At 69.9% G+C, this 114861-nt stretch carries 100 protein-coding genes, 3 rRNA genes and 1 riboswitch (1 of these 104 cut by a window edge); of the genes, 41 read left to right on the forward strand and 62 right to left on the reverse strand.

The window, feature by feature from the left end:
• The 3 genes in view from scoD to OHN74_RS06090 are tightly spaced (at most 8 nt apart) and all read right to left on the reverse strand, a layout consistent with a single transcriptional unit that may run on beyond the window.
• On the reverse strand, positions 1-102 hold the start of the coding sequence (gene scoD / locus OHN74_RS06080) for a (2E)-enoyl-ACP glycyltransferase (RefSeq protein ID WP_327693508.1). Its footprint begins 396 nt before the window's first position; only the first 102 of its 498 coding nucleotides appear in the window; it begins with the start codon at positions 100-102; its stop codon lies off the left edge, out of view.
• Positions 99-989, reverse strand: coding sequence for a (3R)-3-[(carboxymethyl)amino]fatty acid oxygenase/decarboxylase (scoE, locus tag OHN74_RS06085; protein WP_327693509.1), 891 nt, complete (start codon positions 987-989; stop codon positions 99-101). The genes scoD and scoE overlap by 4 nt, the downstream gene beginning before the upstream one ends.
• 8 nt (positions 990-997) lie before the next feature.
• On the reverse strand, positions 998-1252 hold the full coding sequence (locus OHN74_RS06090; protein ID WP_327693510.1) for an acyl carrier protein: 255 nt from the start codon (positions 1250-1252) through the stop codon (positions 998-1000).
• A 324-nt stretch (positions 1253-1576) separates the two neighbouring features.
• Here OHN74_RS06090 and OHN74_RS06095 point away from each other — a divergent pair, with 324 nt between their 5' ends.
• Complete coding sequence (locus OHN74_RS06095) at positions 1577-2767, forward strand: IS110 family transposase (RefSeq protein WP_443060541.1); 1191 nt, start codon at positions 1577-1579, stop codon at positions 2765-2767.
• A 2-nt stretch (positions 2768-2769) separates the two neighbouring features.
• Here the strand turns inward: OHN74_RS06095 and OHN74_RS06100 are convergent, their stop codons facing one another.
• The 9 genes from OHN74_RS06100 to OHN74_RS06140 all read right to left on the reverse strand — a co-directional run bounded on the left by OHN74_RS06100 (position 2770) and on the right by OHN74_RS06140 (position 11670).
• Entirely contained in the window at positions 2770-3822 is a 1053-nt protein-coding gene (locus OHN74_RS06100) for a beta-ketoacyl-ACP synthase III (RefSeq protein WP_327693512.1), read from the reverse strand.
• Positions 3823-3892: 70 nt separating this feature from the next.
• Positions 3893-5251: an MFS transporter gene (locus OHN74_RS06105; RefSeq protein WP_327693513.1), complete on the reverse strand. Its 1359-nt coding sequence runs from the start codon at positions 5249-5251 to the stop codon at positions 3893-3895.
• Positions 5252-5521: 270 nt separating this feature from the next.
• Entirely contained in the window at positions 5522-6277 is a 756-nt protein-coding gene (locus OHN74_RS06110) for an aspartyl/asparaginyl beta-hydroxylase domain-containing protein (RefSeq protein WP_327693514.1), read from the reverse strand.
• Positions 6274-6411, reverse strand: coding sequence for a hypothetical protein (locus OHN74_RS06115; protein WP_327693515.1), 138 nt, complete (start codon positions 6409-6411; stop codon positions 6274-6276). Before OHN74_RS06115 ends, OHN74_RS06110 begins: the two co-directional genes overlap by 4 nt.
• 336 nt (positions 6412-6747) lie before the next feature.
• Complete coding sequence (locus tag OHN74_RS06120; protein ID WP_443060348.1) at positions 6748-7425, reverse strand: sigma-70 family RNA polymerase sigma factor; 678 nt, start codon at positions 7423-7425, stop codon at positions 6748-6750.
• 200 nt (positions 7426-7625) lie between these two features.
• Positions 7626-8324, reverse strand: coding sequence for a hypothetical protein (locus OHN74_RS06125; protein WP_327693516.1), 699 nt, complete (start codon positions 8322-8324; stop codon positions 7626-7628).
• A 150-nt stretch (positions 8325-8474) separates the two neighbouring features.
• A complete protein-coding gene (locus OHN74_RS06130) occupies positions 8475-8999 on the reverse strand; it encodes a copper chaperone PCu(A)C (RefSeq protein WP_327693517.1) in 525 nt (174 codons plus the stop codon).
• The gene (locus OHN74_RS06135) at positions 8996-11296 is read right to left on the reverse strand and encodes a heavy metal translocating P-type ATPase (protein ID WP_327693518.1); all 2301 of its coding nucleotides are present in this window, start codon (positions 11294-11296) and stop codon (positions 8996-8998) included. The genes OHN74_RS06130 and OHN74_RS06135 overlap by 4 nt, the downstream gene beginning before the upstream one ends.
• Positions 11296-11670, reverse strand: a complete 375-nt coding sequence (locus OHN74_RS06140; RefSeq protein WP_443060349.1) for a hypothetical protein — start codon at positions 11668-11670, stop codon at positions 11296-11298. Before OHN74_RS06140 ends, OHN74_RS06135 begins: the two co-directional genes overlap by 1 nt.
• Positions 11671-11857: 187 nt before the next feature.
• Between OHN74_RS06140 and OHN74_RS06145 the strand changes: the two genes are divergently transcribed.
• Complete coding sequence (locus tag OHN74_RS06145; RefSeq protein ID WP_327693519.1) at positions 11858-12640, forward strand: sulfite exporter TauE/SafE family protein; 783 nt, start codon at positions 11858-11860, stop codon at positions 12638-12640.
• A 230-nt stretch (positions 12641-12870) separates the two neighbouring features.
• Complete coding sequence (locus OHN74_RS06150; RefSeq protein WP_327693520.1) at positions 12871-13308, forward strand: Rieske (2Fe-2S) protein; 438 nt, start codon at positions 12871-12873, stop codon at positions 13306-13308.
• Between the two features lie 9 nt (positions 13309-13317).
• On the opposite strand, the gene OHN74_RS06155 is transcribed toward OHN74_RS06150, so the two are convergent.
• The gene (locus tag OHN74_RS06155) at positions 13318-13968 is read right to left on the reverse strand and encodes a cysteine hydrolase (protein WP_327693521.1); all 651 of its coding nucleotides are present in this window, start codon (positions 13966-13968) and stop codon (positions 13318-13320) included.
• A gap of 114 nt (positions 13969-14082) precedes the next feature.
• Between OHN74_RS06155 and OHN74_RS06160 the strand changes: the two genes are divergently transcribed.
• Positions 14083-14550: a pyridoxamine 5'-phosphate oxidase family protein gene (locus OHN74_RS06160; protein ID WP_327693522.1), complete on the forward strand. Its 468-nt coding sequence runs from the start codon at positions 14083-14085 to the stop codon at positions 14548-14550.
• Positions 14551-14747: 197 nt separating this feature from the next.
• Here the strand turns inward: OHN74_RS06160 and OHN74_RS06165 are convergent, their stop codons facing one another.
• On the reverse strand, positions 14748-15653 hold the full coding sequence (locus tag OHN74_RS06165; RefSeq protein ID WP_327693523.1) for a LysR family transcriptional regulator: 906 nt from the start codon (positions 15651-15653) through the stop codon (positions 14748-14750).
• A 38-nt stretch (positions 15654-15691) separates the two neighbouring features.
• Between OHN74_RS06165 and OHN74_RS06170 the strand changes: the two genes are divergently transcribed.
• Positions 15692-16726 carry a DMT family transporter gene (locus tag OHN74_RS06170; RefSeq protein WP_327693524.1) on the forward strand — a complete coding sequence of 345 codons (1035 nt, stop codon included), beginning with the start codon at positions 15692-15694 and terminating at the stop codon, positions 16724-16726.
• A gap of 138 nt (positions 16727-16864) precedes the next feature.
• On the opposite strand, the gene OHN74_RS06175 is transcribed toward OHN74_RS06170, so the two are convergent.
• Complete coding sequence (locus OHN74_RS06175; RefSeq protein ID WP_327693525.1) at positions 16865-18196, reverse strand: aminotransferase class I/II-fold pyridoxal phosphate-dependent enzyme; 1332 nt, start codon at positions 18194-18196, stop codon at positions 16865-16867.
• A gap of 46 nt (positions 18197-18242) precedes the next feature.
• Between OHN74_RS06175 and OHN74_RS06180 the strand changes: the two genes are divergently transcribed.
• Together OHN74_RS06180 and OHN74_RS06185 are read left to right on the forward strand one after the other, a co-directional pair.
• Positions 18243-18998 (forward strand): pyridoxamine 5'-phosphate oxidase family protein, encoded by a 756-nt coding sequence (locus tag OHN74_RS06180; RefSeq protein ID WP_327693526.1) that lies wholly within the window; start codon positions 18243-18245, stop codon positions 18996-18998.
• A gap of 5 nt (positions 18999-19003) precedes the next feature.
• The gene (locus tag OHN74_RS06185) at positions 19004-19636 is read left to right on the forward strand and encodes an FMN-binding negative transcriptional regulator (RefSeq protein WP_327693527.1); all 633 of its coding nucleotides are present in this window, start codon (positions 19004-19006) and stop codon (positions 19634-19636) included.
• Positions 19637-19648: 12 nt separating this feature from the next.
• Here OHN74_RS06185 and OHN74_RS06190 read toward each other — a convergent pair whose 3' ends face one another.
• Positions 19649-20554 (reverse strand): helix-turn-helix domain-containing protein, encoded by a 906-nt coding sequence (locus OHN74_RS06190; protein WP_327693528.1) that lies wholly within the window; start codon positions 20552-20554, stop codon positions 19649-19651.
• A gap of 168 nt (positions 20555-20722) precedes the next feature.
• Between OHN74_RS06190 and OHN74_RS06195 the strand changes: the two genes are divergently transcribed.
• A complete protein-coding gene (locus OHN74_RS06195) occupies positions 20723-21613 on the forward strand; it encodes an oxidoreductase (protein ID WP_327693529.1) in 891 nt (296 codons plus the stop codon).
• Between the two features lie 3 nt (positions 21614-21616).
• Here OHN74_RS06195 and OHN74_RS06200 read toward each other — a convergent pair whose 3' ends face one another.
• The 3 genes from OHN74_RS06200 to OHN74_RS06210 form a co-directional block, all read right to left on the reverse strand.
• Positions 21617-22585 (reverse strand): DMT family transporter, encoded by a 969-nt coding sequence (locus OHN74_RS06200; RefSeq protein ID WP_327693530.1) that lies wholly within the window; start codon positions 22583-22585, stop codon positions 21617-21619.
• Between the two features lie 227 nt (positions 22586-22812).
• Complete coding sequence (locus OHN74_RS06205) at positions 22813-23814, reverse strand: EamA family transporter (protein WP_327693531.1); 1002 nt, start codon at positions 23812-23814, stop codon at positions 22813-22815.
• A 93-nt stretch (positions 23815-23907) separates the two neighbouring features.
• Complete coding sequence (locus OHN74_RS06210) at positions 23908-24492, reverse strand: Clp protease N-terminal domain-containing protein (RefSeq protein ID WP_327693532.1); 585 nt, start codon at positions 24490-24492, stop codon at positions 23908-23910.
• Positions 24493-24699: 207 nt separating this feature from the next.
• Between OHN74_RS06210 and OHN74_RS06215 the strand changes: the two genes are divergently transcribed.
• Together OHN74_RS06215 and OHN74_RS06220 are read left to right on the forward strand one after the other, a co-directional pair.
• The gene (locus OHN74_RS06215; protein WP_327693533.1) at positions 24700-24888 is read left to right on the forward strand and encodes a hypothetical protein; all 189 of its coding nucleotides are present in this window, start codon (positions 24700-24702) and stop codon (positions 24886-24888) included.
• Between the two features lie 99 nt (positions 24889-24987).
• Positions 24988-25416 (forward strand): type II toxin-antitoxin system Rv0910 family toxin, encoded by a 429-nt coding sequence (locus OHN74_RS06220; protein WP_327693534.1) that lies wholly within the window; start codon positions 24988-24990, stop codon positions 25414-25416.
• 117 nt (positions 25417-25533) lie between these two features.
• Here OHN74_RS06220 and OHN74_RS06225 read toward each other — a convergent pair whose 3' ends face one another.
• Complete coding sequence (locus OHN74_RS06225) at positions 25534-26190, reverse strand: PadR family transcriptional regulator (RefSeq protein ID WP_327693535.1); 657 nt, start codon at positions 26188-26190, stop codon at positions 25534-25536.
• A gap of 196 nt (positions 26191-26386) precedes the next feature.
• Here OHN74_RS06225 and OHN74_RS06230 point away from each other — a divergent pair, with 196 nt between their 5' ends.
• Together OHN74_RS06230 and OHN74_RS06235 are read left to right on the forward strand one after the other, a co-directional pair.
• Positions 26387-27085: a response regulator transcription factor gene (locus OHN74_RS06230; RefSeq protein ID WP_327693536.1), complete on the forward strand. Its 699-nt coding sequence runs from the start codon at positions 26387-26389 to the stop codon at positions 27083-27085.
• Positions 27086-27229: 144 nt separating this feature from the next.
• A complete protein-coding gene (locus OHN74_RS06235; RefSeq protein WP_327693537.1) occupies positions 27230-28039 on the forward strand; it encodes a PhzF family phenazine biosynthesis protein in 810 nt (269 codons plus the stop codon).
• 49 nt (positions 28040-28088) lie between these two features.
• Here OHN74_RS06235 and OHN74_RS06240 read toward each other — a convergent pair whose 3' ends face one another.
• Together OHN74_RS06240 and OHN74_RS06245 are read right to left on the reverse strand one after the other, a co-directional pair.
• Entirely contained in the window at positions 28089-28889 is an 801-nt protein-coding gene (locus OHN74_RS06240) for a CPBP family intramembrane glutamic endopeptidase (protein ID WP_327693538.1), read from the reverse strand.
• A 247-nt stretch (positions 28890-29136) separates the two neighbouring features.
• Positions 29137-30654, reverse strand: a complete 1518-nt coding sequence (locus OHN74_RS06245) for a glutamate--cysteine ligase (RefSeq protein ID WP_327693539.1) — start codon at positions 30652-30654, stop codon at positions 29137-29139.
• Positions 30655-31228: 574 nt separating this feature from the next.
• On the opposite strand from OHN74_RS06245, the gene OHN74_RS06250 reads away from it, so the two are divergent.
• Complete coding sequence (locus tag OHN74_RS06250) at positions 31229-31813, forward strand: hypothetical protein (RefSeq protein WP_327693540.1); 585 nt, start codon at positions 31229-31231, stop codon at positions 31811-31813.
• A 376-nt stretch (positions 31814-32189) separates the two neighbouring features.
• Positions 32190-32384, forward strand: coding sequence for a DUF5999 family protein (locus OHN74_RS06255; protein ID WP_327693541.1), 195 nt, complete (start codon positions 32190-32192; stop codon positions 32382-32384).
• 168 nt (positions 32385-32552) lie between these two features.
• Here the strand turns inward: OHN74_RS06255 and OHN74_RS06260 are convergent, their stop codons facing one another.
• Together OHN74_RS06260 and gcvP are read right to left on the reverse strand one after the other, a co-directional pair.
• Positions 32553-33179: a class I SAM-dependent methyltransferase gene (locus OHN74_RS06260; protein WP_327693542.1), complete on the reverse strand. Its 627-nt coding sequence runs from the start codon at positions 33177-33179 to the stop codon at positions 32553-32555.
• Positions 33180-33590: 411 nt separating this feature from the next.
• Entirely contained in the window at positions 33591-36476 is a 2886-nt protein-coding gene (gcvP, locus tag OHN74_RS06265) for an aminomethyl-transferring glycine dehydrogenase (RefSeq protein ID WP_327693543.1), read from the reverse strand.
• Between the two features lie 180 nt (positions 36477-36656).
• Positions 36657-36751, reverse strand: a riboswitch (glycine riboswitch).
• Between the two features lie 114 nt (positions 36752-36865).
• On the opposite strand from gcvP, the gene OHN74_RS06270 reads away from it, so the two are divergent.
• A complete protein-coding gene (locus tag OHN74_RS06270; protein WP_327693544.1) occupies positions 36866-37237 on the forward strand; it encodes a PRC-barrel domain-containing protein in 372 nt (123 codons plus the stop codon).
• Here OHN74_RS06270 and OHN74_RS06275 read toward each other — a convergent pair.
• The 13 genes from OHN74_RS06275 to OHN74_RS06335 form a co-directional block, all read right to left on the reverse strand.
• Positions 37159-38616 (reverse strand): DNA polymerase IV, encoded by a 1458-nt coding sequence (locus OHN74_RS06275; protein WP_327693545.1) that lies wholly within the window; start codon positions 38614-38616, stop codon positions 37159-37161. The genes OHN74_RS06270 and OHN74_RS06275 overlap by 79 nt on opposite strands.
• A gap of 54 nt (positions 38617-38670) precedes the next feature.
• Positions 38671-39354, reverse strand: coding sequence for a MerR family transcriptional regulator (locus OHN74_RS06280; protein ID WP_327693546.1), 684 nt, complete (start codon positions 39352-39354; stop codon positions 38671-38673).
• 283 nt (positions 39355-39637) lie between these two features.
• Complete coding sequence (locus tag OHN74_RS06285) at positions 39638-40111, reverse strand: bifunctional nuclease family protein (protein ID WP_006123076.1); 474 nt, start codon at positions 40109-40111, stop codon at positions 39638-39640.
• 85 nt (positions 40112-40196) lie between these two features.
• Positions 40197-40931 carry a transcriptional regulator FtsR gene (gene ftsR, locus OHN74_RS06290; RefSeq protein ID WP_327693547.1) on the reverse strand — a complete coding sequence of 245 codons (735 nt, stop codon included), beginning with the start codon at positions 40929-40931 and terminating at the stop codon, positions 40197-40199.
• 42 nt (positions 40932-40973) lie between these two features.
• Positions 40974-41867 (reverse strand): FHA domain-containing protein, encoded by an 894-nt coding sequence (locus OHN74_RS42855; RefSeq protein WP_443060350.1) that lies wholly within the window; start codon positions 41865-41867, stop codon positions 40974-40976.
• A 130-nt stretch (positions 41868-41997) separates the two neighbouring features.
• A complete protein-coding gene (locus OHN74_RS06300) occupies positions 41998-42894 on the reverse strand; it encodes a DUF881 domain-containing protein (RefSeq protein WP_327693549.1) in 897 nt (298 codons plus the stop codon).
• 5 nt (positions 42895-42899) lie between these two features.
• Complete coding sequence (locus tag OHN74_RS06305) at positions 42900-43232, reverse strand: small basic family protein (protein ID WP_006376801.1); 333 nt, start codon at positions 43230-43232, stop codon at positions 42900-42902.
• On the reverse strand, positions 43229-44065 hold the full coding sequence (locus OHN74_RS06310; RefSeq protein ID WP_327693550.1) for a DUF881 domain-containing protein: 837 nt from the start codon (positions 44063-44065) through the stop codon (positions 43229-43231). The genes OHN74_RS06305 and OHN74_RS06310 overlap by 4 nt, the downstream gene beginning before the upstream one ends.
• 168 nt (positions 44066-44233) lie before the next feature.
• Positions 44234-46729: a mannose-1-phosphate guanyltransferase gene (locus OHN74_RS06315; RefSeq protein WP_327693551.1), complete on the reverse strand. Its 2496-nt coding sequence runs from the start codon at positions 46727-46729 to the stop codon at positions 44234-44236.
• Between the two features lie 111 nt (positions 46730-46840).
• Positions 46841-47449, reverse strand: a complete 609-nt coding sequence (locus tag OHN74_RS06320) for a CDP-alcohol phosphatidyltransferase family protein (protein ID WP_327693552.1) — start codon at positions 47447-47449, stop codon at positions 46841-46843.
• A gap of 109 nt (positions 47450-47558) precedes the next feature.
• Positions 47559-47675 (reverse strand): 5S ribosomal RNA (gene rrf, locus OHN74_RS06325).
• 95 nt (positions 47676-47770) lie between these two features.
• Positions 47771-50893 (reverse strand): 23S ribosomal RNA (locus tag OHN74_RS06330).
• A gap of 325 nt (positions 50894-51218) precedes the next feature.
• Positions 51219-52744 (reverse strand): 16S ribosomal RNA (locus OHN74_RS06335).
• The 16S, 23S and 5S rRNA genes sit together here, the layout of an rRNA operon.
• Before the next feature lie 565 nt (positions 52745-53309).
• Between OHN74_RS06335 and OHN74_RS06340 the strand changes: the two genes are divergently transcribed.
• Positions 53310-53759 carry a PTS sugar transporter subunit IIA gene (locus OHN74_RS06340; protein WP_327693553.1) on the forward strand — a complete coding sequence of 150 codons (450 nt, stop codon included), beginning with the start codon at positions 53310-53312 and terminating at the stop codon, positions 53757-53759.
• Between the two features lie 77 nt (positions 53760-53836).
• A complete protein-coding gene (gene ptsP / locus OHN74_RS06345) occupies positions 53837-55507 on the forward strand; it encodes a phosphoenolpyruvate--protein phosphotransferase (RefSeq protein WP_327700012.1) in 1671 nt (556 codons plus the stop codon).
• A gap of 122 nt (positions 55508-55629) precedes the next feature.
• On the opposite strand, the gene OHN74_RS06350 is transcribed toward ptsP, so the two are convergent.
• Both OHN74_RS06350 and OHN74_RS06355 read right to left on the reverse strand, forming a co-directional pair.
• Entirely contained in the window at positions 55630-56523 is an 894-nt protein-coding gene (locus OHN74_RS06350) for a hypothetical protein (protein ID WP_327693554.1), read from the reverse strand.
• Between the two features lie 22 nt (positions 56524-56545).
• A complete protein-coding gene (locus OHN74_RS06355) occupies positions 56546-57820 on the reverse strand; it encodes an MFS transporter (RefSeq protein WP_327693555.1) in 1275 nt (424 codons plus the stop codon).
• Positions 57821-57865: 45 nt separating this feature from the next.
• Between OHN74_RS06355 and OHN74_RS06360 the strand changes: the two genes are divergently transcribed.
• Positions 57866-59185 (forward strand): aminotransferase class I/II-fold pyridoxal phosphate-dependent enzyme, encoded by a 1320-nt coding sequence (locus OHN74_RS06360; protein ID WP_327693556.1) that lies wholly within the window; start codon positions 57866-57868, stop codon positions 59183-59185.
• Between the two features lie 20 nt (positions 59186-59205).
• Here OHN74_RS06360 and OHN74_RS06365 read toward each other — a convergent pair whose 3' ends face one another.
• The gene (locus OHN74_RS06365; RefSeq protein ID WP_327693557.1) at positions 59206-61182 is read right to left on the reverse strand and encodes an acetoacetate--CoA ligase; all 1977 of its coding nucleotides are present in this window, start codon (positions 61180-61182) and stop codon (positions 59206-59208) included.
• 181 nt (positions 61183-61363) lie between these two features.
• Between OHN74_RS06365 and OHN74_RS06370 the strand changes: the two genes are divergently transcribed.
• Positions 61364-63730, forward strand: coding sequence for a glycoside hydrolase family 31 protein (locus OHN74_RS06370; RefSeq protein ID WP_327693558.1), 2367 nt, complete (start codon positions 61364-61366; stop codon positions 63728-63730).
• A 6-nt stretch (positions 63731-63736) separates the two neighbouring features.
• On the opposite strand, the gene OHN74_RS06375 is transcribed toward OHN74_RS06370, so the two are convergent.
• Complete coding sequence (locus tag OHN74_RS06375) at positions 63737-64270, reverse strand: NUDIX domain-containing protein (RefSeq protein ID WP_327693559.1); 534 nt, start codon at positions 64268-64270, stop codon at positions 63737-63739.
• Between the two features lie 243 nt (positions 64271-64513).
• Here OHN74_RS06375 and OHN74_RS06380 point away from each other — a divergent pair, with 243 nt between their 5' ends.
• The 4 genes from OHN74_RS06380 to glpK all read left to right on the forward strand — a co-directional run bounded on the left by OHN74_RS06380 (position 64514) and on the right by glpK (position 68909).
• Entirely contained in the window at positions 64514-64939 is a 426-nt protein-coding gene (locus tag OHN74_RS06380) for a Zn-ribbon domain-containing OB-fold protein (protein ID WP_327700013.1), read from the forward strand.
• Complete coding sequence (locus OHN74_RS06385) at positions 64936-66126, forward strand: lipid-transfer protein (protein ID WP_327693560.1); 1191 nt, start codon at positions 64936-64938, stop codon at positions 66124-66126. Before OHN74_RS06380 ends, OHN74_RS06385 begins: the two co-directional genes overlap by 4 nt.
• Positions 66127-66613: 487 nt before the next feature.
• Complete coding sequence (locus tag OHN74_RS06390) at positions 66614-67339, forward strand: MIP/aquaporin family protein (protein WP_327693561.1); 726 nt, start codon at positions 66614-66616, stop codon at positions 67337-67339.
• 58 nt (positions 67340-67397) lie between these two features.
• Positions 67398-68909, forward strand: coding sequence for a glycerol kinase GlpK (gene glpK, locus OHN74_RS06395; protein ID WP_327693562.1), 1512 nt, complete (start codon positions 67398-67400; stop codon positions 68907-68909).
• Positions 68910-69033: 124 nt separating this feature from the next.
• Here glpK and OHN74_RS06400 read toward each other — a convergent pair whose 3' ends face one another.
• The 4 genes from OHN74_RS06400 to OHN74_RS06415 all read right to left on the reverse strand — a co-directional run bounded on the left by OHN74_RS06400 (position 69034) and on the right by OHN74_RS06415 (position 73750).
• The gene (locus OHN74_RS06400) at positions 69034-69639 is read right to left on the reverse strand and encodes a GTP-binding protein (RefSeq protein ID WP_327693563.1); all 606 of its coding nucleotides are present in this window, start codon (positions 69637-69639) and stop codon (positions 69034-69036) included.
• A gap of 227 nt (positions 69640-69866) precedes the next feature.
• A complete protein-coding gene (locus tag OHN74_RS06405) occupies positions 69867-70262 on the reverse strand; it encodes a DUF742 domain-containing protein (protein WP_327693564.1) in 396 nt (131 codons plus the stop codon).
• 9 nt (positions 70263-70271) lie between these two features.
• Positions 70272-70712 carry a roadblock/LC7 domain-containing protein gene (locus OHN74_RS06410; protein WP_327693565.1) on the reverse strand — a complete coding sequence of 147 codons (441 nt, stop codon included), beginning with the start codon at positions 70710-70712 and terminating at the stop codon, positions 70272-70274.
• Positions 70709-73750, reverse strand: a complete 3042-nt coding sequence (locus OHN74_RS06415; RefSeq protein ID WP_327693566.1) for a sensor histidine kinase — start codon at positions 73748-73750, stop codon at positions 70709-70711. Before OHN74_RS06415 ends, OHN74_RS06410 begins: the two co-directional genes overlap by 4 nt.
• Positions 73751-74170: 420 nt before the next feature.
• Here OHN74_RS06415 and OHN74_RS06420 point away from each other — a divergent pair, with 420 nt between their 5' ends.
• From OHN74_RS06420 to OHN74_RS06435, 4 genes are all read left to right on the forward strand, one after another.
• The gene (locus tag OHN74_RS06420) at positions 74171-74758 is read left to right on the forward strand and encodes a hypothetical protein (RefSeq protein ID WP_327700014.1); all 588 of its coding nucleotides are present in this window, start codon (positions 74171-74173) and stop codon (positions 74756-74758) included.
• A gap of 561 nt (positions 74759-75319) precedes the next feature.
• Positions 75320-76780, forward strand: a complete 1461-nt coding sequence (locus OHN74_RS06425) for an aldehyde dehydrogenase family protein (RefSeq protein WP_327693567.1) — start codon at positions 75320-75322, stop codon at positions 76778-76780.
• Positions 76781-76914: 134 nt separating this feature from the next.
• Positions 76915-78486 carry an APC family permease gene (locus OHN74_RS06430; RefSeq protein WP_327693568.1) on the forward strand — a complete coding sequence of 524 codons (1572 nt, stop codon included), beginning with the start codon at positions 76915-76917 and terminating at the stop codon, positions 78484-78486.
• Between the two features lie 46 nt (positions 78487-78532).
• Positions 78533-80083: a GMC family oxidoreductase gene (locus OHN74_RS06435; RefSeq protein WP_327700015.1), complete on the forward strand. Its 1551-nt coding sequence runs from the start codon at positions 78533-78535 to the stop codon at positions 80081-80083.
• 63 nt (positions 80084-80146) lie between these two features.
• On the opposite strand, the gene OHN74_RS06440 is transcribed toward OHN74_RS06435, so the two are convergent.
• The 4 genes from OHN74_RS06440 to OHN74_RS06455 form a co-directional block, all read right to left on the reverse strand.
• Entirely contained in the window at positions 80147-84841 is a 4695-nt protein-coding gene (locus OHN74_RS06440; protein ID WP_327693569.1) for a hypothetical protein, read from the reverse strand.
• 64 nt (positions 84842-84905) lie between these two features.
• Entirely contained in the window at positions 84906-85787 is an 882-nt protein-coding gene (locus OHN74_RS06445; RefSeq protein WP_327693570.1) for a hypothetical protein, read from the reverse strand.
• Between the two features lie 112 nt (positions 85788-85899).
• On the reverse strand, positions 85900-87426 hold the full coding sequence (locus tag OHN74_RS06450; RefSeq protein WP_327693571.1) for a hypothetical protein: 1527 nt from the start codon (positions 87424-87426) through the stop codon (positions 85900-85902).
• Positions 87427-87548: 122 nt separating this feature from the next.
• Positions 87549-88244, reverse strand: a complete 696-nt coding sequence (locus OHN74_RS06455) for a GntR family transcriptional regulator (protein WP_327693572.1) — start codon at positions 88242-88244, stop codon at positions 87549-87551.
• Between the two features lie 165 nt (positions 88245-88409).
• On the opposite strand from OHN74_RS06455, the gene OHN74_RS06460 reads away from it, so the two are divergent.
• Genes OHN74_RS06460 through OHN74_RS06480 form a run of 5 tightly spaced genes read left to right on the forward strand, consistent with a single transcriptional unit; the run spans position 88410 to position 92844 of the window.
• The gene (locus OHN74_RS06460) at positions 88410-89729 is read left to right on the forward strand and encodes an MFS transporter (RefSeq protein WP_327693573.1); all 1320 of its coding nucleotides are present in this window, start codon (positions 88410-88412) and stop codon (positions 89727-89729) included.
• Entirely contained in the window at positions 89726-90547 is an 822-nt protein-coding gene (locus tag OHN74_RS06465) for a putative hydro-lyase (RefSeq protein WP_327693574.1), read from the forward strand. Before OHN74_RS06460 ends, OHN74_RS06465 begins: the two co-directional genes overlap by 4 nt.
• Before the next feature lie 25 nt (positions 90548-90572).
• Positions 90573-91325 carry a LamB/YcsF family protein gene (locus OHN74_RS06470; RefSeq protein WP_327693575.1) on the forward strand — a complete coding sequence of 251 codons (753 nt, stop codon included), beginning with the start codon at positions 90573-90575 and terminating at the stop codon, positions 91323-91325.
• A 35-nt stretch (positions 91326-91360) separates the two neighbouring features.
• Positions 91361-91978 (forward strand): 5-oxoprolinase subunit PxpB, encoded by a 618-nt coding sequence (gene pxpB, locus OHN74_RS06475; protein ID WP_327700016.1) that lies wholly within the window; start codon positions 91361-91363, stop codon positions 91976-91978.
• Positions 91975-92844 carry a biotin-dependent carboxyltransferase family protein gene (locus OHN74_RS06480; RefSeq protein WP_327693576.1) on the forward strand — a complete coding sequence of 290 codons (870 nt, stop codon included), beginning with the start codon at positions 91975-91977 and terminating at the stop codon, positions 92842-92844. The genes pxpB and OHN74_RS06480 overlap by 4 nt, the downstream gene beginning before the upstream one ends.
• A 242-nt stretch (positions 92845-93086) precedes the next feature.
• Here the strand turns inward: OHN74_RS06480 and OHN74_RS06485 are convergent, their stop codons facing one another.
• The 5 genes from OHN74_RS06485 to OHN74_RS06505 all read right to left on the reverse strand — a co-directional run bounded on the left by OHN74_RS06485 (position 93087) and on the right by OHN74_RS06505 (position 98516).
• Entirely contained in the window at positions 93087-93944 is an 858-nt protein-coding gene (locus tag OHN74_RS06485) for an SGNH/GDSL hydrolase family protein (protein ID WP_327693577.1), read from the reverse strand.
• The gene (locus OHN74_RS06490; protein ID WP_327693578.1) at positions 93941-95143 is read right to left on the reverse strand and encodes a glycosyltransferase; all 1203 of its coding nucleotides are present in this window, start codon (positions 95141-95143) and stop codon (positions 93941-93943) included. Before OHN74_RS06490 ends, OHN74_RS06485 begins: the two co-directional genes overlap by 4 nt.
• Complete coding sequence (locus tag OHN74_RS06495; protein ID WP_327693579.1) at positions 95140-96264, reverse strand: glycosyltransferase family 4 protein; 1125 nt, start codon at positions 96262-96264, stop codon at positions 95140-95142. The genes OHN74_RS06490 and OHN74_RS06495 overlap by 4 nt, the downstream gene beginning before the upstream one ends.
• A 139-nt stretch (positions 96265-96403) precedes the next feature.
• Positions 96404-97822: a HEAT repeat domain-containing protein gene (locus tag OHN74_RS06500; protein ID WP_327693580.1), complete on the reverse strand. Its 1419-nt coding sequence runs from the start codon at positions 97820-97822 to the stop codon at positions 96404-96406.
• A 301-nt stretch (positions 97823-98123) separates the two neighbouring features.
• Positions 98124-98516: an ankyrin repeat domain-containing protein gene (locus OHN74_RS06505; protein ID WP_327693581.1), complete on the reverse strand. Its 393-nt coding sequence runs from the start codon at positions 98514-98516 to the stop codon at positions 98124-98126.
• Between the two features lie 236 nt (positions 98517-98752).
• Here OHN74_RS06505 and OHN74_RS06510 point away from each other — a divergent pair, with 236 nt between their 5' ends.
• Both OHN74_RS06510 and OHN74_RS06515 read left to right on the forward strand, forming a co-directional pair.
• Positions 98753-98947, forward strand: coding sequence for a hypothetical protein (locus tag OHN74_RS06510; protein WP_055524209.1), 195 nt, complete (start codon positions 98753-98755; stop codon positions 98945-98947).
• A gap of 35 nt (positions 98948-98982) precedes the next feature.
• On the forward strand, positions 98983-100530 hold the full coding sequence (locus OHN74_RS06515; RefSeq protein ID WP_327693582.1) for an ATP-binding protein: 1548 nt from the start codon (positions 98983-98985) through the stop codon (positions 100528-100530).
• Positions 100531-100543: 13 nt separating this feature from the next.
• Here OHN74_RS06515 and OHN74_RS06520 read toward each other — a convergent pair whose 3' ends face one another.
• The gene (locus OHN74_RS06520) at positions 100544-102043 is read right to left on the reverse strand and encodes an SCO1417 family MocR-like transcription factor (protein ID WP_327693583.1); all 1500 of its coding nucleotides are present in this window, start codon (positions 102041-102043) and stop codon (positions 100544-100546) included.
• A 99-nt stretch (positions 102044-102142) separates the two neighbouring features.
• On the opposite strand from OHN74_RS06520, the gene yczE reads away from it, so the two are divergent.
• The 4 genes from yczE to OHN74_RS06540 all read left to right on the forward strand — a co-directional run bounded on the left by yczE (position 102143) and on the right by OHN74_RS06540 (position 105616).
• Positions 102143-102805: a membrane protein YczE gene (gene yczE, locus OHN74_RS06525; protein ID WP_443060351.1), complete on the forward strand. Its 663-nt coding sequence runs from the start codon at positions 102143-102145 to the stop codon at positions 102803-102805.
• A complete protein-coding gene (locus OHN74_RS06530; RefSeq protein WP_327693584.1) occupies positions 102802-103569 on the forward strand; it encodes a glycerophosphodiester phosphodiesterase in 768 nt (255 codons plus the stop codon). The genes yczE and OHN74_RS06530 overlap by 4 nt, the downstream gene beginning before the upstream one ends.
• 42 nt (positions 103570-103611) lie before the next feature.
• A complete protein-coding gene (locus tag OHN74_RS06535; protein WP_327693585.1) occupies positions 103612-104973 on the forward strand; it encodes an MFS transporter in 1362 nt (453 codons plus the stop codon).
• A 268-nt stretch (positions 104974-105241) separates the two neighbouring features.
• The gene (locus OHN74_RS06540; RefSeq protein WP_003977404.1) at positions 105242-105616 is read left to right on the forward strand and encodes an RNA polymerase-binding protein RbpA; all 375 of its coding nucleotides are present in this window, start codon (positions 105242-105244) and stop codon (positions 105614-105616) included.
• A gap of 186 nt (positions 105617-105802) precedes the next feature.
• On the opposite strand, the gene fxsA is transcribed toward OHN74_RS06540, so the two are convergent.
• The 4 genes from fxsA to OHN74_RS06560 form a co-directional block, all read right to left on the reverse strand.
• Positions 105803-106387 (reverse strand): FxsA family membrane protein, encoded by a 585-nt coding sequence (gene fxsA, locus OHN74_RS06545; protein WP_327693586.1) that lies wholly within the window; start codon positions 106385-106387, stop codon positions 105803-105805.
• A 90-nt stretch (positions 106388-106477) separates the two neighbouring features.
• Positions 106478-107272 carry a polyprenol monophosphomannose synthase gene (locus OHN74_RS06550; RefSeq protein ID WP_327693587.1) on the reverse strand — a complete coding sequence of 265 codons (795 nt, stop codon included), beginning with the start codon at positions 107270-107272 and terminating at the stop codon, positions 106478-106480.
• A 539-nt stretch (positions 107273-107811) separates the two neighbouring features.
• Entirely contained in the window at positions 107812-109422 is a 1611-nt protein-coding gene (locus OHN74_RS06555; RefSeq protein WP_327693588.1) for an amidohydrolase, read from the reverse strand.
• Between the two features lie 127 nt (positions 109423-109549).
• Positions 109550-109990, reverse strand: coding sequence for an Lrp/AsnC family transcriptional regulator (locus tag OHN74_RS06560; RefSeq protein WP_327693589.1), 441 nt, complete (start codon positions 109988-109990; stop codon positions 109550-109552).
• A 267-nt stretch (positions 109991-110257) separates the two neighbouring features.
• On the opposite strand from OHN74_RS06560, the gene OHN74_RS06565 reads away from it, so the two are divergent.
• A complete protein-coding gene (locus OHN74_RS06565) occupies positions 110258-110695 on the forward strand; it encodes a hypothetical protein (RefSeq protein ID WP_327693590.1) in 438 nt (145 codons plus the stop codon).
• Positions 110696-110842: 147 nt separating this feature from the next.
• On the forward strand, positions 110843-111145 hold the full coding sequence (locus OHN74_RS06570) for a hypothetical protein (RefSeq protein ID WP_327693591.1): 303 nt from the start codon (positions 110843-110845) through the stop codon (positions 111143-111145).
• Here the strand turns inward: OHN74_RS06570 and OHN74_RS06575 are convergent.
• Positions 111108-112280, reverse strand: coding sequence for an acyl-CoA dehydrogenase family protein (locus tag OHN74_RS06575; RefSeq protein WP_327693592.1), 1173 nt, complete (start codon positions 112278-112280; stop codon positions 111108-111110). The genes OHN74_RS06570 and OHN74_RS06575 overlap by 38 nt on opposite strands.
• Positions 112281-112602: 322 nt before the next feature.
• Here OHN74_RS06575 and OHN74_RS06580 point away from each other — a divergent pair, with 322 nt between their 5' ends.
• Positions 112603-113859 (forward strand): glycoside hydrolase family 18 protein, encoded by a 1257-nt coding sequence (locus OHN74_RS06580; protein WP_327693593.1) that lies wholly within the window; start codon positions 112603-112605, stop codon positions 113857-113859.
• A 53-nt stretch (positions 113860-113912) separates the two neighbouring features.
• Here the strand turns inward: OHN74_RS06580 and OHN74_RS06585 are convergent, their stop codons facing one another.
• Together OHN74_RS06585 and OHN74_RS06590 are read right to left on the reverse strand one after the other, a co-directional pair.
• A complete protein-coding gene (locus OHN74_RS06585; protein WP_327693594.1) occupies positions 113913-114572 on the reverse strand; it encodes a TetR/AcrR family transcriptional regulator in 660 nt (219 codons plus the stop codon).
• Positions 114573-114691: 119 nt separating this feature from the next.
• Positions 114692-114835, reverse strand: coding sequence for an SCO1431 family membrane protein (locus OHN74_RS06590; protein WP_327693595.1), 144 nt, complete (start codon positions 114833-114835; stop codon positions 114692-114694).
• Positions 114836-114861 lie beyond the last annotated feature (26 nt).

Below are 114861 nucleotides of genomic sequence, written 5' to 3' on the forward strand. Positions count from 1 at the left end.
GGAAGCACGGCCGTCCGTCTCTGTCACGACAGCCGAACGCAGGTACTTGCAATGGTCCTTGTAGGGCGCCAGCACCTGCGCCAACAGGGCTTCGTCCGTCATGCCGCCCTGATCCCGTCGTGCAGCCCGCGTTCGTCGTGGACCGTGACGCGGTAGGAGACGGTCGGCTCGGGCGTGGTCGTGTGCCGCGCGCGGTGGATCAGGCTGCGGTTGTCCCAGACCAGCAGGTCGCCCTTCTCGAAGCTCTGCAGGTGGATGTTCTCGTGCTCGAAGCTCTCGTCGAGTTGGCCGGTGACGTCGAACAGCCGCTTGAGCAGCTCCTCGTCGAGCGGGTTGCCGTCCTGGTCCTCGATGCCGACGGTGAAGCCCTCGCTGATGTAGAGGACCGTCTCGCCGGTCATGGGGTGGGCGAAGGTGGTCGGCTGGACGACGGCCGGGGTCTTCCGCTCGACCTCCTCGATGATCTCGGAGAGAGGACGGTAGACGTCGTGCGGGCGGATCTTGAAGTACTTGCGCACCGAGTGCCGGCAGCGCGTGCCGCCGATCTCCTTCTTGAGAACCTCGGGCAGCTTCTCGTACGCCCGGCCCATGTCGATGAAGTACGTGCCGCGGTTCCTCTCCGGAATCACCTGGGGGTATATCAGGGTGATACCGAAGGGGTCCGGCATGAACTGGTAGTCGGCGTGCCAGAATTTGCCCGTCTTCGGTACGCCGATCTGCTTGCCGTCCTTCGGCACGTTGGAGGAGACGAATATCTCCGGTATCTCGGGGTGCTTGTACATCGGCTCGTAGTAGGTCTCTGGGCGCCCCAGCAGCTTGCCGAGTTCGAGGAACTCCTGTGGGGAGAGGTCCTGTCCTTTCAGGACGGCGATCTTCTTCGTGTACACGGTGTTCTTGAGCGCGGCGATGTCGGCGTCGGAGGCGGTGGTGTGGTCGAAGCCCTCGACCGTCGCGCCGATCGCGCTGCCGGGCTGGTCCTTGATCTGCATGACTGCTTCTACCTTCGGTGAGGTCGGAGGGAGGCTTGCCTGGTGTCGACGAGACGGGCGATCTCGCCGAGGGTGAGATCGGGCTCGAGTTCGTCGTCGCCGACGGTCACCCCGAGGTCGCGCTCGATGCGGATGCTGATCTCGACCGTCGTCAGCGAGTCGACGTCGAGTTCGCCGAGGGTCGCGCCGGGGCGGATCCGGTCGGCGGGAGCGTCGTGAAGTCTCGTGAGGATGTCGACGAGTTGCCCGTAGGTGGTGCTCATGACGTCGTCCTACCTTTCAAGGGTGGTTGCTCTGGTCGTTCGTAAGATCGGAGGGCCCAGGGGTTCTGGGTATGGCTGTCATGGCGGCGCCGTCCTACCTTTCAAGGGTGGTTGCTCTGGTCGTTCGTAAGATCGGAGGGCCCAGGGGTTCTGGGTATGGCTGTCATGGCGGCGCCGTTGGCAAGGCTCAAAGGACTTGGCCGCCCGGGACCCCGCGACGACTCGACCGCCAATTGGGAGACGCGACCCGATCGCTGCTGTAGGACAACGTCGGCGAGGTCGTCTGCGGGTGACAGGTGAGACGGCGAGGTGGCGGAGGTGACCGTGCCCGAGATCTGGGCCGGAGTGGACATCGGCAAGGAACATCACCACTGCGTGGTGATCAATACGGACGGTGAACGGCTGCTGTCGCGCCGGGTACTCAACGACGAGAGCGAGCTGCTCCAGCTGATCGGTGACGTCCTGGCGATATCCACCGACGTGCTGTGGGCCGTCGACCTCAACCACGGTGGCGCCGCCCTGCTGATCGGCCTGCTCCTCAGCCACGACCAGCCCATGGCCTATCTGACCGGCCTGGCGGTCCACCGCGCCTCGGCCACCTACAAGGGCGAGGGCAAGACCGACGCGAAGGATGCCTTCGTCATCGCCGACCAGGCCCGGGTCCGCCGGGACCTCGGCCTGCTGCGGCCCGGCGACGAGATCGCCGTCGACCTGCGCACGCTGACCAACCGGCGCCTGGACGTGGTCTTCGACCGCACCCGGCAGATCAACCGTCTGCGGGCCCAACTCCTTGAGATATTCCCCGCGTTGGAGCGATCCCTGGACCTGGTCAACAAGGGGCCGGTCATGCTGCTGACCGGCTACCAGACCCCGGCCGCGATCCGTCGCGCCGGTGCCAAGCGCATTGAGACCTGGCTGAAGAACCGCAAGGTCCGCAGCGCCGCCGTCCTCGCGAGGACGGCCGTGGAGGCCGCCCAGGCCCAGCAGACCGCGCTGCCCGGTGAGAAGCTGGCTGCCGCCATGGTGGCCCGCCTCGCGAAGGGGGTGATGGCCCTCGATGAGGAGATCGCCGAGCTCGACGCCCTGATCGAGGCCCGGTTTCGCGAGCATCCGCACGCCGAGGTGATCCGCAGCCTGCCCGGCATGGGCCCGAAGCTCGGTGCCGAGTTCATCGCCGCGACCGGTGGCGACATGGATGCCTTCGGCAGCGCCGACCGCCTGGCCGGCTTCGCCGGCCTCGCTCCCAGACCCCGTGACTCCGGCCGCGTCAGCGGCAACCTCCGCAGGCCCAGGCGATACCACCGCGGCCTGCTGCGGTCGATGTATCTCTCGGCGATGGTCAGCACCACGACGTGCCCCGCGTCCAAGGCGTACTACCAGCGCAAGCGGAGCGAGGGGAAGGGCCACAAGCAGGCCCTGCTCGCGCTCGCCCGCCGCAGGCTCAACGTCCTGTGGGCCATGATCCGTGACGGACAGTGCTATCAAGGTTCACCTCCCGTCACGGGAGCGGCTTGACATCACGATTGGGAAGTCCTTTCCTGTTGGGGGAGTGAGGGCCAGGTGAGAAGGCAGGAGCCCCAGGTGAGGCCGCCTCCGAAGGCGGTGAGCAGCAGGCGGTCGCCGGGGCCGACCGTCTGCCGGGTGGCCGCGTCGGCGAGGGCGAGCGGTATGGATGCGGCGCCCGTGTTGCCGACGGACTCGACATGGGTCACGCAGCGCTCGCGCGGGAGGCCGAGGTCGTCGGCCACCGAGTGCAGGATCCGCAGATTGGCCTGGTGGGGTACGAAGTGGTCGACGTCGTCGATCTTCCAGCCGGCCCGGGACAGCGTGGCCCGCGCGGACTCCGCCATGCGCGTCACAGCGTGCCGGTAGACCTCTTTGCCGCGCATCGCGAAGTGCCGTTCCTCGCGGCTCGGTTCACCCGGCCGGGACCGTTGCCGGGAGCCGCCTGCCGCGACCGTGATCAGGTCCTCGTGGGCGCCGTCGCTGCCGAGGTCGAAGTGGCCGACCGCGCCGGGTTCGTCGGGGTGTCCGGCGCGCAGGACGACCGCTCCGGCGCCGTCGCCGAAGATGATCGCGTTGGCCCGGTCCAGTGGGTCCACGATCGTGGAGTAGGTGTCCGCGCCGACGAGCAGGACCCGGTCGGCGACTCCGGCCGCGATGAGCCCGGCGGCCGAGGCGAGCCCGTACACGAACCCGGTGCACACCGCGCCGATGTCGAAGGCGGCCACCCCGGTCAGCCCGAGCCGTGCGGCGACCGCGGGCGCGGTAGCCGGGCAGGTGTGGTCCGGGGTCGTGGTGGCGACGACGACCGCGTCGACCATGCCCGTTCCCGTTCCCGCGGCGGCAAGGGCCCGGCGGCCGGCTTCGACGGCCAGGTCGGAGGTCGCCTGGCCGGGGTCGACGACGTGCCGTTGCCGGATGCCGGTCCGGGTGCGGATCCATGCGTCGTCGGTGTCGAGCCGTCGCGCGAGGTGCTCGTTGGTCACCACACGGGACGGCACCCATCCGGCCAGCCCGCACAGAACGGCGGCCCGAGGAGCTGCGGAACCGGTGACAGTGGGAAACATGGAGGCACTCCAGGCATGACGGAGGACGGACCGGACGGGAGAGGTGGTGACACGAAGCGGGGAAGGGGGCCTATGTGCCGGTGATCCTGCGTCGGCGCACGAGGAGCGCGAGCGCGCCGACGCCGATGCCGAGCGCTATGGCGAACACGGCCGTGCGGATGCCGTCGAGCAGCCCGGGGCCGGAGGCACTCTGGCCCACTCCCCCGGCCAGCGCGACCAGTACGGCGAGGCCCACCGCGCCACCCACCTGCAGGGTCGTCGACGCCAGCCCCGAGGCGATGCCCTGGTCACCGGGGGCTACCCCGGCGGACGCGGCGATCCACATTCCCGTCCAGGCCGCTCCCTGGCCGAGACCCAACAGCACGATCCCCGGCAGGAGTTCCGGATACGAGCCGTCCGAGGTGAGCGCCAGACCGAGGGCCGTCGCTCCGGCGGCGCCCAGGACCATGCCACCCACCAGCATCCGGCGCATTCCGAAGACGGACACGGCCCGTTCCCCGGCCTGTGTGCCCACGGCCACGACCACGGCGGGCACGAGGAAGGCGAGCCCGGTAGCGACCGCGCTGTAGCCGTGAACCGTCTGGAAGTAGAGGGTGAGGAAGTACGGCACCGAGCTGAACGTGGCACTGAACAGCGCGGTCACCCCCATCGCCACCAGCAGCCCCCGGTGGGCGAACATCCGTGCCGGTACGAGGGGTTCGGGCGACCGGCGCTCCACCACGGCGAACAGCGTGAGCAGACCGGCCGAGAGCCCCGCGCTGATGAGGGCCGTGGGCGTGGTCCAGCCCTCCGCCGGAGCCTGCACCAGCAGGAACACCAGGACGGTGATCCCGCCCGTGGCGGTGAGCGCACCCGTCACGTCGAAGCGCCGGGTACGGTCCCACGGGCCGTCAGCCGGGAAGAGCAGCCACCCGGCCACCGCGAGGACCGCGGCGATCGGAACGTTGACGAAGAACACCGACGGCCAGCCGAACGCCTCCACCAGGACCCCGCCCAGCAGGGACCCGAAACAGAGCCCGCCCGCTCCGGCAGCACCCCACACCGCCAACGCCCGGTTCCGGGCGGGTCCTTCCTCGTACAGAGTGGTGATCAACGACAGTGTCGCCGGGAACAGCAGCGATCCACCGATGCCCTGGATCCCCCTGACGGCGACGAGTACACCGGGCGACCCGGACAGACCGCCCACGAGGGACGACCCCCCGTAGAGCAGGGCCGCCAGGACGAACATCCGGCGCCGGCCCAGCAGGTCGGCGGCCCGGCCGCCCAGTAGCAGGAACCCTCCTGTGGCCACGACGTAGGCGCTGACCACCCACTGCAGGTCGTGGTCGGAGAAGCCGAGCCCGGCGCCGATGTCGGGCAGGGCGACATACACGATGTTGTAGTCGAGCGAGATGACGAGCTGCCCCAACGCCAGAACCAAAAGAGACACGATCGGTCACCCCCTCGTCATCACGGTCATCGGAATTCCACACGGAAGAGAATTCCGGAAGAGAAATCGTTTCGCGTCACCGTAGCAGCGGGAATCCGGCTTGGGAATACCGAAATTCCTTCTCGAAATCAGCCGTCACCGGAGTATTCGGGCAGCTCTGAATTCCGCCGGTCAAAGACCGCCGGAATTATCCGCCAGCGACACCGGACAGAGCCGAAATCACTTCCCGACTTTGTCCGGCCACTGCTTTCCTGAATTCATGCCTTCGGGTCAGCCCTCCCCCATGAGTCGGCGGACCTCGGTGACGAGGGCGACCAGCGCCCGGCGCTCCGGAATGGTCGTCTCCGGATGCCAGAGGTCGATGAGCAGGCAGGTTCGCGGGCGAACGCCCTCGTTACGTGCCTCGTGTTCGAAGGAGTAGTCGAAGAGCAGGCATCTGCCCTCCTCCCAGGAGCGCGTCTCACCGGCGACCGTGATGCCGCACCCGTCGGGGATGTCCACGGCAAGATGGAGGTTGATGCTGAAGTTCCACAGGTCGCAGTGGGGATCGATGACGGCGCCCGGCAGCAGCGTGGAGAAATGGCATTCCAGGAGCGGACATATCTTCTCCGTGTCGACCGCGACGTCCTTCAACAACCGGTATGCGGTCGGAACCGTGGTGGCCGATTCCGCGACCAGACCTCCCTTGCGAAAGAGATAGAGGGCCTGCCAGTTCTTCTGTCGTGTCAGATAGTGCTCATAGTCCGAGAACGCCTCCCGGCGTGCCGCCCAGGCGACGTTCAGTTCTTCTTTGATCGCCTGATGGCCGGCTTCCAGCGCATGTACGACCGGGGCGATCTCGTCGTAGGCGTAGGGATCGTGCCAGGGAGTCGCCGAGAGCCCCGGCATGATCCACTTTGCTGCTTTCTGCAGCGGATGCCGTTCGCCCCCGCCGCCCGGCTCCAGCATCTGCTCGACCCGGGTGATCGATTCGGCTCCGAACTCGGCCCGGATCGCGGCGAAGGCGTTCTCCATCTCCGGTGTCACGCGGTTCTCGACTCCGAGCAGCCGAAGCTCCCGTTCCCGTCCCCGCTCCCGCCGCCGCTCCCCGGTTCGTGTTCCAGCAGCGCCGAGGCGCCGATCGCCGCGTCGGAGGACCGCAACAGACTTCTGCGTTTCACGTGCGCCGAACCACCTTCGCCCGAAGTGCCTCGCTCGTCCCCGTCCGTCCGCCGCATGCAGCGGTCGATCGGGGGACGAGCCGTGCTGTCGGACTACTAGTCGGCCGCGGGTGGCCTCCAGTTCCCGGCTTCCTCGAATCAATTGCCGCTCATGCGGAAGCAGTTGCAGCCATCTCGACCAGCCGTGGCCACACGGGGCACACCGACCGACCGACCGACGGGTCCCGTGTCCGCGCGGCGCTGTCACCCACGCCCGTGAAGGCGCCGCAGCACCCTACGGACGCAAGGACGGATGCCGGTGACCATCGACTCCGACGGTCACCGGCACCCCTGTCGTCACGCGGCGGCAGCAGTCGGATCCCCGGATCCCTCGGCCTCGTCGAGAAGTTCGGCGAGGGTCGCTCGGGCCCGGGCGACCCGGGAGCGGATCGTCCCGACGGGGCAGCCTCCGGCCGCGGCGGCCTCCTCGTAGGGCAGCCCCGCCAACTGGGTGAGGACGAACGCCTCGCGGCGCTCGACGGGCAGCGCGTCCAGCAGGTCGAGCAAGGCCACCCCGTCGTCGAATCCGGGCAGACCGCCGGGCTGGGCACGCTCGGCCCATGTCGTCCAGTCGTCCACGTCGGCCGCCCGCGGCCGGGCTGCCGCGTACCGCAGGCTGTCGACGACCGTGCGGCGCGCGATGGACAGCAGCCAGGTACGCGCCGACGAGCGGCCCTCGAACCGGTGCAGGCTGCCGAGCGCCCGCAGGAACGTGTCCTGCGCGAGGTCGTCGGCGAGTTGGCGGTCGGCGGAGAGGTAGGTGACGTAGCGGACGACGTCCGGATGCAGGGCCCGCACGAAACGGTCGACGGCGTCGGGATCGCCGGCCCGGGCGGCGAGGGCCCAGACGGTGACCGGGTCTTCCGGCGCCGCCGAGGTCACGGGTCGATCCGCCGCTATGCGCCCTGCGTCGCGCCTCTTGGACGGCAGGGGGTCGCGCTTCTTGGGCTGCAGGGGGAGGACAGGAGTGATCACCTGATGTCCTTCTCGGGTGGTACGGGACCGATCAGGCGCGGCGGCACGCGCGCGAACGCGCGCATGAGCACACCGCGGCGAAGGTCCCGGGACGGGAGTGGGGTCGGGGCGTACGACATGCACGCCCTGTGCCCGAAGCCTCGGAACCGGCCGATGCGGCGGACGCGGCACCGGCGGACGGCCTCGGGAAGCCGGCTGTCTCAGATGACAGCGGTCCCGGCCGGAGGCCCCCGAGAGATGATCGTGTGTGTGAGCGTCAGCCGCGGGACGCGCTCGGCGCGTTCACCCGTCGGCCGCAGACTGGGCCGACGCGGTGGAACGGGCAGGGCGGCGAGAGGCGGCCGGAGCGGAGCGGCCAGCCATCCGGCGACCGCCCGCAGGAGTCGGAACGCGGCCTGCTCCCCGTAGGCCAGCCACAGACCGGTCAGCACAGCGGCCAGGGTGTGGGCGGCGAGCATCCCCAGCGACGACATGCCGCCGGTGCCGTGGGCCAGGTGACCGAGGTGCTCGGCGTGCGCCGCGTGGCCCATGTCCATCGAGCTCATGGAGCCCATGGACCCCATGTCCATCGCGTCCATGGACATCGAGCCGTTGGGCGTTCCGCTCAGGTCCTGAGCCGCGGAACCCGTGCCCGATCCCGAATCCGCCGACTGTCCCCACGAGAAGGCCGAGTGGAGCGCCCCCTGTGCGACGACCACCACGGACACCACCAGCGGGAGTCCGCGCTCGCGCCCTGCCAGAGTCCAGCCCACACCGCTCGTGACGGCGAAGCCGGCGGACATCGTCCACCAGGGCACGGTGGAGCCTGACATCAGGACGTGGCCCAGGGCGGCGAGCAGCACGCAGACGGCCGCGAACACCGCGGCCCGTATCGTGCGCACACCCCACCCAGCAGTCATGACGGCCTCATACTCACATCCGGGCTCCGCCCGTCACGAGTCGGTACGCACAGGACAGGGGTCCATGACTCACCCCCAAGGGAGTGATACAGGACACAGCGCCCCGCCGGAACCCGACGGGTGGTCCGACCGGCCTCTGCCGACAAGGCGTCAGACGCTGTCCCGCCCCGGAGTGACCAGCACCGCCAGGGTCTTCACGGCCCCGCTGTGCTCGAAGTGCAGGGTGAACGAGACGAGGTCACCGGACCGCCAGCCCTTCTTGACCGGCACTATGACGTCGAGACTGTCCGGAGACATGTCGACGCTGTCCCCGGCCGGGACGCCGACCGAGGCCACGGTCCGGTCGGTGGCCGTGTTGGAACTGGTCATGACGTGCCGACTCAGGCTGAGTGCGCCCGGGCCTGCCTCGGCGGTCGTCACTTTCAGCAGCCGGTCCGCCGCGCCCCCGCTGTTGGTGATCCTGAAGAAGGCCGCCGTGACCGGGGTGGCTCCGAAGGGCACCAGCACCTTGCCGTCGGTGACCTTGATCCGGGCCGGACCGCCTGCGTTGCCGTACGCGGTCCAGGTACTCAGACCGCCGAGCGCGAGACCGCACACGGCGACGGGAGCGAGCGCGGCGAGCAGGGTGTCGGTCAGCCGACGGCGGGTCGGGCGCCACGGGCTCTGGTCGGTCATCGGGTACGTCTCCGGGAGGCGGCGGGCAGGGTCGAGGACGCGGTCGAGATCGAGGGCGCGGGCCGCCAGGCGCGCAGGCGCAGGCTGTTGGCTACGACCAGCACCGAACTGGCCGACATGGCAGCCGCGGCGACCATCGGGTTGAGCAGGCCGACCATCGCCAACGGGACGGTGACGACGTTGTATCCGAAGGCCCACACGAGATTCGTACGAATCGTGCCCAACGTGCGCCGGGCCAGCAGAACCGCGTCCGCGAGGGCCTCGATGTCACCGCGCACGAGGGTCACGTCGGCTGCGCCGATGGCCACGTCCGTGCCGCTGCCCATGGCGATCCCGAGGTCGGCACCGGCCAGCGCCGCGGCGTCGTTCACACCGTCGCCGACGACCGCGACCCTGTACCCCTGTTCCCTCAACTCCCTTACGAGGTCTGCCTTTCCCTCGGGTGTGCAGCGGGCGTGCACCTCGTCGATGCCGAGCGCCTCGGCGACGGCCCGGGCGGGCGCCTCCCGGTCCCCGGTGGCGAGCACGGGCCGTACGCCGAGCCGCCTCAGTCGGTCCACCGCGCGGTAGCTTCCGGGCCGCACGACGTCGCCGATCTCGATCAACGCCTCGGCCGTGCCGTCCACTCGGACCAGTACAGGCGTACGGGCGGCGGACTCGGCTCCTGCCAGAGCCTCCGCGAGCGCGGCAGGCAGGTCGTCGTCGGGGGCCAGGACCTCGACCAGCCGCCCGTCGACGCGTCCGCGTACTCCGCGCCCCGCCAGCGCGCCGAACTCCCTGACGTCCGGCAGCCGTTGCTCGCCCGACTCCCGCCGCGCGCAGGCGGAGACGGCGCGGCCGAGCGGGTGTTCCGAGCCCTGTTCCACGGCCCCCGCCAACCGCAGCACCACATCGCGTCCGAGCCCGTCCGGTGTGGCCGTGACCTTGGCGACGGTCATGTGGCCGGTGGTGAGTGTGCCGGTCTTGTCGAGGACCACGGCATCGAGATGCTGAAGCCCTTCCAGCGCCTGCGGCCCGGTGACCAGGACACCCAACTGTGCACCCCGGCCGGTCGCGGCCATCAGCGCGGTAGGGGTCGCCAGGCCCAAGGCGCACGGGCAGGCCACGACGAGAACCGCCACACACGCGGTGAGGGCGGCCTGCGGATCGGCCCCGGCGCCCAGCCAGAATCCCAGCGTGGTCACCGCCAACACTAGGACCACCGGCACGAACACCCCGGCCACGGAGTCCGCCAGCCGCTGCGCCCGTGCCTTGCCGGCCTGCGCCTCGGTCACCAGCCGGGCGATACGGGCGAGTTGCGTATCGGCGCCCACGGCTGTGGCCCGGACGAGCAGCAGCCCGCCGGCGTTGACGGCCCCGCCGACCACGGCCGAACCCGGCCCGACCTCGACGGGCTCGCTCTCGCCGGTGACCAGGGACAGGTCCACGGCCGAACTGCCGTCCGCCACCTGCCCGTCGGTGGCCACCCGCTCCCCCGGCCGCACGACGAAGACCTGCCCGACCCTCAACTCCTCGATGGGTACATGCCGTTCGGAGCCGTCGTCCGCCCGGACGGCGACCTCCTTGGCCGCGAGCCGGGCCAGCGACCGCAGCGCCTCGCCGGTCCCGTGGCGCGCCCGTGCCTCCAGGAACCGCCCGGCCAGCACGAACAGCGGTACGCCCACTGCCGCTTCGAGGTAGATGTGTGCGACGCCGTCCGGGGCGGCGGGCACGAGGGTGAACGGCATCCGCATCCCGGGGTCGCCGGCGCCTCCGAGGAAGAGCGCGTACGACGACCACGCGAACGACGCCACCACGCCCAGCGACACCAGCGTGTCCATGGTGGCCGCAGAGTGCCGCAGCCCCCGGACCGCCCGTACGTGGAAAGGCCAGGCGCCCCACACGGCGACGGGCGCGGTCAGTGCGAAACACAGCCACTGCCAGTTGCGGAACTGCAGTCCCGGAGCCATCGACAGGACCAGCACGGGGATCGCCAGCACAGCGGTGACGACCAGACGGTGCCGTTCCTGCCGGGTGGCCTCGGACTCGTCGCCGTCGTCGGTGGCGGGCTCCTTCGCCCTGGGCGGTTCGGGCAGAGCGGCCGTGTACCCGGCCTTCTCGACGGTGGCGACGAGTTCGGCCGGCCCGATGTCCGCAGGATGACTCACGCGAGCCATTCCGGTGGCCAGGTTGACGGACGCGGTGACCCCGTCCAGCTTGCCGAGCTTCTTCTCCACACGGGTCACACAGGCCGCACAGGTCATGCCTCCGACGGCCAGGTCGGTCGTCACCAGGACGGTCCCCGGTTCGGCGCCCATCAGCCGTGTCCCCCCTGCATGTCCATGTCTCCCATGTCGCCCGAGCCCCCACTCACACCACCGTCGCCGCTGGTGCCACCACCACCGCTGGTACCGCTACCACCACCGTTGGTGCCGTCGCCGCTGATGCCGTTGCCGTGCATACCGGGTGCGACAGGGCCGGCGCCGGCGCCCACGGCGTAGGACACCGTGAAGACCAGGACCAGCAGAAGGAGGAAGCCGCAGAGCGCCGGTGGCGGCGCCGCTCTCCGCAGAACCGCGTCGGCGCCGCTCAGGAAGGATTGCCGGGACTCGTCCATCAACCGCGTCTCCAGGTCACGTCGTACGGCGTCGTTCGGATCGCGCCGTACCGGTGCAGTAGTCGGAGGGACCACCGGCCGAGTTCCGGAGCGGGGGTATGGCACACGTCACACGGAGAGGGAGGTCGTCCCTCACCCCGCACCCCAGCATCGGAAGGCGCGCCGACGGCCGGTCCTGCTTCGGCATCGGGCATCGATGGCCCGACGGCAGAATGGTCACTGGTCATGTCCGAGCGGACGTCCGAACGATCGAGGGGCCGCAGTGGCATGGTCACCGGAGTTGTACGGTCTGGCCGTCGGCCTGTTGATCGCGGTGGTGACAGCTCCGGTCGGTGTCTCCGGCGCGGTGTTCCTCCTGCCCGTCCAACTGAGCGTGTTCGGTGTGCCGAGCCCGGCGGTCACTCCCACCAACCTGCTGTTCAACGTGGTGGCCGGACCCGGCGCGCTGCTGCGCTACCGGCATGGCGGCCTCCTCGGCAGTCCCCTGACCCGCCGTCTGGTGGCCGGGACACTGCCCGGCGTGATCATCGGGGCCGTGGTGCGGGTCTTCGCCGTTCCGGGGGCGACCGTCTTCCGTCTGCTGGTCGCCGCCCTGCTGACGCCGCTGGGCCTGTGGCTTGTCGCCCGCACGCTACGGCCCGCCCGGAGCGTCCCGATCGCGGAACCCTCTCCTCGTACCGTCACCGGACTGGCTCTCGTCGTCGGTGTCGTCGGCGGAATCTACGGGATCGGCGGCGGCTCGATCCTCGGCCCTCTCCTCGTCGGTCGGGGCCTGCCCGTCAGCCAGGTCGCCCCGGCTGCCCTCGCCTCCACCTTCGCCACGTCACTGGCGGGCGCCGCATCGTTCGCGCTGCTGTCCCTCACCGGCTCCGGTGATGTCGCCCCCGACTGGTACCTGGGTCTGGCCTGCGGTCTCGGTGGCCTGCTCGGCGGTTACCTCGGCGCCCGTCTGCAGCCACGCGTACCCGAGACCGCGCTCAAGCTGTTGCTCGGCACCCTGGCGGCAGCGCTCGGGATCCTCTACGCCGTTCAGTCGCTGCGCTGACCCGACGCCGCTGTCCCCGACGCACGGTACGCCCCGCTGCCTCACCGTCCTCTGTGCCCGAACCGCTCTCACGCGAGGGGCGTGACGCAGCGGATCGGGATGACTTCCTTGGGCGTCGACCCAGGTTGCCGGGGCGTTCGCGGCCGGATGCCCGTACCGCCTGAACGGCGCGCGTGCAGGGTTCGTATCTTCGTACGGATCAGGAAACGCCTGCGGAAGGAAACGCCAGCATGAGCAGCGCCTCGCTTCAGCCCGTATCGGGACCGGCTCGTCGTACGGTCATGGCGGCAGCCGGCGCGGCGGGTCTCACCGTCGCGCTGACCGCGTGCGGGTCGGAGGACGACCCGGCCGACTCGGCCACCGAACAGGGCGCGGCCGCCGGCACCGCCCTCGCGAAGACCTCCGACATCCCGGAGGGTGGCGGCAAGATCTTCAAGGACCAGGGTGTGGTGGTCACGCAGCCGACGGCGGGCACCTACAAGGCGTTCTCGGCGAAGTGCACGCACGCGGGCTGTGCGGTGACGGGCATCACCAACGGTGTCATCACCTGTCCGTGCCACAACAGCGAGTTCTCGGTCGCGGACGGCAGTGTGAAGAAGGGCCCGGCGACCGAGGCGCTGGCCGCCGAGTCGATCAAGGTGTCCGGGGACTCCATCACGCTCGCGTGACCCTGGACCTCACTCCCGCCCGGTGCGGCGAGGCCGCTTGAGGCAGGCCAGCACCTCGTCGGTGGTCGCGACCGTGGCGACCAGCGCGAGCGTGTTGCGGATCATCGCGGGGGTGTAGTCGGAGGGCACCCCCGCGATGGCGTCCCCGGGCACGACGACGGTGTATCCGCGGTTCACGGCGTCGAACACGGCGTTGGGGATCGCGACGTTGGCCGAGACCCCGGTCACGATCAGTGTGCGGCAGCCCAGGTTGCGCAGCAGGGCGTCGACGTCGGTGCCCTGGATCGGCGACAGGCCGTGCAGCCGCCGTACGACGAAGTCCTCGTCCGCCACCTCGATCGGCGGTGCGACGCGCACCGCCGTGGTGCCCGAGAGCTGCTGGACGGGGAGCCGTGCGGCGGCCCGGAACAGACGGGCGTTGTGGTTCGCGCCCCGACCGTCCGGACGGCGTTCGGCGATGGCGTGGATGACCTGGACACCGGTCTCGTGGGCGGCGGCGACCAACCTGGCGACCTGGGCGAGCGCCCCCGACGACCGTGCCTCCCCGGCGAGTTCGGGCAGGGCGCTGTCCGGTCCGACGACGCCCTGCTGGCACTCGACGGTGAGCAGGACAGTGGTCGCGGGGTCGAGGAGTTCGCTGAGCTGTTCGTACGACGGCATGGCGCTCCCTGGTCGCGGACCGTACGGGTGGGCGGGCGAGACTAACGTCCGTCGCGTGCGGGTGGAAGGCAGCCCATATTCTTTTCTGACGTAAGAGAGCAAGAGGGGGATCGCATGACGGTGACTCAGCGCCGGGGCCGGAAGATCATGATGACGCCGGGCGAGCTGGACGAGTTCCTGACGACCCAGCGCACCTGCCGGGTCGCCACCGTGTCGGCCGGGGGCGCTCCGCATGTGAGCACGCTGTGGTTCGCCTGGGACGGCACCTCGATGTGGCTGTACTCGGTGGTCCGCAGCAAGCGCTGGACCGACCTGCGCCGTGACCCGCGGGTCGCGATCGTCGTCGACACGGGCGAGGAGTACGACGAACTGCGCGGCGTCGAGCTGTCCGGCGCCGTCGAGTTCGTCGGCGAGTCACCGCGCACCGGGGAACTGCGCGCCGAACTGGACGTCCCGGAAACGCTGTTCGCCCGCAAGAACTTCCGACTGGACGAGATGCCGCACGACGGCAGACACGCCTGGATCCGCCTGACCCCGGAGAAGACCGTCTCCTGGGACTTCCGCAAACTCCCACCCCAGTAACGGGCCACACCATCCGGCCCTCCCGCCACCATCCACCCCGTCCGGCACCCCCAGCCCGTCCGGCGTTTGAGGACGAGGCCCGTTCAGGGCCGAAGGGGGGTCTGGGGGCACAGCCCCCAGGGACGGGCCGGGCAGGGGCGGCGGGGGCGAACCCCCAGGGACACGCACCCCCACCCGCCGAACCCGCGGAGCGCACCTCACCCCCCGACCCCCCGCCCCGCCACCCGCAGCGCCTCGACCGCCGCACGAATCGACGGCCGCCGGTCGGCATCCGCACGCCAGACCACGTACACGTGCCGCCGCACACGCTGCCGCAGCGGAACGGTGACGACTCCGGCAGGCACCGGATCACGGCCCAGCAGCGGCGCGATGCACACACCAAGTCCCGCCGCGACCAACGCCAGTTGCGTATGCGTCTCCGCCGCACGATGACCGACGCACGGCTCGACGCCCTTGGAACGCAGCGTGAACATCAGCCACTCGTGGCAGAACTCGCCCTCGCCCCAGGTGATCCACTCGTCCTCGGCGAACTCCCCGAGGTCCACCTCGCTCCGCTCGGCCAGCGGATGAGCGACCGGCATCGCCACGTCCGCCGGATCGTCGAGGATCGCCGCCTTCACCAGACCGTCGGGCAGCGGCATCGGCTTGTTGTACCAGTCGAGCACGACCGCCAGATCCAGGTCGCCGCGCACCACCCCGGCGACCCCGGCCTCCGGTTCCAGCTCGCACGAGCGCAACCGCAACCCGGGATGCTCCGCACGCAGGGCCGCGAGCGCGGCCGGGAACAGTCCGCGCGCTGCGGTAGGGAACGCCGACAGCCGCAACTCGCCCACCACCTGCCCGCGTTGCGCCTCCAGATCGGACTGGGCCAGCTCGACCTGGGAGAGGATGCGTGCGGCATGGTCCGCGAGCAGCCGCCCGGCGTCGGTGAGCCGCACGCCCCGCCCGTTCTTGGCGAGGAGCTGCTGCCCCACCTCCCGCTCCAGCTTTGACATCTGCTGCGAGACGGCCGACGTCGTCACATGCAGCCCCTCGGCCGCCCCGCTGACCGAGCCATGCCGGGCGAGGGCGTCGAGGGTGCGCAGGCGCTCCAGGTTCAACATGTAAGCGATACTACGAGATATGGCGAACACATGCTCGCTTGTGCTACGAGATCGACTCCGGGATCGTGGCACCCATGAGCCGCCTCAGCGCCCCGAAGCCCACGACACCAGCACCCGCTCCCACGCACACACCCACATCCACGTCCGCCCAGGCCGGTCGCCGCCCCGCCCTCGACTGGCGCATCCGCTTCGGTGTGCTGTCCCTGATCTGGGGCTTCAGCTTCCTGCTGATCAAGGTCGGCACACAGGGCTTCGCACCGTTCCAGGTCACCTTCGGCCGACTGCTTTTCGGTACGGCGGTTCTGGTGGCGGCACTTGCAGTGAAGCGGGAGCGGCTGCCGCGCGGCGCGCGCACGTGGGGGCACCTCGCGGTCGCCGCGTTCCTGCTGAACGCGCTGCCGTTCTCGCTGTTCGCGTACGCGGAGCTGACGATCCCGTCCACACTCGCCGGCATCTGCAACGCGACCTCGCCGCTGTGGGGCATGGCCCTGTCCCTGGTCGCACTCTCGGAGGACCGTCCGACGCGGGTGCGGGTGGCCGGTCTCGGCCTGGGCTTCATAGGTGTGCTGACCGTCCTCGGCGCCTGGCAGGGCTTCCACGGCCTGGACGCGTCGGGCACGGCACTGGCGCTGCTGGCCTCGCTCAGCTACCCGGTCGGCTGGATCTACGTCCGCCGCACACTGGCGGGCGCCAGCCACTCCCATCTGTCCCTCAGCGGTGCTCAGTTGCTGCTGGCCACCCTGCAACTGGCCGTGGTCACAGCACTGTTCACCGGGATACCCGACGGCCTCCCCGTCGGGCCGCTGCTCGCGATCGTCGCGCTCGGCGCACTGGGCACAGGCGTAGCGATGCTGCTGCAGTACGGCCTGGTCGCCGAGACGGGCCCGACGACCGCCCAGATGGTCACGTACTTCATCCCGGTCATCGCCACGGTCGCGGGCGTCACCCTGCTCGGCGAGACCCTGACCTGGTCGACCCCGGTGGGCGCGGCGGTGGTGCTGGCCGGGGCGGCACTCACCCAGGCAGGTTCCCGCACCGGCCCCCGCTACCGCAGGTCCGGGCCTCGGACGTAGATCCGCGCCGCGCCGGTCGCAGCAACTTCGGTGGAACGCCTGCTGGTTCGTCCGTCCGCCGCCGTCGGCGCCCCTGCGCGGCGGCGCCGCAGAGCGTCACACCTCCACGCCACCGCGGGTCGCCTTCGCCGGACCGTCTCAGACGTAGGTCCGCGCCGACGCCGGTCCCACCGCCGAGGCAATCGCGTCCGCCAAGGGACCCGTCTCCGCCCGGGTGAGCGTCGCGACGGTCACCCTGATACCGGACGGGGCGTTCATCCGGAAGCGCGCTCCGGGGGCGACGGCCCAGCCTGCGTGCAGCAGCCGGGCGACCGCGCCGGTCTCGTCCGGGACGGGGATCCACACGTTCAGTCCGCTGCGGCCACGGGCCGCGATCCCGCGCTGCGCGAGCGCGTCGATCAGCGCGTCCCGGCGCCGCCCGTACGCCGAGGCCACCGCGCGCGCGTCCAGCGCGCCATCGGCCCACAGCCGCACGACGGCCCGTTGCAGCAGCCGGCTGACCCAGCCCGGCCCGAGTCGCTGCCGCCCCAGGACCCGGTCGACGGTGACGGCGTCCCCCGTGAGGACGGCGAGGCGCAGATCGGGGCCGTACGCCTTGGCGACCGAGCGGACGAACGCCCAGTGCCGGGTGACCCCTGCCAGCGGGTGAAGGGGCTGGTCGACGATCCGGTAGCCGTGGTCGTCCTCGATGAGCAGGATCTCGGGGTGCTCGCGGAGCACGGAACGCAGGGCTCGCGCGCGCGTGGCGCTCAACACGGCCCCGGTCGGGTTCTGCGCCCGGTCCGTGACGATCAGCGCCCGCGCCCCGGCGGCCAGCGCCTGCCGTACGTCCTCGGCGAGCGGCCCCTCGTCGTCGACGCCCACCGGGACCATGCGCAGCCCGAGCGCCGGCACCAGGTCCAGCAGCCCACCCCACCCGGGGTCCTCGACGGCGACGGTGTCACCGGGCTTGAGGTGTACGGCGAGGACACGCTCGATGCCGTCCAGCGCACTGGAGGTGACTCCGATGGGCCCGTCCGGCACACCGTCCGCGTCGAGGTCGGCGCGGGCGATGCGGGCCAACTCCGGTTCCACGGTGGCGTCCCCGTAGAGCACCGGAGTCCGGTCGCCCTGCTCGCCCGCCGCCGCGAACGCCGCCGCGAGTGACGGCAGCAGTGCCGGATCGGGGTTGCCGTGCGCGACGTCCCGCACACCGGACGGCACCTCCACCCGGATGTACTCGCGCCCGGTGGTGGCCGGTTTGGAGCGCACCCGGCTGCCTCGCCGCCCATGGGTCTCGATGACCCCGCGTTCACGCAGCGTGCGATAGGCGGCGGCGACGGTGTTGGGATTCACCCCGAGCCGCTCCGCCAACTCCCGCATGGGTGGCAGCAGTTGACCGGGTTCCAGCTCCCCGGCACCCACAGCGCGTTCCACGCTCGCGGAAATCTCTGCTGCGCCCCGACCTTCGATCGGATATTCTCCTAGCACAACACCGATTATGCACTAGTGCAATATGGATCGCAAGGAGACCGCGATGTCGGGGACCACACAGGACGCGCAGAGCACGGAGCACGCCGTACAGGAAACGACGCCGACGGCACCGCAGGGTGACCACCAGCCATCCCGGACACCCCCCGTCGGCACCTACGCCCCGACCGACCGCACGGTCCCGACCCGCTCGGCCAACCGGGCTTCGTACGACAAGGAGTCGGTGCACGCGATCCTCGACGAGGGGTATGTGTGCCACCTCGGCTTCGTCCGTGACGGCGCACCGGTCGTGCTGCCGACGCTGTACGCGCGGCTCGGCGAGCGCCTCTATGTGCACGGCTCGACGGGCTCGCGCCCGCTGCGGATGACCGGTCGGCCCGACCCCGGCCTGCCGGTCTGCCTGACGGTCACGCACGTCGACGCGCTGATCCTGGCCCGGTCCGCCTTCCACCACTCGATCAACTACCGCTCGGTGGTCGTCCACGGCATCGCCCATCAGGTGACCGACCCGGACGAGAAGCGTCTGGCCCTGGACGTCCTGGTCGACAACGTCGTGGCCGGCCGCTCTGCCGACTCGCGGCCCGCCAACGCCAAGGAACTGGCCGCCACCGCCGTGATCCGCATCGACCTCACCGAGGTCTCCGCGAAGACGCGCACGGGCGGGGTGAACGACGAGCCCGAGGACCTCACGCTCCCCCACTGGGCCGGCGTGATCCCCCTGCGCAAGGGTTACGAAGCCCCGGTCGCCGACAAGGAGTTGACACCCGGCACCGAGCTCCCCGACTACCTCAGTGCCCACTGATCCCGATGCTGATCCACCCGTGGGACGCGCCGCGCGACGACGCGGAATGGCAACAGTGGCTGGCCGCCCACGACTTCGGCCAGCTCGCCGTCAACGGCCTGCCCGGCGAGGCGCCGTACGTCCAGCCGCTGCACTTCGCGTACGACGCCGAGCGCGCCGAGGCGGTGACCCATCTGGCCCGCCCCAACCCGATCTGGCCCGCGCTGGAAAGGAACCCGGTCGTCCTGCTCAGCGTGGTCGACGACTACACGTTCGTCCCGGGACCGTGGCAGGCCGCGCCGGACGTTCCGTCCGAGCACGGGACCCCGACGAGCCTCTACGCGGCGGTCCAACTCCGCTGCACCGCCCACGTCGTGGACGACCCGGCGGAGAAGGCCGCCCTGCTCAACCGCCAGGTGAGCCACTTCCAGCCGGAAGGCGGCTCGGCGCGGGTCGCGGCGACCGAGGCGCCGTACGGGCGGATGCTCGCCGGTATCCGCGGCATCAGGCTCGAAGTGACGGACGTACGGGCCAAGTTCAAGTACGCCGAGAAGAGGCCGACGGAGGTCCAGGACCGTATCGCGGCAGGGCTGGCGGCGCGGGGCGGCCCACGGGACGCGGGGGCGCTGGCGGTTCAGCGGCGCAGGCGGGGGCTGTAGCCGGAGCGGACCTCACTGTCCGTCGATGCTCTTCTCGTCGACGTGCGGCGCGTCCGTGTGCTGTTCGCCGATGTTCATGTGGCCCTCGGACTGCGGGGCGTTGAGGCTGCCCAACAGCCCCAGCAGCTCCGCGTTCCGGCTGCCGGGCTCGGCGTGGAAGACGACGAGGGTGAGGCCGTCCGAGCCGCCGACGTCGAGCTTGTCGCAGTACAGGTCGAGGTCGCCCACCTGGGGGTGGGTCATCCTGCTGACGCGTGCGCGCATGGGGAGGACGTCGTGGCGGGCCCAGAGCGACCGGAAGCGTTCACTGCGCAGGGACAGTTCCCCGACCAGTTCCACCAGACGCGGATCGTCGACATCGGCACCGGCTCGCGCGCGCAAGCTCGCGACAACCCCCGCGGTCAGGTCCTCCCAGTCCCGGTGCCGTTCGCGCTCGCCGGGGTCGAGGAACACGGTTCGGAGCAGGTTCACGCCAGGGACATGGTGGGGCGCCAGTGCGCTGTACAGGGCGTTCACCGCGAGCACCTCGGCGTACTGGTTCTGCACATAGGCGGGGTTCGTGGGCCAGCCGTCGATGAGCTGCCGGATACTCGTCGGCACCGGCGTCGGCCTCGCCGTCCGCCCGCGTGACGCGGGCCGCCGCCCGGGCCCCGCCAGGCCGACCAGGTGACGGGTCGCGTCGGCGTCCAGACGCAGTACCCGGGCCAGCGCTTCGAGCACCTGGGCGGACGGATTGCGGTCCCGTCCCTGTTCCAGCCGCAGGTAGTAGTCGGAACTGATCCCGGCGAGCGTCGCGACCTCCTCGCGGCGCAGCCCGGGCACCCGCCGCAGACCGCCGCCGCTGAGCCCGACGTCCTCGGGCCGGACCAGCTCCCGGCGGGCCCGCAGGAACTCTCCGAGCACGTTGTTGGCGTCCATGCCCACCACCGTAGATCGGGCGGCTCGGGATGTGGGTGTCCCTGTCGCTCCCAGGAACAGCGGGGTACTGCCACCCGTGCCCCGATCGCGGCAGAGTCGGCCCCCGGACGGCAACAGCGAACGACGACAGCAATTCCAACGCAGCGGTACGCGACGAAAGGCACCACCATGGCCCACACCGTCTCCGGCGGAACCCTCACCCCCGCCGAGGGCCTGACCCTGACCCGCATGGGGTACGGCGCCATGCAGTTGGCGGGGCCCCATGTGTTCGGGCCGCCCAAGGACCCCGACGAGGCCGTGGCGGTGCTGCGCGAGGCCGTCGACCGGGGCATCACCCACATCGACACCAGCGACTTCTACGGGCCCACGGTCGTCAACGAACTCATCAGGAAAGCCCTCTCCCCCTACCCGGCCGATCTCCGCATCGTGACCAAGGTGGGCGCCCGCCGCGGCGCCGACGCGAGTTGGCTGCCCGCGCTGGACCCCGAGAGCCTCAAGTCGGCCGTCCACGACAACCTCCGGCACCTCGGCGTGGACGTGCTCGACGTGGTGAACCTGCGCGTCGGCACGGACCTGGTCAGTGGCTCGACGCCGCTCGGCGAGGAGTTCGGGGTACTGGCCGAGCTCCGGAAGGAAGGCCTGATCCGGCACCTCGGGCTCAGTTCGGTCACCGCCGACCAGCTGACCGAGGCGCAGGCCGTCGCCCCGGTCGTCACCGTGCAGAACCTCTACAACCTGGCCAACCGCGGGGACGACGCGCTGGTCGAGCGGTGCGCGGCGGAGAACATCGCCTTCGCCCCCTTCTTCCCGCTCGGCGGCTTCACCCCGCTGCAGTCCCGGACCCTGACCGACGTCGCCGCCCGTCTCGACGCCTCACCCCAGCAGGTCGCCCTGGCCTGGCTGCTCCAGCGCTCGCCGAGCATCGTCCTCATCCCCGGCACCTCCTCACGCGCCCACCTGCGCGAGAACATCGCCGCCGCGGACCTGACGCTGCCGGCGGACGCCATCGCGGAACTCGACACGATCGGCGAGGCGACGGGCACCTCGCAGGGCGACTGAGCCTCAGCCGAACGCCCCTCCGGGCTCCGCCCGCCGCTCCACACCCCCGTCCGCACCGGCACCCCGCGCCTCCGCCACCGCGAGCCCGGCCACCGCGCCCAGCATCAGCAGGGTGCCCACGACGGTCGCCGGCGTCAGCCGCTCGCCGAGCAGAGTGACGGCGAGGAGTGCCGCGCTCACCGGTTCCAGCAGCATGACCACGGATACGGTTGCCGATCGGACGACGGCCGCCCCGGCGAAGTACAGCCCGTACGCCAGGGCGGTCGGTACGGCGGCGACGTACACCACAAGCCCGGCGAACCGCAGGCCGTCGCCGGTGTGCGGGAACAGCCCCTCGGCGAGTCCGAAGGGCAGCAGGCAGATCGTCGTGACCCCGAAGGCCCTGACGGACGTACCGAACGCGTCCGTTGTACCGTCGCGCCCCCACCAGCGGGTGAGGAGGGCCATCACGGCGTACCCGACCGCTGACACCGTGGCCCATGCGAGACCCGACGCCCGCACCTGGGCCCCGCCACTGCCCAGCACCAGCACCGTGAGCCCGGTGAGCGCACCGGCGACGGCGACGATCCCGCCCGCCCCCAGCCGCTCGCCCATGGTCAGCCGGGCGCCCAGCGCGATGAGGACGGGTCCGGCGCCCAGTGTGACGACGGTGGCGACCGCGAGACCGGTGGCCTGGACGGACGCGAAGTACGCCGTCTGGAACACGGCGAGCGAGCAGCCGGTGACAATGGCGCGCAGGGCCTTCCGGCGCCCCGGTTCGGGCCTGACGGCCGTACGGCGACGCAGCGACCGGGCGAGGAACAGCAGCGCGAAGCCGCCCGCGCAGCGCCAGAAGGAGAAGGCGACGGGGCCCATGTCGCTCACCCGGTGGACGAGGGAGGCGGCGGCGCCCGCGGTGCCCCAGGCGGCACCGGCGACGGTCAGGAGGAGCAGGCCTCGCCCGATGGGCAGGCCGGAATCAGTGTTCGACACGAGAGTCTCTCCGCAGCCGCGCGGAGACCGGCCGAAAGGCCGCCCCCACACGGAAGTTGACGAAAGGACCCGGGCCCTCTCAGGGGCGAATTCCAAGGGTCCTCGGACGTCGTCTGCGGGCAGCACCGTTCAGCCCGACGGCGATACGTCGGACACGTTCTCCGGAGAGCCCGCCTCAGGCGGCCGGAGGCGGCAGGACGAGTGCGTGTGCGTGCATGATCGCGACCCTATGCGGCGGTACGACGGTCCGCCACATCCTTTTCGGGTCCCCGGGCGACCGGCTCCGCCGACCCCTTGGCGGGTGCCGACGACTGCGCGATGAACGCGCCCAGGAGCACCACCGCGCCCCCGACGATCTGCGGCGCCGACAGATGCTCGCCCAGCAGCACCCAGGCGAGCCCGGTCGCGATGACCGCCTCCAGACACGCCACGACCCCGGCGACCTGCGGCGAGAGCCGCCGCACGGCGAGCACACCGGTGACGTACGCGACAACCGTGGCGACCAGCACGAGCCAGCCCAGCAGCAGCCCGGCCGCGACGGGCGTGCCGTCCATGTGGGCGCTGCCCGCGAGCACGGACCAGTCCATGCGCCACGGACGCGCCACGACGGTCAGCACGAGGGCGCCGACCAGGAGTCCGTACGCGATGACCCCGAGGGGGTCCGGTGCCTCGTCGCCCGCGTCGCTGCCCTGGTCGGACAGGACGAAGTAGCCGACCTGGCAGCAGGCGGCCGCGAGCGCGAGCAGCAGCCCCACGGCGTCGAAGCTCAGCCCGGACCACACCTCGACGACACAGGCGAGCCCGCCGACCGCGAGGACGACACCCAGCGCGGCGGCGCGGGTCACGGGCCGCCGCTGCACGAACCGCACCCAGCCGAGCACAAGGGCGGGAGCGAGGTATTCGACGAGCAGGGCGACCCCGACGGGGATGCGGGAGATCGCGGCGAAGTAGCAGGCCTGGACGCCGGCCACGGCCAGCAGCCCGAATCCGGCGAGCAGCGCGGGCCGCCGACGCACCAGCGCACGGTGCCGCACGGCCAGCGGCAGCATCACGAGGGCCGCACCCGTCACACGGAGCCACACCACGTGCAGCGGATCGAGGCCCGCCTCGATCAACGGCTTGGCCGCGACCCCGGAGCCGCCGAACGCGACCGCCGACACCAGCGCGAGTCCGAGCCCGACGCCCCTGCCCCGACCGACCCCACCGCTCCCTGACGTACGCACCGGCACATGATGACAGGCGACGACATGACCGTCACCCCCGATGACACCTGTCTCATCGACTGGACGGGCCTCCGGGCTCCGTCGAGCGGACCCCGCGCCTCAGCCGACGCCGTCGAGGCCCCCGGCGTACTCCTCGCACGCCGCCGCCGCGATCGCTTCGACCTGCAGCAGCCGAGCCGGCAGCTCCCCCGGCTCGACTCCACCCCGTCGCAGCACCTCGACGGCCCGGGACTGCGGATCCGCGACGATCGCCGCGAGCAGATCGGTGCCTCGGGCCTGTGCGTCACCGCGTCGCCCGGCCCGCTCGCACGCCTCCTCCAGCGCGCCCGCCGCGACCGGTGACCAGCCCGCCGTATGCACCGCCCCCGGCAGCACGGGCAGGGCCCCGGAGTCCTCGACCGAGCCCTGCCAGCGCAGTCCGTAGCCGATGCTGCGCTGCACGAGATAGCCGAGCAGCCGCGCGACCTGCGGATCTCCGCCTTCGAACACCGCGCGCACCTCGGAATCGGACTCCAGGAGCGTGTGCAGCAGATGGGCCGTGTCGATCTGCCGGTCCCCGTCCCGCAGTGCCCTTCTGCGCGCACCGGCGACCACCGCTGCCAGCTCGGAGGTGAGCCTGGCATCGTTGTCCACGCGGTTCGCACCGTGCTCTGTGGTCGACTGCCGGGGGATACGGGGTTGCACACCCCCACCCCATCAGTCCCAGCGGATCCGGTCATCCTCGCGACGCATCATTTCCGCGTCCCACGGAAGGTGGGCATCGAGCGTGGAATCTCCTCCCTAGGGAGGACATCACGCCGCTCCGGCACGAAGCCGACGCATGGGGCGCGCACCCTCATTCCGTGCGCCCCGGGCGCAACCGGAGCACCCGCTCGCACGTCCCACTCCAACATGGAGAGCAGGTGCTGGCTGGTGGCGCTGCCGGCCACGGACGGCAGACAGTACGTGTACCGCGTATACGCCCCCGAGGACGCGCTGCTCGCCGACCTGTTCTGGGAGGCGTGGCACTGTCACGACGAAGGCCCCTTCCCGCGCGCGTGGGACCTGTTCGACGCGGCGGTCATACATCAGGTGGGCTGAACCCGTGCCGACTTTTTCTGACGACCCGTCAGTATTGAATGTTCCAGCCCTTGCGGCTACGTTCCGCGACACCGCAGCCCGAGACACAGAGGTGGTCGCATGGCCGAAATAAGCGCGGAGGCACACATCCAGGCACCGGCGGAGAAGATCTGGGCGCAGCTGACGGACTGGTCGGCGTACGGAGCCTGGAACGCGACCCACACGAGCTTCCCGAAGGGCGGCCCCTCCGCACTGGAGGTCGGCGGCACCTTCGAGGAGAACATGAAGCTGATGGGCTTCCCGGCCGAGGTCGACTGGACCATCGAGGAGCTGGAACCGGCTCGCACACTGGCGATCAGGGGCAAGGGCCCGATGGCGGTGATGGTCGCCACGCGCTACACCCTCACGCCCGACGGCGACGCCACGACCGTCCGTATCGACGGCGAGTTCACCGGCGCGGCCGTCTCCCTGATGGCCGGCAAACTGAAGGACTCGGGGACGGCCGCCCTGAACGAGTCCCTGCGCAAGCTGGCCGGCCTGGTGATCTGAGCCCGTCAGCAAGCGTCGTACGGCAACACAGAGGCACCCCGCGGACACTTCCGCGGGGTGCCCCTGCGCACTGGGGGACGTGCCGCCGGAGGCGGGCCCGTCTCCGAGGGCGACCCATCAGTCCTCGTCGGCGAGGATCAGATACAGCTTCTTGCGCGCTTCGTTGATCACCGTGAGCGCCTTCTCGCGCTGTTCCTTGCTGCCCGTCTTCCAGACCTGGCCGAAGGCCTCCATCAGACCGAAGCCGGCCTGGCGGATGTCGTTCAGCGCTTCCCAGTCGACGCCGCGTCCGGCCTCTTCCCAGGGTGCGTCGGGGCCCTCGCCGGCCGCCGTGCGACCGGACTCGGTGAGCGCGAACAGCTTCTTGCCGCCCTCGCTCTCGTTGGCGATCAGGCCCTCGTCCTCCAGCAGCTGAAGGGTGGGGTAGACCGAGCCGGGGCTGGGCTTCCACGCCCCTCCGCTGCGCTCGGCGATCTCCTGGATCATCTCGTAGCCGTGCATGGGCCGGTCCTTCAGCAGGGCCAGGATCGACGCGCGGACGTCACCGCGCCGCGCCCTGCCCCGCGGTCCGCCCCTGCCTCCGCGCCCGCCCCAGGGACCCGGGCCGAAACCAGGGCCACCAGGACCGCCGGGACCGCCGAATCCGGGCCCGAAGGGACCGAAGGCGGCTCGCCGCCCCTCGAAGCCGCCCCGGCCGAAGCCTCGGGGGCCGCCATGACCGTGTCCGTGTCCGGGACCGAAGCCCGGACCGAATTCCTCTCCATGGGAACGCATCGCAACCACTCCATTCGTTGTCTTGTCGTTGATCTGTCGCGATGCGTCAACGATATATCGGAATAGCTCGCACGACAACCCCCGCAAAGAAGTGACCCAGGCCACAGTAGAAACGATGACGTTTCGATAGCACGAAGAGCTAGGCTGACGAACAACGAAGTGAACGAAACAGTTTCGTACAAGGAGAGTGCCCCCCATGGCCTCCGTACTCGTCGTACACCGCCACTCCCTGCAGCGTCTCGGACTGCGCATGCTCCTCGCTGCCCAGCCCGACCTGACCGTCGTCGGCGAGGCGACGAGCGGCGCCGAAGCTGTTCGCATGAGCGCCGCGTTCGGGCCCGATGTCGTCCTGATGGACAGCCAGGTGGTCGACACGGACGGCGTCGACGTCATCCGTCGCATCAGCCGGTCCACCACCCTGCTGCCGGTCTCCGAGCCCGCGAGAGCCGCAGACCACCGCCCGCGCGTGCTGGTCCTTACCCCCACCGGCCACGAACAGCACGCCTACGCGGCCCTGCGCGCCGGAGCAGGCGGGTTCCTTCCCCAGGACGCCACCCCTGAGGAACTGACCGCGGCCGTCCGTATCGTGGCCGCCGGGGACGCCGTCACCACCCCCAGCCTCACCCGCGCGCTCATCGACACCGTCCGGCACGAACGCACCTTCGGCTCTCTGGAACGAGAGAGCGAGCTCGGCGCGCTCACCAGGCGCGAACGCGACGTCCTCACCGCGGTCGCCGCCGGCTGGTCCAACACCGAGATCGCCACCCGACTGTCGATCTCACCGACCACGGTGAAGTCCCACGTCAGCCGCATCCTCACCAAGATCGGCGCACGCGCGCGCGTACAGGCGGTGGTCTTCGCATACGAGTCCGGCCTGGTACGACCGGCCGCCTGACGCCCCACGCCGCCCGGCGGACGACACCCCCTCGCACACTGAGCACACCCGACGCACCCGACCCACCCGGTCGGCCTCGAACCAGGTCCAGCACCCGGGAATTGGCCTTGGTCCCCCACCCCGCCACCCGTCTAGCGTCGTCCCATGCGCATTCGAATCGTCGACGCCTTCACCGACCGCCCGTTCGCCGGCAACCCGGCCGGCGTCATGCTCCTCGACGGCTTCCCGGACGACGCCCGGCTCCAGCGGATCGCCCTGGAGGTCAACCACGCCGAGACGGCGTTCGCCCACCGTCTGCCCGAGGGCGGCGAGGCCGACTGGGCACTGCGCTGGTTCACCCCGGCCGCCGAGGTCGCGATGTGCGGCCACGCCACGCTCGCCACGGCCCACGTCCTGCACACCACCGGCTCCCACTCGGGACCGGTACGGTTCGCGACCCTCAGCGGTGTCCTCATCGCGGCACCCCGCGAGGACGGCTCGATCACCCTCGACTTCCCGACCGCCCCGCTGACCCGCGTCGAGCCGCCCGCCGGGGTCGCCGAGGCCCTGGGCGCCGAGCCGCTCGCGGCCTTCGACACCGGCCCGAACATCAACGACCTGCTGATCGAGGTCGCCGACGAGAAGACGGTCCTGGGCCTCACCCCCGATCTCAAGGCCCTCGTCGCCCACTCGGAACGCGGCGTCATCGCCACCGCCCGCGCGGACAACCCCGCCGAGGGCTACGACTTCGTCTCGCGCTGCTTCTTCCCCCGGATCGGCATCGACGAGGACCCGGTCACCGGCAGCGCCCACACCGCTCTCGCCCCCTACTGGTCCGAGCGTCTCGGCCGCCCGGACCTCACCGGCCTCCAGGCCTCCGCCCGCACCGGCCTGGTCCGCACGGAGCTCCGCGGCGACCGCACCCTGCTCACCGGCCGAGCGGTCACCACCATCGACGGCGAACTGCTCGTCTGAGGGCAGACGGAAGGGCGTACGAAACCTCGTACGCCCCTCGCCCGGCCGCTCACGCCGTGGGCAGCCAGGGCAGCTTCCCCGCCAGCAGCGCGTACCCCACGAACGCCCCGATGTCGAGCAGTGAGTGCGCCACCACCAGGGGCCCCACCCGGCCCCACCGCCGGTAGAGGTACACGAACACCACCCCCATCACCATGTTTCCGATGAACCCGCCGATGCCCTGGTAAAGGTGGTACGACCCGCGCAGTACGGAACTGGCCACCAGTGCCGTCCCCGGGGTCCACCCCAACTGGCGCAGTCGGCGCAGCAGGAACGCGACGACGATCACTTCCTCCAGTACGGCGTTCTGCACCGCCGAGAGGATCAGCACCGGGTACTTCCACCACACCTCGGGCAACGCCTCCGGCACCACCGTGAGGTTGAAACCGAGTTCGCGGGCCGCCAGATAGAAGGCGATTCCGCTGCTGCCGATCACCGCCGCGACGGCGGCCCCGCGGCCGAGGTCGGGCCAGGGCCGGGTGCGGTCGAAGCCCAGCGTGCGCAGCCCCTTCCCCTCGCGCAGCAGGAAGTGCGCGACCAGGGCGACCGGTACCAGCGACGTCGTGATGCCGAAGAGCTGCCAGGCGAGATCCAGCCATGGCCGACCCGGCGCCGCAGAGGCGTTGAGGGTGGCCGCCTGGTCCTTGAGGCCGCCCGGTTTCGTGACCGACCCGACAAAGCTGATCAGGGCCGAGACACCGCTCGCCCCGAGTGACAGCCCCAGAACCAACAGCGTCTCGTCCCGGAGAGTCCGTCGCGACGGCCGCTCCTCAGGAACGGAACCAGCCACCGCGCCCGTCTCCACCTGCACTCCTGCCTCCAGTTGTGTAGTCCCGCCGCTTCCGGCGTGCCTCCACCTTCCCTGTCATACGGCCCGTGCTGCCGATTCAGCTCATACGGCTGTCCCGCATCACGTGTGCTGTTGACCAGGGCGGGACACCACCGTCATGGGACGTCACAGCTTGCCCGATCCACCTGAGGAGAGCGCGGGTGCCCCCCGTGCACGCGCCGACCGCCGCACGGGGGCCATCGCGACGGCACTCGTTCTCGCCGGGCGATCACCCCAGCGGCACCGGTTCCGGCAGCCCCACGGGCCAGGTGTGCACCGGCTCCCCGAGGTGCATCAGCTCGCTGTAGCGCCGGGTGGTCGCGGCCAGCGCGGTTTCCCGGGACAGCCCCTTCTCCAGCGCCCGGTGGAAGGTGGCCGCCTGCCAGGACGCTCCGTTGGCCCGAAGCCGGCACCGTTCCTCGATCACCCCGAGGTACAGGTCCCGGTCGGCGGGTTCGACCCCCCAGGCGTCGAGGCCGGCCGCGGCGAGCGGCAGCAGTTCGTCCCGTACGAGATGCACGGCGTCGACCTCCGCCGTGCCACCGAACCGCCCGCCCCGGGGCCACCGGAGCCGCGCGTCGATGCCGTACCGGCAGGCCGCGTCGAAGTTGGCGGCGGCGGCCTCGAAGGGCAGCCGGGTCCACACCGGCCGGGGCTCCTCGGCGAGCGCCCTGACGACCCCGTAGTAGAAGGCCGCGTTGGCGATGACGTCCGTGACCGTGGGCCCGGCGGGCAGCACCCGGTTCTCGACGCGAAGATGCGGAACGCCGTCCGCGATGCCGTAGACCGGACGGTTCCAGCGGTACACGGTGCCGTTGTGCAGCACCAGTTCGCCGAGCTTCGGCACACCCCCGGCGTCGAGGACGCCGAGCGGGTCCTCGTCGTCGCAGATCGGCAGCAGCGCCGGGTAGTAACGCAGGTTCTCCTCGAAGAGGTCGTACGCCGACGAGATCCACCGCTCCCCGAACCAGGTGCGCGGCCGCACTCCCTGCGCCTGGAGTTCCGGCGGGCGTGTGTCCGTGGACTGTGTGAACAGCGGGGGCCGCGACTCCCGCCACAGCTCACGGCCGAACAGGAAGGGCGAGTTGGCCCCGATCGCGACCTGCGCGGCGGCGATCGCCTGCGCCGCGTTCCACACATCGGCGAACCGCGCCGGCGTGACCTGCAGATGCAGCTGCACGGAGGTACAGGCCGCCTCCGGAGCGATGGACTTCGACGTGCACGAGAGGCGCTCCACGCCGTCGATGTCGAGCGTGAACTCCTCACCGCGGGCTGCCACGATCTGATCGTTGAGCAGGGCGTAGCGGTCGACCTCGGAAAGGTTGGAGGAGACCAGGTCGTCCCGTTCGAGCGTCGGCAGAATGCCGATCATCATGATCCCCGCGTCCACCTCGTTCGCTTTCCGGTGGGCATATGCCAGTGACGTACGGAGTTCTTCGGCGAGGCGGTCGAATACGCGGCCCGCGAGGCGATGGGGGGCAATGTTGACTTCCAGATTGAACATGGCGAGTTCTGTTTGGAAATCTCGGCTGGCGATCCTTTCGAGTACTTGCCCATTCATCATTTTCGGCATGCCGTCGGGCCCGACGAGATTCAGCTCGATCTCCAGCCCCAGGAGATTCTTGGGGCGGTCGAACCGCTTCTCGGCCAGCAGTCGCTCCAGCCCCGTCAGACACTGCCGGAGCTTGGTGCGGTAGCGCCGGCGATCGGACAGGTCGAACGGCCCCGCCACGACCTTCTCCCCCATCGGAGTGTCCCTCCTCGAATGGGCGGGCCGAAGATCCGGCCGCTGATGTCCCGGGTCACGTGGGATAGTGCCCACCAAACGCGATCGATAACGCCCTGCGTGTTCCCGTCACCCGCTACGCTGGCCGAGGTGACCGGCGGCACATTCGCCCGGCATGGCGTCGCAGACGGTTTCAGGCCGGGACGACCCGACAGTTTCGCGCACTTGCGAACTCGTGAAAAACGCCGACGACAATTGGCCGACCGCCGTCGGCACGTCCACCGAGGTCATCGCTGTCCGACCGGCCGGGAATCGGTAGAAACACCTCGCAACGCCGACTGAACAGACCCTTGCTCTTCACGCGGAAAACAGTTAGACGAAACATAGTCAGAACACGTGTCGTATAAACTCCGCGAACAAGGGCAGAGAGTCGGCGCCCAGGTCCTGGGTCCTGCCGTCCAGGTGACGTCCGGCAGGCCGCGCCCCGTCAGCGCACCCGGCCCCCGCCTCTTCGGCCCCGAGACTTCGAGAGCTGACAGCGCCGTCCGCCCCCGCCCTCGCGCCACCGTGCCTGTCGAATGAGAGGCGTTCCACCATGCCCCTGCATGTTCCCCCGGCTCCCGCGCCCGCACTGCGCACCGTCCTCACAGCACTCGGTTCCCCCACCGCCGTCCGCGAGGCCCGCACCCCGTCCCTCCGCAACGCCCAGGGGCCCACCACCCCGGAACTCCCGCTGCCCGTGCATGTCCTGGACCGGATAACCCCCGCGGGCACGTCCACCACCCGGCTGACCGGGTGGCGCTTCCTGATCCGCTCCGGAGACCGCGCGGTGGCTGCGGCCGAGACCATGCTGACCCCCGACGGCTGGGCCTTCTCGCACTTCTTCGAAGGTCCCTACATCGCCTCCACCGAGCGCGCCCTGCGCCAGGCCGAGACGATGAAGCAGCCCTACCAGGCGCGCCTGCTGTCCGTCCCCGAGCTGTACATGCTCACGCTCTGGCTGCACGGCGACATCACCGCCGACGGAGCCGAGGGCCGTCTTGCCGCGACCGACCTGCTCGTCCCGCTGGCACCGGCCCCGCCGGGCATCGCCGCCCACCGTCCGCACCGGGTCGCCGAACTGCTCCCCGTCCTGACCCATCGGGTGACTCCGGCCCCGCTGCTGAGTTCCCCCGCCTGACCGCACACGACACAGCACTCTCCGTATTCCCGCGTGCCCCGTCGTCGAATTCCCGACGCCGGGGCACGCCGCTCTTTCGCGCGTCATTACGCTCGTACGAGCCATTAAGGGTTTGCGTCCCGTCCGGACTAGCCCTATCCGGCCATCAGGAACCACCCAAAGGGACAGCCCAGTTGGGCTGAACCGTCCGCCCGGGTGATGCGTCTTGAACCTGTGAGAAGCGGTGCGGCTAAATACCTGCGGATTGACGCCCGTGGGGCAACACTGGGTTCGAACCGATTTATCACAACGGGGAGCGGCCATGAGCAGTACTTCGAGCCGCAGGACAGACACCACAGCCATCTCACACTCCACGACAGAGCGAAAGATCCCATCAATGTGCCAGCACCAGCCACCGTGCCCGACAGCTCACTCCACCGACCGGGAGTCCGCCCGCCTCGTGGCGCACCACCCGGAACAGGGATGGAGCCTGCTGTGCAACGGCGTTCTCCTCTTCGAGGACACCGGTGAGCTCCTGCCCGACGGCCAGATCATCGCCCCGCACCGACCGGTGGTGATGACGGCTGCCTGACGGCCACGCACACGGACGAAGGGCAGCCTCCCGGCGTCAGGAGCGACTGCCCGAACAGCTGAACGGACGAAGAGGGGCCGGCCCGCAGACACCTGCTGCGAACCGGCCCCGACGCATGTCCGAGGGTGACTACTCCTCGTGATCCTGCCGTACCCCTCTGATCTGGTCTCACGCGGTGGAGCCGGAGTGCACGCTGACGGCATAGCCGCAGCCCGGGTGGTAGGGATCGCCGCTCCAGGTCGCGTAACGCTGCCGCAGGGTCAGTCCGGCCTCGGCACACCAGTCGTCGAACTCTGCGAGAGTCACCGGCGGTTCCGGCAGGGGCAGGTGTGCCGCGTCCAGTCCCATGCCCGTGACCAGCAGCCCGCCGGGACGCAGTACGGCGGCCAGCTGCCGGACGACGGCCGGCTCGGTGCCGGGAGCCAGCAGCGGGATGACGTTTCCGGCGGCGAGTGCCAGGTCGAAGCCCGGGTCCAGGCCGAGTGTGTCCAGACGGGCCAGGTCACCGAGGAGCCACTCCTGTGTGGGAGCGGCGCGGCGGGCGACGGCGAGCATCGAGGGGTCGACGTCCACGCCGGTGCAGTGGTGGCCCAGCTCGGCGAGCCTGATCGCGATCCGGCCGGTGCCGCAGCCGGCGTCGAGAATCCGGGCGGCGGGCTTCAGCAGCGCGGCACAGAAGGCGGCCTCGCCGTGGATGTCGTGACCCGACTCGGCGAGCCGCGCGAAACGCCGGGCGTACTCCTCGCCGGCTTGTCCGCCGGTCAGTTCCGCCCAGCGGTCGCGTTGCCCGGTCATGTTCGGCGTGCCTTCCGGTCAGCCTCGCCCAGCAGGGGCGAGGACGGTGCCAGCGCAGTGCTGCGCTCGTAGGTGCGGACCTCGCGGCCCGCTACGAAGGTACACAGGGCAAGGCTCGAACAGCAGCCGACAGCGCCCTGCCTCAGCACCCGTGCCTGACCAGCCGCCTTCGCAGCCGTCCGGGGTTCGAGCGCAGCGCCTCCACCAGACACGGCTCACGCAAGGCTGGTGGAAGAACTGCGACAACGGCGCCACAGACACCACAAGCGCCGCTGAACCAGCCGAGAGACACGGCCCCTCGGACCGTGTCTCTCATGCGCTCGCGTCTCACCGAAATCTGACGGACTGGTTCGACACCGCCCGACCACTGCCCCGACGCGGGCGACTCCCGCGAACCGAACCCGGACCCTCCTACTCGTCGTAGGCGTCCAGCGGCGGGCAGGAACAGACCAGGTTCCGGTCCCCGAAGGCCTGGTCGATCCGGCGCACCGGCGGCCAGTACTTGTCGGCCGCCGAGACCCCGGCCGGGAAGACCGCCTCCTCGCGCGTGTAGGCGTGCGTCCACTCCCCGCCGAGCGCGGCGGCGGTGTGCGGCGCGTTCCGCAGCGGGTTGTCGTCGGTCGGCCAGTCGCCCGCGCCGACCTTCTCGATCTCACCGCGAATGGCGATCATCGCCTCGCAGAACCGGTCCAGCTCCCCCAGGTCCTCGGACTCGGTCGGCTCGATCATCAGCGTCCCGGCCACCGGGAACGACATCGTCGGCGCGTGGAAACCGTAGTCGATCAGCCGCTTCGCGATGTCGTCGACGCTCACACCCGTCGCCTTGCTGATCGGCCGCAGATCGATGATGCACTCGTGCGCGACCAGCCCACCGGGCCCGGTGTAGAGCACCGGGTAATGCGGCTCCAGCCGCTTGGCGATGTAGTTGGCGCTCAGCACAGCCACCTGCGTGGCCCGCTTGAGCCCCTCGCCGCCCATCAGACGGACGTACGCCCATGAGATCGGCAGAATGCCCGCGGAGCCCCACGGCGCCGCCGAGATCGGTCCCACACCCGTCTCTGGCCCGGCCGCGGGCTGCAGGGGGTGGTTGGGCAGATACGGCGCGAGATGCTCCCGCACGCCCACCGGCCCGACCCCGGGGCCGCCGCCGCCGTGCGGAATGCAGAACGTCTTGTGCAGATTCAGATGCGAGACGTCCCCACCGAAGTGCCCCGGCTTGGCCAGCCCCACCAGCGCGTTGAGGTTGGCCCCGTCGACGTACACCTGCCCGCCGGCCTCGTGCACCTGGGCGCAGATGTCGGCGACATGCTCCTCGAACACACCGTGCGTGGAGGGGTACGTGATCATCAGCACCGAAAGCTCGTCCCGGTACTGCTCGATCTTCGCCCGCAGATCCTCGACGTCGATCTCACCGTCCCCGGCGGTCTTCACGACGACGACCTTCATGCCGGCCATGACGGCACTGGCCGCGTTGGTCCCGTGCGCGGACGACGGGATCAGGCAGACGGTGCGCTGCTCGTCGCCGTTGGCCCGGTGGTATCCGCGTACGGCGAGCAGCCCGGCCAGCTCGCCCTGAGAACCGGCGTTCGGCTGGAGCGACACCTTGTCGTACCCGGTGACCTCGGCGAGCTGCTCCTCCAGCTCACGGATGAGCGTCAGATAACCCTGCGCCTGCTCGGCGGGCGCGAAGGGGTGCAGCTGGCCGAACTCGGGCCAGGTGACCGGCTCCATCTCCGTGGTCGCGTTGAGCTTCATGGTGCAGGAGCCCAGCGGGATCATGCCCCGGTCGAGCGCGTAGTCACGGTCGGCGAGCCGACGCAGGTAGCGCAGCATCGCGGTCTCGGAGTGGTACTGGTGGAACACGGGGTGGGTGAGAACGTCGTCGGTGCGCAGCAGCGCGTCCGGCAGTGTGTCCTCGGCGCCCGCGTCGAGCGCCTCGATGTCGCCCTCGACCCCGAACGCGGCCCATACGGCGCCCAGTTGGGCCCGAGTGGTGGTCTCGTCGCAGGAGACGGACACCCGGTCCGCGTCGACGAGGTGCAGGTTCACGCCGTGTTCGCGCGCGGCGGCGGCGACCTCACCGGCCTTCCCGGGCACCCGCGCGGTGAGCGTGTCGAAGTACGCCCCGTGGACGACCTCGACACCGCCCGCCGTCAGCCCCGCAGCGAGGATCGTGGCGTACCGGTGGGTGCGCCGGGCGATGGTCCGCAGCCCCTCGGGCCCGTGGTGGACGGCGTACATGCCGGCCATCACGGCCAGCAGGACCTGGGCCGTGCAGATGTTGCTGGTCGCCTTCTCGCGGCGGATGTGCTGCTCGCGCGTCTGCAGGGCGAGCCGGTACGCCTTGTGCCCGTCCGCGTCCACGGAGACACCCACGAGCCGTCCGGGCAGGCTGCGCGCGTACTGCTCGCGCACGGCCATGTATCCGGCGTGCGGCCCCCCGAAGCCCATCGGAACGCCGAACCGCTGGGTCGTCCCGACCGCGATGTCCGCACCGAGCTCACCGGGTGAGGTGAGCAGCGTCAGGGCAAGCAGATCGGCGGCGACGGTGACCACGGCACCGAGCCCGTGCGCCTGATCGACGACGGGCTTCAGGTCCCGCACGGCACCGGAGGCACCCGGGTACTGGAGGAGCACACCGTTGATCTCGCGCCCGGCGATCTCGTCCGGGATACCCGCGCTCAGGTCGGCGACGACGACCTCGACGCCGGTCGGCTCGGCCCGCGTCCGGATGACCGCGATGGTCTGCGGCAGGGTGTCCGCGTCGACGAGGAAGAGGCCCTTCTTGTTCTTGCCCATGCGCCGCGACAGCGCCATCGCCTCGGCGGCCGCGGTGCCCTCGTCGAGCAGCGAGGCCCCGGAGGTGGGCAGCCCGGTGAGGTCGGCGACCATCGTCTGGAAGTTCAGCAGCGCTTCGAGGCGCCCCTGCGAGATCTCCGGCTGGTACGGCGTGTACGCGGTGTACCAGGCCGGGTTCTCCATCACGTTCCGCAGGATGACCGGCGGGGTGAAGGTCCCGTAGTACCCGAGCCCGATCATGGACCCCAGCACCTGGTTCCGGTCGGCCAGCGACCGCAGCTCGGCCAGCACCTCGGCCTCGGTGCGGGCGGCCGGCAGGTCGAGGGCGTCGGCGTTCCTGATCACATCCGGGACCGCGGCGGCCGTCAGCTCGTCGAGCGAGCCGTATCCGACCTGCGCGAGCATCTTGGCCCGGTCCTCGTGGTCGGGCCCGATATGCCGCCGCTCGAAGGGCGTTCCCTGTTCGAGTACGGCGAGCGGAGTGCGGTGGGCGGTCATTACGGAGGCCTCCTGGTCGTCACGACCTTCGAGGGGCACCACGGCACGGGTGCCCGAACGGCCTCCCCCTCTGTCATCTCAACCTGAGAGCTTCACCGGGCCGCCAACACACTGACGTACCGGCTTTCACCGTCGGTGAGAGCGGAAGCCGTCGGCAACCGCTCTTCTTTCCAGAGTGACCTCGTCCGTGCGGTACGGGGGCCTGAGAGATTCCGGGGAGGATTTGCTCCTTCGGCGCCCTCCGAGGTTCCGGAGGACTCTCCCGCACGGGGTCAGCAGCCATTGGCCAGCCTATCAGCGGGCTCCACGCACACACCTTCGAGTGGCCGCCTTCCCGGAAGTGCTCTTTTGTAGTGCTTACGGATGAACTGCGACCATACGGAGGCGCCGTGCAGACCGACATCGATCCGCGCAGCCTGATCGGCCGCAAGGCCTTCGACCGCAACGGCACCAAGATCGGCACGATCGACGAGGTCTACCTCGACGACGCGACGGGAATGCCGGAGTGGGCGGCCATAAGGACAGGGCTGTTCAGCAGAGACGCCTTCGTACCCCTGGAGCCCAGCGAGCTGATCGACGGCACACTGCGCATCCCCTTCGAGCGGGCCCTGATCAAGGACGCCCCCGACTTCGGCGTGGGCCGCCACCTCTCCCCGGAGCAGGAACTCCAGCTCTACCACCACTACGGCCTCGATGTGGCTCCCCCGCCCCCGTTCCCGGACCACGACTTCGGCAGGCTGGCGGGCACGGACGACGCCTGATCCGACGACTCCTCGTCCGGACCGTCGGGTCTTCGCGGCGCACCGGCGACCAACGGCAGCGGGTCCGCCGGCTCCAGCGCGGGATCCTCGGTCCGGAACGTCCGCACCCGCCCCGGCTGCTCCGACTGCGGCGTCTCGAACCGGACGGTCACCCGCCCCAGCCCACTCCCCTGCACCCAGCCGTGCCCGAAGTCGGCATGCCGTACGTCGTGCCCGGTGGTCCAGTGGCGCTCGACGGGCTGCTCCTCCTCCTGCTCACCGCCCTCGTGCTCGGCCTCCTCCGCCGGATCGAGCGCCGCCAACTCCCCGGCGGCCTGCGCGAACAGATCCTCCTGGGTGAAGTCGGCGAGACCGCTGACCCCCACCCCGAGCAGCCGCACACCACCCGTCGTGTCCACCGCCTCCAGGAGACGGGCCGCCGCCTCCCGCACCACCCCGGGGTCGTCCGTGGGCCCCCGGAGCGTCTCGGACCGCGTCAGCGTGGAGAAGTCGTACCTCCGCACCTTGAGGACGATGGTCCGCCCGGACAGCCCGGCACCGCGCAGCCGCCGCACACACCGGTCCGCCAGCCGCTGCACCTCCGTCCCCACCCGGCCCCGGTCATGGATGTCCACGTCGTACGTGTCCTCGACCGACACGGACTTGGTCTCCCGCTCGGCCACCACGGGCCGCTCGTCGTGCGCCAGCGCCATCGCGTACAGCGCGTGCCCGTGCGCCTTCCCCAGCAGCCGTACGAGCTCGTCCTCGCCCGCCTCGGCCAGCTCGTCGACCGTACTGATCCCGGCCCGGCGCAGATGGTCCCCGGTCGCCGGGCCGACCCCCGGCAGGGTCCGCACCGACATCGGCCCGAGCAGCGCCCGCTCGGTGCCCGGCTCGATGACCACCAGCCCGTCCGGCTTGGCCTGCTCCGAAGCGATCTTCGCGAGCATCTTGGACGCGGCGAGCCCCACCGATCCCGTGAGCCCCGTGACAGCCCGTATGTCCGCCCGCAGCCTGATCCCGGCCAGCCGCGCCGACACCTCGTCCCAGGCCGTCCCTCCGGCCTCCAGGTCCACGAACGCCTCGTCCAGGCTCAACGGCTCCACCAGGGGCGACAGCGCGTGCAGGAGCCCCATGACCTGCTCGCTGATCAACTTGTAGAACCCGCCCCGCGGCACGAGATAGGCGGCGTTCGGCGCGAGCCTGCGCGCCTGCGCCATCGGCATCGCGGAGTGCACCCCGAAAACCCGGGCCTCGTACGACGCGGTCGCCACCACCCCGCGCGGCCCGAGCCCGCCCACCACAACGGCCTTCCCACGCAGGCTCGGCTTGGACGCCTGCTCCGCCGAGGCGAAGAAGGCGTCCATGTCGAGATGCAGGATCGTGGGCGCGTTTCTCACATCACCGATGCTGCCCTACGCCACTGACAATGCCCCGGACCCCAGGGACGGCGCTCAGACCGCCCGGTTGCGCCGCCGGGCCAGTTCGTCCGTCGGGTTGTGCCCGACGAGCGTCTCGCCGGTGTCGACGCGCTCCCCGTGCAACTGCGAGAGAGCGCTTTCCACATCCCGCCACACCACGCCGACGGCGATACCGAAAATGCCCTGCCCGCCCTGGAGCAGCGCGTGCACCTCGTCGGGGGAGGTGCACTCGTAGACGGTCGCACCGTCGCTCATCAGCGTCATGCGCTCCAGATCTCGGAACTCGCACGCCCTGAGATGCTGAACCGCCGTACGGATGTTCTGCAGCGAGACGCCGGTGTCGAGAAAGCGCTTCACGATCTTCAGGACCACAACGTCCCGGAAGCTGTAGAGCCGCTGCGTCCCCGATCCGTGCGCGGGCCGCACACTCGGCTCGACCAGACCGGTGCGCGCCCAGTAGTCCAACTGCCGGTATGTGATGCCGGCCGCCGCGCACGCCGTCGGACCGCGGTAGCCGATCTCCTCGGACGCCATGGAAGTCGTCCCTCCGCTGCCTGTTACAGCCGTCGGCCGCCGCGGAACGTGATCGGCCGCGCTGCTGTGATGGGGGTCCCCCCAGCTCGAGCGGAGCCGAGAGTCTGGGGGAGGGTACGGGCCGCTCTCCCCCAGACCGCGTCCGGGGGCACCCCCAGCCGTACCGTCGCCGCTGCTTCTCACGCCGACCTCCGTCCTTGAACTGCCTTCTCGACGGTAGGCAGTCACCAGGGGTGCGTCAACGATCGCCACACTCGGCACGCCGAGTGATAATCACCCTAGGAGTGGTTTCCCGTACCCCACCGCGGGGAAAGGCTAGCCGAATGTGCTCCGTGTGGGCCGCAGGACGCTCTCACACGCCGCTGGCAATTGCCATCATCCGTGACGTCGCGGGCCAAAAGACGCGCCCCACGGACCAGTGGGTCCGTGGGGCGGCCCGAGCTTCGTCAGCCGTCGCTGTCGCAGCTCACTGGCTGTTGGTCCCGAAGTCCTCGGGGGAGATCTGGTCGAGGAACTCGCGGAACTTCTCGACCTCGTCCTCCTGCTCGTCCGGGATCGCGATCCCGGCGTCGTCAAGCACTCCGTCGCTGCCGTAGATCGGCGTACCGGTACGCAGTGCGAGCGCTATGGCGTCGGACGGGCGGGCGCTCACCTCGACTCCACTGGCGAACACCAGTTCCGCGTAGAAGACACCCTCGCGCAGGTCTGTGATGCGCACTTCGGTGAGCTCCTGGCCGACGGCCTCCAGCACGTCCTTGAACAGATCGTGGGTCAGCGGTCGTGCGGGGGCCATGCCCTGCTGGGCGAAGGCGATCGCGGTCGCCTCACCCGGTCCGATCCAGATGGGAAGGTAGCGGTCGCCTCCCACTTCACGCAGGAGCACGATCGGTTGGTTGGAGGGCATTTCGACCCGGACACCTACGACATCGAGCTCGTTCACACAGCAACCCTAGGCCGTGCCCGGGATGTTTGGGTAGTCGGGCACGGAACGGGTGACCGATCCGCCCTCCCGTGGCCCTCCCCGCTCAGGGCTGCCGCACTCCCAGCGCGACACGCACCAGGGCCGCGTGCAGCTTCACCGTGAGCCCGGACAGTTCCTTGCTGCGGGCCTCCGCGAGTGCCCTGGTCTGCGGATTGCGGTGGCGTTTGAGCGGGGCAACCACCTGGTCGACCAGATCTGCCTCGCGTTCCGCGGCGGCCTTCATCACCCGCAGATGCCGTGGCTCGATCCCGAACCGCCCCAGTTCGGCGACGAGCGCGGCGACAGTGACCGTCTCCGCGTCGTACGCCCCGTCGGGGAGCGGCACGACCAGCCCGTACGACTGCCACTCCTCGAGTTCCTCTTCGCCGATCCCGGCGGCCGCGAGCAGCTCGGAACGGCCGATCCGGACGGCGGTGGGCCCCTCGGGCTCCAGAACCGGCTCGCCGTCCCGCTGCCGGCCGACGGTGGGCAGCGGTACGGCCTCCCCCCGCTCCATGGCGTCCAGGTACTCCCTGATCACCTTCAGCGGCAGATAGTGGTCCCGCTGCATTCTCAGGACATGGCCGAGGCGCTCGACGTCCCCCGGACTGAACTTGCGGTACCCCGACGGCGTCCGCTGTGGCTCGATGAGCCCCTCCGACTCCAGGAAACGGATCTTGGAGATGGTGACTTCGGGGAACTCGTCGCGCAGCGCGTTCAGCACTGTGCCGATGCTCATCAGCCCACTGTCCGCGGCGGCGATGCCGTGCCCGGCACCGCCGCTCGGTGTTTGAAGCATGGACCTTCCCTGGGGTCCCTCCGGACTCGGTCCGGAGGAGGGTCAGTAGCCCCGCTGGCTCGCGTAGAACACCAGCCGGTACTTGCCGATCTGCACCTCGTCACCGTTGGACAGGGTGACCTCGTCGATCCGCTCACGGTTGACGTACGTGCCGTTGAGGCTGCCCACGTCGGCGACCGTGAACATGCCGCCCTGGCCCCGTCGGAACTCCACATGCCGGCGCGACACGGTCACGTCGTCCAGGAAGATGTCGCTCTGCGGATGACGCCCGGCCGTGGTCAGGTCACCGTCCAGGAGGAAGCGGCTGCCCGAGTTCGGGCCACGCCGCACCACCAGAAGCGCCGACCCGAGCGGCAGGGCATCCACTGCGGCCTGCGCCTCGGGAGAGAGCATCGGCATCTGCGTCTGACCGGTGACCTCGGCGTCGTACGCCTCGATACCGGAGATGGAGATCGTGGACGTCGTCTCCGAAGGCCGCTCGGGGGTGACCCCGGGCCGCAGCGGCGCGCCGCAGTTCGAACAGAAGCGGCTGTTCTCCGCGTTGCGGTTACCGCACCTCGTACACACCAGGCCCGACATCGACGGATCCTCCTGCCGCGGCTGCCCCGCCGGGGCATTGGACGCATACTGACCGGCGGAAAACTCTCCACCCGTACTTGAGGTTGACGGTTCCCCGAAACCTATGCGCCCGGACTGGGCAGGGTCAACAGACGGCGCGCCCTGACCTCCTGGAACGTCACCGCCCGGACCACCGACCTGGTCCCGGAACAGCGGACGCTGGCCGTCCGCGTCAGGCTGTGCGCGATGGCGGGCGGTCGCGTTGTCGCTGTTGCCCTCTCGCGCGCTCTTGCCGAACAACTTCGCAAACAACTTCACGGGCGATTCCCCTTGACCGAAACAGACCCGCCCGTGGGGCAGGACGAACCCTGACTGCACCTACCGGTAGACCCGGACATCCTCACAACGTCCGCCGCCACCTGACAGTTTCCACCACGCACCACCCATTCGGTGCGCCGACCCCCCGCAACCTCATGCCCTCCCCGGACAACCCCCATGCACCCCCGGTTCACTCGGAGGACGACCGAGCGTAGTCAGGCTGCTTCGCCGCTCGCAAGGCGTCCACAACGATCTTGTCCGCCCGCTCCACGGCAACGGTGGCCTGCTCCTTCTCCAGGGTCTGCACCACACCCCCGGGGATGTTGAGCGCCGGTTCGAGATCCTGCGGCTTACCGATGACCTTGAAACGATAGGGCGTGTCGATCTTGTTCCCGTCGACGCTCACTCCCCCACCGTCCTCGTCCGCCAGATAGGTCCCTGCGACCACCCGTACACCGTTGACCTGGATCGCCTCGGCACCGGCCGCACGCAACTCCTGGATCGCGTCGAGCAGCATGTCGGCTTCGACCGTTCCCTTCGTGTCCTCGACGGTCAGCGTGATCCCGGGCCCCTGCGCGGCCACCGTGCCCGCCAGGATGCCCAGTTGCCGCTCCTTCTCGACCGTCTGCTTACGGGCCTCCTCAGCCTGGTCCGAGCTGTTCTCCAACTCGGTCCGCTGATCTTCGAGACCCTGCTTCTCGTCCTCAAGACGCTGTGTACGGTCATCCAGTTCATCCAGAATGCGTACGAGGTCTTCCTGACGCGCACCGCGAAGGGCACCGTCGTTGTCACTGGTGGACGCCACCTGCACCGCCAGCCCGAATCCGAGCCCGAACAGCAGCAGCGCGACGATGAGTTGGGCCCGGGTCACCCGCGGCGGCCACAGCCCCTTGCCCAGCCGCTGACGGCCGGTCAGCGGCGGCTCGGTCCCCGCAGCACCTGCCGCCGCGGCCCCCGCGTCCTGAGCCTGCGCATCCGAGGCCTGCGCGGGCGTGACGGAGACCTCTGCGGGCAGTTCCTCGCGCAACCGCTTCTCGCCCCCTGCGGGGAGCTTGTCGCTCGCGTCGTTCTTGTCGTTGTCACTCATCGACGTCAGGCCCTGAACACATGCCGGCGGATCGCCGCGGCATTCGAGAAGATACGGATACCGAGGACCACGACGACACCGGTGGACAACTGGGCGCCCACGCCCAGCTTGTCGCCCAGGAAGACGATCAGCGCGGCCACGACGACGTTCGACAGGAACGACACCACGAAGACCTTGTCGACGAAGATGCCATCGAGCATGGCCCGCAGACCGCCGAACACGGCGTCCAGGGCCGCGACGACGGCGATGGGCAAGTAAGGCTCGACGACAGCCGGCACCTCGGGCCGGACCAACAATCCAGCCACGACGCCCACGACGAGGCCCAGTACCGCGATCACGATGTGCCCTTCTCTGTTCTCGGCTGTGCTGTACGTACGATCACGCTCGGAGCGGCGGGCAGCCGGAGGTCGCTCTCCACGGAGATGCTGGTCCGGATGTCGAAGTTCTCCTGCAGCGCGTGCAGATACAGTCCGTCGGCGCTGTCCTGGAACCTGGTGCTCAGCCGCTTGCCGTCCCCCACCGCGAGCACCGTGTACGGCGGCACCAGCGGTTTGTTGTCGACCAGTATCGCGTCTCCCGCGGCCCGGATCGCCGACAGCGCCGTCAGCCGCTGCCCGTTGATCGCGACGGCCTCCGCGCCCGACTGCCACAGTCCGTTCACGACCCGCTGCATGTCCCGGTCACGCACCCGCCCGGTGTCGGAGAACCCCGAGGTCTCCCGCGCGTCCCCGCCGGCAACGCTGTCGGCTTCCTTCGCGTCGTCCACCACCAGCTTGACACCCGGCCCGTGCACCTCGGTCGCCCCCGACAGGATGCCCACCAGGTCGGCCTGTTCACCGCCGCCCTCCGACTTCAGCGCCGCACGCTGACGCGCGCTCACGTCGTCACGCAACTGGTCGACCGTTTCCTCCAGCTTGTCGGCCGACTCGGTCTCGCGGTCGATCCGGTCGATCAGCTCTTCGCGTTCCTTGGCGACCACGGGTGCCGCTATCCGCGCCTGGGCAGCTCCCACGGTCACCACCAGCGCGGCGAGCACCAGACCGGCGGCAAGGCCCAACTTGGCTCTGAGCGGCTTCGGCAACCCGCCGTCGCCGGCGGCCTTCCGGCGCGCGGCAGCCTCGGCGTACCCCTCGTCGAGGCTGTGGTCCATGACGTTGGTGAGCAGCGACATGGACGCGTCCGGTCGGGATCGGCTCGTGGGAATGCTCCGAACGGGGGGCTGCTGCGGCATGCCGCACATCGTCCCACGTCGCGACCAGTGCCTCCGAACGCCCCCACCGGCGTGCCGGACAGGCCCCATTGGGGAACCCTTGTCCGGCACGCGCGCGTGTACGTCGATTCAGCGACCGGCGCCGTCCACGACAGCGGACCATTCGTCGAGCAGCGCCTGCGCGGAAGCGTCGTCCGGCCCTTCGGCCCACAGATGCGTGACAGCCTCCGCCGGGTCGGGCAGAACCATCACCCACCGCCCATCGGTCTCGACCACCCGCACTCCGTCAGTCGTGTCGACGAACCGCTCTCCGGCCTCCTCCACGACCCGCCGCATGACAAGTCCCTTGACTGCCCAGGGAGTCGCCAGATCGCGCTTCAGGACATGCGCCCGCGGAATCCTGGCATCGATCTGGCTGAGCGTGAGCTGCGTCCGCGCGACCAGCCCGATAAGCCGTACGAAGGCCGCCGAACCGTCGAACACGCTGCTGAACTCGGGGATGATGAATCCGCCGCGCCCGTCCCCGCCGAAGATGGTCGACTCGTCCCGCCCGACCCGGGTCAGATCGTCGGGAGATGTAGTGGTCCACTCCACCTGTGTCCCGTGATAGGCGGCGACCTGCTCGGCGATTCGGGTAGTGGTCACCGGCAACGCCACTCGCCCACTGCGCCGTTCCGCGGCCACCAGGTCGAGCATGACGAGCAGCGCCCGGTCATCCTCGATGATCCGCCCCTTCTCGTCGACGAGCGAAAGCCGCTCACCCACCGGATCGAAACGCACGCCGAAGGCGGCACCTGCCGACGCCACGATCTCTCCGAGCCGCACCATCCCGGAACGCCGGGTATCCGCGGACTCCGTCGGCCTGGACTCGTCGAGACCGGGATTGATGGTCAGTGAATCGACCCCCAGTTTCCCGAGCAGACTGGGCAGCACAAGTCCCGCACTGCCATTGGACGCATCCACGACGACCTTCAGCCCGGACTCCGCGATCCCGGTCGTGTCGACGTTCCGCAGCAACGACCCGGTGTACGAGTCGAACACACTGGCCGGGAAATGCAGATCCCCGATCTCCCCAGGGAACGCCCGCCGGTACTCCTGCCGCGCGAACACCCGGTCCAGCTTCCGCTGACTTGCCTGAGAGAGGTCCGCCCCCTGCCCGTCGAAGAACATGATGTCGACGGAATCAGGCACACCGGGCGTCGTCCGGATCATGATCCCTCCGGCACTTCCCCGCGCGGTCTGCTGCCGCGCCACCGGCAGCGGAACGTTTTCCAGGTCTCGTACGTCGATGGCGCTGGTCTGCAACGCTGAGATGACCGCCCGCTTCAGCGCGCGGGCTCCGCGGGAGTGGTCGCGCGCAGTGGTGACGGTGGACCCCTTTTTCAAGGTGGTCGCGTAGGCACCGGCCAACCGCACCACAAGCTCGGGTGTGATCTCGACGTTCAGGATTCCGGAAACTCCACGGGCACCAAAAAGATGCGCCTGCCCCCTCGACTCCCAGATCACCGAGGTGTTGACGAAGGCGCCGGCCTCGATCGTCTTGAACGGGTAGACGCGTACGTTCCCCTGAATGATCGATTCCTCACCGACGAGACACTCGTCGCCGATGACCGCTCCGTCCTCGATCCGCGCGGCGCGCATGATGTCGGTGTTCTTCCCGACCACGCAGCCCCGCAGATTGCTGTGCTGCCCGATGTACACGTTGTCGTGCAACACGGCCCTGTGCAGGAAGGCCCCGCTCTTCACGACGACGTTCGAGCCCACCACGGTGTGCTCACGGATTTCCACACCGGCCTCGACCTTGGCGTAGTCCCCGATGTAGAGGGGCCCGCGGAGCACGGCATCGGGATGCACTTCGGCGCCCTCGGCAACCCACACACCGGGCGAGATCTCGAAGCCGTCGAGCTCGACATCGACCTTGCCCTCAAGGACGTCGGCCTGCGCCTTCAAATAGCTCTCGTGCGTACCGACGTCTTCCCAGTACCCCTCGGCGATGTAGCCGTAGACCAGCCGGCCTTCCTTCATAAGCTGCGGGAAGACATCACCGGACCAGTCGACGGAAGTGTCGGCCTCGACGTAGTCGAAGACCTCGGGCTCCATGACGTAGATACCGGTGTTCACGGTGTCCGAGAAGACCTGCCCCCAGGTCGGCTTCTCGAGGAAGCGCTCGACCTTGCCTTCCTCGTCCACGATGGTGATACCGAATTCCAGTGGATTCGGCACCCTCGTCAGGCAGACAGTGACGAGCGCACCCTTTTCCTTGTGGAAATTGATGAGCTCGGTGAGGTCGAAGTCGGTCAGGGCATCACCGGAGATGACGAGGAAGGTGTCGTCCTTCAACGCCTCTTCAGCGTTCTTGACGCTTCCGGCGGTACCGAGTGGCTTCTCCTCATTGGCATAGGTGAGCTCCATCCCGAGCTCTTCGCCGTCACCGAAGTAGTTCTTGACGAGCGAGGCCAGGAACTGAACAGTGACGACTGTCTCGTTGAGCCCATGCCTTTTGAGCAGCCGCAGCACATGCTCCATGATCGGCCGATTGGCCACTGGCAGGAGCGGCTTGGGCATGCTTGAGGTCATTGGGCGAAGGCGTGTGCCTTCGCCTCCGGCCATCACGACGGCCTTCATGTCGGAAGCGTCCTCCTTGAAGAGACGGTCTAGCCGACTTCACCCGTCCAGATTGTCCCGCACTTTTTCGAAGCGGGCCATCGAGCCACTACAGTCGCCCAATCGGCGAGCTCAATCGGCCATGGCGTCCGCACGGACCAGCCGGCGGACTTGTACCACGTAGAGGACTCCTGCCCACCAGTACAGGGTTGTACCCCATCCGGCGAACGCCCATCCGAAAATAGCAGCGAGTGACGAGATCCATCCACTTCCGTCACTGAGCAGTAGAAGTGGGAAGGCGTACATCAGGTTGAACGTAGCGGCCTTCCCCAGGAAGTTCACCTGCGGCGGCGGATACCCGTGACGCCTGAGGATGCCCACCATCACCAGCAGAACCAGCTCTCGCGCCAACAGTGCAGCGGTCAACCAGATTGGCAGAATCTCGCGCCACGTGAGACCGACCAAAGTCGAGAGAATGTAGAGCCGATCGGCTGCAGGATCAAGGAGCCGGCCGAGACTGCTGATCTGGTTCCAGCGCCTCGCGAGCTTGCCGTCCAGATAGTCACTGATCCCGCTCAGCATGAGTACCAGGAGCGCCCAGCCGTCGCTCTCCGGACCGCCGAACTCAGGCCGAAGGATCAACCAGAGAAAGACGGGTACGCCGACGAGGCGCGCCATGCTGAGGATGTTCGGGATGGTGAGGACCCGGTCTGTCTGGACGCGGGTCTCCTGGACCTCCACCCGGGAGCCTCCTGAGGGAAATGAGCCAACGATGCCCCCTGACCCTACCTCAACGCAAAAAAGCTCCGGCTCTCGGGCGGTATGCCCAAGAGCCGGAGCTATAAAAGGAGTTCGGCGGTGTCCTACTCTCCCACAGGGTCCCCCCTGCAGTACCATCGGCGCTGTGAGGCTTAGCTTCCGGGTTCGGAATGTAACCGGGCGTTTCCCTCACGCTATGACCACCGAAACACGGTGAAACACATATCAACCGCACCACACCCGGTGGCCCCGGGCATGGGGTTGTTCGTGGTTTCAGAACCAACACAGTGGACGCGAGCAACTGAGGACAAGCCCTCGGCCTATTAGTACCAGTCACCTCCACCCGTTACCGGGCTTCCAGATCTGGCCTATCAACCCAGTCGTCTACTGGGAGCCTTACCCCATCTAGTGGGTGGGAACACTCATCTCGAAGCAGGCTTCCCGCTTAGATGCTTTCAGCGGTTATCCCTCCCGAACGTAGCCAACCAGCCATGCCCTTGGCAGGACAACTGGCACACCAGAGGTTCGTCCGTCCCGGTCCTCTCGTACTAGGGACAGCCCTTCTCAATGTTCCTGCGCGCGCAGCGGATAGGGACCGAACTGTCTCACGACGTTCTAAACCCAGCTCGCGTACCGCTTTAATGGGCGAACAGCCCAACCCTTGGGACCGACTCCAGCCCCAGGATGCGACGAGCCGACATCGAGGTGCCAAACCATCCCGTCGATATGGACTCTTGGGGAAGATCAGCCTGTTATCCCCGGGGTACCTTTTATCCGTTGAGCGACGGCGCTTCCACAAGCCACCGCCGGATCACTAGTCCCGACTTTCGTCCCTGCTCGACCCGTCGGTCTCACAGTCAAGCTCCCTTGTGCACTTACACTCAACACCTGATTGCCAACCAGGCTGAGGGAACCTTTGGGCGCCTCCGTTACTCTTTAGGAGGCAACCGCCCCAGTTAAACTACCCATCAGACACTGTCCCTGATCCGGATCACGGACCCAGGTTAGACATCCAGCACGACCAGACTGGTATTTCAACGACGACTCCACAAACACTGGCGTGCCCGCTTCACAGTCTCCCAGCTATCCTACACAAGCCGAACCGAACACCAATATCAAACTATAGTAAAGGTCCCGGGGTCTTTCCGTCCTGCTGCGCGAAACGAGCATCTTTACTCGTAGTGCAATTTCACCGGGCCTATGGTTGAGACAGTCGAGAAGTCGTTACGCCATTCGTGCAGGTCGGAACTTACCCGACAAGGAATTTCGCTACCTTAGGATGGTTATAGTTACCACCGCCGTTTACTGGCGCTTAAGTTCTCAGCTTCGCCACACCGAAATGTGACTAACCGGTCCCCTTAACGTTCCAGCACCGGGCAGGCGTCAGTCCGTATACATCGCCTTACGGCTTCGCACGGACCTGTGTTTTTAGTAAACAGTCGCTTCTCGCTGGTCTCTGCGGCCACCCCCAGCTCGGAGAGCAAGTCTCCTCACCAGTGATGGCCCCCCTTCTCCCGAAGTTACGGGGGCATTTTGCCGAGTTCCTTAACCATAGTTCACCCGAACGCCTCGGTATTCTCTACCTGACCACCTGAGTCGGTTTAGGGTACGGGCCGCCATGAAACTCGCTAGAGGCTTTTCTCGACAGCATAGGATCATCCACTTCACCACAATCGGCTCGGCATCAGGTCTCAGCCCTAATGTGTGACGGATTTACCTATCACACGGCCTACACCCTTACCCCGGGACAACCACCGCCCGGGATGGACTACCTTCCTGCGTCACCCCATCACTCACCTACTGCAGGTCTGGTCCGTCGGCTCCACCACTCCCCCTTGCCCGAAGGCTCCGGGGCGGCTTCACGGACTTAGCATCGCCTGGTTCAATGTTTGACGCTTCACAGCGGGTACCGGAATATCAACCGGTTATCCATCGACTACGCCTGTCGGCCTCGCCTTAGGTCCCGACTTACCCTGGGCAGATCAGCTTGACCCAGGAACCCTTAGTCAATCGGCGCACACGTTTCCCACGTGTGTATCGCTACTCATGCCTGCATTCTCACTCGTGAACCGTCCACCACTAGCTTCCGCTGCAGCTTCACCCGGCACACGACGCTCCCCTACCCATCCCAACAGGCGTTGGCCCTATTGCTGGAATGACACGACTTCGGCGGTACGCTTGAGCCCCGCTACATTGTCGGCGCGGAATCACTAGACCAGTGAGCTATTACGCACTCTTTCAAGGGTGGCTGCTTCTAAGCCAACCTCCTGGTTGTCTGTGCGACTCCACATCCTTTCCCACTTAGCGTACGCTTAGGGGCCTTAGTCGATGCTCTGGGCTGTTTCCCTCTCGACCATGGAGCTTATCCCCCACAGTCTCACTGCCGTGCTCTCACTTACCGGCATTCGGAGTTTGGCTAAGGTCAGTAACCCGGTAGGGCCCATCGCCTATCCAGTGCTCTACCTCCGGCAAGAAACACACGACGCTGCACCTAAATGCATTTCGGGGAGAACCAGCTATCACGGAGTTTGATTGGCCTTTCACCCCTAACCACAGGTCATCCCCCAGGTTTTCAACCCTGGTGGGTTCGGTCCTCCACGAAGTCTTACCTCCGCTTCAACCTGCCCATGGCTAGATCACTCCGCTTCGGGTCTTGAGCGCGCTACTGAATCGCCCTATTCGGACTCGCTTTCGCTACGGCTTCCCCACACGGGTTAACCTCGCAACACACCGCAAACTCGCAGGCTCATTCTTCAAAAGGCACGCAGTCACGACGTTGCATGCAAGCATGCAACGCGACGCTCCCACGGCTTGTAGGCACACGGTTTCAGGTACTATTTCACTCCGCTCCCGCGGTACTTTTCACCATTCCCTCACGGTACTATCCGCTATCGGTCACCAGGGAATATTTAGGCTTAACGGGTGGTCCCGCCAGATTCACACGGGATTTCTCGGGCCCCGTGCTACTTGGGTGTCTCTCAAACGAGCCGTTGATGTTTCGACTACGGGGGTCTTACCCTCTACGCCGGACCTTTCGCATGTCCTTCGCCTACACCAACGGTTTCTGACTCGTCTCACGGCCGGCAGACCATGAAAGAGAGATCCCACAACCCCGTATACGCAACCCCTGCCGGGTCTCACACGCATACGGTTTGGCCTCATCCGGTTTCGCTCGCCACTACTCCCGGAATCACGGTTGTTTTCTCTTCCTGCGGGTACTGAGATGTTTCACTTCCCCGCGTTCCCTCCACACACCCTATGTGTTCAGATGTGGGTGACAGCCCATGACGACTGCCGGGTTTCCCCATTCGGAAACCCCCGGATCAAAGCCTGGTTGACGACTCCCCGGGGACTATCGTGGCCTCCCACGTCCTTCATCGGTTCCTGGTGCCAAGGCATCCACCGTGCGCCCTTAAAAACTTGGCCACAGATGCTCGCGTCCACTGTGCAGTTCTCAAACAACGACCAACCACCCACCACCCCACCCATCACAGGCGGAGTTCTACCGGGGCCGGCACTGAAGGCGGCTTCACAGCCGTACCCTCAGACACCCAACAGCGTGCCCGACCATGTCCCGCCCGGAGATCATGCTTTCCACGCCCTCTTGCGAGAGCAGTACTTACAAGCCTCCGACCCGTGAACCCGGCCGAATAATCAACGTTCCACCCATGAGCAACCAGCACCGGACATTCGCCGATGTACTGGCCTCTGACCACGACCCCGAAGAGCCCTGGTAAGAAATGCTCCTTAGAAAGGAGGTGATCCAGCCGCACCTTCCGGTACGGCTACCTTGTTACGACTTCGTCCCAATCGCCAGTCCCACCTTCGACAGCTCCCTCCCCGTGAGGGGTTGGGCCACCGGCTTCGGGTGTTACCGACTTTCGTGACGTGACGGGCGGTGTGTACAAGGCCCGGGAACGTATTCACCGCAGCAATGCTGATCTGCGATTACTAGCAACTCCGACTTCATGGGGTCGAGTTGCAGACCCCAATCCGAACTGAGACCGGCTTTTTGAGATTCGCTCCGCCTCACGGCATCGCAGCTCATTGTACCGGCCATTGTAGCACGTGTGCAGCCCAAGACATAAGGGGCATGATGACTTGACGTCGTCCCCACCTTCCTCCGAGTTGACCCCGGCAGTCTCCTGTGAGTCCCCATCACCCCGAAGGGCATGCTGGCAACACAGAACAAGGGTTGCGCTCGTTGCGGGACTTAACCCAACATCTCACGACACGAGCTGACGACAGCCATGCACCACCTGTACACCGACCACAAGGGGGCACCATCTCTGATGCTTTCCGGCGTATGTCAAGCCTTGGTAAGGTTCTTCGCGTTGCGTCGAATTAAGCCACATGCTCCGCTGCTTGTGCGGGCCCCCGTCAATTCCTTTGAGTTTTAGCCTTGCGGCCGTACTCCCCAGGCGGGGAACTTAATGCGTTAGCTGCGGCACCGACGACGTGGAATGTCGCCAACACCTAGTTCCCACCGTTTACGGCGTGGACTACCAGGGTATCTAATCCTGTTCGCTCCCCACGCTTTCGCTCCTCAGCGTCAGTAATGGCCCAGAGATCCGCCTTCGCCACCGGTGTTCCTCCTGATATCTGCGCATTTCACCGCTACACCAGGAATTCCGATCTCCCCTACCACACTCTAGTCTGCCCGTATCGAATGCAGACCCGGGGTTAAGCCCCGGGCTTTCACATCCGACGCGACAGACCGCCTACGAGCTCTTTACGCCCAATAATTCCGGACAACGCTTGCGCCCTACGTATTACCGCGGCTGCTGGCACGTAGTTAGCCGGCGCTTCTTCTGCAGGTACCGTCACTTTCGCTTCTTCCCTGCTGAAAGAGGTTTACAACCCGAAGGCCGTCATCCCTCACGCGGCGTCGCTGCATCAGGCTTTCGCCCATTGTGCAATATTCCCCACTGCTGCCTCCCGTAGGAGTCTGGGCCGTGTCTCAGTCCCAGTGTGGCCGGTCGCCCTCTCAGGCCGGCTACCCGTCGTCGCCTTGGTGAGCCACTACCTCACCAACAAGCTGATAGGCCGCGGGCTCATCCTTCACCGCCGGAGCTTTTAACCCCCACAGATGCCTGCAGGAGTATTATCCGGTATTAGACCCCGTTTCCAGGGCTTGTCCCAGAGTGAAGGGCAGATTGCCCACGTGTTACTCACCCGTTCGCCACTAATCCACCCCGAAAGGCTTCATCGTTCGACTTGCATGTGTTAAGCACGCCGCCAGCGTTCGTCCTGAGCCAGGATCAAACTCTCCGTGAATGTCAACCCGTAATCGGGTCACACCACGAGAGCGGAACAGTCAAGCGGAATAAGCCCGACCGTTCACAGCGTCCTCGCTGTGTTTACTACTTCAAAGGAACCTCGCCCTCCCGAACGGGAGAGACGGGGTATCAACAAACTTGGCGTTGATTTTTGGCACGCTGTTGAGTTCTCAAGGAACGGACGCTTCCTTCGTACTCACCCAAGAAAATCTTTTAGGCTTTCCTTCGGGCGCTTCCCTTCGGTGTTTCAAACTCTATCAGTGTTTTTCCGGCCCCCTGACCACCGTTCAGCAAGCATGCAGAACGAGACCCCGGGATAGGATCTGACAAGTTGGATGCTGCCAGGCAAAGACGCTTGATCGCGTCACTCCGCCCCAGGCAGGAGAACGACTGTACACGGGCCATCGGAGCGGGCGCAAATCGATTGCGTGGGCCTCCAGGGACGCCAACCGGCCTCTCTCCCACGGAACCGGCACTTCATATGACATACGCTGCTCAACAGTGTGCCGTCCGGGAACAGGCAGCGACGGCCCGTATGAATCTCCACCCCCGGGAGGCTTCCCTTGACCACCGTGACGTCCCCTCTTGCAGGACGCGCCATCGGACTGGCCGCCGTGCCGGATCCGGTCTTCTCCGGGGCCATGGTCGGCCCCGGTACCGCGATCGACCCCGTGCGTGAACCCTCGGAGGCCGTCGCCCCCGTGACCGGAGTCATCGTCTCGCTCCATCCGCACGCCTTCGTCGTCGTTGACGACGAAGGCCACGGTGTACTCACTCACCTCGGTATCGACACCGTGCAGCTCAATGGCGAGGGCTTCGAACTGCTCGTCAACAAGGGCGACACCGTGACACGTGGTCAGAGCGTGGTGCGCTGGAACCCGGCCGCCGTGGAAGCCGCCGGCAAGTCCCCGGTGTGCCCGGTCGTGGCGCTCGAAGCCACGGCCGATTCCCTCTCCGATCTCATTGAGGACGGCGCTGTGAAGGTGGGCGACAGCCTCTTCGGCTGGCAGTGACGTCCGCGTCGGCCCACGACGGTATGCAGGAAAACCACTGCGGCGGCGGGACCCGCCGCACTATCGGAGACGGTGAGATGGAGACAACGCTGCGAGGCGTCGGCGTGAGCCACGGTGTGGCGATCGGCGAAGTTCGGCACATGGGGACGGCAGTACTCGAACCGCCTGCCAAGCAGATCCCGGCGGAGGATGCCGAGCGCGAACAGGCGCGTGCCCGCCAGGCTGTGGACGCTGTGGCGGCAGACCTGAACGCACGCGGCAATCTGGCAGGTGGCGAGGCCCAGGCAGTGCTCGAGGCGCAGGCCATGATGGCCCAGGACCCCGAGCTGATGGCGGACGTGGATCGGCGTATCACGGTCGGCAGTACGGCCGAGCGCGCCGTGTACGACGCGTTCGCCGCGTATCGCGCTCTCCTGGCGGGTGCCGGCGAGTACCTCGCTGGTCGCGTGGCTGACCTGGACGACGTGCGGAATCGTATCGTCGCCCGGCTTCTCGGGGTGCCCATGCCCGGTGTCCCCGACAGCGACGAGCCGTACGTCCTTATTGCTCGCGACCTCGCCCCCGCCGATACCGCGCTGCTGGATCCGACTCTGGTGCTCGGCTTCGTCACGGAGGAAGGTGGGCCGACCAGTCACAGCGCGATCCTGGCGAGGGCCCTCGGTGTGCCCGCTGTGGTGGCGTTGCCCGGTGCGGGTGAGCTCGCCGAGGGCACAGTGATCGCGGTGGACGGCAGCACGGGGGAGATCTTCGTCGAACCCAGTGCGGAGAAGAAGGCCCAGTTGCAGGCGGCAGCTGCCCAGCGCAAGGCGGCGCTGGCAGCCTCGACCGGCCCGGGCGCCACCTCCGACGGTCACAAGGTGCCGTTGCTGGCGAACGTCGGCGGGCCTGCGGACGTACCGGCTGCCGTCGCGGCGGGGGCCGAGGGCGTCGGGCTCTTCCGTACCGAGTTCCTTTTTCTGGACGACAGCAAGAATGCTCCGTCAGAGGCGAAGCAGGTCGAGGCCTACCGGCAGGTACTCGAGGCCTTCCCCGAGGGGCGCGTCGTCGTTCGGGTGCTCGACGCGGGCGCGGACAAGCCGTTGGACTTCCTGACGCCTGCCGACGAGCCGAATCCTGCTCTGGGTGTGCGTGGTCTGCGGACCCTGCTCGACCACCCCGATGTGCTGCGTACGCAGCTCACGGCGCTCGCGAAGGCCGCGGAGGGGCTGCCTGTCTATCTTGAGGTCATGGCTCCGATGGTCGCGGACCGTGCCGATGCCAAGGCGTTCGCGGATGCGTGCCGTGCGGCCGGTCTGCGGGCGAAGTTCGGTGCCATGGTGGAGATTCCGTCGGCCGCACTGCGGGCTCGGTCGATCCTGCAGGAGGTCGAGTTCCTGTCTCTGGGAACCAACGATCTCGCGCAGTACACCTTCGCCGCCGACCGTCAGGTGGGGGCGGTTTCTCGTCTGCAGGATCCGTGGCAGCCCGCGCTGCTCGACCTGGTCGCGCTGTCCGCCGAGGCGGCGAGTGCCGAGGGCAAGAGCTGTGGTGTCTGTGGTGAGGCGGCCTCGGATCCGCTGCTCGCATGTGTGCTGATCGGTCTGGGTGTCACCTCTCTTTCCATGGGTGCGGCTTCGATTCCCTATGTGCGGGCGTCGCTGGCCAAGTACACGCTGGCGCAGTGCGAGCGGGCTGCTGCGGCGGCCCGCGCTGCGGACAGCGCCGACGAGGCTCGCGACGCTGCTCAGGCTGTGCTGTCGGGCGAGTAGTCGGCCGATCGGTCAGCCGCCGCCGTAGTTCGTTCGTTCGTTCGGGCAGGCTCAGTGCAGACCGTTCGTCGGGCGAGGGGGCGTTCCACTTCGTGTGGGGCGCCCCCTCGCCCGTTTCTCGTTCAGTGGGTGTGGCCCGTCGTGGGTTCTCCTTCTCCGAGGTCGGGGGGTGTGCAGTAGTCGACGTCCGGTTCGGGGGAGATGAGGTCGCCTGAATCGGCGTCGGTGCAGTAGGCGTCGAAGACCTCGCCGGCCGTCAGCGGCTGGACACCGTCACCGCGCAGGCGCCAGCCGTAGATGCGGTCGGTGGTGCCGGGGGCAGTGGTGCGCATGACGAGGCCTCCGGGACTCTGGGTGGCGAGGCCGAGAGCCAGGATCGTGGTGAATTCGAGGACTTCGGCCTCGTCGAGTTCTGTCCCGTCCTCGCTGTCATCGTCTGCGTGGAGGACGGCGACGAGTGTTTCCGCTGGTGTCGTGACACTGCAGACGAGGTGCCTGTTTCCTTGCGGGGCGGTGTCGAGGATGCGGACGAGGAGGTTCGAGGCACGGCCGAAGGCTGCGCGTCCGATGTCCTCACCGCAGGATGCGCAGGCTCCGATCCGTGCCAGGAGTGTGGCGGCGTACTCCCAGGTCGCCTGACGGACGGCCTCGTCGACCAGGTGCGGAAGCAGTTCGGCGAGTGGTTGGCCGTCGTACGGAACGGTCGGGCCCGTGGTGGCCAGTTCCGCTGTGAAGCGGGTGCGGCTGGACGGGGCGTCCGGGTCGAGGCCGGTGGCGGTGCAGAATTCGGCGTACTCCTCAGGGTCGAAGAGCGCGACGGTGGTGTGGTTGCCCTGGGCGGCGAGGCTCTTCAGGAGAGCTTCCACCTCGCGGAGGTAGGCCGTGTGGTTCTGGAAGGTGAAGGTGCGGTAGCGCCGCATCGCCCGGAAGTCGTGCTCGTCGGTCAGCAGGCCGATGGTGCCCGCGATCTCGCGGCGCAGAACGCGCCGCATGGTCGGGTGGCCGGTGTTCGCCATGGTTCCCCCTGTGTGCTGTCGATCAATGCTCACTCACAGTAACGGGGGCCACTGACAACGGCTTTCGGGTCAGGCGGTCGCGGACGAGGCGGTGCTGAACCACGCAGGTCACAGCGATGCCAACGCCGAAACCGGCCCAGCCGAGAGGACCGGTGGCGATGGCCGTGGTGACAGCCAGTGGACCGATGGTGCGCTGGACGGCTTGCGCGAGTCCGTGGACGCCGAGGTACGCGCCCTGGGCGGTGTCGGAGGCGAGGGCGACGGAGAGTTCCCAGGAGACGGTGGCATGGAGTATCTCGGCCAGGGTGAAGGCGGCTGCCGAGGCGGTGAGGAACAGCGTCGCGGAGGCTGCCGTACCGGTTGCCGACAAGGCCATCGTGATGCCGCCCAGGGCGAAGACCGCGGAGAGTGGGAGCAGGAGCGTGCGAGCGGCCTTGGTGGTGGTGCCGAAGCGGGCCAGGGGGACCTGGAGGACCACCACCATCACGTTGTTGAGAACCATCAGCAGCGGTGCCAGGCCGGTCGGTGCGCTGCCGGTATGGGCGATCCAGAGGGGCAGGCCGACCTTGAAGACCGCGTCGTCGAGGAAGAGGACGGCCTCGGTCACGACGTAGGCGAGGTAGGTGCGATCGCGCCAGGGATTCGCGGGCCTGGTCGTGGGTGTGGCGTCGGACGACGTGGCTACCGTGCGGGAGGGCGAGGGGGGTTCGGCGCAGCGGAGGGTGAGAATCGCGGTGACGACGAACGTGAGTGCGTCGCCGACGAGAAGCCACTGGTATGCCGTGGTGGTGCCGAGGGTCAGGGCCGCGGCGGCGGCGAGGCCGCCGAGTGCCCAGCCCGCGTTGGCGGCCGTCCGGTTGATCGCCTGGTAGCGGACGCGGTCCGGTCCGGCGACGCGGGTGGCATAGAGCTTCGTGATGACGCTCGACGCGCGGTCACCGAAGCCTCCGACGGCCGTACACGCGAGGAGCAGCGCGTAGTGGTCGGTCGTGAGCAGGGCGAACGAGGCCAGAGCGCGTATCAGTTGGAGGGCGACCAGGACCCGGGTGAGCGGAAAGCGGTCGGCGAGGCGGCCGCCCATCGGCGCCCCGGCGATGCCGATGGCTCCGGCGGCGGCGACAAGCGTGCCGACCTCCGCGATGGAAAGGCCGGACACGTAGGTGAAGTAGAGGACGGAGACGGATGCCCACAGACCGCTGCCTATGCGGTCGACGAGGGTGATCAAGAGCATTCTGCGGCCGTGCGGGCCTCCCGGTGTGCGGTCGGCCCAGGCTTCCGCACGGCGCAGTGGATTCACGCTTCCCCCTTGCTTCAATTTATGTACTGATACATACTCTCCAACGTGGCAACACAATATGGGATCAGTGGTACGACGGCCAAGGGAATTGCCTCGTCCGTCGAAAGAGGTGTGTCCGAGGGGCTGTTGGGGCCGGGTGTCGCACTGCCTCCCGTGCGTCGGCTCGCCGATGAACTGGGGGTGAGCCCGGGGACGGTCGCGACGGCCTACAAGGAGTTGCGGCAGCGCGGGATCGTGGTCACGCGCGGCCGGGGCGGGACTGTCGTGGCGGCTGCTCCCGCGGTCGCCTCACGACGGCCCCCCAAAGTCCCGGACGGACTGCGCGACCTGGCCGGCGGGCACCCGGATCCCCGGCTGCTTCCCCGGCTGGTGCCGCCCTCGCGCCTCTCCCCTGGTGCCCGCTCCCATCGCGCGACGCCCCGGGTGACGCGGCTGGAGCATGTCGTCCGGGAGTGGCTCGGGCCCGACGGGGTGCCCACGGAGCACGTGGTCTTCGCCCACGGGGCGCTGGATCTCATCGGGCGGCTGCTGTCGGTGGAGCTGCGACCCGGTGATGCGGTGGCCATGGAGGACCCCGGATACCACCATCTGCTGGATCTGGTGACCGCGCTGGGGCTGCGCAACGTCCCTGTCGCCGTGGACGACGAGGGGCTGCTTCCGGAAGCGCTGCGAGAGGCGCTGCGAGCGGGTGTGCGGGCCGTCGTGTGCAGTCCGCGCGCGCAGAATCCGCGAGGTGGCTGCTTCTCGGCGGCGCGCCGGGACGCTCTTGTCGCGGTGCTCCGGGAGGAGCCGGAGGTCCTCGTGGTGGAGAACGATCACGCGTCCGCCGTCGCGGACGCTCCCTTGTACACGCTGACCTCGGGTGGACCGGCCCGGTGGGTACACGTCCGTACGGTGAGCAAGTTCCTCGGGACCGACCTGCGGTGGGCCGCGGCGGCTTGCGACCCGACCACGTTGGCCCGGCACGACGGACGGATGCTGCTGACGTCAGGCTGGGTCAGTCATCTGCTCCAGGAGACCGTGTACGCGCTGATGACTGACGACGGCACGCGCGCGTTGGTCGCACGCGCGCGGGAAACGTACTCGTCGCGGCGGACCACGCTCCTGCGGGAGCTCGAACGGCACGGGATCCCGGCACAGGGAGCGAGCGGGATGAACGTGTGGGTGCCCGTGCCGGACGAATCCGCCGTGGTGAACGGGCTGCGGTCGTACGGCTGGTGGGTCGCTGCCGGGGCACGGTTCCGGCTCGCGTCCGGGCCCGCGGTACGGATCGCGGTGGCGGACCTCCAGTCGGCCGACGCGGCGCGGCTGGCCTCGGACTTCGCCGCGGTGCTGGTCGAGTCCGAGGCCACCTACGGTGGTTGACCGCTGTTTCCGAAGGCCGGTCAGGCGCGTTTGCGGGCCAGCTCTGCGTAGAAGTGCAGCAGTTCGAGGTTGTCGATGGAGCCGGGGTTGACGGCCTTCTCCAGGGGGCTGCCCTGGAGAAGCCGCTTCACCGGGACCTCGATGCGTTTGCCGGTGAGGGTGTGCGGCACTCCGGGGACCTCGATGACCTCGTCGGGGACGTGGCGCGGGGAGAGCTGTTCACGGATGGTCTGTTTGATGCGGTTCAGCAGGGCCTCGTCGAGGACGGCTCCGGGCGCGAGGTGGACGAACAGAGGCATCCAGTAACCGCCGTCGGGTTGTTCGACGCCGATCACGAGCGATTCCTTGATCTCGGGAAGCCGTTCGACGGCTTCGTAGATGTCGGCCGACCCCATGCGTACGCCCTGGCGGTTGAGCGTGGAGTCGGAGCGGCCGTGGATGATCACGGAGCCGCGCGAGGTGACGGTGATCCAGTCGCCGTGGCGCCACACTCCGGGATAGGTGTCGAAGTAGCTGTCGTGGTATCGGCTGCCGTCCGGGTCGTTCCAGAAGCGGATGGGCATGGACGGCATCGGGTTGGTGACCACGAGTTCGCCGACCTCGTCCACGAGGGGTCGTCCGCTGGGGTCCCAGGACTGGAGGTCGGTGCCCAGTCCTGGCGCCTGGAGTTCGCCGATGTGCACCGGGAGGGTCGGTACGGCTCCTGCGAAGCAGGAGCACACGTCCGTGCCACCGCTGACCGAGGCGATCCACATCTCGGCCCCGCTCGCCGCGAACTCGTCGTGCAGCCAGCGGAATCCGTCGGGGGGCAGCGGCGATCCGGTCGTGGCGACGCACTGCACCCTGGACAGGTCGAAATCCCTGGCCGGGTGCACTCCGGCCTTGTGGCAGGCCATGACGTACGCCGCCGAGGTGCCGAAGAGGGTCGCTCCCGTACGTTCGGCGATCCGCCACTGGGCGCCCGTGTCGGGGTAGCCGGGGCTGCCGTCGTAGAGGACGATCGTCGTGCCCGTCAGGAGGCCGGAGACAAGGAAGTTCCACATCATCCAGCCGGTGGACGTGTACCAGAAGAAGCGGTCCTCCGGCCCCAGGTCGCAGTGCAGGCCGAGTTGTTTGAGGTGTTCGACGAGGATGCCGCCCTGGGACTGGACGATCGCCTTGGGAAGGCCGGTCGTGCCCGAGGAGTAGAGCACCCACAGGGGGTGGTCGAAAGCGACCTGCTCGTAGGTGGGGGTCACGTCCGCGGACGTGAGGGCGGACCATTCCAGGGCGCCTTCGGGGGGCTCGGTGCCCAGCAGCGGGATGTGGACGACGGCGCGCAGGGTGGGCAGTTCGCGGCGGAGTTCGGCGACCGTGTCACGGCGGTCGTGCTCCTTGCCGCCGTAGCGGTAGCCGTCGACGGTGAACAGCACGACCGGTTCGACCTGCTGGAAGCGGTCGAGGACGCTGCGGGCCCCGAAGTCGGGGGCGCAGGACGTCCATACGCCGCCCACGGCGGCCGTGGCGAGCAGAGCGACCACGGCTTGGGGAACGTTCGGGAGATAGCCGCTCACACGGTCTCCTGGGCGCACTCCTAGCGTACGCAGCTCGGCGGCGAGGGAGCCGACCTGGCGGCGCAGCTCCGACCAGGTCACCGGGCGGGGTTCGTGGGTCTCGTCGACGTGCAGGAGGGCCGGTTCGTCCGCGCGGGTGTCCGCGGCGCGCAGGGCGTGTTCGGCGTAGTTGAGCTTCGCGCCGGGGAACCACTGCGCGCCGGGCATCGAACGTTCGCCGAGCACGCGCGCGTAGGGCGTCGAGAAGCGCACGTCGAACCACTCGGTGACGGCCTGCCAGAACGTGTCGAGCCGGTCCACGGACCAGCTGTGCAGTGCAGCGTAGCCGCCGTCGGCGGGGGCTCCGTGCTGCTCGGCCGCCCACGCCTGGAACCTGGTGATCCGGGCCCGGGCGACGCGTTCTCGGTCGGGCTGCCAGAGGGGCGTGGGGTTCGTGGTGGACATGGGGCGGCTCCCGGACGGTGCTCCTGACACGGCTGACACGGACCATGCCATCTGATCGACTCCGACACCAGGGTGCGCCGCGCGGGGGTCGTGTCGTGGAGATGAAGATGTGGTCCCTACCAGGGTGAACGGCTGCTGAACTGTGCGCCCATCGGGTGAAGTCAGTGGCAGGCTGAGCAGCATGGAAGGTCGTGACCTGGTGCGTTCGGTGAGGGCGGTCGGTTCGGCGGGGGCGGCCCAGGGGTTGCGTACCGTACGGGCCGCCTGGCGCCGTCGGCGTGCCGACGCCGCCGGGCTGCCGCCGCGGGGTGCCGAGCGCGCGCGGGTGCCCGGGCCCGTGCGGGACGTGGAGCCGGGGCCCGGTGGTGGTGTCGTCCGGTTCGCGAGGTCCGAGCTGCGGATCCTTGTCGCCGTCAACGGGGCTGTCTTCTGGGGCTGGGACGGGGCCGGTCCCGAGCCGTCGTACGCGCTCGCCGACCGCTGTCCTGAGCCGGATCCCCGTGCCTCGCTCGAACCGGACACGGAGGGCGGCTGGCGGGTCGTGGCCGAGCGGGTGACGGTCGTGGTCTCGCGGCACGGTGCGGTGGAAGTGCTCACCCCCGGAGGGGTGAGCCTGCGACGGGAGCTGCCGCCTCGCTGGTGGGAGCCCGTGGGTGGTGGCACGAGTCGCTGGACGCAGCGCTCCGAGGTGGCCGCGGACGCGCGGTTCTTCGGGCTCGGCGGGCGCGGCTCGGGACCGAGGTTGCGCGATGGAACGTACCGCCTGTGGAACACGGGTCCCGGCCGTGCCTTCGGTCCCGGCGACGATCCGCTGTCCATCACCATGCCGGTGCAGTTGGTGGTGGCCGACGCGGCGACCCATCTGGTGTTCCAGGACACCTCCTGGGACGGCACGGTGACACTGCGGGAGGGCGAGGAGGGCGCGGGTTCGGGACATGACCGGGCCGGCACGTCCGAGCTGCGGATGGACGGCGGGCCGCTGCGCTGCTGGATGATGGTGGGCACCCCCGCGCGCGTGCTGCACACCTGGGCCACGCTCGCGGGTGCGCCCGCGCTGCCGCCCTCGTGGGCGCTGGGGCACCACCACGCGCGCCGGGGCCTCGGCGGCGAGCAGGAGGTGCGGCGGGTCGTCGCGGGCTACCAGGAGCACGATCTGCCGCTCGACGCTGTCCATCTGGGCATCGAACACTTCGACGGGCACCAGGTGTTCACCGTCGACGAGGACCAGTTCCCGAAGCTGCCGGCCCTCGCCGAGGATCTGCGGCGCGACGGCATACGCCTGGTGTCGATCGCCGGACCCGCGGTCAGGGCCGAGCCGGGCAACGCCGTGTACGACAGCGGGAGCGCCGAGGACGCGTTCGTACGGGATGCGTCGGGGCGGCTCGTCCGGGGAGTCGCGTGGCCCGGGGAGTCGGTCTACCCCGACTTCACGCACGCGCGTGTGCGTGCGTGGTGGGGCCGGATGTACGAGGAGCGGCTCGGGCAGGGGTTCGCCGGTTTCTGGCACGACATGGACGAGCCCACGTCCTTCACCGCTTTCGGCGAGTCGACGCTGCCGCGTTCGGCCCGCCACGCACTGGAGGGGCACGGCGGCGACCATCGCGAGGCACACAACGTGTACGCCCTGTGCATGGCCCGAGCGGCCTACGAGGGGTTGCGTGAACTGGCACCGGAGGAGCGGCCGTTCATGTTCTCCCGCTCCGGCTGGGCCGGTATGCAGCGCTACGGAGGGGCGTGGTCCGGGGGCGTGGCGAAAGGCTGGCCGAGGCTGCGGGAGTCACTGTCGCTGGTCATGGGGCTCGGGCTGTGCGGGGTGCCCTTCTCGGGCCCTGATGCGGGCGGCTTCGAGGGGAGCCCGTCGCCTGAGCTGTATCTGCGGTGGCTCCAACTGGGCGCCTGTCTGCCGCTGTTCCGTACGCACGCGAGTCTGCGGGCGGGGCGCGGGGAGCCCTGGGAGTTCGGTGCGGACGTCCTGGCACACGCGCGCGTGGTGCTCGTCGAACGCCGGCGCCTGCTGCCGTACTTCATGACGCTCGCGCATCTGGCGCGTCTCACTGGGGCGCCGTACGTGCGGCCGTTGTGGTGGGGGGCGCCCGAGGAGAGGGCTCTGCGCGACTGCGAGGACGCCTTCCTGCTGGGTGACTGTCTTCTGGTGGCGCCGGTGCTCGACCCGGGTGTGGACCGGCGAGCGGTGCAGCTGCCGCGCGGGCGCTGGTACGACACGGTGACGGAGCAGGCGTACGAGGGGCCGGGTCAGGTGCTGGTGGACGCTCCTTTGTCGCGGATACCGGTTCTCGCGCGCGCGGGCGCCGTCGTCCCCGTGCGGGGCGACGACGGCGGCCTGGAGTTGGAGGTGTGGGCGCCCGCCCGCGGCCGTACCGGGGGCGGGCTGGTGGTGCAGGACGCGGGTGACGGGTGGGCGGAGCCGGAGATCGAGCGGTACGTCACGCGCTGGGAGGGGCGTCGGGTGGTCGTCGAGCTGGACGGGGAGGACGGCGTGAGCGAGCCGGCCCACCCCGTGCGCGTACGAGGCCTCGCCGGGCGCTGAGCGGGCTCAGTAGCGGCCCTCGAACCAGGCGCGTGCGGCCACCGTGTGCAGCGGGAAGGCGAGCTCCTCCGGCCTGCGCAGAAGGTGCCAGCCGTCGGTCTCGTCCGTGGCCGCGGACGGCGGCAGTTGGTCGGCCGGGCGTTCCGGCAGGGTTCCGAAGAGCAGCAGGTGCCCGTCGGGCGAGCTCAGCGCGTCGACGAGCCGGACGTCGCGGCTCGCCGCCTCGATCCCTGTCTCCTCCCTGAGTTCACGGACCACGGCCTGGCGCCAGTCCTCGCCATGGTCGACGTACCCGCCGGGCAGGGCGGTGCCTCCGCGCGCGGGGGCGATGGTTCGGGTGATGACGACCAGGGCGGCGCCCTTGGTGTCGTACACGGGCTGGAGTGCCACTGCGACGGGCAGCGGGTTGCGGTAGGCCACGGTGCCGCAGGCGGGGCAGGTACGGGGCCAGCCGGAAACGCCCTCTCCGTAGGGCGCTCCGCAGCTCGAACAGTGGGAGCCCGGCGCAGAGTTGTCGGTTGATAGTTGTTTTACGGACACGCGGCGGACTGTATCCGATCATGCGGACCGGGGCCTTCCGGGGGCGCCCCGGGACCTTGCCTACGGCGGGGACGGCCGGAACCACCCCCGTGGACCCCGGCCGTCCCTACCCGATACGACGACGCACACAGGGCGCGTGCGGTTCTGTGCGACGGCTGCCCAATCCGATGTGACCGTGCCACACTTCTGACGTTCCGTCAGATCCAGGTCTCTGGAGGGGATGTGGCACGCGTCCGTACACCTGTGGTCGCCGGGTGGTTCACGGAGGACCGGGACGGCTTCCGGCTCCTCGGCACCCGCTGCTCGGCCTGCGCCTCGGTCTTCTTCCCGCGAGAGGACGTCCATTGCCGCAATCCGGGGTGCCCGGGCGGCGGGCTGGACGAGGTGCCGCTGTCCCCTCGTGGGCGCGTCTGGTCGTACACCGACGGCCGATACCGGCCTCCGTCACCGTATGTGACCGATCCGGAACTTCCGTGGGAACCGTACGCGTTGATCGCTGTGGAGCTGGAGTCCGAGCGCATGGTGGTACTGGGACAGGCGGTTCCAGGGGTCACCGTCGCCGATCTGACGGTGGGCATGGAGGTGGAGATCGTACCGGGAGTGCTCCACGAGGACGCGGAGACGACCTGGACGACCTGGCACTGGCGACCGACGGGGGCGGTGGGATGACCGGAGAGGTGGCAGTGCTCGGGGTGGGCATGCACCCCTGGGGCAAGTGGGGGCGCGGCTTCACCGAGTACGGCTCGGCCGCCGCGCGCGCGGCACTCGCCGACGCGGGGGTCGACTGGCGGGACGTCGACTCGGTCGTCGGTGCGGACACCGTGCGCGGCGGCTATCCCGGGTATGTGGCGGGGGCGACGTTCGCCAAGGCGCTGGGCTGGCAGGGCGCCCGGGTTACCAGCGTGTACGCGGCGTGTGCGTCCGGGGCGCAGGCGGTCGCCGTCGCACGCGCGCAGATCCTCGCCGGGCTCGCGGAGGTGGTGCTCGTCGTGGGCGCGGACTCGGCACCGAAGGGGTTCTTCCGGCCGGCCGGGGGGGACCGGTCCGACGATCCGGACTGGCTGCGGTTCCGAATTCTGGGGGCGACGAACCCGACGTACTTCGGGCTGTACGCGCGGCGGCGGATGGCCGTACACGGCGACACCCTGGAGGACTTCGCGCAGGTCAAGGTGAAGAACGCCGCCCTGGGCGCCCTCAACCCGAACGCGCGCTACCGCAAGCGGGTCACCGCCGACGAGGTGGCCGCGTCCGCGGTGGTCGCCGATCCTCTTCGGCTGCTCGACATCTGCGCCACCTCGGACGGCGGGGCCGCCCTGGTGCTGACCGGCATGGATTTCGCGCGCCGGCACGGGGTGGCGGAGCCGGTGCGGATCCGGGCGGTGTCCACGGTCACACCGCGGTACCCCAGCACCGTGCTTGACCTGCCTGACATCGCCACGGACTCGGCGGCGACGGTGGAGCCGGCGGGCGGGACCTTCCGGGCGTCGATCGCACAGGCGGCCTACGAGGAAGCGGGCATCGGCCCCGAGGACCTCTCCCTGGCCGAGGTCTACGACCTGTCCACGGCCCTGGAGTTGCAGTGGTACGAGGATCTGGGGCTGTGCGGTGAGGGCGAGGCGGCGAAACTGCTGCGGGAGGGCGCCACGACCCTGGGCGGGCGCATACCCGTCAACACCAGCGGCGGCCTCGCCTCCTTCGGAGAGGCCGTGCCCGCGCAGGCCATCGCCCAGGTGTGCGAGCTGACATGGCAGTTGCGGGGCGACTCCGGGGACCGGCAGGTCGCGGGGGCTCGTGTGGGCATCACCGCCAACCAGGGCCTGTTCGGGCACGGTTCCTCCGTCATCGCGGTGCGGTGACGTGAGGTGAGGTGAGGTGAGGTGTACGAGCGTGGGCAGATCTCGCGTGAACGCCTCGTGAACCGAGCCCGGGCGGATGCCGCCGGCACCTTTGCCGACCTCGCGGGCTCGCCGCCCTGTACGACGCCGTGCGCGAGGCGGGGCGGCTGCCGTTCGGGGGTGGCACCGCGCCCGGGCGCGGTGAGGGCGGAGAAACGAGCGCCTCAACCATTGTCGTCGGCGACCTTGACGCCCACAGGAGGTCGGAGAACACTTCCGGTGTCAGTCGGCAATCGCCGCACATTCTCGGCGTATTCAGACAATGCGCCGTGCGGGCCCCGCTGAGCAACGGGCCCGTCCCTGCGTGCGATTCGGCTGTGGCAGCACGCTCGTCACGGAAGCCGGATGGGCGCGGGAACACCCCGCTCCCGGCTGAAGTAGCCATGGGAACGCACTCTTCACGGTCGACCGGGGCCGGATCGCCCCGGGCGAGGGCCCAGGAGCCGCCATGAGCAATGGGGACGTCTTTGTCGGCGAAATCATCGGTACAGCGATTCTGATCCTCTTCGGCGCGGGTGTGGTCGCCGCCGTCGTACTGAACTACTCCAAGGCCAAGGACGCCGGCTGGGTCGTCATCACATTCGGCTGGGGCTTCGGTGTGCTGGCCGGGGCCTACACCGCCGCACCCTTGTCAGGCGGGCATCTCAACCCCGCGGTGACCGTCGGGATCGCCTTCGACACCGGAGACTGGGACCAGGTGCCCGTCTACATCGCCGGTCAGACGGTCGGCGCCTTCCTCGGCGCGATCCTGTGCTGGCTGGTCTACTTCGCCCAGTTCCAGGCCAACGCGGAGGAGGAGATCGCGCAGCCGACGCTGGGGATCTTCTCGACCACGCCGGCGATCCGCAATCCCGTCGCGAACCTCGTCACCGAGATCATCGCGACCATGGCTCTGGTGCTGCCGATCCTGGCATTCGGTCTGACCAAGGGGCTCGGCGAGTCCGGCACGGCGATCCTGATCGTCTCCTTCCTGGTGGTCGGCATCGGCCTGTCGCTCGGCGGTCCGACGGGGTACGCCATCAATCCGGCCCGTGACCTGGGCCCGCGTATCGCCCACGCCCTGCTTCCGATCCCCAACAAGGGCACCTCGGACTGGAGTTACGCGTGGATCCCGGTGGTGGGGCCGCTGATCGGCGGCGCGCTGGCGGGGATCGTCTTCAACGCGGCCTTCTGACACGCACGCGCGCGTGCCGGGGCCTCAGACTTCCGGAGCTTCCCACGAAGGGGACGTCATGACGGACAAGTTCGTCGCCGCGATCGACCAGGGCACCACGTCCAGCCGGTGCATCGTCTTCAACAAGGACGGCGCGATCGTCGCCGTCGACCAGCGCGAGCACCGCCAGATCTTCCCCAAGCCCGGGTGGGTGGAACACGACGCGACCGAGATCTGGTCGAAGGTCCAGGCTGTGGTCGCGGGCGCGCTCGCCAAGGCCGGGCTGCGCGCCGACCAGCTCAGCGCGCTCGGCATCACCAACCAGCGCGAGACGACGGTCCTGTGGGACCGCGCAACGGGCAAGCCGGTCCACAACGCGATCGTCTGGCAGGACACGCGTACGGCGGCGCTCTGCCACGAACTCGGCGGCGCCGACGGACAGGACCGATTCCGCGAACAGACGGGACTGCCCCTGGCCAGCTACTTCTCCGGCCCCAAGGCGGCCTGGCTGCTGGACAACGTGCCGGGGCTGCGCGCCCGCGCCGAGCGCGGCGAGATCGCCTTCGGCACCATCGACTCCTGGCTGATCTGGAACCTGACGGGCGGCACGGACGGCGGACGGCACGTCACCGACGTGACCAACGCCGGCCGCACCATGCTGATGGACCTGGAGACCCTCCAATGGGACGCGTCCATCCTGGCCGCGATGAACGTCCCCGAGAAGATCCTCCCCGAGATCAGGTCCTCGTCCGAGGTGTACGGCACCGCGGTGGGCCAGCTCGCGGGCGTCCCCGTGGCCTCCGCGCTGGGCGACCAGCAGGCCGCGGTGTTCGGCCAGGCCTGCTACGACGTGGGGACGGCCAAGAACACGTACGGCACCGGCAGTTTCCTGCTGCTCAACACCGGCAACCGGCCCGTTCCCTCCAAGAACGGCCTGCTGACCACGATGGGTTACAAGATCGGCGGCGAGGCGCCCGTCTACTGCCTCGAAGGGTCCATCGCGATCACCGGCGCGCTGGTGCAGTGGTTCCGCGACCAGCTCGGCATCATCCGTACCGCCGACGAGATCGAGACGCTCGCCGCGAGCGTCGACGACAACGGGGGCGCGTACATCGTGCCCGCGTTCTCCGGCCTGTTCGCGCCCTACTGGCGCTCCGACGCACGCGGGGTGGTCACCGGTCTCACGCGGTACGTCACCAAGGGGCATCTGGCGCGCGCGGTGCTGGAGGCGACGAGCTGGCAGACGCGGGAGGTCGTGGACGCCATGTTCCAGGACTCGGGGGTGAGCATCACGACCCTGAAGGTGGACGGCGGCATGACGAAGAACAACCTGCTGATGCAGCACCAGGCGGACGTCCTCGGGGTGCCGGTCATCCGTCCGAAGGTCTCCGAGACGACCTGTCTGGGAGCGGCGTACGCGGCCGGCCTGGCGACCGGGGTGTGGAACGACCTCGACGAGCTGAAGTCGCACTGGCAGAAGGACGTCGAGTGGACGCCCGCCATGGAGGCGTCGGTCCGTGACCGTGAGTACCACAACTGGCGCAAGGCCGTGGAGAAGAGCTTCGGCTGGGAGGACGACGGCCGGGACTAGAGCCACCGCTCGCGGGACACGTCCACGCGCGCGTGCCTTTGGACCGCGGCCCGTACCCCGGTCGGCGGGGGTACGGGCCGTGCGCGTGCGAGGCGGTGATGGACCGTCAGGTGACGAGGGACCGTCAGCCGGTGACGGTCGCGCGGCGGTCGGCCGCGTACGCCATCGCGTGCTGGACGACTCCGATCAGGACCTCCTTGACCGACTCCCGGTTGCGCGCGTCGCACAGCACGAGCGGCACGTTGGGGTCGAGGTCCAGGGCCGCGCGTACGGACTGCGACGGGTAACGGGCCGCTCCGTCGAAGCAGTTGACGCCGACCAGGAAGGGAATGGAGCGCCGCTCGAAGTAGTCGACCGCGGCGAAGCTGTCCTCCAGGCGGCGGGTGTCGGCGAGGACGACCGCGCCCAGCGCGCCGGTGGCGAGCTCGTCCCACAGGAACCAGAAGCGGTCCTGTCCGGGCGTCCCGAAGAGGTACAGCACGAGGTCCTCGCGGAGGGTGATGCGGCCGAAGTCCATGGCCACGGTGGTGGTGTTCTTGCCCTCCACCCCCCTGATGTCGTCGACCGGGCGGCCCGCCTCGGTGAGCAGCTCCTCGGTCCGCAGCGGCTTGATCTCGCTGACCGCGCCGACGAGGGTCGTCTTGCCCGCGCCGAATCCGCCGGCCACCAGGATCTTGAGCGTGACGGGCTCGACCGGGGGCTTGCCGCGCTCAGAACGCCCGAAGATCATCGGTCTCTTCTCCTGCTTGTTCGGGGTCGGTCGGCGGTGGGTCTCGGCCCCCGCCGCCTGGGGTTTCCACGGCCGTGCGGACGGCCTCGGCGGGCTTCCGGGAATCGCCGCGGAGTCGGGGTGAGCGGGCCGCCGTCCGGGCGACGCGCGACGATGTCGGTGAAGGTCCCGCCTTCATCGACCCAGAACTGCCGGCCTGTCACGTCTCTCTCCCGCTTCCGCGCTGCTCAGAGTGCCCGGAGGCCGCTGATGACGTCGCGCAGAATATTCTCGTCCACCAGTTCGGCGGGGGGTACGGGACGCGTCACATGGACCATCTCCTCGTCCACGAGGTCCCCGATGAGGACCCGCACCACACCGATGGGGAGATTGAGTTCGGCAGCGAGTTCGGCGACCGACTGGGGTGCGTCACGACAGAGTTCGACGATGTCCACGTGTTCCGGGGACAGCGTGCGATCCGCTTCCGGGTCGTCCGCGTGCGCCTCCGTGACGACCACCGCGATCAGGTCCAGGCGGTGCTGGGCCGAATGGCTGGTGCGGCCTCGCGTCATGGCGTACGGACGGACGACCGGTCCGGCCTCGTCGTCGAACCAGTGGCTTCTGGGTTGGCCGTCTCCGCTCATGTCATCCCACTACCCGCCTGCGGGCAGATCGGTGCGCGGAGCAGATGCCAGATGCACACCGACACGCTTCACCAGGAGAGTCATCTCGTAGGCGACCTGACCCACGTCCGAGTCCGCGTCCGAGAGCACGGCCAGGCAGCTGCCGTCGCCGGCCGCCGTCACGAACAGGAACGCGTCGTCGAGTTCGACGACCGTCTGGCGGACGCTGCCCGCGTCGAAGTGACGCCCCACGCCCTTGGCGAGGCTGTGGAATCCGGAGGCGACGGCGGCCAGGTGCTCGCTGTCCTCCCGGCTGAGGTCCTTGGAGACCCCGGTGGGCAGTCCGTCACCGGAGAGTACGAGCGCTCTGCGGATACTGGCGACCCGGTCGACAAGGTCGTCGAGGAGCCAGTTGAGCTCCCCCGACGCCTTGTCGCTCGCGGTCTGGCCGGTCGTCTTTGGTGCGGTCATCGACCGTCCCCCTTACTCGTTCCTTGCGCTGTGCCGTCCTGGGCGCTGTCGCCCTCGGCGTTCTCGTCACGACCGCGCTGCCAGCCGCGCTGCAGCGAGGCCATGCGGCTGCGGACCTCGTCGGCGTCGCGGTCGAAGGGGTCGGCCCCGTCCTGGGAACGCGGCTTCGTCCGTTCGGCACGCCGCTCCGGGCCGTCCCTCAACTGCGGGGCCAGATTGGCCTGTCGTACGCGGCGGGGCAACCCTGCCGTACCGGACGAGGCGGGGTCGGCCGCCGCACCCGGGCGGGAGGCAGTCCCGCCGGAGCCGCCGCGCCGGTCACGCTGCGGGAGTCCCGGGGCTTCCGGCGAAAGGTCACCGAGGTCGCCCAGGCCCGATTCCGTCCGCCCGCCGGCGCCACGGGCGGGCGCGTCGGGACGGCCGCCGACGGATCGGTCTCCGAAGCGCGAGGCAGACAGTTCCGTGCGGTCGGTGAAGCCCCTGGAGCCCGCTGACTCCGTACGGTCGTCGAGCCCCCGGCCGACGGTTTCCCCTCTGCCCTCCCAGCGCCTCACCGAAGACTCCGTGCGGTCGCCGAAGCCGTCGCCCGGCTCTGTCTCGCGACGGATCGGCGTCTCGCCCCGGCGGCGGGCCGGGAGCGGAGCCAGCGTGTCGGGGTCCGTCGAACCCACACCTTCCGCGGGATGTTCGTCCGTCGCCGACGGGTGGCGCCGGGGCTGCTGTTCGGTGACCGGACGGCCGTGGGAGCTGACCAGCTTCGGGGTGCGGCGGCGCGGCAGCGTCACGGGATCTCCCGGCCGACCGACCGGGCCGTCGGGGGCGGGCGCGCGCCAGCTTCCGGTGGGCTGCTGGTGCTGCTCGCCGGGCAGGTCGCCCGTTTCGCCCGTCGCTCCGGGTATCGAGCGGTGCGGCCGGGAAAGTGCGCCGTGTTCGCTGTCCTTGTCACCGAAGGAGCCGGGAATGTCGTTGAGGGCGTCCAGGTCGACCGGCGCCTCCAGTTCGACCGGGCCGTCGATGAGCGAGGCGGGCAGACCGGGGAGGCGCACGGGGGCCGGGGAGAGCGCGGCCCTGCGGCTCCCCTCGAACTCGGCCTCCTTGGAGGGCTGGGCGCGGTCGAGGCGGAAGCCGATGCCGTTGGTGTCCGGGATGTCGTCGGTGAGAAGTGCGTCGGGGACGAAGACGACGGCCGTGGTGCCACCGTACGGGGACGGCTGGAGGGAGACCCGGACGTTCTGCCGCTGGGCGAGCCGGCTGACGACGAACAGGCCGAGCCGGTCCGTGTCGGACAGTTCGAACTCCGGTGTCTCGGCGAGCCGCAGGTTGGCGTCGAGAAGGGCTTCGGCCGCCATGCCCAGGCCCCGGTCGTGGATCTCCAGGGTGAAGCCGTTGGCGACACGTTCACCCAGAACCTGGATGGCCGTGTGCGGGGGCGAGAACACCGTGGCGTTCTCCAGGAGTTCGGCCACGAGGTGGGTCAGGTCGGCGACGGCCGGGCCGGTGACGGCCATCCGCGGCAGCCTGCGGACCTCGATGCGCTCGTAGTCCTCGACCTCGGCGACGGCGGCACGTACGACGTCCATCAGCTGGACGGGTTTGCGCCACTGCCGGGAGGGGGCCGCTCCGGAGAGGATCACCAGGCCTTCGGCGTGCCGGCGCATACGGGTGGTCAGGTGGTCCAGCCGGAACAGGTCGGCGAGTTCGTCGGTGTCCTCGGTCCGGCGTTCCATGGTGTCGAGCAGGGTGAGCTGCTTGTGCAGCAGGACCTGGCTGCGCCGGGCGAGGTTGACGAAGACCTCCGAGACTCCGGAGCGGAGCTCGGCCTGTTTGACGGCGGCCTCGACGGCAGCGCGCTGCAGGGTGTTGAGGGCCTGACCGACCTCGCCGATCTCGTTCCTGTCGTACTCCAGACGCGGGACCTCGGTCTCCACGTCGACCTGTTCACCGGCCGACAGACGGCGCATCACGCTGGGCAGCCGGACGCCGGACGCCTCGTGGGCCTCCAGGCGGAGTTGGCGCAGGTCGCGGATGAGCGCGCGGCCGATGCGTACGGACAGGAAGAGCGAGACCAGCAGGGCGACCAGTCCGAGGACGCCGGCGACGACGGCCTTGACGATGACGCCCATCACGACCGGACGGACCCGGTCCTGATAGCGGTCGCCCGACTCGTCGTTGAGTTTGCGGAGGTCGTCGAGGACGTCGCCGGCGGTGGTGTCCCAGCTCTTCGCCGTGACACCGCGCGGCTTGCCCGACTCGGCGCCGATGGCGGCCTGTTCGGCCACCCGGAGGGGCGCGGTGGAGGCGTTCTTCCAGAACCGCTCGTAGCGTGCGCGGTCCGTGAGCGGGAGCATCGGCAGGCTGACGTCGTACATGACGGCGCGCTGCGCCACGAGGTCGGAGATGTCACGGGATTCGTCGCGGGTGAGTGTGCCGACGACCAGGGCCGAGCCGAGCAGGGCGTCCTCGCGGGAGAGGAGTTCGCGGGCCCGGGCGGTGTTGACGAGGGCGCGGGCCTGCTTGTCCATCTCCAGGTTGTCGATGATGTGCAGGTTACCGAGCAGCACGTAACAGGGGTCGACCAGGTTGTTGTAGAGGTTCAGGGCCTGGATCCGGGTGACGGTGCCTTCCTCGACGCTGCGGCGCAGCGGACCGATGCCGTCGAACGCCTCCAGGACGGCGGTGAGCCGCTCGCTGTCGCTGTCGCTGATCGAGTTGCGCACGCTGGACTTGTCGGCGTTGGCGCGGATCTTGTCGATGACGTCGTCGGTCGCGGTGCGACTGCGCCGAAGGGCCGCCAGCGCATCGGAGGCACGGGGATCGGCGAGATAGACGAGGGTCTGGCGCCGCTCCTGCTGAAGTACGCGTACAGCGTCCTCAGTGGGGTAGCTGACCTTCTCCACGATCGACGACACATTGAACAACTCGGCCGCCTCACGCCCCGTGAGCACGGTGGCGAAGCCCCAGATCGCGGTGAGGGACACCAGCGGCACGAGAAGCAGCGCCACGATCTTCCGGCGGATGGACTTCCCGCGAAAGCGCATGGCCTCCCCCAGCTCGCCCCCGTCGACGCGGGGGTACACATGTGCGTCAATAATCGGCGTGAGCCTACTACTGACCCACAGATAACTCGAAGACCTGTCTGAGGGTTGAACTACCGTGCTCAGGGCGAGACATGGCGAGTTGTCCGATCATTACGGGAGATTGCCTCCTGGAATCGGGCATCGACCTCGCGACGACAACCGTCGGCCAACTTGGCTGTTTGGCTGGATTTTTGCTTTCGACGGGAATCTTCGAGACATGCCGATCGTCTTTGTACACAGGAGATGGGTGGCGGAACCGTCAGCAGGGTCCGCATCCCGCGTCCAGGCCGCGTAAAACAGCGTAAGCCGGGCAACCACTGGGGAGCCGGTGTCACCGACATCGGGACGGGCGGTCTGCTGGGCGGTGGGGAGTGACACGTGATGGGCACGGCGGAACGACGCGAAGCGCTCGGGAACGGCGTTGCGGTTGCGGCACCCTTGGAGGTGCCCAGGAGCGTCAGGAGTATCAGCACGGGCCAGGACGTGGGCGGTGGCGGTGACGACACCGGACCGTCCTCCACCTCCAACCCCGTGAAGCAACTCCCCACGCCGGTCAGGGCGGAGGCACAGCCCTCCTACCGACAGCTGTGGGTCGAGGAGCCCGCGCGTCGGCGCCGGCTGCCCGACCCGGTGCGTACGGCGGCGGTGCGGGCGGTGCTCATCATCTCGGTCACGCTGATCCAGGCGATGGTGGCCTTCCTGTCCACGCTGGCCGGTTCCTGGCTGGCTTTCCCGATGGTGATCAGCAGTGTGGCCAGCACGGTGGTGGCCACTTGGGCCGCACTCGACGTGTGGGTGACGCGCCAGGTCTGGCGCCAGCGCAACGGCGTGGTGTCGACCCCCAGCAGCACGGCGCGGGCGCTGCGACGCGAGCGCCGCAAGGCGCGACGAATCGCTCGGGCCACCACCCGGACCCAGGAGCGCATACGCAGGCAGGGCGGCGGGTCCGGGCAGCTGTCGCACCTCTGAGGACCCTGGACGGTCAGGACCCTCACAAGCGCACACCCTGGGCCATGAACAGCCCCGCGCGTTCGGGGAGGACCAGTCACAGCCGGGCACCCACCGAGGTGGGGCTCGGCCGGGCTGGGCCGTACGAATGAGCGCGGGCGGCCGGCCGCAGGGCATCGCGTCATCCTCCGCCACCACCGCCACCACGCCGGTCCGACGCCGCCTTGGCCGCCATGGCCGCCATGGCGAACGCCGCTCCCGGGCGCTTCGGCTCCCCCTGCGGGTTTCGTCTCACCACCCGTCCGACGGAACCCGTGACGTACCCCCGAGCAGTTGATCGAACACATTTCCGACCATCGCGGCCATTTACGACCTCCGATGGCATCGCGGACGCACCGGAACGGTGGTGTGCTGGGTGCCGGACGAGGGGTTCGCAGGCGGAACCCTCCCCGGCCGCGGCGCGCCGCCGAGCACTCAATCGGCTGTGTCGAAGATCACATTCAGCATGAACCATCTTCGGCCGGAAAGGCGCACAACCGGAAGGGCGTCTTCAGCACGGCGCCGACCAGGAGGAACGAGAACATGCCCGAACTCTTCATCGGCGGTACCTGGAGATCCGCGCTCGACGAGCGCACCCGCGAGATCCGTTGCCCTGCCGACGGCTCCCTGGTCGGTGTCGTCGACGAAGCGGGCGGCAAGGACACGGTGGAGGCCATCAGCGCCGCCCGCCGCGCCTTCGACGAGGGCCCCTGGCCGGGTACGCCGGCCGCCGAGCGCGGCGACCTGCTGCTGCGGGTCGCCGACCTCATGGTCCGCGACAAGGACGAGCTGGCCCGCGCGGAGTCCCTCGACACCGGGAAACGACTGGTGGAGAGCGCGTACGACATCGACGACATCGTCAACTGCTTCCGTTACTTCGGCCGGCTGGCGGCGAACGAGACCGGACGTGTCATCGACACCGGCTCACCGAGCGTGGACAGCCGGGTCGTCTACGAGCCGGTCGGTGTCTGCGCGCTGATCACCCCATGGAACTATCCGCTCCTCCAGACCGCGTGGAAGGTCGCCCCGGCGCTGGCGGCCGGGAACACCTTCGTCCTCAAGCCGAGCGAGCTGACCCCGCACACCGCGATCCACCTGATGCGGCTCCTGGACGAGGCCGGACTGCCGGCAGGCGTGGCCAACCTCGTCCTCGGCGCCGGTCCCGAGGCGGGCGCGCCGCTCGGCGACCACCCTGACGTCGACCTCCTCTCCTTCACGGGCGGACTCCAGACCGGCCGCCGGCTCATGGCCGCCGCGGCCGGAACCGTGAAGAAGGTCGCTCTCGAACTCGGCGGCAAGAACCCCAACATCGTGTTCGCCGACGCCGACTTCGACACGGCCGTCGACATGGCGCTCACCGCCGTGTTCCTGCACTCCGGGCAGGTCTGCTCGGCCGGGGCCCGGCTGCTGGTGGAGGACCCCCTGCACGACCGGTTCGTCGACGAGGTCGTCCGGCGGGCCCAACTGATCCGGCTCGGCGGCCCGTTCGACGAAGAGGCCCAGACCGGCCCGCTGATCTCCGAGGCGCATCGCGCGAAGGTCGAGGCGTATGTCGCCCAGGGCCTGGCCGAGGGTGCCGTGCTGCGGTGCGGCGGGGCACGTCCCGAAGGGCTCGACGAGGGCTTCTACTACCCGCCGACGGTCCTCGACGAGTGCGATGCCCGGATGACCGTCGTACAGGAGGAGTCGTTCGGTCCGGTGCTCACCGTGGAGCGGTTCACGGACGAGGCGGAGGCGATCCGGCTCGCCAACGACACGGTGTACGGGCTCGCCGGCGGCGTCTTCACCACCGACCAGGCCAAGGCGCAGCGGGTCGCGGCCCGGCTGCGGATCGGCACGGTGTGGATCAACGACTACCACCCGTACGTCCCCCAGGCGGAGTGGGGCGGCTTCAAGCAGTCCGGCTTCGGCCGCGAGCTCGGACCGTCGGGACTCGCCGAGTACCGCGAGGCGAAGCACATCTACCGGAACACCGATCCTTCGCCGCAGGGCTGGTTCGCCTGACACCCCTTGTGCTCCCTGCCCACGTCATTTGTGCGTCATTCCCCTTGTCTACGTCCTGAATGTGCGCCCCCATTGATCCCGGCACCCGCAACGAGCCGCTCCCTCCCACTCCCCGGTCCCCAAGGAGTCCGCTCATGGCAACCACCGACCAGCCGACAGGCCCAGGGCATACGGACGACGCCGAACTCGCCGAGTTCGGATACAAGCCCGAGCTCAAGCGCACCCTCGGCAACTTCCACACCTTCGCGGCCGGGATCAGCTACATCTCGATCCTGACCGGCACCTTCCAGCTGTTCTACTTCGGCTACGGCAGCGGCGGCCCCGCCTACTGGTGGTCGTGGCCGATGGTGTTCGTCGGCCAGTTCATGGTCGCGCTCTGTTTCGCGGAGCTGGCCGCCCGCTACCCCGTGGCGGGCTCGGTCTACAACTGGTCGAAGAAGATCGGCAACCCGCACCTGGGCTGGCTGGCCGGCTGGATGATGCTGATCGCCTCGATCGTGTCGATCGCGGCGGTGGCCCTCGCCTACCAGCTCACGCTGCCGCAGATCTCCGACGTGTTCCAGATCGTCGGGGACGGCACCGGCAAGTACGACGTGGCGACCAACGCGGTGATCCTGGCCACCGTGCTGATCCTGTTCACGACCGTGGTGAACGCCTTCGGCGTCAAGCTGATGGCCACGATCAACACGGCGGGTGTCTTCATCGAGCTCGTCGCCACGGTCGTACTGATCGTCCTGTTCGCCGTGCACATCACCCGCGGCCCGCAGGTGGTACTGGAGACGAACGGCACGGGCTCGGGCCACGGAGCCGGCTACCTCGGCGCGTTCCTGGTGGCCTCGCTGGCATCGGCGTACGTCATGTACGGCTTCGACACCGCCGCCTCGCTCGGTGAGGAGTCCCGCGACCCGTCCCGGAACGCGCCACGCGCCATCATCCGGGCGATCGTCGCCTCCTTCGTCCTCGGCGGTCTGATCCTCCTCCTCGCACTGATGAGCGTCTCCAGCCTCAAGGGCAAGGAGCTGTCCACGGACGGTCTGCAGTACGTCGTGCTCGACGTGCTCGGGCCGACGGCCGGCAAGGCGATGCTGTGGTGCGTGCTGATCGCGGTCACCGTCTGCGCGCTGGCCGTGCACACGGCGGCGATCCGGCTGGCGTTCGCGATGGCCCGCGACAACAACCTGCCCGCTTCCTCACTCCTCGCGAAGGTCAGCCCACGCTTCCAGACGCCGGTGCTGCCCGCCGTGATCGTCGGTGTGCTGGCCCTGGCGATCCTGGTGGTCAACATCCGCCAGCCGCAGATCTTCACCGTGGTCACCAGCATCGGCATCATCATGATCTACCTCGCCTATCTGGGCGTGACCGGACCCATGCTGGTGGCACGGCTGCGCGGCAAGTGGCAGCCGGCCGGCGACGGCAAGTTCTCGCTGGGCCGCTGGGGGCTGCTCGTCAACATCGGGGCCGTGATCTGGGGCGGCGCCATGACCATCAACCTGATCTGGCCGCGGGCCTCGGTCTACAACGCCACCGCCCCCTTCCACTGGTACCTCCAGTGGGGCGCCGTGCTGTTCGTCGCGGTCATCGCGGGTGGCGGCTTCGCCTACTACTGGTTCGTCCAGCGACACCGGACGGGTGTGCTGGCCGGACACCGACTTGAAGAGAACCCGGCCTCGCCGGCCGCTCCCCTCGCGGCACCGGCGGCCGACTGAAGGAGGTCGACCTCTCATGGACCAGCCCCACCTGGACCAATCGCTCATGAACACCGACGTGTTCGACTATGTGGTGGTGGGCGGTGGCACCGCGGGCAACGTGGTGGCCGCCCGGCTCTCGGAGGACCCGTCCGTCACCGTGTGCGTGCTGGAGGCGGGCCCGAGCGACGTCGGCGACGACGACGTCCTCAGACTGGAGCGCTGGATGGGCCTGCTGGATTCCGGCTACGACTGGGACTACCCGGTCGAGCCGCAGTCCAGCGGCAACAGCTTCATGCGGCACGCCCGTGCGAAGGTGCTCGGCGGCTGCTCGTCCCACAACTCCTGCATCGCCTTCTGGGCCCCGGCCGAGGATCTCGACGACTGGGCGGCGGTCGGCTGTACGGGCTGGAGCGCGGCCGATCTCTTCCCCCTCTACCGGCGCCTGGAGACCAACGACGCCCCCGGCGACCACCACGGCCGCACCGGCCCGGTGAAGCTCCGCACGCTCAAGAGCGAGGACCCGTGCGGCGCCGCCCTGCTGGAGGCGTGCGCACAGGCGGGCATCCCGACCACGCCCTTCAACACCGGCGACACCGTGGTCCGCGGGGCCAACTGGTTCCAGATCAACTCCGACGAGAACAACATCCGTCAGTCGTCCTCCGTCGCCTATCTCCACCCGGTCATGGGCAGGCGGCCGAACCTGGAGGTACGCACGGGGGTGCGCGCGAAGCAGCTCGTGCTGAACGGGCGCCGGTGTGTGGGCGCCGAGTACCTCGACCCGGATCTCATCCACACGAGGACCGTACGGGCCCGCCGCGAGGTCATCGTGTCGTGCGGTGCGATCGACACCCCGAAGCTGCTGATGCTGTCCGGCATCGGACCGGCCGAGCAACTGCGCGAGGTCGGCGTCGAGGTGGTCGTGGACTCGGCGGGGGTCGGCGAGAACCTCCAGGACCACCCCGAGGGCGTCATCATGTGGGACGCCAAGCAGCCGATGACCACGACGTCCAGTCAGTGGTGGGAGGCGGGCATCTTCTACGACACCGAACCGGGCCTGGACCGGCCCGACCTGATGTTCCACTACGGCTCGGTGCCGTTCGACATGAACACGGCGCGTTGGGGCTATCCGACCTCGGAGAACGCGTTCTGCCTCACCCCCAACGTGACCCGGGCGAAGTCACGCGGCACGGTGCGGCTGCGCACCCGCGACTACCGGGACAAGCCGATGGTCGATCCGCGGTACTTCACGCACGAGCACGACGCGCGGGTGATGACGTACGGGCTGAAGCTGGCACGCCGGATCGCCGCGCAGCCCGCGCTGAGCGGCTGGGCGGGGGCGGAACTGGCCCCCGGGCCGGACGTCCGGACGGACGACGAGCTGCTGGACTACATCCACAAGACCCACAACACCGTCTACCACCCGGCCTGCACGGTGAAGATGGGCGCGGACGATGACGCCTCGGCACCGCTGGACGCGCGACTGCGCGTCAAGGGGGTCTCCGGGTTGCGGGTTGCCGACGGGTCGGTGATGCCTGATCTGGTGTCGGTGAATCCGTGTATCACGACGATGATGATCGGGGAGAAGTGCGCTGACCTGTTGAAGGGGGACGCATAGGGGCGGTGCGGACAGTGGGGAACTGCGGCGCCACTGTGGCTGGTCGCGCAGTTCCCCGCGCCCCTAGGGGGTTGCCCCTGAGGGAGTTGGCTGTGTCGGGCGTTTGAACATTCGCGTCGCCGTGATCTCACTGTGCACCGCGTCCCCCTCCCCGGCCGGGGCCTGCTGAGGCAGCCCCGGCCGGAGGTGTTCCTCCACGCGGATGTACTTCAGACCCGCGCGGAGGTCCGCGTCGTTGCGGAGGCGGATGACCAGGGGGAACTCGGCGAGCGCGGTCGTGTCGAACAGGCCGGTGGTGTAGAGGAGTTGGACTCCCAGCGCGTCGGACACGGCTCGCTGGAGCTCCAGCAGGTACGTCGCGTTGGCGCGCCCGATGGGGTTGTCGAGGAACAGCGTGCCGGCGTGCCGGTGCTTGTCGCGGCCCCGGTCATTGCTGCGCAGCGCGGCCATCGTGCAGTACAGGGCGATGGCCGCGGTGAGCAGCTGACCGCCCGAGAACACGTCTCCCATCTGTCCGACGGGCACGCGCTCGGCGCGCAGTACGGCGTCGGGCTTGAGGATCTCGACGGCGATTCCCTTGGGCTGGAGTGCGGCGCCGACTCCCCTCAGGAGGAGGGACATTCCGTCCCGGCGCAGGTCGGAGTTCTTCTTCACGGCCGCCCGGGTCGCCTCGTCGATGACCTCACCGAGCCGCTCGGTGAGCGTCGCCTGGTCGGGCTCCTCGAACCGGATGCGCAGGAACTCCTGCCCGGACCACTCGCCGAGCCCCTCGGGCAGCCGGGACAGCCGCTGCGCGGACCGCAGGGTGGCCAGCGCCGACTCCACCAGCCCGCGCAGCCGGTCCACGATCGAGTCCCGGTTCCGCTCCAGCTGTGCCAACTCGTCGGTCAGGACCCGGAGTCGGGGGGCGAAGGCGTCGGCCCACTTCTGCGCGTGCTCGGGCAGCGAGGACGCGGGCAGTTCACGGATCTGCTGGCGGGCGGGTGTGCGCACCGCCTCGTAGCGCGTGGAGTTGGCGTGCCGTACGAGGATGTCGCTCGCCTCGCGCACGGCGCCCTCGGCTGCCGACAGGTCGGCGGCGAAGCCGCGCAGGGAACGGCGGGCCTCGGCCGCCGACTGACGTGCTTCCTCCGGGCTGCCGGGGTAGGGCTCCGGGGCTTCCTGGTCGTCGTCGGACGCGTGCTCGCGCATCAGGTCGCGGAGCATCGCGGCGATCTCGTCGAACCCGGAGGCCGCGTCCTCGGCCGCCCGGTGGGAACCGAGAAGTTCGGCGTGCGCCTCCCTGGCCCGGGTCAACGCCTCGCTCCGGGAAGCGAGTTCGGCGGTGGCGGTGCGCAGCAGGGCCTGGGCGTGCTCGGCGTCGCGGGGGACGAGTTCCTCGGCCAGCTCGGTGTGTGCCTCGCCGTCCTCGGGCGCGTGCCGCTCGGCCTCGCCGCGCAGTCGCCCGAGCTGCTCGCTGGCCGTGGACACCCGGGTCTCCAGGAGCTGCACGAGTTCCTCGGCCCGCGCGGAGGCGGCCTGCCGGGACGGTCCGTCGGATCCGTCGGGCGACTGCAACATCTGCTCGGCGCGCGTACGTACCTTGTTGCTCAGCCGGTCCAGCTCCGCACGACCGGCGCTCTCCTCGCTCTCGGACCGCGCCTGCTCGGCCCGCAGGTCGGCTCCGACGCCGACCTTCTCGTACAGCTGGGACGCCGCCCGGTAGGCCTCTCGGAGAGCGGGCAGCGACGACTTGGCGGCCTCCTCGTCGGCTTCCGGTACATCATCGGGGGCGCCCGCGATCTCCGCGCGCTCGGCGCGCAGGGCGCGGGCCGTGCGGCGCGCGTCGTCGGCGGCGCGCTGGGTGGCTCGCCGGTCCTCGTCGGCGGACCGGGCACGCTCCAGCAGTGCCTGTGCGCGGGCCTCCGACTCGACGGCCTCGTCGGCCAGTTCACGCACCTTGACCTGCCATCCGGCACGTTCGCGCAGCCGGTACGCCAGTCCGGCGAGCGCGTCGGCGGCGCGTCGGGCCCGCTGGGCGGACTCCTGCCGCTCGTCCCGCACCCGGGACGCCTCGCTCGCCACCTCGTCGGCCTCGGCCCGTACGGTCCGCGCCTCGGCCAGCTCGGCCTCGGTCTCCTCGGCGAAGGCGCGCGCGTCGTGCGCGGCCCGGGCCAGCTCGACGAGCCGCCCGGCCGGACAGCCCGTACGCCAGGACGTGAGGCGCGCGGCCAGTTCCCGGTCCTTCCCGAGCCGGGCCGCGAGCGTGCGGATCTCCTCCTCCCGCTCACCCGCCCGGGCCCGTAGCGCCTGTCGTTCCTCGTCGGCGGCGTGCTCGTCGTGCATGGCCGGGTTCGGCGGTACGAGGAACACGTCGCCGTCGCCCGGTCCCGGGGCCGGAGTGGGGGCGAGCAGGGCGGCTGCCGTACCGACCGCCACGGCCGACCGGGGCAGCAGGGCCGCCTCGGCAAGGGTCTCGCGGGCACGCGCGTGCGTGCCGGGGTCGGTGATGATGACGCCGTCGACGAGTTCGGGGCGGGCGGCCAGCACGCGCGCGTGGTCGGCGGGGTCGACGGCCTGGGCGAGATAGCGCCAGCCGGGCAGCGCGGGAATGCCGTGTTCGCCGAGGAACTCGACGGTGGCCAGCACGTCGGGGCCGGGCGGCAGCAGTCCGCCGTCACCGAGCGCGCCGAGGATCCGGGCGTCGTCGGCCGCACCTGTCCGCAGCTCGAAGAGCTGCCGCTCGGCGGAGGTGACCCCATCGTCGAGCAGTTCACGGAGTTCGTCGGCGAAGCGGTCCAGCTCCTCGGAGGTCAGGGGACCTTCGTCGGCGGCCCGGGGGACGGCCTTTCCTCCGGCGCCGCTGTCCTCGCCCTCGCTCGCGCCCTGCTGGTGCGGCAGCGCGGCCCGGGCTCGCTGCCGCGCACCACCGGCGGACGGCAGGCTCAGCAGTTCGGCGAGCCGTTCCTCCGCCGCGAGGGCCTCGGCGATGCGCCGCTCGGCGTCGTACGCCCGCTCGGCCGCCGTGGCGGCATCCGCCGCGCGGGCCGCCGTCAGCTCTGCGCGGGATTCTGCGGACGCCGCCTCACGCGCGTGCTCGGAAGCCCGCCGGGAGGCCTCACGGGTGGTGTCCCAGGCCTCGACGGCCGTCTTCTCGGCGTCGCTTGCGGCGAGTGCGGCCCGTGCCGGATCCGCGTCGGGGGCGCTGTCGTCGAGCCAGCCCGCGCGCACGGCCTCGGCGGTCTCCTGCTCGACCTCGCTCAGCCGCTGCCGCAGATGCCCGACCTCACTGCGGGCGCGCTGCGCCTCGGTGGCCGCGCCGGTCGAGTCCCGGTGGGCGACCTCGCTGACCTCCTGAAGGGCGGCGGACCGCTCCTCCTCCTCGTTGGCGAGCGCCTCAGCGCCTTCCGCGGCCGAGTGCAGCGCCCGTACGAGGTCGACGGCCGCCTTGGCGCGGGCGGCGAGCGCCGGGGCCGCGTCCCGTTCGGCCTCGCGGATCGCGACGGCCACGCGCGCGGAGCGGTCGGCGGCGGCGCGGTGCCGCAGGACGACCTCGGCGGCCTGCCAGGCGGAGTGCATGGTGCGCGCGTCGGCCAGTTCGCGCTTCTGCGCGGCTGCCGTCTTCTCCGCCGCCGCGAGTGCCAGCGAGGCGTGCCGGAAGGCGAGTTCGGCGGCGATCAGCGCGCTGCGCTCCCGGCCGCCCTCGGAATGGGTGACGGCATAGGCCGCGGCGGTGACCCGCTGGGCGAGATCGCCGGCCCGGACGCGTTCCTGGACGCCCCGCGCGGACAGCCGGCGGGCGAGGGTGCGCGTACGCCGCTCCGCACCCGCGTGGACGTCCCGCGCGCGGGAACGTGTCTCCGCGGCCTCGACGATCCGGCCGAGCAGGTCCACGGACCCGGCGGTGAAGTCCCGTTCGGCGATCAGTTCGGACCGTCGCCCCAGCTTGTTGCCGAAGCCGCCGACCAGGTCGGCGAGCCCGTCCGTGTCCCGGGTGTCGGTGACCGCGCGCAGCAGCAGGTCGGTGAAGTCGGAGTCCTTCTTGACCGCGAAGAGGCCGGCGGCCTCACCCTCGTCGGCGTTCATCTCCCGCTGGTAGCGGAAGAGTTCGGGGTCGAGACCCAGCTCCCCCAGATGCTCGATCCAGCGGTCGTGGATCTCCTCCCAGTGCACTTCGAGATGCGGATACGCCTTGCCCGCCTCGGTGATCGCGTCCCGGAAGCCCTTCATCGTCCGCCGCCGCCCCTGGGCACCGGAGGCACCCTCCACCGGCGGCCGTACGGCGGTGGACTCCGCGACGGGAAGGTTGTCGAGGCTCAGTCCCGGACCGGGCCGGAAGGAGTACCAGGCCTCGGCGAACTTCCGCGGATCGTTGGAGACCTGCCGCCCCCGCCACTCGCTCGCCTTGCCGACCACCACCAGCTCGCCGGTGAGCGTGTGCTGCCACTCCAGGACCACATGGCCGCAGTCGTCGGCGAGCAGGAACTTCCGCAGCACGCCGGAACTGGCGCCACCGAGCGTGTTGCGGTGGCCCGGCAGCATCACGGAGAAGATCAGCTTGAGGAGTACGGACTTGCCGCCGCCGTTCTCCAGGAAGAGCACGCCCGCCGGCGCGGGCCGACGCGGCGGTCCGACGGGCTCGTCCTCGAAGAACTCCGCCTGGGTGGGCGCGGGGTCGGGCACCGGCTCGCCGACACCCCGCAGGTCAAGCACGGTGTCGGCGTAGCGCGCACCGGCAGGACCGATGGAGTAGAGGCGGACCCGGGACAGCTCGTACATGGCGGGACTCTCGTAGTCGTAAGGGAGTAGTCGGGTTGGGGTGCGAAGGGAGTCGGGGCGGCGGTCAGGAGTGGTGGAAGGGCAGTCCGGCGTCGGCCACCAGCTCCAGGTCGTCGGTGTCCTCGGCGGGCAGCAGCGTCGGCGTCCCGTCGGTGACCGGCACGACACCCAGCTCCAGCAGCTCGGCCATGGCGGCGTTGCCGGCCATGTCCCGGACCTGGAGCTGGTAGCGGGCTGTCGTCCGATACGTGCCGCCGTTGTCGTCACCCGTGCGCTGGAGGAAGCCGGAGTCGGTGAGGAAGGCGACGGCCTTGCCGACGATGCCGGTCGTCGAACCGGCCGGTCTCCGCGCGTCCTTGGTGGCCCCCGTGGCGCTCCGCCTCATCCAGATGCGCCAGGCGGCCTCTAGTCCCGGGGCGTCGCTGACCGGGTCGGTGTTCTCGCCCTGCGCCTCGGCGCGCTCCTCCAGCCGCCGACAGGCCTGGCGGACGAAGGCCTCGACCCCGTTGACGGTGACGCGCCCGATGTAGCCGTCGTCGGCGAGATCCTCGGGGCGCGGAAACGCCATGGCGGCGACGGCGAGATGGGCGAGCCCGTGCAGAAAACGGTCCGAGCCGTCGGCGGACGTACGCCGTGCGTAGTCCCCCATCCGCACGGCGAAGACGGAGTCCTCGGCGGCGGTCACCGCCATCCCCGCGCGCGGGGACACCTCCAGCACGACCAGCCCCAGCCCGGCGGCCACGGCGTCGGCGAGCCGGGCGAAGGCCGAGTCCTCGCGATACCGCCGCAGCAACTCGGCGTACTCCTGGTCCCGTGCGGCCTGAAGCTTGGGCTGAAGCCCAAAGGCGACCAGCCGCGCGGCGTCAGCGGCATCGGCAGGAGTCACAGCGGCAGTGGCCGGGGCCGCCACGACCTCCGGCTCACTCCGGTCGACGAGCTCATTCACAGCTGCAACTCCCTGTTCTTGTAAGCGAGGGGACGGCCGACTCGCCTAGGGGCGCGGGGAACTGCGCGACAAGCCGCGGCGGGTCCGCACCCGGGCGACAACCTCAGCCCGATCACGCTGCCTCCGACCTGCCGGCGGCCATCCCCACCGCGTCCAGCAACGCCATCCCCACGATCAGATCGGCGCCACCGAATTCCGGATCGTCCAGCTCCGTCCCGTCATCGACGGCGAACAACAACTTCTCCTCGCCCTGCCGATAGGCCGTCCCCACCGGCGGACTGGCCGCGTGCACGGCCAGCAGGGCCACCAGGTAGGGAAGTTCCGTGTCGCGAAGGCGCGCCTCTGCCAGCAACCCCGACAAGCGCCGAGGCGCGTCGGCGGGGAGATCCAGCAACTCCATCGCCGCCGCCAACTGCTCCTCGCTGAACCGGCTGTCGTCCGGCGTGGCGATCAGGTCCGGCTCCGGCATCTCCGCCCCGAGATGCTCCCGTTCCACCGGTGGCGTCAGCAGTATGTCCACGAGGTCGCCGACGCGGACCGACACCGGCGCACGAAGCCCCGTCCCGCGCGCGAAGAACGCGTCCGTGACCCGCACCGCCGCCTCCAGGGGCAACGGCAGCACAGGGGCGAGCAGATGGCCGTACAGGTCTGTCCCCGAGGACGTCATCGGTGTCGCGAAGGCCTGTCGGTCCTGCTCCGCGCGGAACAGCGGCCCCGCCTCCAGCAGCCGGGACTGGAGCAGCGTGTGCCGCCGGATGCAGTCCTTGACGATGTCGACGAGTTCGGCGGCACGCCGTTTCTGCTCCGGGTCCTCGGACTCGTCACGGGCCTTGCGGATGTTGGTCAGGATCGCGTTCTCATGTCGGTAGCGGTCGGCGACATGGTCGAGGGCCTCGGCGATCATGTCGGGGACGGTCTCGAGCCAGTCCACCGCGCGCACGTTGCGCCGGGTCGCGTCCAGCGCCCTGCGCAGGGTCTCCGAGTACTGCACGGTCCGGTAGCGGGCCTGCTCCGCGGCGAGCTGGGCGTCGGCCAGCCGGCCCCGGCTGATCAGCACCTCCAGCTTGACCTCGGCGGCGATCTGGGCGCTGGTGACATCGGTGTCGAGGGCGCCGACGAGTACGTTGACCGCCTCGTCCGTCGTACGGAGGTAGACGCTTCCGCCGTACCCCGGGACCTCTTCGATCAGCTTGAAGTCGTAGTCGCGGCGTACATACGTACCGTCCGGCGCGAACGTGCCGTATACGGCCCGGAAGCCGCGGTCGACGCTGCCGACGTTGATCAGGTTCTCCAGGACCCAGCGGGCGACGCGCTCGTGTTCGGTGACGGGCCGCTGCGGGGCCTGGGCGGCGATGCGCGGGATGAGGCGGGCGACGATCTGGTCGTGGTCGGCGCCGGTGTCGAAGTCCATGTTCAGGGTGACCAGGTCGATGGCCGAGAGGGCCACCTCCGCCATGCCGTACACCGAGTACTCGCCCGCGAGATTCGCCTTGCGCGCGTCCAGGTCGTGGAGCGGGGCGGTGCAGGCGAGCGCACGCAGACGCCGCGCCAGGCCCTCGTCGGCGGCCGGGCCCGGAGCGGGGCGCGGCCCCGCGCTGAGCTGGGGCGGAACGCTGTCCGTCGATGCAGGCGAAGTCACGGTGCACAGACTAGGTCCTCGGTCTGACAACGACCCAAACGACTCAGAAGCGACCCGCCGTCACCCCGCCACCGTGCCGTTGACGCCCTGCGGAACACCGCAGGTCCCGAACCCCGTACCGGCTAGCCGTCCTCGCCCACCCGCCGCCGGTAGGCCTCGACCACCCGTTCGAGCGAGTCGCCGAGATAGACCGAAAGGAGCTCCTCGGCCCGCTCCCGGTCACCCGTCTGGAGGGCCTGCAGTATCTGCTGGTTGCGGGCGAGATAGGGCTCGTGCAGGCGCCGCGGGTCGTCCACGACGTGGAAGGCGAGGCGCAGTTCGGCGAAGACGCTGCGCATCAGTTCGTCGGTGCGGGCGCTGCCGGCCAGTGCGACGAGTTCGCCGTGGAAGTGGATGTTGGCCGTACCCAGCCCTTTCCAGTCACCGTCGCGCGCCGCCCGCTGCCCCTCGTCGACGGCCGCCGCGAGGTTCTCCAGGGCGTAGGGCGGTTCCCCGAGGCCGCGGACCACGGCGCACTCGACGAGGGCGCGGGTGCGGTAGATGTCCTCGACGTCCTCGACCGTGAGGACCCGTACGAAGACACCTCTGTTGAGCTCGTGGATCAACAGGCGTTCGTGCGTGAGCAGCCGAAATGCCTCGCGCAGCGTGTTGCGGGAGACGCCGAGGGCCCCGCCGATGCTGTCCTCGGACAGCCGGGTCCCGGGCGGGAAGTACCCGTCGGCGATCCGGCTCCTGAGGATGTCCGACACCCGCTCGGCGGTACTGGTGCGCCCGAGGAGCGCGCGGTCGTCGGCCAGTCCCGTCAGCTGCTCTGCCATGCCCGGAATTCAATCGTAGATACAAGAACGAAACAACACGGGTATTGAAGGATCGTTCAACGATCCTCTACCTTGCTGAACAGACACCGCCGGATCCACGCGGTGCCGACCGCTCCCGCACCGCTCATCCCGAAGCACCCTCCGTCCCTCATCTGCGAGGTGCACATGAGCACGACCCCTCCACCGCAGGCCCTGTCCGCCGAATCCCGCCCCGGAACGGGTGAACCCGCCGTCGACGAAGGCGCGTTCGCCTGGCTGCGGGCACTGGGCCCGCGCGGTCGCCGCGCCTTCGGCGGCGCGTTCGGCGGCTACGCCCTGGACTCGTACGACTACTTCACACTGCCCCTGACGATGGTGGCGCTGTCCGCCTACTTCGGTCTGAACAGCGGTCAGACCGGGCTGTTCACCACCGTCACCCTGGTCGTCTCCGCGGTGGGCGGCGCCGGCGCGGGAGTGCTCGCGGACCGGATCGGCCGGGTCAAGGCGCTGATGATCACGGTGATCACGTACGCGGTCTTCACCGTCGCCTGCGGCTTCGCGCCCAACTACGAGACGCTGCTGGTGTTCCGCGCCCTCCAGGGACTCGGTTTCGGCGGTGAGTGGGCCGTCGGCGCGATCCTGGTGGCCGAGTACGCGAGCCCGAAGCACCGCGGCCGTACGCTCGGCGCGATCCAGAGCTCCTGGGCCGTGGGGTGGGGCCTGGCCGTGGTCGTCTACACCGTGGTCTTCTCGTTCCTCGACGACGACCTGGCCTGGCGCGTGATGTTCTGGACCGGCGCTCTGCCCGCCCTGCTGGTCGTCTGGGTGCGGCGCTCGGTGCAGGACGCGCCCCGGGCGGTCGCCGAGCGCGAGAAGAACCCACAGAAGGGCTCGTTCGCGACCATCTTCAAGCCCGGCACGCCCGAGGCACCCGGACTGCTGCGCATCACGATCTTCGCGGGCCTGCTGTCCACCGGTGTCCAGGGCGGCTACTACACCCTCGCCACCTGGGTGCCCACCTACCTCAAGACGGAACGGGGACTGTCGGTCGTCGGGACCGGTTCGTATCTCGCCTTCCTGATCTCCGGAGCCTTCGTCGGCTATCTGACCGGCGGGTATCTCACCGACCGGATCGGCCGCAGGCGCAACATCTGGCTGTTCGCGGTCCTCTCGGCGCTGTGCATCCTCGCTTACGCGAACATCCCCACGGGCTCCAACAACCTTCTCCTGGTGCTCGGTTTCCCGCTCGGGTTCTGTATGTCGGCGATCTTCAGCGGCTTCGGCTCCTATCTGAGCGAGCTGTACCCGACCGCTGTGCGCGGCACCGGGCAGGGCTTCACCTACAACACCGGGCGCGCCGTCGGCGCCGTCTTCCCCACCACGGTCGGCTTCCTGGCCGACAGTTGGGGTGTGGGCGGCGCGCTGGTCTTCGGCGCGATCGGATACGGCATCGCCGCCCTGGCACTGCTCGGCCTGCCGGAGACCCGCGGAAAGGAACTCCAGTGAACCGTACGGAAGACCGCCCCCTGTCCCTCGTCCACGAGTACGCGCACGCGTGGAGCCCGAAATCCGGGCGAGCCCGGTTCCGCGCGGGGCTGACGGGCCCCACGGCGGGTGTCGCGGCCGGCCACACCCAGGTCAACCTGATCTCGGTGCCCGCCGACTGGGCGTACGACATGCTGCTGTTCTGTCAGCGCAACCAGAAGCCCTGCCCGGTCCTGGACGTCACGGACGCCGGTTCCTGGACCACCGTCCTCGCCGAGGGCGCGGACCTGCGCACCGACCTGCCGCGCTACCGGGTCTGGCGGGACGGCGAGCTGACGGAGGAGCCCACGGACGTGCTCTCCCACTGGCGCGACGATCTCGTGACGTTCCTCATCGGGTGCAGTTTCACCTTCGAGTGGGCGCTCGCCGAGGCGGGCGTCCCGATCCGGCACATCGAGCAGGGCCGCAACGTCCCGATGTACGTGACCAACCGTCAGTGCCGTCCCGCCGGGCGGCTGCACGGCCCGATGGTGGTGTCCATGCGCCCGGTGCCGCCGCAGCATCTGGCGGCCGCGATCCGGGAGAGCAGCCTGCTCCCGGCGGTGCACGGCAGCCCCGTACACTGCGGCGACCCGTCTGGGCTCGGCATCGACGACCTCGGCCGACCTGACTTCGGCGAACCGGTGGACCTCGCGCCGGACGACATCCCGGTGTTCTGGGCCTGCGGGGTGACCCCGCAGGCCGCGGTGACGGCGTCCCGTCCGCCCTTCGCCATCACCCACGCGCCGGGACAGATGTTCCTCACCGACACCCGCGACGAGCAGTACCGCGTCGCCTGACCGGAGCGTGACAGGAGTCCGGAAGATGATCGACCTCAACGCCGACCTCGGCGAGGGCTTCGGCCGCTGGCGGCTGACCGACGACGAACAGCTGCTGTCCGTCGTCACCAGCGCCAACGTGGCCTGCGGCTTCCACGCCGGGGACCCGGTCACCATGCGGCGCGTGTGCGACCGGGCGGCCGAGCGCGGCGTACGGATCGGCGCCCAGGTCTCCTACCGCGATCTGGCGGGCTTCGGGCGGCGCGCGATGGATGTGCCGCCCGACGAACTGGCGGCCGAGGTGGCCTACCAGATCGGCGCCCTGGAGGTCTTCGCACGCGCCGCGGGCACGCGCGTGTCGTACGTCAAGCCGCACGGCGCGCTCTACAACCGCGTCGTGCACGACGCGGAGCAGGCGGGGGCGGTGATCGCCGGCGTGCTTCTGGCCGACAAGGGGCTGCCGGTGCTCGGGCTGCCCGGCTCGCGCCTGCTGGAGCTCGCCGAGGGGGCGGGCCTCCCGGCCGTCCCCGAGGCGTTCGCCGACCGCGCGTACACCGAGGAGGCCACTCTCGTGCCGCGCGGCCGGGAAGGGGCGTTGGTGACCGACCCGGAGGCCGTCGTGGCACGTTCGGTGACCCTCGCCCGGACCGGCGTGGTCGCGTCGCTCTCCGGAACGCCCCTCGCGATCCGCGCCCGCTCCCTGTGCGTCCACGGCGACACACCCGGCGCGGTGGACCTGGCCCGCCGGATCCGGGAGCGCATCGAAGCGTCGGGCGTCCGCGTGGAGGCCTTCGTATGAGCGGGACCGGCACGACGAGCGGGACGACGCACGGGATGAGGGCGCTGCCCGTCGGCGACGACGCGCTGCTGGTCGAGGTCTCCTCCGGCGAACAGGCCCAGGCCCTGCACGCGGAACTGCTGCGCCGCCGCGCGGAGGGCACCCTGACCGTACGGGAGATCGTCCCCGCCGCCCGTACGGTCCTCCTCGACGGCCTCGACGACCCCACCCGGCTGGCCACCGAACTGACCGCCTCGCAAGTGCCCCCGGCGCTCCCCCTCACCCAGGAGATCATCGAACTCCCGATCCGCTACGACGGCCCGGACCTCGCCGACGTCGCCGCCCTGTGGGGCGTGTCCGAGGAAGAGGTGGCGCGCATCCACGCGGGCACCGAGTTCCGTGTCGCCTTCTGCGGTTTCGCGCCCGGCTTCGGCTATCTCACCGGTCTCCCGGCCCGCTACGACGTACCAAGGCGCGCCACTCCGCGGACGTCCGTTCCGGCAGGAGCGGTGGGACTGGCGGGCCCGTACACGGGTGTGTACCCGCGTTCGTCGCCGGGCGGCTGGCAGTTGATCGGTACGACGGGCGCTGTCCTGTGGGACCACACGCGCGTGCCGGCCGCGCTGCTGTCGCCTGGCACCCGGGTCCGTTTCGTCCCGGTCGGCCGCCCATGACGGATCGTGCGCTCGCGGTCGTACGGGCGGGGGCGCTGACCACCGTGCAGGACCAGGGGCGTCCCGGGTACGCCCATCTCGGGGTGCCACGCTCCGGCGCCCTGGACACGCTCACGGCGGCGCTCGTCAACCGGCTGGTCGGCAACCCGTCCGGGGCGGCCGTCCTCGAAACCACCCTCAACGGCTGCGCCCTGCGCCCACGTTGCCCGGTCACCGTCGCGGTCGGCGGCGCCCCCTGCCCGGTCACGGTGGACGGCCGCCCGGTGGCCTGGGGAGCCGCGGTGCAGGTGCCCGGCGGTGCGCTGCTGAACGTCGGAGCGGCCCTCTCCGGAGTACGCGGTTACGTGGCCGTCTCGGGCGGGATCGCCGTCGAGCCGGTCCTCGGCAGCCGGTCCACCGACCTGCTGTCCGGCCTGGGCCCGCCGCCCCTCACGGACGGCGCGGTGCTGCCCCTGGGGCATGTGATCGGCGGGCACGCGCGCGTGGACGTCGGTCCGCAGCCGGCGCCCCCGGCCGAGCTCGTGCTCCGGGTGACCGTCGGGCCCCGCGACGACTGGTTCACGCCGGCGGCCCTGCGCGCCTTCACCAAGTCCACCTACCGCGTGTCCTCCGCGAGCAACCGCATCGGGCTGCGCACGGAAGGCCCTTCCCTGGAGCGGGCCTTTGCCGGTGAACTCCCCAGTGAGGGCATGGTCCTGGGCGCGGTCCAGGTGCCTCCGGACGGCAGGCCGGTGGTCTTCCTCGCCGACCATCCCACCACCGGCGGCTATCCGGTGATCGCCGTCGTACGCACCGCGGACCTGCGCGCCGCCGCCCAGGCGGCGCCGGACACCCCGGTCAGGTTCGTGCCCGTACGCCGCGGTTGAGCCGCCCGGTGCCGGTCCGCCGGCTCATGCCGGGGAGTCGGAGCTGCGCTGCCAGCAGCCGCGCCCCGGCGGGCGGCCGTCCGCGGCCTTGTCGTGGTTGCCGACTCCCCCGCCGCGTCACCCGCCCCGCCGGCGACCCACATCGGCGTCTCCTCCGCCACATGGCCGGACACACCGAACCCCGGCTCGCCCGTGCCGGTTCGACGCCGTAGCCGTCCTCCGCCCGATCCGACGGACAGGCCCTACGCCACGTCCGGCTCGGCCCGGTGCTCCGCCACCGTCAGGGCGGCCAGGGCCGCCGCGACGGCGTGGGACGCCCCGAGGTCGAGGCGGGCGCTGGTGCCCCGCGCGCGGTGGCGGACCTCCTGGGCGGCGAGCCGGAGGAGCTGCGGGAGCAGGTCGGTGGACCGCCGCGCCACCCAGCCCGTGCCCGCGGTGGCCAGCCAGCGCAGGCTGGCCGCCCGGGTGGGCGCGGGACGTTCCGGCTCGGGCGACGGACCCGCCCCGCCCGCTACGCCCGCCTCCGTGAGCAGCGCGTGGAAGCGGACCGCCAGCTGCCGGTGCCCCTGCTCGCCGGGGTGCAGCCGGTCCGCGCTCCACATCTCACGCCCGCTGAGCCACTCCCCCTCGGCGGCGTGCAGATGCACGGCCCCGTAGCGCCCGGACAGCGCGTGGACGACCGAGTTGACCGCCCGCTGCCGCCTGGCCAGCGGGTTGGCCAGGACACCGGGCAGTCCCAGCATCGCCCCGGGGTCGGGCAGGCACGCCGTGAGCAGGAGCGCGCCCCGCTCGGTGAAGGCCGCGTAGACCTCGTCCAGCCGGGCGGCCACCGCGTGGATGTCGAACGTGCGGCGCAGGGTGTCGTTCACCCCGATGACGACGGACACGACGTCCGGCTCCAGGTCGAGGCCGGCCGGTGTCTGCCGTTCCAGCACGTCGCGCGTCTGAGCCCCGCTGACCGCGAGGTTGGTGAAGTCCACCGGCGTGTCGCCGAACCCGTCGGCGAGCAGCGCGGCCCAGCCGCGCCACATGCCGTCCACGGGATCGCCCACGCCCTCGGTCAGCGAGTCGCCGAGCGCCACGAACCGCAGCGGTCTCATCCGACACCCTCCGGGACGACGGGCCGCACGGGCGCGTCTCCGGCGGACGGCACCTTCGCGTCGTGCGCCGCGAGGAACGCCTCGACCGCGGTCGACCAGCCGAAACACTCCGCACGCGCGCGTGCCTTGTCCCGGCGCTCGCGCTCGGGCCGCCCCAGCAGCAGCCGTACGGCGTCCGCGAAGGCCTCTCCGTCGTCGGCGGCGACGGCCCCGGCGGACCCGATCACCTCGGGCAGCGCGGAGGACGCGCTGACGACCACGGGTGTGCCGCAGGCCATCGACTCCAGCGCGGCGAGCCCGAAGGTCTCCGCGGGTCCCGGCGAAAGGCACACGTCGGCCGACGCCTGGAGTCCGCCCAGCAGTACCCGGTCGGTGACGTGCCCGAGGAAGGTGACCGGCAGCCGGCGCTCCCGCGCCCGCTGCTCCATACGGGCCCGCAGCGGCCCGTCCCCGGCCACCACCAGCCTCGCCCGCTGTCCGCGCCGCAGGAGGGCCTCCAGGGCGTCCAGCGCCGTGCCGGGCCGCTTCTCGACGGACAGCCGGGAGCACATCACCAGGAGCAGTTCGTCCCCGCGCGCGTGCGCGGCCCTGACCGCCGGGTCCCGCAACGACGGATGCCGCCGCACCAGGTCGACGCCCAGAGGAGCCCGTACGACATTGCGTGCCCCGATCCGTACGAACTCCCGCTCGGCGAACTCCGTGGTGCACACCACGCGCGCGTAGGTGTGTGCCGTACGGACGTTGAGGGCGTCGGCGGCGCGCCGGGAGAGGTTCTCCGACAGGCCCCAGGTGCGCAGGACGCCGTCGGCGGTCTCGTGGGAGACCATCACCGCCGGGACACGGGCCCGGCGCGCCCACCTGCCCGTCCACCTGAGGGTCGTCCGGTCGGACACCTCCAGGCGGTCAGGCGCCAGTTCCCCGAGGAGGGCGGCGACGCGCCGCTTGTCCGTCAGCACGCGGTAGCCGCCGGTGCCGGGCAGCAGCGGGCCGGGCAGGGTGATCACGCGCCCCTGTTCGGTGTCGCGGTCGCTCGCCCGCTCACCGGGCACGATCAGGACGGGGTCGTGTCCGGCGGCCCGGTAGCCGGCGCCCAGTTCGCGCAGCGCGGTGCGCAGGCCGCCCGAGGCGGGGGCGACGAAGTTCGCCAGCCGGACGATGCGCAGTGGTCCACCCGCGCCGTGTGGGGTCTCGGTGTTCATGCGGCCACCGCCGTCCGCGCGGTGAGGATGTCGGCGTAGTGCCCGACGAGTTGGTCGCCGACACTCGCCCAGGTACGGCCCTCGACCATCGCCCGGGCGGCGGCGCCGTAGGAGGCCCGCAGGCCCGGGTCACGGGCCAGGGACCACACCGCGTCCCGGACGGCGGCCGCGTCGCGCGGCGGGACCAGGAGGCCCGTGCGCCCGTGGGCGACCAGGTCCAGCGGTCCGCCGGCGGCGGGCGCGACGACGGGCACACCGCTCGCCATGGCCTCCTGCACGGTCTGGCAGAAGGTCTCGAACGGTCCGGTGTGCGCGAAGACGTCCAGCGAGGCGAAGATCCGGGCGAGTTCGTCGCCGGTACGGCGGCCCAGGAAGACGGCTCCCGGCAGCTGCTCGCGCAGCCCCGGCTCGCTGGGTCCGTCACCCACGACGACGACCCGCACGCCGTCCAGCGCACAGACCCCGGCGAGGAGCTCGACCTGCTTCTCGGGGGCGAGCCGGCCGACGTAGCCGACGATCAGCTCACCGTTCGGGGCGAGTTCACGGCGGATGGCCTCGTCCCGCAGTGCGGGGCGGAAGCGCGCGGTGTCCACTCCGCGCTGCCACAGCTTCACCCGGGGTACGCCGTGCGACTCCAGGTCGTGCAGGGCAGCGCTGGAGGGCGCGAGGGTGAGGTCGGCGGCGGCGTGGACGGAGCGGATGCGCCGCCAGGCGGCGGCCTCGCCCGCGTGGACGTAGGTGCGGGCGTATCCGGCCAGGTCGGTCTGGTAGACGGCCACGGCGGGGATGCCGAGCCGGGCGGCGGCGGCCATGCCGCGTACGCCGAGGATGAAGGGGCTGGCCAGATGGACGATGTCCGCGCGGTGCTCGGTGATCGCGGCGGCGACGCGTCGGCTGGGGAGGGCGACGCGGACCTGGGGGTAGCCGGGGAGCGGCAGGGAGGGGACACGGACGACGGGGCACGGCGCCGAGGCGTCGGGCCCGTTCCCGGCGGCGGTGGCCGGGGCGACGACGAGGGGAACGTGACCGCGATCGACGAGGTGCCGGGCGGTCTGGAGCGCGCAGTGGGCCACGCCGTTCACATCGGGGGGAAAGGATTCGGTCACGATGACTACACGCATAGGGGTGTTGTCGCCGTACTGGACGTGCCCGCGTCAACGTCGATCTTTCCGGACGGGGAACGTCCCATGAGCGTTGCGCACCGCCCCCTCGCGGGTCGGCGCGCGTCCACGCGCTCCTGATCTCCGGGTCATCCCCCGTTCATACCGCGGTGCTGTCGGGTCCGATCCGGCTCCGTACGGCTGTCTGGACCTCGGCCTCCTCGGCCGGGTCGGCGGCGAGCCTGCGCAGCTGGTCGACGACCCTGGCGTCACCGGTCTCGGCGTGCCGGGCGGCGACCTCGCGGGTGGTCTCCTCGCAGTCCCACAGGCATTCGACGGCGAAGCCGGCGGCGAAGGAGGGGTCGGTGGCGGCGAGGGCCCGGGCGGCCCGGCCGCGCAGATGGGACGAGGCGGTCTCGCGGTAGACGTGGCGCAGCACGGGGGCCGCGCAGACGATGCCGAGCCGTCCCGCGCCGTCCACCAGGGTCCACAGGGTCGGCGCGTCGGGTCCTTCGCCCCGTACGGCCTCCCGCAGGGCTCCGAGGACGAGGTCGCTGTCCCGGGTGCCACCCAGGCAGGCGAGCATCCGTCCGGCGGCGGCGCCGAGGGGGTCGGGCCGGTGGACCCACCCGCGCGCGCGGTCGACGGCGGCGATACTGCGCATACGTTCGAATGCGTCGACGGCGGCCTCCACCACGGCCGTCGTGCCGTCGGTGACCGCGCCCTCGACCAGATCGAGGGCCTCGGGATCATTGCTGTCCGCGAGATAGCGCAGGGCCGTGCAGCGGGCGCCGTCGCCACCGCTGCGGGCGGCCTCCAGGATCTGGGGCCGGTCCTCCGGGCCCGCCACAGCCGTCAGGCACCGCGCGGCGGGCACATGGAGCACGGCACCGCGGTCGATGCCCTGCTGGGCCCACTCGAAGACAGCCTGCACACTCCAGCCCGGGCGGGGCCCGGACGGTCGCATCTGGCGTTGCCAGCGGTCGAAACAGCCGGTCTCCTGGGCGGCACGCACGCGCGTGGAGATCGATTCGCGCGGATCCTCGGCCCACAGCCGCCAGGGCCGGGGCTCGAAGGCGTCCCGCACGACGGCGGCCAGTTCCGCCTCGCCCTCCGCGTCGGTGCCGAAGCGGGCGAGCACGGGGGCGGCGAGGGCGCGCAGCCCCGCGTCGTCGTCCCTGAGCGCCAGCTCGTCCAGCGCCCACGCCCAGCTGGTGCCGGTGGCGGCATACCTGCGCAGCACCTCCAGCGCGTCCCGCCTTCCGTAGGAGGCGAGGTGTCCGAGGACCGCGAGGGCGAGCCCGGTGCGTGACTCGTCGGTGTCGAGGACGTCCTCGGCGTCGAAGAGATGGGCCTCGATCTCGTCGAGCTCGCCATGGAGGTCGACATAGAGACGGGCGTAGTAAAGGGAGCGGTTCTCCACCTGCCAGTCGTGGCGCGGGTCGTGGAGCACACAGTGGTTCAGTGCCGCGAGCGCGTCGGCCCGCGGTGCTGTGAGCGCGTGCAGCGTGCCGTCGCCGCGGCCCCTCTGAAGCAGGCCGAGCAGCGTTCCGCTGGGCGCTATGACCGGATCGAACATGGGAAACAGCCTCACATCAAGCGTCGACGCAACCGGGATCCTGCTTTACCTGGCCACGCGACAACACGTCGGAGCGCCCGCCGTTTCCTGCTTGCTGTAGACCATCTTCCTCTGCCTCTCGTAGGTGGGCCCATGCGGACCGCATCACGGCCCGCGCGGTGCGGCAACATCTGCCCAGCCATCGCGTCCATGAATCACGACGTCATGATGACCCGGCTGTTCAAGCTGCCGCGACCGTATTTCCGGCGGCCCCGTTCCGCCTCCCCCGTTTTCCTTGTCCTAGCTGGTCAACACGTACGACTCAGTGTGCGCCGAACAGCTCCAACAGTTCCGTCTTGCCGAACATCCGTGCGGTGTCGAGAGCCGAGGGCGTACCCGCGGCCGGGTTGGCGCCACCCTCCAGAAGCGCCTCGATGACGTCCTGCGCACCCTTGAAAACGGCCCCGGCGAGTGGTGTCTGCCCCCGGTCGTTCACCCGGTCCCCGTCGGCACCGCGAGCGAGGAGCGCCCGGACCGCGTCGGCGTGGCCGTGGTAGGCGGCGAGCATCACCAGGGAGTCGCCGCGGTCGTTGGTGAGGTCGGCCGGTACGCCCGCGTCGACGTACGCCACGAGTGCCTCGGTCTGCCCCTGCCGGGCCAGATCGAAGATCTTCGTCGCCAGCTCCACGACCTCGGGGTCGGGGGCTTCGCTCATCGGCCGGACCGCCTCTCGTTACAACCGTACGGGTGAATCGCCAGAGTACTGGCTCGACAGGCACATGACCCGACACCTCAGCAGCAAAGATCAGCACGCCCGGATGACACCAAACAGGTACGCCACGCGAGTGAAATACGCCGAAATTCACCCAAGTGCACCTTTTATCGTATGGATACATGCTGTGATCCTGGAAGAACTCATGGTGACTGTCCCCACCACACCAGGAGATCCTCATGATCCTCTCCATGTCAGGCGTCGTTCTGCTCGGCATCATCGTCTTCCTCTTCTTCAAGAAGGACGGACTCAAGGCGTCGCACGCCTTCGTCGCCGCGCTGTTCGGCTTCTACCTCGCGAGCACCGCCATCGCGCCGAGCATCAAGGCCGGCGGCGAGAGCCTGGCGAGCCTGCTCGGCGGAATCAAGTTCTGACGCCCCTCCCGTCCACACGCACCCAGGAGACAGCAGTGGCCCGGCGCCCCCTCCCCCGCATCCTGAGCAACGGCAGCGCACAGATCGCCCGGAGCCGGGAGCTGGCCCGGACCGCTGCGGACAGCGCCACGGACGTCCTCCACCCGCTGATCACGATCAGCCGGGGTCTTCGCCGACTGGCCGCGGCCGGGCGGCGCAAGTGGGCGGACACGCCCAAGGACAGGCGCGGGCCACTGCTGTTCCTGGTGGCCTCGGTGGTCCTGGTAGTGGCCCTCGTCCCGTACGGCCCGCTGCTCGCCGTCATCTCGGTGATGGCGGCAGCGGCCTGGCACGGGCGGGACCGCGCCCCGGCGGAGCCCGAGGGCCCCGACGAGTCCCAGGCCCAGCGCCTCCAGTCCCTGTACGACGCGCTGGTCCCCTACCTCTCGACCCCCGACGACCCCGCTCCCCTCTACGCCCACGGCGGCGACTGGGAGAAGGTCTTCCCCGCGTACGAGTTCGACGGCACCGGCCGTGTCTCGCACCTGGTGGTGCGCTACCCGGCGTACTTCACCGACGGCGAGGCCGACTCCCGCGCGCGGATCGAGCAGTTGCTGCACGCCAAGTCGGGCCGGGGCCGCGAGTACCACTTCGACTGGGACGAGGAGGGCAACCAGCTCACGGTCACCGTCCTGTCGCCGCTGCCCACCGACATCGCCGCGCAGCGCTTCGTCACGTCCCCCGGCGAGACGGTGCTCGGCTTCACGGACCCCACCCAGGTACAGCGCACGCTCCCGCTGAGCCACGGCGAGGAGCAGCGGGACGTCCCGCCGGTCGTCTGGCGCACGGGTCCCCGCTCCACCGAACCGCACCTCCTGGTGATGGGCGAGCCGGGCAGCGGCACCACGACACTCCTGCGCTCGATCGCTCTCCAGGCCCTCCAGCACGGCGACATCCTGATCGTCGACGGCAGCGGAACCGGTGAGTACGCGTGCCTGACCGGCCGGGACGGCGTACTGGCCGTCGAGTGCGCCGCGTCCGGCGCCGTGGCCAGCCTCGAATGGGCCGGCCGCGAAACGGAACGCCGGCTGATCGCGGCCAACCACGCCCGCCAGGCCGGTCAGCCGCTCCCCGACGACACCCGACGCCCGCTCTGGCTCCTCCTCGACCGCCCCGGGGCCCTCGCCCACCTGGCCGCCGCCGACGGCCGCCCCGACCCCCAGTCACTGCTCCAGGTCCCCCTGCGGCACGGCCGGGCGGCGAACGTCACCGTAGTGGTGGCGGAACAGTTCGACAGCGCGGACACCCTGAGCGACGCCGTACGGCAGCACACACGCGCGCGTGTCGTCCTCGGCCCCGCGTCCCCCACTCGACTGGAAGCGATCCTGGGCGCGCCCCCGCACACCACACCGGTCCCGGTCATGCCCCCGGGCCGCGGCTACGCCCGGCTGGGCACGGGCCCGGTCCACCGCCTCCAGGTCCCGGCCACCCCGGACCCCCACGACGACGCGACGAGCGACGTACAGCGCCAGGCGGTGCTGGAGTTGCTGCCGCCGCGGTCGGCCCAGGTACTCGTGAAACCGGAACAGGAGCCGGTGGCCTAGCCACGCCCACCGCTCAAGCCACGAAGGTCCGGGGGGACTCGGCGCCCCCCGACCCTCCGCTCACCACGATCCGCGCCGCGGCAGCCAACCGGACGGCCGCCTCGTCGGCCACCGCTCCCCCCACGGTGAACGGCAACCGCACATACCCCTCGAAAGCACCGTCGACGCCGAACCGCGGTCCCGAGGGCACCCGTACCCCCACCCGCTCGCCCGCCTCGGCGATCCGTGACCCCGACAGCCCACCCGTACGGACCCACAGTGTGAGTCCGCCCCTGGGCACCGTGAACTCCCAGTCGGGCAGTTCCCGTCGTACCGCCGCGACCAGTGCGTCCCTGTTGTCCCGGGCCTGTTCGCGCCGCATCTGGACCGCCTGTTCCCAACCTCCCGTGCTCAGCAACCAGTTGATGGCCAACTGTTCAAGGACGGGTGTCCCGAGGTCCGCGTAGGCGCGCGCGGCGACGAGGCTGCGGATCACATCCGGAGCCGCCCGAACCCAGCCGATGCGCATCCCGGCCCAGAAGGCCTTGCTGGCGGAACCCACGGTGATGACCGTCGACCCGGCCGGGTCGAAGGCGCACACCTGGCGTGGCATCTCGACATCCGGGTCCAGCCACAGCTCGGTCATCGTCTCGTCGGCGACGAGCACCGTGCCCGCCGAGCGGGCCGCGTCGACGAGTTGTCGTCGCTGGTCCTCGTCGGCGAGCGCGCCTGTGGGGTTGTGGAAGTCGGCGACGACGTAGGCGATCCGGGGCGCGGCCTCCCGCAGCACCTGGCGCCAGCGGTCCAGGTCCCAGCCGGCGAGCCCCTCGGCCATCGCCACGGGCACGAGCCGGGCGCCCGCCTCCCTCATCAGTTGAAGGATGTTGGCGTACGACGGCGACTCCACGGCGATGCGTTCGCCCCGGCCGGAGAACAGATGGCAGATCGCGTCGATGGCGCCCATCGCGCCGGTCGTCACCATGATCTGTTCGGGCATGGTGGGGATCCCGCGCGCGGTGTACCGCTCGGCGATCATCGCGCGCAGCGCGGGCAGCCCTGCCGGGTAGTCGCCGTGCGTGTGCGCATACGGGGGCAGTTCCTCCAGTGCGCCCTGGACGGCCCGGGTCAGCCACGGTTCGGGTGCGGGCAGGGCCGCCGTCCCGAGGTCGATCACCGAGCCGAGCGCCTCGGGAGGCAGGGGTTCGAGCCCGCGCGCGGGAAGTGGGTTACCCGCGGGCACAGCGGTCCAGCTGCCCGCACCGCGCCGGGACTCCAGGAAGCCCTCGGCGCGCAGCGCCTCGTAGGCGGCGGCGACCGTGGTCCGGCTGACGGAGAGGGCGAGGGCCAGTTCGCGCTCGGCGGGAAGGCGGGCGGCGACCGGCACCCGACCTTCCAGCACCAGCAGGCGGATGCCATCGGCGAGGGAGCGGTAGGCGGGCGGGCGACGCGTGCCGGGACCCGCGGGACGGTCCTGCTGGGAGGTGAGCAGCCGAGCGAGCTGCGCGGTCCCCACCGCCGAAGTCCACTGCACCATGCAGATCAGTCCACCTTCCCAGAATTGGCCATGGATACGATCCGATCCCAAGCCACAGGGTGTCATGTGTCAGGCCACTATCACCACAGGGGGCAGCTCGTGAGTTCGTTGTCAGCGCCGGATCACCTCGGCCGAAGGTTGCTCCAGCTCTACGCCGGTCTCGTGCTGTACGGCGCCAGCTCGGCCCTGCTCGTCGAGTCGGGCCTCGGCCTGGAGCCCTGGGGCGTGCTGCACCAGGGGCTGGCCGAGCTGACGGGGCTGACCATCGGCGTCGTGTCGATCTTCGTGGGCGCCGTCGTACTGCTCCTGTGGATACCGCTGCGGCAGCGTCCGGGCCTCGGCACGGTCTCGAACGTCTTCGTCGTCGGCCTCGCCATGGACGGCACGCTCGCCCTGGTCCCCGACGCGCACGCCCTCGGCGCGCGCGTCCCGCTCCTGGTGGCGGGCATCGTCCTCAATGGCGTGGCCACCGGCCTGTACATCGCGGCGAGCTTCGGCCCGGGCCCACGCGACGGCCTGATGACCGGCCTGCACCGGATCACCGGCCGCTCGATCCGGCTCGTCCGTACGGCGATCGAGGTGGCGGTGGTGGCGACGGGCTTCGCCCTGGGCGGCACGGTGGGGATCGGCACGGTGCTGTACGCGGTGGCGATCGGACCGCTGGCGCAGTTGTTCCTGCGCGTGTTCGCCGTTCCGGCGGCATCGGACGGCAGCACGGTCGTTGCCGCGGGTCAACCGGAGGAGGCGATACTGCGACCGTGACCACGCGGATACGTCATCCCTACCTCGACCATCCCGGCCCGATCCCCTTCGCCCACCGGGGCGGAGCGGCGGACGGGCTGGAGAACACGATGTTCCAGTTCCGGCGGGCGGTCGAGACGGGCTACCGCTATCTGGAGACCGACGTGCACTGCACGGCGGACGGAAAACTCGTCGCCTTCCACGACTCGACACTGGACCGGGTGACGGACGGCGGCGGCCTGATCGCGGACCTCCCCTGGTCCGAAGTACGGCACGCGCGCGTGGCGGGCAAGGAACCGGTCCCCCTCTTCGAAGACCTGCTCGAAGCCTTCGCCGAGGCGCGCTGGAACGTCGACGTCAAGGCCGAGCGCGCGCTGCGCCCGCTCCTGGACCTGATCGAGCGAACCGGCTGCTGGGACCGCGTCTGCGTCGGTTCCTTCTCCGAGGCGCGCGTGGTGCGCGCCCAACGGCTGGCCGGTCCGCGTCTGGCGACCTCGTACGGCATCCGGGGCGTCCTGAACCTGCGGCTGCGCTCCTGGGGCCTGCCCGTGGGGGTGCGCCGCTCCGCGGTCGCCGCACAGGTGCCGGAGTCGCAGTCGGGCATCCCGGTGGTCGACCGGAGCTTCGTGCGCACGGCCCACGCGCGCGGGCTGCACGTCCATGTGTGGACGGTCAACGATCCCGATGACATGCACCGGCTCCTGGACCTGGGAGTCGATGGCATCATGACCGATCACATCGACACGTTGCGCAAGGTTCTGGAGGACCGGGGCACCTGGTTCTGACTCCCCGCGCGCACCGCTTCACGGGGAAAGCGAGGGGCACGGGTGGGCATCGACACCGTGCGGGACGAGGCGCCCGACGAGACCGCCGGGCGCCGCCGCGAGCAGCGCGGCTGGTACTTCTACGACTGGGCATGCTCCGTCTACTCGACGAGCGTGCTCACCGTGTTCCTGGGCCCCTATCTGACCTCGGTCGCCGAGGAGGCGGCCGACGCGAACGGGTTCGTGCATCCGCTGGGCATACCGGTCCGCGCCGGTTCGTTCTTCGCGTACTCGGTGTCCCTGTCGGTCATCGTGGCCGTGCTGGTCATGCCCCTGGTGGGCGCCGCCGCCGACCGCACCGGCCGCAAGAAACCGCTCCTGGGAGCCGCCGCCTACGTGGGCGCCACGGCGACGGCCGCCATGTTCTTCCTCGACGGCGACCGGTATCTGCTGGGCGGGCTGCTGCTGATCGTCGCCAACGCGGCCCAGTCCGTGTCGATGATGCTCTACAACTCCTACCTGCCCCAGATCTCCACGGTCGAGGAGCGCGACGCGGTCTCCTCGCGCGGCTGGGCGTTCGGCTACGCGGCGGGCTCACTGGTCCTCGTCGTCAACCTGGTGCTGTACACGGCCCACGACTCCTTCGGCCTCTCGGAGGGCATGGCCGTCCGTGTCTGTCTGGCCTCGGCGGGCCTGTGGTGGGGCGCCTTCACCCTCGTACCGCTGCGCAGGCTCCGTGACCGCCGGGCCGCCAAGGAGGAGAGCGTCGCGAAGGAGGCCACCTCCCCGGGGCTGCGGCAACTCGCGGCGACGGTCCGCGACATGCGCCGCCATCCGCTCACGCTCGCCTTCCTGCTCGCCTACCTCGTCTACAACGACGGCATCCAGACCGTGATCTCCCAGGCCTCGGTGTACGGCTCGGAGGAGCTGGGGCTCGGCCAGTCCACCCTGATCGCGGCAGTGCTGCTGGTGCAGGTGCTGGCGGTGGCGGGGGCACTGGGGATGGGCCGACTGGCCCGTATTTACGGGGCCAAGCGGACGATTCTCGGATCACTGGTGGCGTGGACGGTGACGCTCGCGGCGGGATACTTCCTGCCGGCCGGCGCACCGGTGTGGTTCTTCGTGCTGGCCTCCGGGATCGGCCTGGTCCTCGGCGGCAGCCAGGCACTGTCCCGGTCGCTGTTCTCGCATCTGGTGCCGCCCGGCAAGGAAGCCGAGTACTTCTCGGCGTACGAGATGAGCGACCGCGGCATGAGCTGGCTCGGCCCGCTTCTCTTCGGAATCACCTACCAGCTGACCGGAAGCTACCGGGACGCGATCATCTCGCTCGTGGCCTTCTTCGTCATCGGGTTCGTGCTGCTGGCCCGGGTTCCGGTGGGGCGGGCGATCCGCGACGCGGGCAATCCCGTTCCCGAAAGGATTTAGCATCGGCGGCCAAAGAGCGGTAGTGTACGCCGTTGGCCTGCCAGGCGTACCGTTACTGCGCGTCAAAGATGACGAAACGCTGGGTGATATCTGCTTGCAGATGTGACAAACCGGGCGCTGGTGGGTACAACAAGGGACAGCTACGACGGCGACGCATGACCCCGAAACGGGACACGGGACGGGAATCTTTACCGCCGACCGGACGTTGACCGGATGACGACGACAGCGACACCTGTCCTGTGGGCGACAAGCCCGGGAGGCACGATTCATGAGTGAGCGAGCTCTTCGCGGCACACGCCTTGTAGTGACCAGCTATGAGACGGACCGCGGCATCGACCTGGCCCCGCGCCAGGCCGTGGAGTACGCATGCGAGAAGGGGCACCGGTTTGAGATGCCCTTCTCGGTGGAGGCCGAAATTCCGCCGGAGTGGGAGTGCAAGGTCTGCGGGGCCCAGGCACTCCTCGTGGACGGCGACGGCCCTGAGGAGAAAAAGGCCAAGCCCGCGCGTACGCATTGGGACATGCTGATGGAGCGGCGCACCCGAGAGGAACTCGAAGAGGTCCTTGAGGAGCGACTGGCCGTACTCCGCTCCGGAGCGATGAACATCGCTGTACATCCGCGGGACAGCCGCAAGTCCGCGTAGCCCTTCAGGGGGCTGGGCGGCATACAACGCACGCGTGACACCGCGGGTGCCGTACGTGAGGTCTGCGTACGGTGCCTGCGGTTTTGCGTTTTCCGCGGTCAGCGGCCAGGGCTGCGGTCAGGACGGGTAACGCGCGACAGGCCCGACGCCTGTTCGGCGCGGGCCTGTCGAGTGCGGGGCCGGGCGTCAGCCGGTCAGCGGCGGACGCCGCTCCCCCGCGGTCCCGCCCGCCGTGTCGTCGCGGATGACCTCGCCCTGGACCACCTTGCCGTCCGGGCGACGGATCCTCGCCTGCTGGAACGCGTCACCCAGGGTGCCCGGGGTCGCCTCCCTCAGTTTGCGTTCGAAGGTGCGTTCCGCGTAGCGGCTGATCGCCTTCTGGATCGGGGGGATCAGCAGGAGCAGGCCCACCGCGTCCGAGATCAGGCCGGGCAGCATCAGCAGCAGACCGCCGAGCATCAGCAGGCCGTTGCCCTCGCTGCCGCCGGGACGGGCAGCGCCCGCCGACGGTGTGCCGCCCTGCTGCTGTTGCAGCGTCTCCGTGAGGTTGCGGAAGGCCCGGCGGCCCGCCCGCTTGATGACCACGGAGCCGAGCACGAAACCGGCGATCAGAAGCAGGAGGACCGCGAAGCCGCTCGCCGCGCCGGCGACCATGGTCAGCAGCCAGATCTCCAGCACCAGCCAGGCGGCGATGCCCAGCGGAAGGAACGTGCGCAGCCGGGAACGCCGCGGCCGGGCGGGGTAGGTGGGGGTCGGTGCGCCAGTCGTCATACGTCCAGTGTGCCTGGGCCGGGCTCAGCACAGGATAAGAGGACGATCAACAGGACCTGTGAAGTCGTACGGGCGGGCCCGGACGGACCGCTACGGCTTCCTGGTCCTGCCCCGGGCCCGGTTCACGCGCTCGCCCACGCCCCACATCGTGACCCGCCAAAGCGCCTCGACCAGGATGTCGCGGCTCATCTTGGAGTCGCCGTGCTCGCGCTCGACGAAGGTGATGGGCACCTCGACCACGTGGTAGCCGGCCCGGATCGCGCGGCGGGCAAGGTCGACCTGGAAGCAGTAGCCCTGCGAGGCGACCTCGTCGAGGCCGAGGCCTTCGAGGGTCTCCCGGCGGAAGGCACGGTAGCCACCGGTGACATCCCGCACGGGTACGTCGAGCAGGACCCGGGAGTAGAGGCTGCCGCCACGCGAGATGAACTCGCGGGACTTGGGCCAGTTGACCACCCGGCCGCCGGGCACCCAGCGCGAGCCGAGGACCAGGTCGGCGCCCTTGAGGGCGGTCAGCAGACGGGGCAGTTCCTCGGGCTGGTGGGAGCCGTCGGCGTCCATCTCGATCAGGACGCCGTAGCCGTTGTCCATGCCCCACCGGAAGCCCGCGAGGTAGGCGGCGCCGAGGCCCTCCTTGCCCTTGCGGTGCAGTACCTGGACCTGATCGTCCTCGGCGGCGAGCTCGTCGGCCAGCTTGCCCGTGCCGTCGGGGCTGTTGTCATCCGCCACGAGAACGTGGACGTCAGGGACCGCCTCCCGCACCCGGCCGACGATCTTCTTGATGTTCTCGGCCTCGTTGTAGGTCGGAATGATCACCAAAGCCGTGCCGAGCGGGCCGAACCGCCGCCCCTGGGCTTCTGCCGCGAGGGTCCCGTCGCCGTCGTTCACTGCTGCCCCTTCAAGTCCGTACGCAGAGGTCCACCATAGTGGCCGCAGCCTGCGCCGACGTGTCAGCACGTGCGTACGGGGGTGTCTATTCGGCAAGAGCCGAGTAAGGGGGGTCCGCTTCGTCACCTTGCGCACGCTGCGGATCGGGGCCCGGCGCCCTTCGGGCCGACCTGGGACCCGCTGGCTGCGGGTCGACCGAAAGCCGTTGTCTACTGGACGTCCGGGCCCCACCCGGGTCACACCTTGCCGACCGGGTGGAACGTTCCGTCGCCGTGGCGCGGGCGCTGAGCCTGGCTGCCAGTGGTGGTGCGCCGGTGCGGCACACCATCCCTGACCCAGCGGCGCTGCGGCGACTGCGCGGAGGTTCCCCGGTCGGGCGTCCGGTGGTGGACCCGGCCGAACCTACCGGCCAGCTGCCGTCGGCTGTCAACAGCCGCCTGAACTGCGGTTCTTTCCATAATCGCCTGGTCAACGCCGAGGATGCGCAGGTCGCGCGACGACGTTCCGGCCACCGATCGGTACCGCGCCACCCCGGGAGATCACTCGCTCGGCCGTACGAACACCGTCCGTCCGCCCACCACCGTGCGCAGGCATACGGGAAGGTCGGCGCCCGGCGTGAGATCCGGCAGGCCCGGGGTGCCGGAGCGGGGGTCGGTGGACCAGCGGGCGACCCGGTCGTCGGGGGCCTGGACCACGAGCGCGTCGGTGCGCCAGAGGGCGTAGTCGGCGGGTGCGCCCGGCACCAGGACGCCCGCGTCGTCACGCCCGACGGCGCGCCAGCCGCCTCGGGTGTGGGCCGTGAACGCCGCGCGGACCGAGACGCGGTGCTCCGGGGTGCGATGGAAGGCCGCGGCGCGGACCGTGCCCCAGGGGTCGAGCGGGGTGACGGGGCTGTCCGAACCGAGGGCGAGCGGGACACCGGCCTTCAGGAGGGCCGCGAAGGGGTTCAGGGCCCGCGCACGGTCGCCGCCGAGGCGCTGGGCGTACATGCCGTCCTCGCCGCCCCACAGGGCGTCGAAGGCGGGCTGCACGGAGGCGGTGAGACCCAGCTCGGCGAAGGCGGCGATGGTCTCGGGAGTGAGCATCTCCGCGTGCTCGACGCGGTGCCGGGCGGCTCGGACACGGGCCAGACCGACCTTCTCTGCGGCTGTGCGCACGCCGTCGACCACGGAGGTCACGGCGGCGTCCCCGATGGCGTGGAAGCCCGCCTGGAGGCCCGCCTCGGTGCAGGCGACGACATGGGCGGCGACGGCGGCGGTGTCCAGGTAGGCGGTGCCCGTGTGGCCGGTCCGGTCGCTGTACGGCTCGTGCAGACAGGCGGTGTGCGAGCCGAGGGCGCCGTCGACGAACAGGTCACCGGCGGCGCCGATCGCACCCAGGGCGCGGGCCTTCTCGACATCCTGTTCGGCCCAGTAGCCGACCACACGGGGGCCCGACTCCTCGGCGGCGAGGCGCAGCAGGCCGGTGAAGTCGTCCTCCGAGGAGATCTCCGGTCCTCCGCACTCATGGACGGAGCCGATGCCGAGCGACGCGGCGCGCGCGAGGGCGGCCCGCTGGGCCTCGGTGCGCTGGGCCGGGGTGACCGCGCCCAGGGCCGCGGCCCGGACCGTGTGGTGCGCGTCGCCGGTCAGTGGGGCGTCGGGGCGCCCTGTGTCGCCCTGGACCAGGTCGAGCAGTGCCGTCGTCACGACCGCCGAGTGGACGTCGATGCGGCTGAGGTACAGCGGCCGTCCGCCGGTGGCCTCGTCCAGCTCGGCGCGGGTCGGCGGACGGCCGCCGGGCCAGCGGGCGGCGTCCCAGCCGTGGCCGAGAAGGACGCGGTCGGCGGGGCGGGCGGCGGCGAACGCGCGTACGAGGCTGAGGGCCGCGTCCAGGGAAGGGGTGTCGGACAGGTCCAGGCCGGTGAGCGCGAGACCGGTGGCGGTGGTGTGCACGTGTGCGTCGGTGAACGCCGGGGTGACCAGGGCTCCGTCGAGGTCGATCACCTCGTCCGCCGCGCCCGTGAAGGCGTCTGCGGCGCCTTCCGAGCCGACCCAGGCGATGTGTCCGTGTTCGACGAGCATCGCGGTCGCGAAGGGGTCGGCGGGGCTGTGGACCTCGCCGCCCCGGAGGAGGACGGTGGCGGAGGGTGGTGCCGGGCGTTCACTCATGGGGACAGTTTCCCGTGCGACCCCGCCGGCGCCGCACTCGGGGCGCGTCACCGGCCGCCCGGAACTGTCGGCTGCGCCCGCCTCCCCGTCGCCCCGGCGGAACGACCGCCCACAGCCGGGCGGGGCCTCAGATCTTCGGTGGTCTCGCCTCGTACGGTGTCGACAGGACCACCGTCGTGCGGGTCGAGACACCCGCGAGGGTGCGCAGCCTGGCCAGCAGCTCCTCCAGCTCGTGAGGGGTGGCGACGCGGACCTTGAGGATGTAGTTCTCCTCGCCCGCCACGCTGTGGCACGCCTCGAGCTCCGGGACGTCCCGGAGGCGTTCCGCGATGTCGTCCGGGGCGCTGGGGTCGAAGGGTTTCACCGAGATGAAGGCCGTCATGGGCAGCCCCACGGCCTCCGGATCGACGACCGCGGCGTAGCCGCGGATGACGCCGCGCTGTTCCAGCCGGCGCACCCGCTGGTGCACGGCTGACGTGGACAGGCCCGTGGCCTTGCCCAGGTCGGTGTAACTCATCCGCCCGTCCTTGACGAGCAGCTGCACGATCTGTCGGTCCAGCTCCTCCATGGCGCAGAACCTACAGTGCGGTTGATCTCCTCCGATACCTGAGCGGTGCAGGTCATGCCCTGTTCGTGATGTGCTGAGGGTGCGCCGTGAGCCGGACGAGGGACAAAAGCATCGCCACGGGCACCTGCGAACGGCATGTGACGAACACCACAGCTCTCGAACATGCTCCGTGATGGTCTCGTGATTACCGCCGAGACCGGGCGGGAAGTGCTTGCTGTGGCCGAGGCCGCAGTTGCCTTGTCGGCCCAGCCCGAGGGGGAGTTACCCATGCAGAGTCTTAAGCGCCCTGGTCGCACCGCGCCCAAGAGGCCCCAGTTGGTCGTCGAGTCCGAGCCGGAGGGCGTCGAACCCGACGCGCTCGACATCGAGGAACTGGACGATTACGACACTTTCGAGATGTTCCGGGTGATCTGCCCGGACTGCACACAGCCGATCGCACTGCTCTCGGACGAGGAGATCCTGCCGGAGCACGCGCTGTGCGCGTCACCGTGGAACCCGTTCGGGCTCACGGTCTGTGCCGGTACGGGTCGCGCGGCGGCCGACGCCCGGTCCGCGGACGAGTCCGCGGACCCCCAGGAGCAGCACACCGCCCTGCTGTTGACGCTCCCTCAGGGGCTCGACTGGCGGACCCAGCCCTTTTCGCACGTCGGCGGCCCGGCCTCACGCCCGATCCGGGTCCCCGTGCTGCGGCGTCACGCCGCTTGAGCGCCTCCGCTCGAGCCTCCTGACCGTCCCTGCACCATGGCACTCAGGCCGCCGTGGTGCGGGTCCGGCACGCGCGTGTGCCGTCGCGAACGCAGGGACGAATCCGGCACGCGGTGACCTGATCGGCCGTCACCGCGTTGCCCTGGCATGACGACCCCCATGCACGCGGCGCAGGGGCGCTCGCGCCAGTTCTACGACTCCGGCCCGGCAGAATCGGTTCAGCGGGGTCTGCTGAACCAGCACCTGTCGAATCAGGGCCGACCCAACCCGCCGGCACCGCCCGACCCGCCCATCTACCGCGCCCTGCTGCGTACCTGGGCCGACGGTGGCCGCACCCTGCCGGGGCGCTACGACCCGGAGTGGGTGCGGCTCGCGGCGCCGCCGCTCGGGCTCGGCATCGTGATCGATCCGTTCAGCGGGTCTCAGGGCCCGCCAGGTGGCGGGCGATGACCATCCGCTGGATCTGGTTGGTGCCCTCGACGATCTGCAGGACCTTGGCCTCGCGCATGTACCGCTCGACCGGGAAGTCCGCGGTGTAGCCGTAGCCGCCGAGCACCTGGACCGCGTCCGTCGTGACCTTCATCGCCGCGTCGGTGCACAGGAGTTTGGCCATGGCGGCCTGCTTGGCGAAGGGGCGGCCCGCGTCGCGCAGCCGTGCCGCCGCGAGGTACAGCGCCCGGCCGGCCTCGATCTGCGTGGCCATGTCGGCGAGCAGGAAGCGCAGTCCCTGGAAGTCGGAGATCGGCCGCCCGAACTGCCGGCGTCCGGTCGCGTAGGCCACCGCCTCGTCAAGTGCCGCCTGGGCCAGGCCGATCGCACAGGCCGCGATGCCGAGGCGTCCGGAATCGAGCGCGGACAGTGCGATCGCGAAGCCCTGCCCCTCCTCGCCGATGCGCCGGCTGCCGTCGAGCCTGACCCCGTCGAAGTTGATCTGCGCGGTGGGTGAGCCCTTGAGGCCCATCTTCCGTTCCGGCGCGGCCGCGACCAGCCCGACCGCGTCGCCGGGGGCGAGGAAAGCGGTGATTCCGCGCGGGCCCTCCTCGCCGGTGCGTGCCATGACCGTGTAGAAGTCGGCGATGCCGCCGTGCGTGATCCAGGCCTTGGTGCCGGTGAGCACCCACTCGTCCCCGTCCCGGACCGCCTTCGTGCTCAGCGAGGCCGCGTCGGAGCCGGAGGCGGGTTCGGAGAGGCAGTACGCGCCGAGGAGGCCGCCGCCGAGCATCGCGGGAAGGTGTTCGGCCTGTTGTTCCTTGGTGCCGTAGCTCGCGAGGGCGTGGCAGGACAGCGTGTGCACGCTGGCGCCGAGGCCGACGGTGAGACGGGCCGCGGCGAGTTCTTCGAGGACCTGGAGGTAGACCTCGTAGGGCTGGTCGCCGCCGCCGTGCTCGGAGGAGTACGGGAGGCCCAGCAGCCCCGACTCCGAGAGCAGGGCGAATACTTCGCGCGGGAAGCGGCCGGCGTCCTCCTCCTCGGCCGCCTTCGGGGCGATCTCTCGCCCGGCGATGTCACGGACGAGCGAGATCAGGTCCCTGGCCTCGTCCGTGGGCAGTTGACGGTCCACCGGCTGCGGGGCGTGGTCGGGCATGTCGACGCTCTCCTCCCTGTCGGGCGCGACGGCACACGCGCGCCTGAGTAGGGCCACGTCCGCCGGTCTCACTGGTCACGGCCGATGCTGGCCCTTCCGGGTCGCGGAAGCGGTCGGCGAACGGCTGTGGAGCTGCGAGTATGCCCGATCGGCGGCACCGCGTCACCGGTTAACGAGCGTTTATTCGATCACAGTCCGGAACACCGACCTCGACCGAGAATTGGTCCGAACCATTGACCGAACTGGTCTAGTCCTCCTACTGTGCCCGCAGTTCCTGGCACCACCTCCCCCACGCTCCCCTCCCATCCGAGGAGACAGCTCGATGCACCGACCGCATCCCTCCCGCGTCCGTTTCAAGTCGCTTGTGTCCGCCGCGTGTTGTGCCGTTCTCGGCGCAGGGCTCCTGGCCGGCGCCGGCACCGCGACCGCCGCACCGACAGCCTCGAAGGCCGACGCGAAGCCCGTCCCGAAGGCCGCCGGTTCCAAGGTCGTCGGTTACTTCACCGAATGGGGCACGTACGACCGCAAGTACTACGTCAAGAACATCGAGACATCCGGTTCCGCCGCCCGGCTGACCCATATCAACTACGCCTTCGGCAACGTCACCGGTGGCAAGTGCGCGATGGGTGACGCCGATGCCGCGACCGGCCGGGCGTACACCGCCGCCGAGTCGGTGGACGGGGTCGCCGACACCGCGAGCCAGCCGCTGCGCGGCAACTTCAACCAGTTGCGCGAGCTGAAGAAGAAGCATCCCGGCCTCAAGGTCCTCTGGTCCTTCGGGGGTTGGACCTGGTCCAGCGGTTTCGGCGAGGCCGCGCAAAACCCGGCCGCGTTCGCCAAGTCCTGCTACGACCTGGTCGAGAACTCCAAGTGGGCCGACGTGTTCGACGGCATCGACATCGACTGGGAGTACCCGAACGCCTGCGGCAACACCTGCGACACCAGCGGCAGGGCGGCCTTCAGGAACGTGATGGCCGCGCTGCGGGCGAAGTTCGGTTCCGGCAACCTGGTCACGGCGGCGATCACGGCCGACGCCACCGCCGGCGGCAAGATCGACGCGGCGGACTACGCGGGCGCGGCCAAGTACGTCGACTGGTACAACCCGATGACGTACGACTACTTCGGCGCCTGGGCGGCGACCGGGCCGACCGCACCGCATTCGGCGCTGAACTCGTACTCCGGCATCCCCCAGGCCGGCTACCACACCTCGGCGACCATCGCGAAGCTCAAGGGCCTCGGCATCCCGGCCTCGAAGCTGCTGCTGGGCATCGGCTTCTACGGGCGCGGCTGGACCGGCGTCACACAGTCGGCGCCCGGTGGCGCGGCGACCGGTCCCGCTGCGGGTACGTACGAGGCGGGCTTCGAGGACTACAAGGTGCTGAAGTCCAAGTGCCCCGCGACCGGCACCGTCGGCGGGACCGCGTACGCCAAGTGCGGGAGCGACTGGTGGAGTTACGACACCCCGGCGACCATCGGCACGAAGATGGCGTACAAGAACCAGCAGGGCCTGGGCGGCACGTTCTTCTGGGAGCTGAGCGGCGACACCTCGAACGGTGAGCTGATCAGGGCGATCAAGTAGGCGCACCCGGAGGGCGGTTGGGGCGGAGACCACGAGCCTTCGCCCCGCTGCCGTCAGTTGTCCCGGCGGGCCGGCTCCGGTGTCACGTACGTCGGGTCGAGTTCCTCGATGGCTCGCATGGCGCCGCCCAGCATCTTCACGAGGAGTTCGCGCATGGTGTCGCGGGAGAGTTCGGGGCGGTCGATCCAGTCGAGGGTGGCGCCCTCCACGCTGCACACCCAGCCGAACAGGCCCATACGGGCCAGCGGTCCGATGTCCTGTCTGCCGTACGCGCCCTCGGCGATGGTCGCGACGATCGCCTCGCGCACCCCGTCCCGGATGGCGTGCACCTCGGCGTCGAAGCCGACACCGCCGCTGACGATCGTGCGGTAGGCGGCCTGGTTGTGCTCGGCGAAGCGCAGGTAGCAGTCGATCGTGCGGTGCACCCGGTCCACGGGTGCGTGATCGACGCCGCTGGACGCGAAGGTGACCAGGTCGGCGACCGAGTCCTCGACGATGGCGAGGTAATAGCCGCGCTTGGACTGGAAGTAGTAGTAGATCAGCCCTTTGGCGACCTGCGCCTGACGTGCGATGTCGTCCATCGACAGCGCGTCGTACGACCTGTCGGCGAACAACTTGCGTCCGATGGCGATGAGTTCGGCGCGACGCACCAGAGAGCGGTCGGTGCCGCGCGCCCGCGGGCGCTCGGTGGCAGGCTGTCGACTACTGTTCAACTTGGGGCCCTGGTCTCCAACTGCGGGCGGGACATCCGAAGTATGACAGACCCGGACCACCTGCACGTTCGACTCTGATCGACAGGGCGGACACCCGGTTCGCGGTGGATCGCACCGGGTCAGATCAGGCCGAGCTGAGCGACGAACATCGCGAGCACGACCACGAACGTCCAGCCCATGACGTGCTCGAAGATCTTCGGACCGTCCTCCCGGGGACCGCCGGTACGGGTGCGGGCGGGGGCTGCGGCAGTGCTCGCGGTCATGGCATCTCACTGAGGTCGGTGTGCGA

The sequence above is a fragment of the Streptomyces sp. NBC_00459 genome (assembly GCF_036013955.1).
Taxonomy (GTDB): Bacteria; Actinomycetota; Actinomycetes; order Streptomycetales; family Streptomycetaceae; genus Streptomyces.

Bases quoted from the DNA above. Each gene is read 5' to 3' on its own strand.
- OHN74_RS06135 (WP_327693518.1), bottom strand. From the start codon at position 11,296: ATGGGCGCCGAACCGGGGACCGTCCTGGTGACGACCGACCTGGCCGTC.
- OHN74_RS06570 (WP_327693591.1), top strand. From the start codon at position 110,843: ATGACGACCCCCATGCACGCGGCGCAGGGGCGCTCGCGCCAGTTCTAC.
- OHN74_RS06480 (WP_327693576.1), top strand. From the start codon at position 91,975: ATGACGGATCGTGCGCTCGCGGTCGTACGGGCGGGGGCGCTGACCACC.
- OHN74_RS06370 (WP_327693558.1), top strand. From the start codon at position 61,364: ATGGAAGGTCGTGACCTGGTGCGTTCGGTGAGGGCGGTCGGTTCGGCG.
- OHN74_RS06220 (WP_327693534.1), top strand. From the start codon at position 24,988: ATGGCCGAAATAAGCGCGGAGGCACACATCCAGGCACCGGCGGAGAAG.
- OHN74_RS06300 (WP_327693549.1), bottom strand. From the start codon at position 42,894: ATGAGTGACAACGACAAGAACGACGCGAGCGACAAGCTCCCCGCAGGG.
- OHN74_RS06455 (WP_327693572.1), bottom strand. From the start codon at position 88,244: ATGGCAGAGCAGCTGACGGGACTGGCCGACGACCGCGCGCTCCTCGGG.
- OHN74_RS06430 (WP_327693568.1), top strand. From the start codon at position 76,915: ATGGCAACCACCGACCAGCCGACAGGCCCAGGGCATACGGACGACGCC.
- OHN74_RS06155 (WP_327693521.1), bottom strand. From the start codon at position 13,968: ATGCCGTCGTACGAACAGCTCAGCGAACTCCTCGACCCCGCGACCACT.
- OHN74_RS06185 (WP_327693527.1), top strand. From the start codon at position 19,004: ATGCTGATCCACCCGTGGGACGCGCCGCGCGACGACGCGGAATGGCAA.
- OHN74_RS06460 (WP_327693573.1), top strand. From the start codon at position 88,410: ATGAGCACGACCCCTCCACCGCAGGCCCTGTCCGCCGAATCCCGCCCC.
- OHN74_RS06195 (WP_327693529.1), top strand. From the start codon at position 20,723: ATGGCCCACACCGTCTCCGGCGGAACCCTCACCCCCGCCGAGGGCCTG.
- OHN74_RS06590 (WP_327693595.1), bottom strand. From the start codon at position 114,835: ATGACCGCGAGCACTGCCGCAGCCCCCGCCCGCACCCGTACCGGCGGT.
- OHN74_RS06405 (WP_327693564.1), bottom strand. From the start codon at position 70,262: ATGAGCGGAGACGGCCAACCCAGAAGCCACTGGTTCGACGACGAGGCC.
- OHN74_RS06385 (WP_327693560.1), top strand. From the start codon at position 64,936: ATGACCGGAGAGGTGGCAGTGCTCGGGGTGGGCATGCACCCCTGGGGC.
- OHN74_RS06520 (WP_327693583.1), bottom strand. From the start codon at position 102,043: ATGGTGCAGTGGACTTCGGCGGTGGGGACCGCGCAGCTCGCTCGGCTG.
- OHN74_RS06150 (WP_327693520.1), top strand. From the start codon at position 12,871: ATGAGCAGCGCCTCGCTTCAGCCCGTATCGGGACCGGCTCGTCGTACG.
- OHN74_RS06495 (WP_327693579.1), bottom strand. From the start codon at position 96,264: ATGCGTGTAGTCATCGTGACCGAATCCTTTCCCCCCGATGTGAACGGC.
- OHN74_RS06165 (WP_327693523.1), bottom strand. From the start codon at position 15,653: ATGTTGAACCTGGAGCGCCTGCGCACCCTCGACGCCCTCGCCCGGCAT.
- OHN74_RS06230 (WP_327693536.1), top strand. From the start codon at position 26,387: ATGGCCTCCGTACTCGTCGTACACCGCCACTCCCTGCAGCGTCTCGGA.
- OHN74_RS06500 (WP_327693580.1), bottom strand. From the start codon at position 97,822: ATGTTCGATCCGGTCATAGCGCCCAGCGGAACGCTGCTCGGCCTGCTT.
- OHN74_RS06560 (WP_327693589.1), bottom strand. From the start codon at position 109,990: ATGGAGGAGCTGGACCGACAGATCGTGCAGCTGCTCGTCAAGGACGGG.
- ptsP (WP_327700012.1), top strand. From the start codon at position 53,837: ATGGAGACAACGCTGCGAGGCGTCGGCGTGAGCCACGGTGTGGCGATC.
- OHN74_RS06435 (WP_327700015.1), top strand. From the start codon at position 78,533: ATGAACACCGACGTGTTCGACTATGTGGTGGTGGGCGGTGGCACCGCG.
- OHN74_RS06090 (WP_327693510.1), bottom strand. From the start codon at position 1,252: ATGAGCACCACCTACGGGCAACTCGTCGACATCCTCACGAGACTTCAC.
- OHN74_RS06485 (WP_327693577.1), bottom strand. From the start codon at position 93,944: ATGAGACCGCTGCGGTTCGTGGCGCTCGGCGACTCGCTGACCGAGGGC.
- OHN74_RS06420 (WP_327700014.1), top strand. From the start codon at position 74,171: ATGGGCACGGCGGAACGACGCGAAGCGCTCGGGAACGGCGTTGCGGTT.
- OHN74_RS06425 (WP_327693567.1), top strand. From the start codon at position 75,320: ATGCCCGAACTCTTCATCGGCGGTACCTGGAGATCCGCGCTCGACGAG.
- OHN74_RS06260 (WP_327693542.1), bottom strand. From the start codon at position 33,179: ATGACCGGGCAACGCGACCGCTGGGCGGAACTGACCGGCGGACAAGCC.
- OHN74_RS06255 (WP_327693541.1), top strand. From the start codon at position 32,190: ATGTGCCAGCACCAGCCACCGTGCCCGACAGCTCACTCCACCGACCGG.
- OHN74_RS06390 (WP_327693561.1), top strand. From the start codon at position 66,614: ATGAGCAATGGGGACGTCTTTGTCGGCGAAATCATCGGTACAGCGATT.
- OHN74_RS06400 (WP_327693563.1), bottom strand. From the start codon at position 69,639: ATGATCTTCGGGCGTTCTGAGCGCGGCAAGCCCCCGGTCGAGCCCGTC.
- OHN74_RS06415 (WP_327693566.1), bottom strand. From the start codon at position 73,750: ATGCGCTTTCGCGGGAAGTCCATCCGCCGGAAGATCGTGGCGCTGCTT.
- pxpB (WP_327700016.1), top strand. From the start codon at position 91,361: ATGAGGGCGCTGCCCGTCGGCGACGACGCGCTGCTGGTCGAGGTCTCC.
- OHN74_RS06160 (WP_327693522.1), top strand. From the start codon at position 14,083: ATGACGGTGACTCAGCGCCGGGGCCGGAAGATCATGATGACGCCGGGC.
- OHN74_RS06565 (WP_327693590.1), top strand. From the start codon at position 110,258: ATGCAGAGTCTTAAGCGCCCTGGTCGCACCGCGCCCAAGAGGCCCCAG.
- OHN74_RS06180 (WP_327693526.1), top strand. From the start codon at position 18,243: ATGTCGGGGACCACACAGGACGCGCAGAGCACGGAGCACGCCGTACAG.
- OHN74_RS06190 (WP_327693528.1), bottom strand. From the start codon at position 20,554: ATGGACGCCAACAACGTGCTCGGAGAGTTCCTGCGGGCCCGCCGGGAG.
- OHN74_RS06315 (WP_327693551.1), bottom strand. From the start codon at position 46,729: ATGAAGGCCGTCGTGATGGCCGGAGGCGAAGGCACACGCCTTCGCCCA.
- fxsA (WP_327693586.1), bottom strand. From the start codon at position 106,387: ATGACGACTGGCGCACCGACCCCCACCTACCCCGCCCGGCCGCGGCGT.
- OHN74_RS06580 (WP_327693593.1), top strand. From the start codon at position 112,603: ATGCACCGACCGCATCCCTCCCGCGTCCGTTTCAAGTCGCTTGTGTCC.
- OHN74_RS06440 (WP_327693569.1), bottom strand. From the start codon at position 84,841: ATGTACGAGCTGTCCCGGGTCCGCCTCTACTCCATCGGTCCTGCCGGT.
- gcvP (WP_327693543.1), bottom strand. From the start codon at position 36,476: ATGACCGCCCACCGCACTCCGCTCGCCGTACTCGAACAGGGAACGCCC.
- OHN74_RS06310 (WP_327693550.1), bottom strand. From the start codon at position 44,065: ATGTCGCTGCTCACCAACGTCATGGACCACAGCCTCGACGAGGGGTAC.
- OHN74_RS06470 (WP_327693575.1), top strand. From the start codon at position 90,573: ATGATCGACCTCAACGCCGACCTCGGCGAGGGCTTCGGCCGCTGGCGG.
- ftsR (WP_327693547.1), bottom strand. From the start codon at position 40,931: ATGCTTCAAACACCGAGCGGCGGTGCCGGGCACGGCATCGCCGCCGCG.
- OHN74_RS06130 (WP_327693517.1), bottom strand. From the start codon at position 8,999: ATGACCGACCAGAGCCCGTGGCGCCCGACCCGCCGTCGGCTGACCGAC.
- OHN74_RS06245 (WP_327693539.1), bottom strand. From the start codon at position 30,654: ATGGGGGAGAAGGTCGTGGCGGGGCCGTTCGACCTGTCCGATCGCCGG.
- OHN74_RS06490 (WP_327693578.1), bottom strand. From the start codon at position 95,143: ATGAACACCGAGACCCCACACGGCGCGGGTGGACCACTGCGCATCGTC.
- OHN74_RS06350 (WP_327693554.1), bottom strand. From the start codon at position 56,523: ATGGCGAACACCGGCCACCCGACCATGCGGCGCGTTCTGCGCCGCGAG.
- OHN74_RS06410 (WP_327693565.1), bottom strand. From the start codon at position 70,712: ATGACCGCACCAAAGACGACCGGCCAGACCGCGAGCGACAAGGCGTCG.
- OHN74_RS06540 (WP_003977404.1), top strand. From the start codon at position 105,242: ATGAGTGAGCGAGCTCTTCGCGGCACACGCCTTGTAGTGACCAGCTAT.
- OHN74_RS06125 (WP_327693516.1), bottom strand. From the start codon at position 8,324: ATGACTGCTGGGTGGGGTGTGCGCACGATACGGGCCGCGGTGTTCGCG.
- OHN74_RS06100 (WP_327693512.1), bottom strand. From the start codon at position 3,822: ATGTTTCCCACTGTCACCGGTTCCGCAGCTCCTCGGGCCGCCGTTCTG.
- scoE (WP_327693509.1), bottom strand. From the start codon at position 989: ATGCAGATCAAGGACCAGCCCGGCAGCGCGATCGGCGCGACGGTCGAG.
- glpK (WP_327693562.1), top strand. From the start codon at position 67,398: ATGACGGACAAGTTCGTCGCCGCGATCGACCAGGGCACCACGTCCAGC.
- OHN74_RS06575 (WP_327693592.1), bottom strand. From the start codon at position 112,280: ATGCCCGACCACGCCCCGCAGCCGGTGGACCGTCAACTGCCCACGGAC.
- OHN74_RS06555 (WP_327693588.1), bottom strand. From the start codon at position 109,422: ATGAGTGAACGCCCGGCACCACCCTCCGCCACCGTCCTCCTCCGGGGC.
- OHN74_RS06215 (WP_327693533.1), top strand. From the start codon at position 24,700: ATGGAGAGCAGGTGCTGGCTGGTGGCGCTGCCGGCCACGGACGGCAGA.
- OHN74_RS06225 (WP_327693535.1), bottom strand. From the start codon at position 26,190: ATGCGTTCCCATGGAGAGGAATTCGGTCCGGGCTTCGGTCCCGGACAC.
- OHN74_RS06365 (WP_327693557.1), bottom strand. From the start codon at position 61,182: ATGTCCACCACGAACCCCACGCCCCTCTGGCAGCCCGACCGAGAACGC.
- OHN74_RS06235 (WP_327693537.1), top strand. From the start codon at position 27,230: ATGCGCATTCGAATCGTCGACGCCTTCACCGACCGCCCGTTCGCCGGC.
- OHN74_RS06510 (WP_055524209.1), top strand. From the start codon at position 98,753: ATGATCCTCTCCATGTCAGGCGTCGTTCTGCTCGGCATCATCGTCTTC.
- OHN74_RS06250 (WP_327693540.1), top strand. From the start codon at position 31,229: ATGCCCCTGCATGTTCCCCCGGCTCCCGCGCCCGCACTGCGCACCGTC.
- OHN74_RS06505 (WP_327693581.1), bottom strand. From the start codon at position 98,516: ATGAGCGAAGCCCCCGACCCCGAGGTCGTGGAGCTGGCGACGAAGATC.